The following is a 115,343-nucleotide window of genomic DNA, read 5'->3' on the forward strand; positions in this document are numbered from 1 at the left end:
ATCAAAACATTCATTCTGGGGGATTTGAAAAACGAGTACGCTCCCGTAGCGCGGGCGGTGGGAGTGGAACCGGTCGCCATCGGCCCCGGCCTGTCGGCCCGGCTCAACCCACTCGACGCCGGACCGTTGGGGCGTCGCCTCCCTGCCGACAAAGCAGCCCTGGACGAACGGTTGCGTGAAATCCACCGGAGGCGCATCAGCCTGTTGTCGGCGTTGATGGAAATGCGCCTGGGTCGGCGTTTGACCACGACCGAAGAGCGCGCCACGTCGTTGGCGATTAAAGAAACCTCCGGTGAGGCCGACGGCAACACCACCCTGGTGGATCCAACGATCCCACAAGTGTGGGCACTGCTGCGTGATCCCACCGACGATATGGTCACCGAACTGCGTTACGCCTCCGTCAGCGCGCTGCGTGAGGCCATCCGGCCCGCCGCCGACGGGTTGGGCAACATGATCCAAGGATCCCTGGCGGGCCTGTTTGATGATCACACGACGGTGGCACCGGATTTCGACGCTCCGATGCAGACGGTGGATTTGTCGCGGCTGAAAAACTTGGGCGACGATATCGTGGCCATGACACTAGCCTGCGTGTCGACGTGGGGTGAGTCGGCCATCGACGACCCGAACGGCCCCGTACGGTTGGTGGTGCGCGACGAGCTGTGGCGAGCGATGCGCATCCCGGCAATGGTGTCGAAACTCGACTCCGACCTACGCCTGTCGCGGGCACAGGGAACCATCCAAATGCTGTGCACTCATCGCCTGTCGGATTTTGATGCCGTCGGGCCGGCTGATTCGGAAGAAGTCGCCATCGCGCGCGGACTGGCCAGCTCGTGTGACATTCGCGTCTGCCTCGCTCAAGACTCCAAACCTCTCGGGGCCACTCAAGAGGCGTTCGGGCTCACCGACATCGAAGTCGCCCAAGTACTCGGGTTTTCCTCGGAGTTTCGTGGGCGTGCTCTGTGGAAGGTGGGTGGACGGTATTCACATATCGTCCAAACCATCCTGTCGGGCACCGAGTCACGCCTGTTCGACACCAACGAACGGATGGTGTCATGACCGGCCCACATCACCGTCCAGCCAGTCCCCACCACCACACTAAAACGGTCGCCAGTCACGTCAGGAGTGAGTCGTTATGGCATCGCAACGGTCAGCTGTAGGACTGTCGCAGTCGGACATGGTATTGGCGGTGGTGATCTTTAGCGTCTCCGGTTTGATCGGTTGGATGTGGTTGACCGGCCAGACGGCAGCAGTACTAGCCACCGGGACAGGTCTCCCACTGGGCCTCACCGAGTCGGTATCGGCCCTGTTCGCCCTCCCTAAACACCTCGCAGACCCGCAGAACGCCTGGCCTCAGCATTACCACAATCAACTGCCCGGCCCGGTGGGAATGTGGCTGGCCCACACCATCGCCCTCGCCATGTCGATAGCTGTCGCGGTGGGAGTGTGGAAAGCCTGGCAGTGGGCGTTCGCCGATACCACTGGTAGCAGGGGCGGAATGGCCACCCGCGTGGAGTTGAAACGTGCCCTGTCTGCCAAAGCCGCCCTGGCGAAAGCAGCACGCCTGCGCCCCAGCCTCGAGTCCAAACCCACGGCCGCTCACGTGTCCGTCGATCTCGGAAAAGCCATCGGTACCGGGCAGAAAGTACGCGCCGATATCGAAAACTCCGTGCTGATGGCGGCGGCACCTCGCCAGGGTAAAACCAGTCAAGTCGTGATTCCCTGGTTGACCGACTGGAAAGGACCCGCACTAGCCACCTCGGTGCGCTCCGATATTGTCCTGGCCACCCATGAAATACACCGCCAACAGGGACGGCCCGTGGCGGTGATGGACATCGGCCCGACCGCATGGCCATATCCGTTGACATGGAGCCCGGTTGCCGGGTGTAGCGACTATGACAAAGCCCGACGACGAGCCGGAGTCATGGTGACTGTCGGTCGCGGTGGGGGCGATTCCACCAACGCGGGGTTTTTCCACGCCAACGCCGTCAATCTCCTTGCGGCGTGGTTGCACGCGGCGGCACTCGACAGCCGCGACATGTCTGATGTGGTCGATTGGGCGTTGAACCCCACCAACCAGATCGCGGTCGATATTTTGGAATCACGCGCCACGACACCGTCGATCGCGGCGAATCTTCTGGGCCTGTATCAAGCCGCCGACGAGACCCGATCGAGCCTGTTCAACACGGTACAAACGGCCATCGCGCCACTGTTGTCCGACCGGGCACGCGAGGTGTTTTGCCCACCCAGCAGTCAAGCGATCGACCTCCGCTCGTTCCTTGAATCCGAAGGCACCATGTATCTGCTGGTGCCGGAACAAAAATCACAAGAGCTTGCCCCGTTGATCTCGGCGTTTGTCGACGAAGTGGTGGAGGTAGCAATGGATATGGCTCATCAATCCACCACTGGGCGGCTCGACCCACCCTTGGGGCTGTTTCTCGACGAGGTTGCCAACATTACGCCGTTGGACAACCTCCCGGAATTGATGTCGTATGCGGCGGGGTCAGGCCTGTTTGTCGTCGCGATCTTTCAAGAACTCGCCCAAGCGCGACACCGATGGGGCAGCCATGCCGCTGACATGTTGTGGGGCGCGGCCACGGTCAAGCTCGCTCTCGGCGGACTCTCCGGCGCCGACGCCGAAGCGTTCAGCGACCTGGCGGGACGATGGGACGAGACGATCGTCAACACCCAATACGGCCCACACGGCCCCACCCGTTCGACAACAGAAAAAGAACGCACCACCCTCACCCCCTTTGAAATCCGGAAACTATCGGCCGACCGTCGCGAAGCGTTGGTGGTGCACACCTCCACCGCAGCGGTGACAACCCGCATGAGACGCCACTACGAATCGACACACAAAGACGCTCACGCCCGTTCGGTGGCCGATACGACCGCGCAGATTCAGAAACGACACACCACAACGACGCCCACCGTGACCACTACGACGACCGAGAGGAGCTGGCGATGGTAGAGCCACAGGCCGACAAACCCACCAGCCCACCCGGTGGGGGAGGGGTGCTGTCGATTCAAGGGCGACTGTGGGAATGGCATGCCATGGACGAGACCACCCGTCAGGAATGCTGGGACGATCTCGTCGCATGGGTCGCCTGGCTTGCCGATGTGTATGAACTGGGACGAGAATCCCGGCTCCCGGCGTGTTGGAGCGACCATCCCGGACTTGTGCAGGAGCTGTGGACACTCAAACTCTGGCGCGACGCGCTCTACACCACCGATGTCGACGAGGCCGTTACCACCGGCAGCGAAGCCGGGGCCCTCGCCCAACACGCACGTCAATGGCATAGCGAACTGCGCAACCTCATCAACGCCATGAGCTTCTACGCCCCGCAATGCCGCGCCGGACACACCCCCGCACCCCGATTGAACGACCGCGCCGACGATCTCACCGCCCGATGGACAACAGCCGACCCCACCGGAGACATCGCCGCACCCCGACAAACACACCACGCCCAGCAACGCATCGAACGCCACCGGCGACCCGCCCGTCGGGACGTGATGAGTTTCCACGACATGATGAGCGCCGGGATCGCCAACAAGATCCAACGACTCAACTCCACCATCTCCGACATCGTGTTCTACCTGGGCCACTGGTGGGTACTCGACGACGAGGCCAGCGAATGGCTCAAATGCACCGACCCCCATGTTGTGGCACAGATCAACAAAATCCACCACGCCACCACCGGACCCGACGACACGCACCACACCACCACACCCGGTGAAGCGACCGACGATGAGGAGAACAGTGAATGACGACCATTATCGACGAGGCAGAGGAACGCTACCTCGCCGCCCTGTTGGAACGCACCCTCCCTGACGGCATCGCTGCGCTCACTTCTGAGGAGTTTTCCCAACCCCGCCACGGGGAGTGTTTCGAACTCATCAGCCACTACCGGACACAACACCCCACCTGGGGAGCCGACCAGATGGTCGAGGCGATCGGCGGAGACGAACGCGTCGAGGCCGCCACGCAAGCGTTGATCCACCACCTCGCCGACCGCGGTGGTCTCGACGACGACCACATCGCCATCTACACCGACCTCATCCAAGCCAGTGCTTTCGCCCGCTCGATTCAACACACCACACCGGCGGGCGAGGCCACCGACCACGACCAGAGAGTCGCGACCGCTCTGGCCAACACCGTCGACGACTACCACACCCGCCTGACCGCCCCCTTCGACCACCACCCCGACACGCCAACACCAGAGGAAACCGGAGTTGATTGGCACACGAGGGCCGAAGAACAACTGATCGCCGCGCTGATGCGTGACCCGTCCATCGCGCCACAGGTGACAACATTGGTCGACCCGGCCGACATGACCGACCCCCGCCGCAAAGCCCTCTACGAAGACGTGGCCAGTTGCGGATGGAACAACGAGCCGATCGATGACCTCCGCCTCCATTGGAACCTTGGTGAGGTCGCCAAACACACCAGCCACACCGACACCGAAACCGACAGTGGACTGATCAACCGGCTCTACGCCACCGACGTCGACAGCCCAACGGCCATGGCCGCCGCCCATCGGCTCAACGACACCATCATCGCCGAACAGGCCCCCACCCATCATCACCACCATGAACCCACACCGGGGCCCATCGTGATGCCCACCGATGCGGGCGACCAGCGGCCGGGTGTGCAACCGGGGAAGGGAGGCGACCAATGAGCCCCCAGCCCCGCACCGGAACCAGCGACCCGAAAGCGCTCCCACTCGTATTGGACGCGGCGGGCATGCAACGGGCCATCCTCCATAAAGAGGTTCAACCACTGTCGCCCATGTTGCGCGACATCGTGCGATACAAAGGTCACTGGTGGGTTGCCGACGATCGCGAGTGGGTTCGTGTCACCGCACCGGCGATGATCGACAAACTCGACCAGCAAAAGAAGCGCTCCGCCGCCATCTACGCCAACCTCACCAGTAAGAAGCAATAACGACCCATAAAAACACTGGCCCAGTGGTTGAACACCGGGAGTGCGGAGAATACGCCCATCACGTGTCTGCTCCGACACCCCCGGTAGGAGTCATTAAAGCGATACGAGTGCGGCCTCGTGGGCCAGTCGGGCGGCCCGGTTTTTTTGGGTATTGGTGTCAACCATGGACCGGGTGAAATACGACGTGGCACTGCGATGTGGGCGCACATGGTCGAGATATTCTACCGCCATCTGAAACAGACCGTAGGCGGTATGAGCGATGTTTTCATTAGTCACCTCATAGGCCAACAGCCGCAACTGATTCCGTGAGGCATCAACATTGGCGCGGACACGATCAGACATCATCGTGTCCGACGGGTAGGGCATCAATTGCTCAATAAACCATTCGGTGCGAGCGGCATCGACGTTGAGCCCATACAACTCCTCCGCAATTGCACGATGCGCACGAAACGACGAACGCGCCAGACCGACGGCCTCTTTCGCTTCACCGATACGATTTCGCCAGTTTTTCGTATGCCGAAACGAATACGCTGCCCCGGTCGTGCGTCCTTCCATCTCGGCGGCTTTAACCGTATTGGCGCACACCACCCGGACGCTGGTGGGAATCAAGCGCGCCGCGCTACTGCCATCATGGCGTGAAATCAACAGCATATACGGGGCCGTGAGCGAATCATCGCCACCAACCTGGTAGGGCTCGTCCAAATACGCCAACGCCCACACCATGCGCCCTTCATCGAGGGATCCGGCCGTTTCGAACGTGACGTTGGTTTGATCGAGAACTTCTTGGAAAATAACGCCGAAATCGCGCATTGAAATAATCTCGTAGGAATCCCGTACGATGGCCAACCGACGCCCATTATCGGATCGGGCGATGGCTTTCCAGTCAGGATCAAGAGCCATCGTACCGTTGCCGTCGACAACCGGCCTGGGTTGGGCTGCGTCATTCCACTCCAACAGGGGAAGTGGTCGATCAACGACCTCCCACTCCAAACCTGCGAGGCGGCGCGCTTCCTCCCACGTGTCGGGATGCTCATCGAGCACAGTGCCCAAGCCGTGCCAGGCGGGTTGACGAACGAAAAAACCAGACTCAAACAAATGCGCCATCAACGGCACCACCTTTCAACTTAAGGGGCGTAGGCAGTGTTTCTGCCGATTGCCCGTGCGGTAACGCCCGAGAACCAGGCCACGGCCTGGTAACCTCGGGCGCCGCACCAGCAATCGACAGAAACACTGCGCAACTCGTTGACGAATTCAATGAACAGGTGTCCCGATTTTCGAAGCATCTCAAATCGTTACCTAGGTCGCCTTGTTACAGGAAAGAGCCACTACTCACGTTAGGCTTCAAGCTTGGGTCAAGGCGACCCGCAAAGATACGTGGAGCGGTCCTCATAAGCTGTATCCAGCATTGAAAATCACCACGCTAAATGCGTGAACATGTCTTACGGGAAGGTTCTGCTGCACGTTACAGCCCTGGCACCGTTAGCCGAATTGGTCGGGGCCAGGGCTCAGGGAAGCCACTTCTGACTTGAACCTCAATACTTTTGTTGCGGGAACATTGTGGCGAGCTTAGCTTGAAGCTTGGTCATCTGCTTGAGGATTTCGTCAGGGGTGGTCGGTTCCTGGTTCGAATGCAGGTGGTCTGGTGCAGGTTCTGGGGTGGAGACGGCAGACGAGGAACGGTACCGCACGGATTCCAAAGCGTCGAGCGCGGTTTCGTCGGCGTTATCGAGCGTGCCAAGGTAGCGTTCTGTGGTGGTGATACTGGAATGCCCGAGCCGTTCCTTCACAACCTGGAGGTCGGCACCTCCGTTGAGTAGCCATGAGGCATGGGCGTGGCGGAGCATGTGCATCCGTATGTCGACTTTCAGCTCGGCCTTCTTTAGAGTCGGCTTTATGACGTTGTCCCTGAACCAGCGGTTCGGGATATGCCCGTCGGTGTCCCACGTGCGAGGCTCCCGTGGCTGGTCCTTGCCGTTGGCTCGCCGCTTGGCGCGGTAGTCGGCCATCGCACGGCGGCAGTGGTCGCACCGGCATCTACCAGCTGTGTAGGCGGAGAGGGTCCCGTGTGAATAGGTGCGGCCCTTCTCGTTCGGCTCGGTCTTCCCTTTAGGTGCAGAGAGTTTAGTCTTGGGTTTAGTTGGGATCTCGTGGTACTGGAAGATCAGGTCGTTTTGGCCGATCTCGTGCTCCGTGATGAAGTCGAGTAGTTTGTTGCAGAGCGACATGGCGATTTTGAAACGTCGGCTCTTACCGCTCTTCGGTTTGTCTTTGACGAGGAAACGGTTACCTTCGGGATGAAACCTGGGGCTAACCTGGACCACAGCGCGGGAAACAGTAAGCAGGCGGGGGCCGAAGTTTATGTCTTTCGGACGGATTTCGGTGAGTTCGCCCCAACGGAGGCCCGTTTCAATAGCAGTTTCGACCAGAAGTCGCGACTGGGCATCTGGCAGGTTCGTGTGGAAGAGTTCGAATTGCTCGGGAGTAATAACTGGTATCGGCTGAGGTTCAACCTTTCCCATCGTGACCTTAGAACAGGGATTTCCCACGATCACGTCATCCTTTACGGCGCTGTTCATGATCGTGGAAAGTAGGATCTTGCAGTGCATCCGATAGCTGGGCTTCATACCCTGGTCTTTCAATTCCTTGAGCCACCGTCGCACGTCATTGGCTCGGATATGGAGCATCTTGTTCGAACCGAAGAAGTCCATGAGATAGGCGTAGAGGGTGCAGTGGTAGCCCTCGTATGTCTTGGCCTCTACCTGGAGGTTTGGAAGCCAGTAGTTCTCAGCGTATTCCTGGAAAGTCTGGCGGCCACGGACGAGGTGATCTCCTCGACCCTCGTCGACTTTAGTCTCAGCGGCGTGCCACTTGCGTTCGGCTTCCCTCTTATCCTGGTAGGTGCCAGCCGAGCGCGCCTTGCCATTGGCGTCGTAATACATGGCGGTATAACGAGTACCACTCCTGCGTTTGCGCGGGATGACGTAACCCATGGGTGAACCTCCAGATGGTTAGCAATTGGTTAGTGGACGGGGTGGTACTAACCTTCACGATCTAATATTAGATAACACGCATATATAGGCCGTGAACTGGAACCATATCCGAATTATGGGCCTACTGCCATAGATTTGTCTTGACGACAAATCGGGTTTGGGAGCGGGGGGTCGCAGGTTCAAATCCTGTCTTCCCGACCACAAAACACCTGTTCAGAATCAACCACTTGGCCTTTAGACGATAGCAGTGAATATTCTCGATCGTCGTCGAATACTAGCCATGTTTCCATCGTGCACGCGTTTCGCGTATCTGGTGCCATGTCTCTCTCTGCCACTGCTGAAGGCTCCTTCGTTTCGAACGGAGGCATTCGCGTTGGGCACCGGTGGGTACCAGTCTATGCTGTAGAGAACCGAGACAGTCCCGGCGAAATTGTCGGCAGCGGTGACCAGGAGCGGAATCGACTTACGTAACCGCGCTCGAATCCGTACCTCGCCCATGCATCAATGGCCACCATTTAGGCACCACAAGAACCTCGTCTTTATAAAATCTGTAGCTTTCTCGAAACAGACCAAAGAGCGGAGACGGCGGTGACCGCCGGCCCCGCGTTCGATCAATCTGTAACAACATTTCGAATGCGCGCATCATTATCCGTTTGGTCCTGATGGATGGTTCCCTCCGTCTTCGGAGGTTGTGGCCGACAGGTCGGTCACGCCTTACGGAGTCGGGCTATGATGCCGTCGAGGTCGTCGTTGAAGAGGTCATGACGGACAAAGTGGCCTCCCTCCACCTCGTGCCACTCATGGGGAATCCCGGCGTCCCCAAGAAGGCCGCGGAACTCTCGCTGACCATTGAGGACATGGTGCTCATTGACCCAGTCCCACACGGATTCGGGGCTGGTACCGGCGGCCATGAACACCCGCTTGTGGCGGTAGCTCTCGACGCGTTCGACCGGGTTGTCGGTGCTGACTCTGTTTTCGTCCCAAGGGACGCCGTAGACTGTGCCGCCGCCGAGTTCGACGGCGGCAGACGACAGGTTCGCCCAGTGCACTACCGCCCCGTCATCGAGGCGTAGGCTGGCCGGACCGGAGTGGGAGCTCACTGAGGCGAAGTGTCCGTAGTATTTGGCGGCGTATTTCAGAGCGCCGAAACCGCCCATCGAAAATCCGGAGACGGCGCGACCATTGAACTCCGCATAGGTCCGGAAATTCGCCTCGACCCATGGCAGTAGCTGGGCGATGTGGAAGTGCTCCCAGTTGCGCGGGCCGACGTTGGAGGTGACCGGGTTTGAGTACCAACCGGCGCTTCCGCCGTCCGGCATCACGACGATGATCGGTTTGCCGGCCGTCCACTCACGAATGCCTTCGAAATCGAAAAACCTGAAGTCCTGATCTCCACCGTGGAAGAGGTATAGGACGGGGTAGGTGCGTCCGCTGTGGTGGTAGTCGTCAGGTAGTAGAACGTTGACACCGGGATTCCACCCGATCGAGTCGGTCGCAAAACGGTAGTACCACATCCGCGGATCGTCTTCGTTGTGGTCGACAATGTGCAAGCCGTGTCCGTCTCCGGCGGCACCGGCCGGTGCCGCCGATGCGAGAGCGCCTCCGGTTCCCAGTGCCATCGCGGCCGAGAGTCCGCCTGCGGATTTGAGTATGTTTCTACGAGTGAGGTGCTGATTGTTCACAATGTCCTCCTGGAGAGTTGGATTTCGGTGCGGATGTGAGTAGATCCGGGCCCATGGATTGATGACAGCGTGCCTGTGCTGATTTCCCATGTCGAACAGTCGCGCTGTGGCAGGGCAAGGGAACGGAGCTTGGAAGGCTACGAAGAGGTCGGTGTCTCGAGTGCCGACGGTGGGTCTAGCCGCCGCGACAGCGACCTTGACCTTCGTTTCCATTTGAGAGGTTCCTGTCCTTGAAAGGATGGTCACGAATTACATTCATGGTTGACGTTAAGCTGTGCCACAGTCGAAGTCAATACGTTCTCAATATCCGATATTTCTAATAGTGATATTTAAGGTCGGATTTAATATTCCCCGTATTCACTTGGGCGGGATTGTATAACCTAATTGCAAATGTCGCAATATAATAGTTCGATAAAAGAAACGCAGCATGATGTTGGGTGGATCGAGCCCGGTGAGGCCAATCATCGTCGCATCGCAAAGAGTAGCTTTTGACGAGTCGGTTAATGATCGGAGAATCCAGCGACGCAGACCTCCGGATTTATCCGTGGGGTTAGTCGCTCACAACGGTGCGCGGTGGAATACTCGAGCCCGATGTAAGCCGCCCGCGCAATATCAGTAAACTGTATCCGGGCAACTGCGATAGCCAAGCAACCGCCTACGCCGCAGGGCTTGCGGTGTCAGCCTGTGGAGACCTCGCCGCCGGGCGGTCGACGAATCAGGAACCAATGGCCCCGCGAGGGGACCATGCCAACCTTCGGGTTGGAATCCCCCGGATTTATCCGTGGGGAGGAGGTCAATGATCCGGGGTATTGGACATGGGATCGTCGGCGCTTACTGGGTTCCGGAAGAAAGGGGACACTTCGACGTGTCTTGGCGAGGTCGTTCGTATTCCGGTCACCCAGGTGCCTTTTTAGGTGGCCTTGACCGGTTAGTTTGCTTGAAGGGTGGTGTGCGCGAGGGTCGGACATGCCCCTCGACGGCGTCAGTATGGGCGGAACGATGCGGTGGGCGGCGCCGCGGGTACGATCCAGTTCGTCTGTGCTCCGTGACGTAATTGTGAACCTTTGTGACGTCGACGGGAGGCCACGAGATGGGACGCGGCCTGTTCCCAATCCGGGTAGGCGAATCCAATTCCGTCATCCGACAGCCGACCCGGCACGACCCGACGACTTTTCAACAGCAGTTCGGTATCCGACCTGAGCACCCACGCAGCGACTTCGGTCATCCACTTGGCCGCGGGAAGTCCGATCGGCATTTTCCAAGCACGGCGCAGTATCCGCATGAAGTCGCGCTGAGGAATCGGATTCGGCGAAGCGAGATTGACGGGCCCACTAATCACGTTGTCCAAGAGGTGTTTGACGGCAGCGACGAAATCATCACCGTGAATCCAGGAAATATACTGCCGCCCACCTGCGACCGAACCGCCCAGTCCCAGGCGGGATATCCACGATAGCCAATCGAAAATGCTGCCCTGATCGGGAGACATCACCATGGCAGCACGCAAGGCCACTTTTCGGGTCCGTGGGGTGTCGGCCGCCTTCTGTGTCGCCTCCCATTCCCGGGCAATACGGACGCTGAACTTCCAATAATCCGGTACATCCGGTTCGCGACCGCCCAACGTTCCAGCCTCATCATGCGGGGATTCGAAGGTGTGCGCATATATCGTTGCAGTACTCATTTGCAACCACACCGCGGGTGGAGTCGGGGACTGTGCGATAGCGTCCCCCACGATGCGAGCACTATCGGTCCGCGATCGCATCATATCTCTGAGATTTTCGTCGGTATAGCGACACGAAACGCTCTTTCCGGCGAGGTTGACAACCGCATCGGCGGTCTCGATACTGCGGGGCCAATCTCCGAAGGTTCGGCCGTCCCAATGAACTTCGTTGGGACGTTTCGGATTGCGGGTAAGTATGGTGACCGTGTGGCCGTCGGACGTGAGGTGACGTTCGAGGAGTCGGCCCACGTGTCCGCTACCGCCGGGGAGAACGATGTGCATGCGATTAACTATAGCCATTTGTTTGAACAGGTCACAGGGTGGACGTGTGGAAACTTTGAGGAGAGTAATTAGGTACAAACGCCTAGGTGTTCGTCTGGTGGGCTCCGGCAATGGATTACGCTCAGGGCGCCCGTTGAACTATGCGGCCATGGTCCAGCGTGAAACCCTGAAGGAGCCTCTTTGATCACCAACGATCACATTGCCGAAACGACGTACCGGTATCTTGAGAGTTACCCCGATGACAAGGAGGAACTGCAGCCGTTCCTTGACATCGTTGACGGTACCGAATCAGTAGCGACGCGCTCGCGGTTGGCCGGGCACGCGACGGCCAGCGGCTTCGTGTTGGACGACGCCGGTCGAGTTCTTCATATCGAACATCGTGCTTTGGGAAGGCTGCTTCAGCCTGGGGGTCACATCGAGCCGAAGACCGATGAAACCTTGATCGGGGCCGCTCGTCGCGAGGTTGCCGAGGAGACCGGACTCGAGGCGATCGCACCGTTCGATGGTATAGAAACGCCTGTGTGCGTTGACATTCAACGTATCCCCGATTCTCCTGTGAAGAAGGAGCCGGAGCACTGGCATTTTGACTTTCAGTTCGTGTTCGTTCGTACTGACCACTCGGAGGTTCGCATTCAGGAATCGGAAGTAGCCGGGCACAGGTGGGTGCCACTGAACGAACTCGACAGTGTGAGGATTCAGCGTCGTATCCGGGCGATGCGGGGCGTGTGATCGGCCTTCGCTGCACATTCTTGGTGCTGGTCGCGAGCGAAAGGGTCAACGTTTATGCCGCGAACGGGATCAAGAAACAGAGTGGCTCCGGATGCTCACATGAAAGCCAGGATGTTTTGGGTGAGGCGAGTTCGAAGTGCCTCACCCAACGAATGATCGTTGACTAAGCCGATATGTCTTTCACCGCCGCGTCGAGAACGGACTCGAGTTTGGTCAGTACCTCCGCGTCGTGGTATTGACCGTCAGAGCCTTTAAGTGCCAGCGCGTTGCCCAAGCAGAGCTGCGCTTCCTCAACCGGTCGACCGCTGCTGTTGCGAACCATTTGACGCAGGTGCGGAAGGGCGTTGTCGCCGCCGCTCTTTCCCGGAGACGCCGTTATCGTCGCTGTTACCGGTCGTGACAGCGGGGAAGCGTCCGGGAAATCCGCATTCGTCCGGGACAACCAGTCGAGTGCGTTTTTGACGACCCCAGAGGGGTAACCGTTGTAGGCGGGGGAGCTGATGATGAAGACGTCAGCGCGACCGACCGCACCGGCGAACTCACGGACGGCTTCGGGAATCGGGTCAACCTCCAGGTCCTCGCTGAACAGTGGAAGAACACCGGGGTCGAGAACCGTGGTTTGGTGGTCTTTTTTCTTAGCGAGGTGCTCGAGGGTGGCGATGACGGCTCGGTTGCCGGAGTCCTTGCGGATGCTTCCGGCAATGAGGGCGATATTGGCCATCGAGGTCTCCTTCGTGCGTTTTCGGTCAGGGAAGTATGGATGTCGCCCGGCCATGGAAATTGTCATCGCCCCATGTGAAAACGATGCGTTTCCGTTTGTGTCTCACACCTGAACGGAATGAAAGTGCCGGACGGATCCAGGGTATCGGATTCCAACATCGCCTCCACTTCGGAGGAAACCCGCCGTTGTGACGACTCTTTACTGTCCGGTTCGGGGCGATTCAAAGATACCCGTGGAACGGGTGCGAGGCAAGTGGCCCTCTGGAAAGCGGATGAGACACCGAACGAGTGACGCACCGCACTGTGTGGCTTTGGAGATTAGGTGCTGACTCAGCTAAGTGGACTCATACTGTTCGTGACCGATGGCGAAGTCGTGATGCTGTGAAGGGAAGGGCTCGGTCGACGATGGCAAAGGATTTCAATCGCCGAACGTTTCTGGGCGCCACTGGACTGACAGGATTGGCGGCAATCGATATACTGGGGATCGGTGACCCGGTCGATGCCACCGATGAGGCCCCGGAAGAGGTTGATTTCGTCGTAGTCGGCTCCGGCCCCGGCGGAACGCCGGTGGCGACTCGGCTGGCGCAGGAAGGCTTCACCGTCCTGGTCCTGGAGGCGGGCCCGCCCGCCGGGGATGACACTCTCTACAGCGTTCCGGCGCTGCACCATAAGATCGGTGCCACGGATACGGAGGTTCGGTGGGATTACTACGTTCGGCACTATACCGATCAGGAACTGAGCGAATCCAGCAGTCAATGGGTCGAAGGACGTGGAGTTCTATATCCGCGTGCGTCCACACTCGGTGGTTGCAGTGCGCATCATGCCATGATCACCATGTACCCGGAACCGTCGGATTGGACGCATATCCAGCGGGTCACGGGCGATGATTCCTGGCATCCGGAACGGATGTGGCAACACTGGGAGCGACTGCGGTCCTGGCAGCCCTTGGAACACTACGCCCTCAACGAGTTCGTTTCCATTGACCCACAAGTCGGAGCGCTCGTGGACGCCACTCTCAACGAAGTGGCCGAACTACCGGGCGGAGGGGTCACCGACGACTGGGAGGGTCTGAACGTCAAGGAGAATATTTCCAGTCGCAATCAAGGATTCTATCCACCCGAATTGGCCACCGATCACGGTCGACGAGTCTCCATGCGTGAACGACTGCGATCGACGGCCCGGCAACATCCTGATCGTCTGTACATTGTGACCGACGCTCTGGCCGAAAGAATCCACCTCGACGGCGACTCCGAAACGACGCCGCGAGCGGTGGCCGTCGATTATCTGAAGGGGCGTCATCTATACGCCGCTTCGCCCGAGCACCGACCTATCGATGACGGGACCCGGACGTCCTCACGCCGGACGGTCAAGGTACACCGAGAGGTCATCGTCGCCGCGGGAGCGTATAACAGTCCGCAGCTTCTCATGTTGTCGGGAATCGGGCCGAAATCCCACCTCACCGGGCATGGGATCGAGTGCCGTGTCGACCTCCCCGGCGTCGGTGCGAATCTCCAGGATCGCTACGAGGTTCCCGTCGTCACCGAACATCCCGACTTCATGCTGCTGTCGGCCTGTACTTTTGGCGAGGGCCTGTTCGACCCGTGCTTGAGCGAATGGGAGGCGATGCAGCGAACGCCTTTGGGTGAATTGACGTTCTATGGAACGAATGGAGCGATTGGGGCGGTCAAACGTCGCTACGGCGACGACGAACGCGCCCAGTTGTACGTCTTCGGGCTCCCAGTCGACTTCCGAGGCTATCGCCCCGGCTATGACGACGGATACGTACACGACAAATTTACCTGGTTGATCCTGAAAGGGTTCGATTCCTCCCGGCAGGGAACCGTTCGGCTACGGTCGGCCGATCCGACCGAAACGCCCAGGATCAATCACCGCAAGTTCGACGACGGCGACCTGTCCGCACCTGATATCGACGCGCTCGTGGATTCCCTCCACATGGTGCGGCGGATCAACGCGAACGCCGCGGTGGGAACCGAGGTGTGGCCGGGCGAATCGGTCGAGACCGAAGCCGAGATACGACGCTGGATTCGGCAGGAAGCCTGGGGGCATCATGCCTCCTGCACGAATCCCATCGGATCCGCTCCGGCGGAAGGCGCGGTTTTGGACGGTCGGTTCCGAGTCCACGGAGTCACAGGTCTGCGGGTCGTCGACGCGTCCAGCTTTCCTCGGATACCCGGCCTCTTCCTCTGGGCACCCACCGCGATCATTTCCGAAAAGGCAGGCGAGGACATCCTGACCGACCATTCCTGAACCCCGCATCTCGCTTGTACCTTGACGCATCGCGTGTGAGGGTTGCCCTGCGATGAGGCGTTCTGCGATGCTGTGGTGTCCCACGACGGTTAGGAGTGTCGCATGTATTCGGTGGAGCACGACGTCTTTCTGCTCGGTGGACGGCAGTCGCAACGGACGCCCGCAGAAACCCTGGGCGATCTCGTTGACTACAGTCGTGTGGCCGACCGGAGCGGGTTCGACACCGTTTGGTTCGCCGAGCATCACTTCATCGACTACGGATTGAATCCCGCCACGATGACCATGGCCTCGCACGTTCTGGCGGCCACCGACAACATCAACGTGGGAACGGCGGTCGTGATGCTCTCACAACATCACCCGGTCATGGTCGGAGAGCAGGTAGCACTCCTGGAGGCGCTCGCGCCGGGCCGTTTCCGTCTCGGCGTAGGTCGCGGCGGTCCCTGGGTCGACTTGGAGGTGTTCAATTCGAGTCTGGAGCGCTTCGAATCCGGGTTCCCCGAAGCGCTGGAGGTATTGCGGCGATGGTTGACCGCCGACGGCGACGTGTGGTTTGCCGGCGACCGTTTTTCCTTTCGTCCGGTGAGTCCCGTGCCCCCGCCGCCGTACCGCGAATCGGATCCGAATCTCATGTGGGTAGCGGCGACCGGTGAGCACACCGCCCGATTGGCGGGGCGAATGGGACTGCCGTTGTTGCTGGGGATGCATACCGTCCCAGCCGACCACGAACACATGATCGACATATGGCGGCAGGAAGCGAGCGCCCACGGTCACGACGTCCACAGGGCCCAGCATGCCGCGGCCCTCCTCGCTCAGGTGGTGGACGGCCCCGGTGACCGTTCCCGACTGTGGCACCGGATGCGAACGTTGTTGGGATACACCGACCAGTATCAGTCGTTGCTGCGGCGTGGCAGCCCGAACCACGACGCGTACGTGGATTTTCTCCTCTCGCAACACGCCGTTGGCAGTGAACAGGAGGTTATGGAGAAGTTGACCGACGCCGCCGACGCGTCGGGTGTGCGCCGGCAGCTCCTGTTCGTCGAGGGAATGGGTGATCCGAAAGCGGTGACGGACAACATCGCGACCCTGGGTAAGCTCATTTCCTTAGGCGGACCGCGATCGTGATCGTGACCGAACTGATCTCGCGACACCATTGTGTGCAGTACCGTGAACGACGCTCTAGGTGTGCCGAAGGACCTTCTCCAGGTTGAGGACGCCGACTCGACTCTTCCACTGGACTCCGGCCTCGAATGCGTCGGCCAGAGCGGCTCGCATTGAGGAGTTGCGGGGGAGTTCGATCGGTGCGACGGATTCGGGAAGAGCGTACACAAAGCGGTAGATATCGCCGGCGGCGTCCCTACCGGCGTTCTCCTCCGGACCGATGAGGTCGAAGAGTGATGCGAACGCGCGAATGTTCGATCGAGCCGGTAGCCAGTCGTTCAGCTGCGGATCCAGCAACCAGGAATCACAGGTCATCGTGATTTCTTCGGGAGCGGGGAACAGGTCCGGGAAGCTCTTGGGGAAGAATTCTCGGGCCAGGTGAACCGAGTCGGCGATCCGTTCCACACTCAGCGGTCCGCCCTCGCCCCGGATGTGCAGTCCCAAGTGTGGTTGGGTAGTGCTTCCCTCAATACAGAATTGCAAACGTCCCAGCTGATAGAGGCTGCCGCGAACGTGACAGGTGAACCAGAACGCGACATCGAGTCCGGCGCGTTGATAGAGGCGGCGATTGAGCCTGAGCTTTTCCCCGACGTCACTCATGACTCGGCGGGAATGGACCTGATTGACATTGTGCTGCCGGTGGTAGTTCACCATGTCGTCCAATGCCGCCAGAAGAGGATAGAGCCCCAACAGAGCGTCGGCCGGTGTACTCGACGGTAGTTTGGGCCACTGCCGCCACGCCGGTTCCCCCATGGTGGAAATAATGTCCTGGTAGAGGCGGTTGGCAAGAACAACCTGGTCGTCACTCAGGCGGTGGGCGGCGTCAGCGGCCTCCTGCGCATCCAACACGTCCGCGTTGCACCATTCCAGCAACCTGTTGTACACCAGATCGGGGCTGGGGTGGTTGTACTGCTGACAGGCATCGGGCTCGGGGAGCTCGGTATTCACGTCGGTTGCCTCCGTTGGTCGTCGGCGGGACAGGGTGGCATCACAGTCGGCTGCGACCTGGCGAGTCCATCGGTGATGAGAGCGCCAATGGTGTAACGGCCAAACGTTCCACAATCAGTATGTCACCTCACGGCCGGGAAAACGAAGCCGACTTTTCAGCAGGGAAAGCCTCGGGCGACCCCAAACGAGCTTACGCCCAACGGCGGAGAGATCCGTACGACGGTATCGGTCGACATACCGCGCCTGGTCGCCGCCAAGTGTCACACCCCTGCTTGCTAGGGTGACGGTCATGAATGCCACCAGGAACCCGAAACGGACCGGCATTGCCCGTCTGTTCACGCCGGGATGGATATTCCTGCACATTCTCGCGCTCACCTTGATCCCCATGTTTCTCTGGCTGGGGTATTGGCAACTCTCCCGCGCACAAGGTGGTAATGCTCTGAGCTGGGGATACGCCCTGGAGTGGCCGGTATTCGCCCTGTTCACCCTGGCCTTGTGGATACGCCAGATTCGGGCTGAAATGCGTACCGATCGAGCCGATAGGAAAGGTCAGCCGACTCCGGCGGAGCAGGATCAACCGCCTCCAATGCGCTCGCCGTGGGAGCGCGACATCATCGCAGCCAGGGAAAGAGAAGGTTCGGGTATTTAAATGAACGCACAGCTCAAGCGTTTTCGGATTGTCGCTTACATCGTCTCGTGCTTTTTGATCATCCTGATGTTCGTGGCCGTGCCGCTGCGTTACATATTCGGGATTGAGAGCCTGTCGACGGTTATCAGTCCCATTCACGGGCTGTTCTACATGCTGTACCTGGTGCTGGGTTTTCAACTCGCACAGCAGGCCGAGTGGAAGTTTTGGCCCGAGACCGTGGGCCTTCTACTTGGAGGTACCGTTCCGATCGGTTCGTTTTTTGTGGAGCGGTGGGCGCACCGGCGAATCCTGGAGGAACATCCCCAGGCCGCCGACCCCAAACCGGCGGAGGACGAAACCGCGCACAGTGCCAACTAGCCTCGACAATCGGCGACGATTTCAATGGTCAGTGGCCTGCCGACGGTATTGCGTCGGCAGGCCACTGACGGTAGTTCTCACTTAACCGGAGACCACTGATTCGCGACGGGGTTCGTTCTCATCGGTCGTCTCCGTTTCTCCTTCGGAAATCTGGTACCGCGAGTAGAGCCCGGCCAACGGGCTGGGAACCCACCAGTTGACCTTCCCCAGCAGCCGCATGGTCGACGGCACCAATAGCATGCGCACGACCGTGGCATCGACGAAGATCCCCACGGCCATGCCGACACCCATCATCTTCATGAATACGATGCCGCTGACGCCGAACGCACCGACGACCACAATGAGGATGGCCGCAGCGGCGGTGATGATCGATCCGGTCGCCTGGATGCCGTGCAGGACCGACGTTTCGTTGTCGGATCCCTTGTCCCATTCTTCCCGGACACGTGACAGCAGGAAAACCTCATAGTCGGTGGAGAGGGCGAACAGGATGACCGCCATGAGAATCACCGCCGACGGGTCGACGTAACCGGAGGCGTCGAATCCCAGTAGATCCGACAGATGACCTTCCTGGAAAATCCAAATGCTGATCCCGACCGCCGCCGACAGCGACAGGATGTTCATCAACACCGCTTTGACGGGAAGAACGATCGACCCGAAAGCGAAGAACAGAATAACCAGCGTTACCAGGATGATGAAACCCGCCGCCAACGGCAGCCCGTCGGAAATCGCGCCGAAGCTGTCGAACAGTTCGGCGGGCAATCCGGTGAGGTAAAGGTCGGAGCGATCGAGGCTGCGAACGTCGTCGACGATCTGTCGTGCATCGGCGCTGAACGGTTCGATGTCGTAGCCGACCTGGAACAGAGTGGCCGTATCGGTGCTGTCGACGACGTCGACGCGGGCGACGTTATCGATGGCACCGACCTCCGAGATCACCGATTCCGCCTGCTCGGGCCCCACCTCGGCCATGAGCGTGAACGTCGGTTGACCCGCGCCGGGGAAATCGGCCGCCAACTGTTCGGTGACCTGGCGAGACTCCGCGTCCTCCGGCATCATGCGTTCGTCCACTCCGCCGAATTTGATGCCCAGCAGTGGGGAGGCAAGGAACAGCAAGGCGACGGTCACGACCAACAGCACCGGCAACGGCCGTTTCATGACTCCGCGACCGACGGCGGACCACAATCCGGAGCCGTCCGCGTCCGCCTTCTCCTTATGCCAGGGGAGTCGCCCCTTATCGACCCGTTGTCCAAGGAGATACAGAAGGGCGGGGAGTACGAGGACGGCGCTGAGCATGGCGATGGCGACGGCGGACATGACACCGTAAGCGATGCCGTGCAGATAGGGGACGTCAATGAATAGTAGTCCCGCCATGGACAGGATAATGACGACCCCGGATACGGTGACCGTTCGCCCTGCGGTGGAGACCGAATTGAGGATGGCGGAGGTCTTGCCGCGTCCGGAACGTAGCTCTTCGCGGAAACGTTTCAGAACGAAAAGGGAGTAGTCGATCGACATTCCCAATCCGATGATGGTGATGACGTTCGCGGCGAAAACCGATACATCGGTGTAATTGGCGATGACATGGGTGATGGTGAAACCGCCCAGGATCGCCAAACCACCGATGAGGATCGGCATGGAGGCGGCCACGAACGCACCGAAGACGATCAGGGTGATCACCAACAGAAGGGGCATGGAAATGATCTCGGCGAGAACCAAATCATCCTTGACCTGTGTGTTGATGTCGTTGAAGATCGCCGCGTTTCCACCTAGCCTGACCTCGAGGTCATCGGTATTACGCAGTTGATCTTTAATGTCGGAATACTGGGCGGCGGCACTTTCCTGATCTTCGGCGGTCAGGTAGGCAACGGCATAGGTGGTGTTGCGGTCCTCGGAGACGAAGCTTTCCTGGCCGGTGGAGAAATAAGAGCTCAGCCGGTCGATTTCGGGAATATCGGCGATGTCGCGGAGTGACTCCGTCGCCTCCTGCTCGAATTCGGGGTCGTCTACGGTGGCGTCGGTGGATTCATACAGGATGACGATGTCGCCGTCGACGCTACCGAATTCGTCGCGAATGGAGTCGGCGTCGGAGTTGACGGGGGAGTCTTCAGGGAAGAAACCGCCGTCGGTGAACTTGTCGAATACCCCCATACCCCAGGTGCTTCCCAGGGCCGTGAGCGCCACGGCAGCGGCGATGATGAACCAGCGTCCGGCTATGACGGCTCGTCCAATACGGGTGTACATATGTGCTCCTCGGGAGGTGGTGCATGACGTTAGCGCTTGACCTCAGGAACCGGTATCATGTGATCAGTGGCCATGACGCTAACGGTGTTAACAGTAATGAATGGCGTTCATAATGTCAACGCCGTTCACTTAAACTAGAACGTGAGAGTTTTGTGATATCGAACTCGTCGAATGGGATGACTCGACGTGAGAGGTTGCGTGCCGAGACGATCGCGACGATCAAGGACGTCGCTCGGCGACAACTGCATGAGCGCGGAGTCGACGGGATCTCTCTGCGCGGGATCGCTCGGGAGATGCGCATGTCCCCGGCTGCGATTTATCGCTACTTCGACGGAAGGGAAGCCCTGGTACGGGCGCTCTACTGCGATGTGTTTGACGATTTGAACGAGCGCACCCGGCGGGCCATGATCGCGGTCGGAGATGATCCGTACGGCCGTATGCGGCAGTGGGTACGAGTATACCGAGAGTGGGCACTGGGCAGTAAATCCGAATTTGAGCTGTCCCTCTATGTCAGTACCGAATTCGGCAATCCGATGCTTGGCATGCGTGACCGGGAGTTCGACTCGCTGGACGACTTGGATCCGGTAACGGCGAAAACGGTGGAACACGCGTGGATGTGTGGGCAGGAGTACGCGCGTTGGTGGCGTCGACAACGTGAGCAAGGAGTCGAGATTACCGCCTCGGGCGTCAACCTCGACCTATCGCCCGACCTGCGGCATGAAGTGGTGAATATGTGTGGCGCCTACATTGTGGGGACCGATGTCCCGGCCGAATTTCAATACCGTTTCGCGTCGGCGTGGGGCAGAATCTTCGGCCTCATCGCCATGGAGGTCTACCAGATACTTCCCGTGTTTTCCAACGTCGAGGAGTTCTATCGAATCGAGATGGCGTCCATTGCGGCCGATCTGGGAATCACTGGGAGCGATTGACTCCGCATGGTTCCATAGATCGGCCGAGATCGCTGTCAGGAGTCAGCGGTGTAGGAACCTTGCAGAACTTCGTCCCAGCTGAGGTCCCAGGTGGTAATCCCGTCGCCTTGCGGCAGGGCGCGATCCGTTCCGGAGACGATCACCGGGTCGCCCCATTTGACGAAGTCATAGAGCCATTCCGCTTCGGGGTCATCGAGGTTGATACAGCCGTGTGAGATATTGGTGTTTCCCAGCGCGTCTTCCTCAGCGGCCCACGGAGCACCGTGAATGTACTGTCCACTCCAGGTGAGGCGCATGGCCCATTTGACGTCCGTTTCGTAGTCGTAAAGATCGGAAACGAACTTGGATTCCTCTTCTCGGCTCATGATGACCATGTTTCCGCTGTACGACCGAGCGTCGTTTCCATCGATTCGGTCCTTGCCGAGCGAAATCGGCATGTTCTTGACCGAATAACCGTCACGCTGTACCGAGAGGTTCTTGGTGCTGTCGTCGGCTTCCATCAAGCGCAGTTCGGAATCGGTGGTGAATTGACCCTCGACGTCGACGTCGCCGAAATTGCCGTCTCCGAACGGAAAACCGCCCAAACCCAGTCGCCAGGACACCGTGGTTTCGGGCTTCCAGTATTCCTTGGGACGGTATTCGAGTTTTGTGCCGTTGATCCAGTGCCAGGAGCCTTCCTGTGCCGGATTGGACACGACCTGGAGGCGTCGTTCCAGGTCGCGACGGACATCTTCCGGAACCGAGTATCCTTCCAGGAACTCAAAGGCGACGACGGCGGCTTGACCGACGGTCGCGTTATTGGGGCTGTAGAACTGAATGGGAATACGGTTTCCCGGAGACGCCATAGTCTGGAAGGTCGAGCTTGCCTGCACTTCCTCCCCGTCGGCGTTGGTCGCCGTAACCGTGGCGGTGAAGGTGGTCTCGTAATTCAAGGGAGCTGCGGGCACCCAGCTGTCGCCGTCGGAGTGGAACTCCCCTTCAATCTGGTCACCGCTATCGGTAGTCAGACTGACGGCGGTGACTTCGCCGTCGGGATAATCCCAGCGGATTTCGGTCGAGGCGGCAGCCTCATTGTTGCCATCGGCAGGCGACAGGCCCATGTCCACCTGTGGTTCGTCGTCACCGCCGCTCGTGCCGTTGTCGACTTCGCCGCTGTCTGAGCAGGCGGCCAGTCCGGTCGCGGCCATTCCCGCGGCGCCGAATGCCAAGGCTTTTCGGCGACTGACAGTCCCGCGCCCGAATGACGTGGATCGTTGTCTGGTCATGCTGTAAACAGTACACACTCACGTTCTGTACGAGCCAATCACCAAGGTGAAAGACAATCTATTTGTTGAGGTGACCTAGTCAAAACGGTGGACTGGTCCGCCCCTCGACGGGCAGACGAGCCCTGGAATATCAACCGAACCGAGTCGCTCTTCATTGTGATGTGGGGGGTTCGATCGGAGTGGAGCCAGTAAACAATGTCATCGCAGGTAGGAAGGTGTTCCGGTCGCCGCAGCCTTGAATGCGACATTGCGGCCAGACTGGTTGACCGATGAAATTACGACAACGTACCGCTGGGCCCTTGATCTGGCGCAGCGCGTACATACGGCGGTAGGGCCGTTTGTACCTCTGCAGAACGCTCGACCACCACGCACGCCCCTGACGAAACCGGCGAGCTTCGAGCGAAGCGCAGAAGCGGTAGAGCTGCCTGTGATTCCTAAAGAGCGCTACCGTCGTTCCATCCCCAGGGACGAGCCAACTGGCGAGCCGCTAACGACGTGCCGCAGGCGCGTGTGCAGCGGCGGTAGAGCTGGAGAAGAGCTCAGGTTGTTCCAGGTGCTTCAGATTTGCGCGAGGAGGACTCGTAGCGGCCTTGTGGCCGCAAGAGGCCCCCGCAGCGTAAATATGGAGTGCCTGGAACAACCTGAGCGGTCACCTTACCTCCAGGAGGTATGGACGTGGTTGGTGTGATCGGTGTTCGGGTCGCCGTTGGCGAGGTTGTAGTTGGTCCACCCAGTGGTGGGGGACCAGAACATTTTGTACCAGATGACGTATTTGATGCCGAGGCGATCGGCGTTTTCCACGAACCAGGCGGCGAGGTTGTCACCGTACTGTTTGGCGGTGCCCGTGGCGACGCCTTTGAAGCCGCCTGGAGTCACGGAGTAGTCGCAGGCCTTTCCTTGGGGGTGGTCACCCCACGAGCCGTTGCGGAAACAGGCGGTGTAGCGGGTGAACCCCGCCAATTGGGACTGGACCACGCCGTGCCTGGTGCGTGGGGAGATGCAGCCGTTGGTGGTGGGATCTGATTCGGAGCAGGATTCGTAGGGGAGCGAACCGTTGGGGTTCCGGGGTACGGCTTCGGGGGTGGGGAAGTTACCCGGCTCGGGGCCTACGGCGGAGTCTCCTCCGGCTCCTGCCATGGAGAGGGCGGCGGACTCTCGGGCCTCATCGAGTTCCTTGGTGAGCCGTTCCTGTTCGGCGATGTTTTCGTCCAGGTCGTCTTGGAGCGTGTCGATCTCCTGGATCCGTTTGATGAGTGTGTCGACACGCTCGGCTCGCGATTCGCCTAGGAAGTCGAGCATGGTCATCGCTTCCAGCATGTCGCGATTGTCGTCCGAGGCCAACATCGTCGTCAGGGAGTACATGTCCGATTGCTGCAAGGCGATTCCAGCGAAATCGGCCAGCTCCTTTTTCAGCTCCTTTTGACGCTCTTCGGCGTCTTCCAATTCCGTTTCCAGGTCTTTTTCTTTTTGCTGGAGCTCCTCGAGCTTATCCATCGCTTCCAGATAGTCCGTAATCGCACTCGATAGTTCTTCCGATACGGAGTGTTCTTCCAGTTCGTCATCTTGGGCCAGCGATTGGGACGGCGGCAATAGAAACAAGACCAACAATAGGATTCCGGAAGTGAACACGGGTTTTCGGCTTCGGGTGCTCAAGCGAGTCACGGCTGGTGGATCCTTTGAATAGACATGAGGATGAATCGGCTTGGGTACTAAGACTAGAGCGTGATCGAATTCCTTTCGCATAGGGGGTGCCAATCGCGGTTCTCGAGCGACTCTTTCGAGTAGGTGTCAGATTAATATTCTGTGCGCCAGAAGTAAAGACCCTCGTCAACAGGGGCGAATATTGCGATCGACAATAACGGAACGAATCTTTTCGTTCACATAAAGAATGGAGAAAGGGGAGAGGCGGCAAGAATTCGATTGGAATCAAATTAATCTCGGGAAGGGGATTCTTTTGGGCCACTATCGTGTCGATCGCAGCCGTACAAAAAGCACCACGGTGTATGGTCAGGCGGTGTCATCGTTTTCGCAATCTCGGCAACGACCCGAAATGAGCAAACCGTATCCACTGTCGGAATTGAATGATCTGCTGCCCGACGCGGCCGGGCACGCCGGAAACATTACCGGCGTCTCTTTGGCTTCTCAGCAAGTGCAGCCGGGGGACCTATACGCGGCCCTTCCCGGTTCACGTCGTCATGGCGCGGAGTTCACCTCCGACGCGGTATCGAGGGGAGCGGTCGCCGTTCTCACCGATCCACAAGGCGCGGACTTGATCGACGCCGACATTCCCGTCCTCGTCGCCGAGGATCCGCGTTCCTTGACGGGGGTTATCGCGGCTCGAGTGTGGGATCACCCCAGTACCAAGCTCAATGTCATCGGCATCACCGGTACGAACGGAAAGACCTCCACCGCCTACCTGGCCGAACACTTGCTGGCGCGGTCCGGTCGGACTACCGGAATCATCGGGACGGTGGAGACGCGCATTGGAGACGAAACGATCGACTCCAAGCGCACGACTCCCGAGGCCCCCGAATTGCAGGCCTTGTTTGCTCTGGCCGTGGAACGGGGAGTCACCGACCTGGTCATGGAGGTGTCGTCCCACGCCTTGGCGCTGGGCCGTGTGGAGGGAACTCGGTTCGCGGTCGCTGGCTTCACCATGTTCGGGACCGACCACCTTGACTTTCATAAGGACCGGGACGACTACTTCGCGCAGAAGCGCAAGCTGTTCGACGGCAGGGCGGTTAAGTCCGTCGTCAATGCCGACGACGCCTGGGCGCGTCGCCTCATCGGCGCCGGTGCCCGTACCTACGCGCGTGACGACGAGGCGGCGGATTACCTGGTCAGCGAGATTCGTGACGAAGGGTTTTCGCAGCGATTCCACGTGACCGGGCCCGACGGCGAGGTCGACACCGTCTTGCCGTTGCCCGGGCGGCATAATGTATTCAATGCCACATTGGCTATGGCATTGCTTGACTCGCTTGGGATTTCACTCACGGAAAGCGGTCGACATCTGGCCGATTTCACGGGGATTCCCGGACGTATGGAACTGGTCAGCGGAGAGGCTCCGGTTCGCGGGGTCGTGGATTACGCCCATAAGCCCGAGGCCATCACCGCCGTTCTGCGAGAGCTGAAGGTCGGCACGCCCGGCCGCGTGATCGCCGTTCTCGGGGCGGGCGGCGATCGGGACCGGCATAAACGTCCACTCATGGGGCAAGCCGCGGCGGCTGAGGCGGACCTGGTCATCGTTACCGACGACAACCCGCGTCAGGAAGATCCCGCTCAAATTCGCGGGGAGGTGGCCACGGCGGTCACCGGTGTCCCATGCCGTAATATCGCAGGGCGGGAAGTGGCCGTCCGGGAAGCGGTCTCCGTAGCCGATCCCGGGGACACCATCGCCCTCCTCGGCAAAGGGCACGAACGCTACACCGAGACCGCAGAAGGCATCGTCGAATCCGATGACCGTCTCCTGCTCGCACAGGCACTGCAGGACGCCGGCTGGGAACCTACAACAGCATAGGAGTACGTGAATGATCCCTATGACTTTGGCGGAAGTAGCCTCCATTGTGAATGGTGAGCTGTCCGATTCGAGTTTGGCCGACCGCATGGTTACCGGGAATGTAGAGTTCGATTCACGTAAAGTCGGTCCGGGAGACCTGTTCCTCGCGCTTGAGGGCAGTCGCGTCGACGGGCATGAATTCGCGGAGGACGTTGCCGCCTCCGGAGCGGTGGCCACCATCGCCACGAAGGACGTTCCCACGGCGGCCGTCTACGTCGGCGACGCGATCGCGGCCCTTACGAAATTGGCCTCGGTCGTGGCACGGCGGTCGGAAGCCGTCATCATCGGAGTGACCGGATCGAACGGTAAGACCTCGACCAAGGATTTGATGGCGGCGCTGTGTGAATCACACGGCCCCACGGTGTCGACACGGGAGAACTTCAACAACGAACTCGGGCACCCCTACACCGTTTGCCAGGTTCAGCCCGAAACCCGCTATCTGGTTCTCGAAGTGTCGGCTCGCGGACTCGGGCACATCACTCACCTGACCGACATCGCACCGCCCGATATCGGTGTCGTCCTCAACGTCGGAATCTCCCACTTGGACGGATTCGGATCCATCGAAACCACTGCCAAGGCCAAAGGCGAACTTCCGGAATCCCTCGGCTCCGACGGGACGGCCGTACTCAACGCCGACGACGAACGAGTGGCAGCGATGCGCGCGCGAACCTCCGCCACCGTCCTCACCTACGGGTATCGACAACCGGCCGCCGTCTCCGCCACCGCTCTCGAATCGCGCGACGGTCGGTACGCCTTCACCCTCACCACCCCGTCCGGCCAAGCCCACGTCGCCTTGCAGCTGTGGGGCGAACACCACGTCTCCAACGCCTTGGCGGCCGCCGGTGTCGCCCACACCCTCGGTATTCCCGTGTCCCAGACGGCCGACGTCCTCTCGTCCGCCGGGCGACGCTCCCAGAGGCGCATGGACGTGTTTACCAATGCCGACAACGTGACGGTCATCGACGACTCCTACAACGCCAACCCCGCCTCCATGGCCGGTGCGTTGCGGAGCCTCGCTGCCATCCCCACCTCCGGACGCCGGATCGCAGCGCTGGGCCTCATGGCCGACCTGGAAGAGCTCAGTCATTCCGAACACTCCTCGGTGGGAACCCTCGCGGCTCAACTCGGCATTGACGAGGTCATTGCCGTCGGTGAGGGAACCGAACCGATCGTGGCCGCGATCCGGGACGTTGCCACGTCAACCCACGGCACCCACACGGGTGACCAAACCACCGCCATCGAACTAATACGCGACCGCGTTCGCCCCGGTGACACCGTCTTGGTGAAAGGCTCCCGCTATCGCACCTGGGACATCGCCGATCATCTGCGCGGCGCACAGGAGGATCAAATCCAGTGAGAGCAGTCATCCTAGCGGCCTTCGCGGCGTTCGCACTGACAATGGTGCTGACGCCGTGGGCGGCTAAAGCATTCCGTCGTCTGAAAGCCGGACAACCCATCCGAACCGACGGCCCCCAAACCCACCTGACGAAGTCCGGCACCCCCACCATGGGGGGAGTCGTCATCATCGTCACCGCGATTCTCGCCTTCCTACTGGGACACGTGGTTTTGATGGCGCTTCCCGACGCCAATACCTTTGAACGTCCACGAGGCATCACCGCCACGGGTGCGGTACTTGTGGGAATCTTCGCGCTCGCCGGTTTCGTCGGTTTCCTCGACGACTGGCTGAAAATTCGTAAGAAGAACTCGGGCGGTATCTCGGGTCGAGCCAAAATCGCCGGTCTGTCGCTGTCGGCGGCGGGCGTCGGCGCGTTCGGCGCCTACTACACCGGATCGGTGGGCCAGACGGTCTTCAGTCCCTACCTGTCCTTCACACAGGACATCACGTGGCTTCCGGTAACCAAGATCGGAATCGTCGTCCTGTTCGTCTTCATCGTCAACGCCGCGGGTAACGGTGCCAACCTCACCGACGGTTTGGACGGACTGCTGACCGGAACCTCGATCATGGTGTTCTCCGCCTACCTCGTCGTCGGTTTCTGGCAGTACCGTCACTGGTGCGGGTCGCCGGACGGAGTTCTCAATCAAAGTTATTGCTACGACGTACGTGACCCCCTGGAAGTGGCACTCGTCGCCGGAGCAGTCGCCGGTGCGCTGTTCGGATTCCTCTGGTGGAACACCTCGCCTGCCACCATCTTCATGGGCGACTCCGGTTCGCTCGCTTTGGGTGCCCTGATAGCCGGGATGGCCTTCGCGACCAAAACGATCTTCCTGCTTCCGATCATCGGGGCTCTGTTCGTCATCGAAACGATGAGCCGAATCATTCAATTCACTTCATTCCGATTGACCGGTAGACGTGTCTTCCGGATGGCCCCCATACACCACCACTTCGAACTCGCCGGTTGGTCAGAGGTCAACGTGGTGGTGAGATTCTGGATCATCGCCGGTATCGGAATCGCCATGGGGCTGGGATTCTTTTTCGCCGACTTCCTTCGCGTCGCAGGATAGGAGACTGCCATGGACGGTGTCGCACAGTCAATACTCGTAGCGGGAACCGGAATCGCCGGAGCCGCGTCGGTACGTGCTCTGCTGGAATCGGGACGGGACGTCACCGTATACGACAGCAAGAATTCTCCGGTCGCGCAAACCCTGTCCGAACAGGGAGCGAAGGTACACACCGGCGAGTGGGACAACGACTATCTGGCCGGTGCCGAACAGGTGATCGTCTCTCCCGGATTCCCACCGCACCACCCGATCGTGCAGGCCGCCGAGAACGCCGATCTCGAGGTGTACAGCGAACCCGAGCTGGCGTGGCGACTGCGGCAGGCCGGAGCGGCTCCCTGGCTGGTCGTCACCGGTACGAACGGGAAGACCACCACGACGACCATGCTGTCGTCGATGCTGAGCGCCGCCGGATACTCCACCGCCCCACTCGGCAACATCGGACGCGCACTCGTGACCGAAGCGAACGGGCCCTACGACGTCCTGGCCATCGAACTGTCCAGTTACCAATTGCACTGGTCGCGGCTCATGTCACCACGGGCCGGAGTCATCCTGAACCTCGCCGACGACCATCTCAACTGGCACGGCGACTTCGACCGCTACGCCGAAGCGAAGACGGCGGCCTGGCGCGGTAGCGTCGCGGTGGTCAATCGGGACGACGCATTGGTGATACGCGCCTTGGACGACCGCCACGGCGAAACCATCGGGTTCACTTTGGAAGAACCACGGCCGGGCGACTTCGGAGTGGTGGACGGATATCTGGTCGACAACCGCTCCGGGCGACCCCGGCGCATATGTGCGACCAAGGAAATCCGCCCGGCGGGTTCGCACAACGTCGCCAACGCACTGGCGGCGGCCGCGCTCGCTTCCACGGTCGGCTGCGAGGTGGAGGCGATGGGGCAGGGGCTGCGGTCGTATAGCCCCGAGCCGCACCGTAACGTCACGATAGCTCATATGGACGGCGTGGCATGGGTGGACGATTCGAAGGCCACCAACCCGCACGCGGCAGCGGCCGCTCTGGACGCGTATGAGTCTCTGGTGTGGATCGCCGGCGGACAGTTGAAAGGGGTGGACGTCAGTGAGTTGGTGCAGCGCTACGCTCCTAAAATGCGTGGCGCGGTTCTGATCGGTTCCGACCGTGCGGCCGTGGCCGAGGCGTTTGCGCGACATGCTCCTGACGTGCCGATCAGAGTCTTGGAGTCAGTGGACCAAACGGTGGTGGCCGAAGCGGTGGCCGCTGCGGCCGGATTCGCTCAGGCGGGCGATACGGTGGTTCTTTCTCCCGCTGCGGCATCCTTGGACATGTTCGACAGCTATGCTCAACGTGGTGAGATGTTCGCGAGCGCCGTGCGTGAGTTCCTCTCCTGAATCGGGAACGTCGACGAGGTTCCGCAGGCGTTCGTAAGTCGTGGCTAGTAGACGAATGAGTGGGTGGAACGAGTGCGAGAACAGGGCACCTCGACGCGGACGCCGCGTGAGGAAGCGTCGGACGAGAGACGTGGTGCGACGGTAACGGGCCTGTTCTCCTCGCTGCGTGGCCTATTGAATCGCCCCTTGGCATCGTATTACCTGCTGTTGACGTCGTCGGCACTGTTGTTGGCCATCGGTCTGGTCATGGTTTTCTCCGCGACCATGGTCAAGGCCTATGACGACTACGGAAACGCCTTCAACGCCATCATTCTGCAAGTGTCGTGGGCGCTCGTCGGTGTGGTGGCCTTTTGGCTGGCGCAGCGGTTGCCCGCTAAAACCTATCGAGCTCTGTCCCGCCCACTGTTGGTCCTGTCACTGGTGATCGGCTTGGCGTTGATGTTCTTTCCCGACCAGGGCAGCGAGACGATCGGAACCGACGACCGTTGGATTCACATCGGTCCGGTTCAGTTGCAACCGTCGGAGTTCGCCAAATTCGCTTTGTTGCTGTGGGTGTCCGACATCCTGGTGCGACTGGGCGGTCGTATCGTCAGCTGGAAGGATTTGGCGTTCCCGCTCTTTCCTCTGACCGGTCTGGTCTTGATCGTGGTCGGTTACTCGGACCTGGGTACGATGCTGATTCTGGTATCGATCTTTATGGGGCTCCTGTGGAACTCCGGCGTTCCCTTGCGGTTCTTGGGAATTATCATGTCGCTGGCCTTGGCCTCCTCCGTCATTCTGATCTTTATGGAGGGAAGGCGGATGGAGCGTCTGATGTCGTTTCGCAATTCCTCGGATTACTCGGATACGATCGGCTACCAAGCCGTACAGGGCTACTATGCCATCGCCGACGGAGGTTGGTTTGGAGTCGGACTGGGAGAGAGTCGACAGAAGTGGGATTGGCTGCCCAACGGGCACAATGACTTTATTCTGGCCCTCATTGCCGAGGAGTTGGGAGTGGTGGGGTGCCTGATCATTCTCGGGCTCTTCGGACTGTTCCTGTACACCGGATTTCGGATTGCCCGCCGCAGTGACGACGAGTTCCGTTCGCTGGTGGCCGGCGGGGTGACCATCTGGATCGGGGCGCAGACGTTCATCAACATCGGAGGGGTCTTGGGTCTGATCCCCATCACCGGAGTGCCCTTGCCGTTCATCTCCGACGGCGGTACGGCGTTGGTGGTCGTGCTGGGTGCGGTGGGCATGTTGGCGGGCTTTGCCCGCGCCGAACCGGAGGCGGCCCGCACTTTGCGAGCGCGTAACCCCTCTCGGTGGAGTCGACTTCTGTGGGCACCGCTCCCACCGCTTCCGGCGGAGGAGTCACGTCGACATTGACGGCGAACGTGTTGGGTACGCGTCGTGGAAAATCGCAACTACCACGTTCGCCACTCTGAACGATCCCGCGCCGCTCGCCCCTACTTCCGGTGAGGAACATAGGATGGGATTGGCGGGACGGGTCTCGCCCGTGGCGTTCCAGCGTGCCTCGGTGAGGGACACGGTCCGGTCCCGTTCGGCGAAGCACTGTGGAGTGAGGCGGCCCGGTGAAACGGAATTATAGAAGGAAACACCGTGACAGAACTTAACTCGATCGTCCTCGCGGGTGGAGGCACTGGCGGGCACATATACCCTCTGTTGGCTTTTGCGGATTGCTTGCGGCGTCACAATCCGAACATTCGAATTACTTGCCTGGGCACCGAAAAGGGCTTGGAAGGGGATCTGATTCCCAATGCGGGTTACGATTTGCGTATGATCCCGGCGCATCAGTTGCCTCGTAAGATAAACATGGATCTTTTGTTGACCGCTCCCCGCATGTTGAAGGCCATGCGGGCGACGCGTGCGGTCATGGATGAGGTAGAGGCCGACGCTATCGTCGGTTTCGGGGGATACGTCGCCGTTCCGGCCTATCTGGCGGCGTGGCGTCGCAAGACCCCGACGGTGATCTTCGAATTCAACGATCCGCCGGGGATCGCCAATAAACTGGGGTTGAAGTTGACCGATGATCTGGCTCTCGGTTTCCCACATCTTCCGCAGGTTGATCCGATTCTGGCGGAGGGAACCATCACGGGCGTTCCCCTGCGTCCGGCGATTTCACAACTGGACCGCGATGCGATGCGTGTGCGTGCCCGTGAGCACTTCGGTCTGGATCCCAATGCCACCACTTTGTTCGTCTACGGTGGTAGTCAGGGGGCGCGTTCCATCAATCAGGCGATCAGCGGTGCCGCTCCCGCGCTGACGGCCAATGGAATTCAGGTTCTGCACATCATCGGTGCCCGTCGGGACGAGCCGGTGGAGGTGCCGTCGAACCTTCCCTTGCCGTATGTGACGCTTCCGTACTTGAAGGAGATGGAGTTGGGCTACGCTGCCGCCGACATGGTCGTCGGTCGTGGCGGTTCGATGACCGTCGCGGAGGTGACGGCGTTGGGCTTGCCCACGGTTTTCGTTCCCATGCCGTGGGGTAACCGCGAACAGTACCGTACGGCCGGCCCCGTGGTGGCCGCGGGCGGGGCGATTTTCTGCGATGATGAGGATCTCAGTCCTAACTGGGTAGCGGAGGAACTTGTGCCGCTGCTGATCGACCGGGATAAACTACAGGCGATGGCGCACGCCTCTGCGGGCTTTGGACGTAGGGACGGCGACGAAGCACTACGTCAGTACACATTGAAAGCGATAAACCGATAAGACATGGCCAACGATCCCAATAACCTGGCATCACCCATCGATGACGGTCTGACCGCAGAAGACCTCGGGCACGTTTATTTCATAGGTGTCGGAGGGGTGGGCATGAACGGGCTGGCACGCCTGTACGCCACTCGCGGTATTGCCTCCAGCGGTGCCGAGCTGACCGATTGGCCGAATCTTCCCGAGTTGGAGCGGCAGGGTTTGACTCTGCACCGCAGTCACGGTGTCGACAATCTCGACGGCGTCGACACCGTGGTGCGTTCGACGGCCATCAACGACGATCATCTGGAGATCCGCGCGGCCCGGGAACGTGGGCTGCGGATCATGCATCGATCGGAGGCGCTGGCGGCCGCCATGACCGGCCGTAAATCCATTGTCGTCACCGGAACGCATGGGAAGACCACCACCACCGCGATTACGGTGCAGATGCTGGCGCACGCCGGTCTGGATCCGTCCTTTGTCAACGGCGGGGAAATGATCGATTCCTATACCGGTGGTCACGGTCAGGGGGAGTACTTCGTCGCCGAAGCCGACGAGTCGGATCGATCGTTCTTGCGGTATCGGCCGTTCATCTCGGTCGTGACCAATATCGACGCCGATCATCTGAACGTGTACGGGTCCATGGAGGCGCTGGAAGAGGGTTTCGCCCGGTTTGCACGCCATACCGACCCCGAAGGGGTGTCGATCGTGTGTGCCGACAACGCCGGTACGGCCGCTTTGGCGGAAGCGTTGCGCCGGGAAGGCCGCAGGGTGATGACCTATGGAGTATCGGCCGACGCCGACGTTACATTGTCCAATGTGACCTCTGGACGCGACGGGATCCACTACGACGTGTCGTATCAGGGCCATGATCTGGGTACGGTTTCCATGGGGATGCCGGGGAAGCACATTGCCTTGAACTCCGCCGCCGCGGTGGCCACTGGACTTGCCATCGGGATGGAGTTCTCCGACATCGCCAAAGGCATCGGGGCGTTCAGCGGAGTGAAACGCCGTTTTGAAAAACGCGGCACCGTTGACGGGGTGGCCGTTTACGACGAATACGCCTATCACCCCACATCCATGCGGGAGGCCATCGCGACGCTGAAAGAGGCGGCGCGACCAGGGCGGCTGATCGTCGTATTCCTACCGTATCGAGGTTATCGCACCATCCAAATGCGCCCTGAGCTCGCCGAAGCCCTGTCGGGTGCGGACGCGGTCGTCGGGATGGAAATCTTCGCTCCCGGGGAGGACATTCCCGAGGGCAACGGCGGTGACGTCCTCCTCGATGCGGTGGAATTGCCGGACGAGGCGAAGGTGTTCGAGCCGGAATGGGACGAGGTTCCCCGTCGAGCCCTGGAACTGGCACGGGACGGCGATCTCATTGTCACCATGGGAGCGCCCCCGGTTTCGCTCCTGCCCGATCGAATCTTGGAAGGGTGAGCAGTCAGGTGATTGACCTCGAAGGTGAGGGCGGCGTCGCTTCCGGTCGCGCGGCGGTGGTCTGGTCGGTTCTATCTCGCGAGCTCGATCGATATCTGGCCGACGTCGACGGCCGTTCGGCTCGCATCATCGATGTCGGGGGCGGGTCGGGGGCCTTCGCGGTACCGCTCGCCCGGCTGGGACATGACGTTACCGTGGTCGACCCCTCGGCAAGCGCTCTGGCGTCGCTGGCGCAACGGGCCGAAGAGGCCGAAGTGGAGCACAGGATCAACGCCCTGCAAGCGGACATGGACGAGCTCGCCGATGTGGTACCCGCCGAGAGCGCCGACCTGGTTCTCTGCCACAGCGTTCTGGAATCGGTCGACGATCCGGAGGTCGCACTGGAAGCCTTGGCCTCAGTCGTGGTGGAAGGCGGGGCCGTGTCGCTCCTGGTCGCCAATCGGGTGGCCATGGTCCTGGCCAAGACGCTGAGCGGACAGTTCCGAGCGGCGGAACGGATACTGCACGATCGTGACGGCACGAACGGTTCCGACGACGTGATGCGACATCGCTACGAGACGGCGACCCTCACCGCGCTGGTCGGATCCGCCGGTCTGGTCACCGAACAGGTACACGGAGTCGGCGTAGTGGACGACTACCTCCCCATCGCCGTTTCCGGCCGCGACGCCGACTCACCCGCCGATCTGATGGACTTGGAACGCACCGTCGCAGCGCGGGTTCCGTTCCGAGACATCGCCTCACGACTCCATCTCTTGGCGCGCAAACCGATTCAACGGCGCAGCATACGGTGACGAGCTACTTTCGTCGCCCCTGTGGGAACGGTAGACTACGCCCATGGCTCACCACGACGAGTTGACGGCACACTACGGCCACGGGGCACTGTCGGACCTACTTCCCTCCGCCTTGAGTCTGTTGGGAGTGCCCGGCGAATCCGATCGCATCGGTCTCCACGAACAGGTCGGGGACCCGGAAAAGCTGGTCATACTCCTATTGGACGGTTTCGGCTACCACCTGTGGGAGGAAGCCGGACGGACCAGCGACACCTTCGCGCAGGCCCAATCCGGTCGACTGGGAACCTGGCGTGCTCTCACCGCGACCTCCCCGTCGTCCACCCCCATCTCACTCGCCTCTCTGGCCACCGGAACCACGCCGGGCGAACACGGAATCCTAGGGTTCACCAACCTCAACCCGACCAACGGCGAGCCGTTCACCTACATCTACTGGAATCGCGACACCGACCCCGACCCGCGCAGCTGGCAACCGCAACCCACCATCGGGCAACGCGCCCGGAACTCCGACGTCGACGTCACGATCGTCTGCGACGGCGATTTCCGCGATCAACCCTTCTCCGAGGCCATATACGCCGGAAGCACCTGGATACCCGCTCGTCGGCCGGACGAGATCATCACCGGAGTCCGTGAAGCCCTCCGCGAACCCGGGCCAGGGATCGTATTCGCCTACCTCTCCGATATCGATACGCTCGGCCACGTGTACGGCGTCGGCTCCGACGCCTGGCACGGAGCCGTCGACGAAGCCTCCCAAGCAGTAGAAGGAATCTGCGAATCCCTCCCGCCGACAGCGGCACTACTGGTCACCGCCGACCACGGTATGGTCAACGTCGACCAGCGCCTGCACCTCGACCAGCACCCCGAACTTCTCGACGGAATCCAGGCCGTCTGCGGCGACCCCCGCACCCGCTACCTCCACACCGTCTCGCCCCAGGCCGCCGTCGACGTCGCCGCCACCTGGAACGAACACATCGGCTCCCGGGGCCGTATCCTCACCCGCGACGAAGCCATCGACCTCGGCTGGTTCGGTCCCGTCGCCGACAGTCACCGCTCACGGATAGGCGACCTGGTCGTACTCTGCCACGACGACTTCGCCGTCGTCGGTGTGGACAGTGAACCCGACGCCGTCTCGGCGTTGATCGGCCAGCACGGCGGCATGACCGCCGCCGAAATGCACATTCCGCTCTGGTCGTTCACCCGACGATAAACCTGACCACCCACGGTTAACACAACGCTGTCGGGGGCGAGCGCTACGATCGAGACGTGAACGCCTCTGCCCAATACATCGGACCTGACCTGCCCGATGACGGCCTCGGTATCATGCACGTGGACATGGACGCCTTCTTTGCCTCCGTAGAGCAGGTCAAAAACCCGGCGCTGCGCGGGCAACCGGTCATCGTCTGCGGCCTCGGCCCGCGTGGAGTCGTCTCGGCCGCCTCGTACGAAGCCCGCCGTTTCGGAGTGCATTCCGCCATGCCCACCTCCATCGCCCGCCGCCGCTGCCCCCACGGCGTCTTCATGAAACCCACCGGATCCTACGGCGACATCTCCCGAGAGATCATGGCGATCTTCCGCGGATACACACCTCACGTTCAGCCGCTCTCGGTCGACGAGGCCTTCCTTGACGTCTCCGGCGCTCGCCGACTCATCGGAACCCCCGGGCACATCGCGCGCGAAATACGCGCTCGCATCCGAACCGATCACCGTCTCACCTGCACCGTCGGAATCGCCTCCACCCCGTTCCTCGCCAAACTCGCCAGCGAACACGCCAAGCCCGACGGGCTCGGAATCGTGCCCCGGGAAACGGAACTGCGCTTTCTACACCCGCTACCTCTCACTACCATATGGGGAGTGGGTCAGAAGACCAGCGCCAAACTCGAACGACTCGGTCTGCGTACCGTCGGCGACATCGCCGCCATGGCCCCAGAACGCCTCCGCTCCGCGGTGGGACGGGCCGCCGCCGACCACCTCCATGCCCTCGCCCACAACCACGACGGTCGGGCCGTCTCCACCGAACGCGTCGAAAAATCCATCAGCTCGGAACACACCTTCGACTATGATGCCGAAACCGAACGCGAATGGGGACCGATCCTGCTGGACCTGTCGCGAAAGGTCGCCGCACGGGCACGTCGAGCGGGGTACTCCGGACGTGGAGTCACCGTCAAAATCCGTTTCGGCGACTTCACCACGCTCACCCGTTCCCGCATGCGGACGGTCGCCACCGACGTCGGTAAAGACATTCACACCACGGCCCTGGGAATCGCCCGTGACAACGTCACCAGACCCGTGCGGCTGATCGGGGTGCGCCTGGACCACCTCGGTTCCAGCGCTCACCTGGGACGCCAGGTGCTACTCGGGGAACCGGAACACGGTTGGCGCGACATCGAACGAACCATGGACGCCGTCGTCGGCAAATGGGGGAAAGGCACCATCACCGCCGCCAGCCGCATTACCCCAGAGCCTCCCTCGTCCACTACGCGATCTGACGTAGACGAGTGACGATCGTGAACCGATTCGCCGCCGGTGACGGAACTTTAGAGTGGAAGCGTGAACAAGCCCGACTGGATGGATAGAACAATGCGGCGGCTCCAATCGCCCTACGTCGGCGACAGCGCGCTCGCGCTCCTGCTCGGCGCCGTGACCGCAGTGGCGACCATACCCGCCAGCGACGGCAACGGCGATGGATCGTTGCGCTGGACGACCTTCGCGCTCATCGCACTTGCCGCGCTCCCCTTGGTCTGGAGACAGAGCCGTCCGACCGCGTCTACCGTCGCCGTTTGCGCGGCGACCTGGATGTACCTCTGGTTCGGCCATCCCATAGGGCCGGTGTTCATACTGCCCACCGTCGCGGTCTTCTCATACGCCTTCAACGTGTCGCGTCGACGCGCCTGGTGGGTGCTGAGCATCCTGACCGTGGCGACGTATCTGGCGTTGAAGATTTCAATCGACCGCGCGTGGACGGTGTCTCTAAGCGGAGAATTGGAACTGGCCTGGGCCGTCGCCATTTATCTTCTGTGGACGGTCTTTCCCGTCATGACGGCGAGTATCTGGTGGGGAGCGCAGCGCTCGCGTGAGCAGGTCGCGGCAGCGGAACGGCGCGGTCAACGAGCACAGGAGAGAGTGGATTTGGCGCGCGACATCCATGACGTCGTCGGGCATTCGCTCGCCGTGGTCACCATGAACGCGCAGGTCGCTTTGCATCGGCTGGATAAACCCGGGAGCGATCCGCGTCTCCACCTGGAGGCGATCCGGGATTCCAGTACGGCAGCGCTGCAGGACCTTCGCCAAACCGTTGCTTTTCTGCGGGAAGGCGATCGCGCCGATCAGGTGGCCGTCCGCACCATGGAGGATTTGCCGACCCTGTTCGAACAGGTGGAGGCCGCGGGTCTGCACGTCGTCTCGCAGATAGATCCCACCGAGGACGTCTCGGCGGTCGTGACTACGACGGTCTACCGGATCGTACAGGAATCGGTGACCAACGTACTGCGCCACTCGCGGGCCACCGAGGTGAGAGTGAAGGTTTCCTGCCGGGATTCCCAGGTGAACGTCGACATCTCCGATTCCGGCCCCGCTCGTGATGCGCGCACGTCTCAATCCGGGCGCGGTATCGAAGGGATGCGTGAAAGAGTCGATGCGGTGGGCGGTAAGCTGAAAACCACTGCGTCCTCGGACGGGTTCACCGTCAACGCGGTGGTGCCACGGCAATAGTCGGTCAGGAGGAAAGCGATGCCCACGACGGTGGTGATGGCCGACGACCAAGGACTCATCCGGATGGCACTCAGTACCCTTATAGCGGGTGAGTCGGACCTGGATCTGGTCGCGGAGGTCGCCGACGGCGAGGCCGCGTGGGAGGCGATCCGACGGCTACGGCCGAATGTGGCGCTATTGGACATTCGCATGCCGCGCCTGGACGGAATTCAAGTATTGCGTCGTATTGCCGAGACACCGGATCTGAACGATACTCGGGTCGTCATGATGACCACCTTCGACATCGACGAGTACATCTTCGACGCGGTGCGGGCGGGCGCCGCCGGATACGTTATGAAAGACACCGACCCCGCCGAAATCCTGCAGGCCCTACGGCTCGCCGCCGCGGGAGATTCACTATTGTCTCCGACCGTGGCGCGTAAGCTCATCGACGCCTACTCCGCGTCGCACCCGGAACGGCACCGCAATCCACATCCCCGGCTCGGGGAGTTGACCGACCGGGAACATGAAATCCTCCGCTGGGTGGCCACCGGTCTACCCAATGAGGACATTTCCGACCAGCTGTACATCAGCCCCGCTACGGTCCGTACGCACGTAGGGCGCATTCTCACCAAACTCAATGCCCGCGATCGCGCCGCGTTGGTGGCCATCGCCTATCAGGCGGGCCTCGACGTACCCGCCGTCTAACACCTCGCCCCATATTCGCGTTTCCACTCGACCGCGTTGGGAAAACCGATGGAAACGCATGGGACTACGTCGAGGCGCGTAGCCAAATGACGTCCACGCTTCGATGCCAACACCTTTGCGATCGGCGACTCTCGAAGGGAACAACCGATCATGCGAGAGGAAACGCTGTGAAACCCTTTTCCACCATCCTGAACCCGGCGGGCCGATGGGGCCGGTGGTTGACCATGGCCGCCTGGGTGGTTCTGGCGATGATCGCCATCGCCCTGGCTCCGAAGGTCAGTGAGGTCGAGACCGACGACCAGGTCAATTTCCTACCGAGCGGTGCCGATTCCACCGCGGCGGCCACAATCCAGGGGGAGGAGTTCGACGATGGAACCGAAGGGCTCGTCGTCCTCTACCGCAATGCCGACGGCATTACCGACGAAAAACAAACCGCCTTCACCGACGCGAGCGACGAGGCGATCAATCTGTCGGAGATGACCGACGGTTCGACCGCAGCACGCCCGTCCTCCGACGGGGACGCACTTCTGACGAATCTACCGGTGGACGGCGAACTGGCCGACGAACATCATGCGCAGCTGGTAGAGGAGGTCGACCGGATCTATCTCGATCATGGCCTCGACGTCGCCTTCACCGGCTCCGTCGCCGTCAGCGCCGACCTGGAATCCGCCTTCGGTCAGCTTGACGGTCCCCTGCTCATGATGAGCGTGGCGGTGGTAACGATCGTGCTGCTATTGTCGTATCGATCGCCGTTTCTGCTCGTCATCCCCTTGGTCTGCATCGGCGTCGCCTCGCAGATCGCCAGCGCCGTCACCTACCTCCTCGGCGTCGCCGGATTCACCGTAACTCCCCAGAACACCGGAATTCTCACCGTCATCGTCTTCGGCGCCGCCACCAACTACGCTCTGCTCATCACCGCTCGGTACCGCGAACAGGTCACCATCAGCCCCAACCGAACCGAAGCGATGCGTCAAGCCCTGCGCAAAGCCATTCCCTCGATCGTCGCGTCATCGGCGACAGTGGTCATGGCGCTGGCCGTCCTCGGTCTGGCCGATATGGCCAATACCCGGTCCCTCGGACCGGTACTGATCGGAGCGGTCATGGCCGCCGTGGCGACCATGACGACGCTCTTTCCCGCCCTTGTGGTGGGCATTCCCGAACGGGTGCTGTTCTGGCCGATCAAACCGCACGCCACGCCGCGTCGTGAGCGAGTCGGACTATGGCGGCGCCTGTCCGGGGGCATCTCTTCCGCACCGAAGACGGTAGCGGCCGCGACCCTCGTCGGCCTGGCCGTACTGACACTCGGCTGGCTCGACCTCGAATCGAACAAGGCCGAGTTCGGCTCGCTGCGAAACGAACCCGAATCGGTCCAGACGGCCGAGACGATTGCGGAGAAATACCCGGACACTCCCCATGACGTCGTCGACCTCTATGTCCGCGACGGTGACGCCGACGCCATAGAAAACGTCGTCTCCGAAACCAACGGAATCGATACGGTCGGAGAAAGCGAGTCCAGCGGCGGTTGGACACACCTGTCAGCCGAATTGAGTTCCGACGCCGACAGCGACGCGGCGACCGTCACGATCGACCGACTGCGTGACGCCATCGCCTCCGAAGGTCTGACCGCTCACGTGGGAGGAAACGCGGTCGCGCAAATGGACGTCTACAGCGCCTCGGTATCCGACCTGTATGTGATCCTGCCTCTGATCCTCCTGGCCGTGGGGCTGGTCCTCCTGGTGCTACTGCGGGCGGTGACGGCAGCGGTCATTCTGACGATCTGCACGACGATCTCATTCGGCGTGGCAGTGGGAGCCTCTGCGCTCGTCCTGCCGCTCCTGGGCCTCGGCGGTGTCGGACCGGACTTCTTCCTCTACGGTTTCCTGTTCGTCGTCGCCATGGGAGTGGACTACACCGTCTTCCTTACCAACCGGATTCGCGAAGAGGTACCCGAACATGGAACCCGGTCGGCCGTGGGGATCGGACTTGTCTCCACCGGAGGCGTCATCACCTCGGCCGGACTGGTCGTCGCGGCGACGTTCGCGGTGTTGTCGACCATGCCGATCCTGGCGCTCGCCCAGATCGGGGTCATCGTCGCGATGGGAGTGGTCGTGGACGCGTTCATTATTCGCAGCCTGCTCGTCCCGGCTCTTATCACCGCGTTGGGGGAGCGTACGTGGTGGCCACGGCGTCTACGGACGGAACCGAGCCATTCCGGTCCGGACCGGAAGTCGGAAACCTCGTCCGAATTGGCGGAGTTGCGAGCATAATGTGGTCATAGGCGGGGAAGAGCTGCCGCATGTCCTTGCAGTTCACCCCGCCGCCCGAGGGGTACATCCGAGGTGGGCACGGGGGTGCTGAACAGCGATGGTGTAGTGACCGATGACGATAACCGCGCAGACGGCGACCCTGTTCGCAGTGGTTTCATCAGTGTTGTTAATTTAGGGCCGTTGAGGCCGAAATCGGGTCATGGCAGGAAATGAGCGGAAATTTCGCTTGTTAAGTGTCTTCCACTTAATGCCTGAGCCTCGTAAACTTGAAATATCCACTGAAGGGGTAACCTTTTGGTGAACGTTACTGATTTTCGACCGGAGACCGCCACAGTGGTACGAGGTTGGCAATCAGCGACTGGTGAACCGGTTGGATCGACACGCTACAGGAGGAGTGCCATGCCGCTCTCCGAACACGAACAAAGGATCTTCGACGAAATCGAGCAAAACCTGTCGGAGGACCCCCAATTCGCGTCCGCGGTACGCGCCTATGACCCGACACGGGTGACTCGAAAGAAGCTGATCGCGTCGGCGTTGATCAGCCTGCTTGGTTTGGGCGTTGTGATCGGCGGAGTCATCGCGGGTTCCGGCGAACTGTGGATTACGCTGACCGGCGCGATCATCATGTTCGGCGGTCTGGTGTTCGCCCTCTGGACACAACGCAAGGGTTCGACGGGCAAGCTGTCAGTGGTAGACACCGACGGTAACCGTCGTCCGGCTCCAAAACCGAGCAAGGGTCCCAAACCGGACGGCTTCACTACTCGCATGGAAGAAAGGTGGCGGAGACGTCGCGAAGACGGTGGGATGTTTTAGCGGCCGACCGTCGCGAGCTCGCAGCGGGGGTCGATTCCGACCCATCGGCACCGAGCGGTGATGGCCGGGCGGCGATGTCGTACTCGATCGGCGTTGATCAGCCATCCGGCCACGTGACCGGTCAACCGCGGTACTGCGGAGTGCGGGTCCGTCTCGATCAGGTTTGAGGCGCGATCGCATTCTGTCGATCGGTCATAGACGTTTGTGGTGCGGAAACCAAACCAGTCTCGTGTCGGCTGGTCTCTTACCAAGGGTTCACGAGCGCACCGGAAGATGTAAATATGGGGGTGACCGCGTTGGTCACCCCCATATAACGTCCTGCGTGCGGCCGACGGATTTACTTTCCGCGCAACATGGCCCGACGGGAGCCCTTGGCGGCGTTCGCACTGTTCGGCATGGGTCCTTTCGGCATGCTCATGCCCATCCCGAGGGCGTCCAGACGACGGGCCACCTGGTTGGCCTCTTTGCTGGAAATGTTGGGTGGCAGTTTCCGCATCGCTTTACGTAGTTCTTTGACCGAGATGTCGTCATTTCCGGATTCACCGACCATGAAGGTGTAGATCGGCGTGGAGCCGACGACACGTGACAGCCGCTTTTTCTCTTGCCCAAGAAGCTTGCGGACTTTGCCGCCGCCCTCCGCCAAGAGGACCACCCCGGGTTTTCCGACAGCGCGATGCACGAACTGGGTCTGCGACACTGCGGCGACTCCCGCCTTGATGTGCCATCCCCGCATGTTCTGGATCAGTGCGTAGGCGGCTCCGGGTTGATCGACCGCCTCGTTGTCCACGACCTTCTGGGTACGCACATTGAGAATGATCAACGCTGCCAGAAGTGCGATGAAGAATGAAGACGCGAACCAGAAGGGGGACCAACTTGCGAACACCACCAAAGCGGCGACGGCCAAGAACGGCAACAGCAGAGCGATTGCTTCGGCCGGCATGAACCATTTGTCCCGCTTGGCGGTGAACTTGATGGCCATCCCGATGGTCTTCAGTTTGTCTTTAAAGGTTTCTTTCTGCTGTTGCTTCGCCATAATCCCAGTCTACGTCAGGTCTCTCGTGGTCGTGTCGGCCGCGTGGCGTTTAACCTGGCGTTCAATGCCCCTCACTGTGGCAATGTGCCGGTTCCGTCACGGACTCCCATCATCGCCTGCCGAGCCCGATACGTGCCACCCGTACGGTGGTGAATCGTCGCTCATCGCGCGAGGGGAGCCATCGGCACGGCCTAGTCCGTGCCGATCAGGCGCGCCCTGTCCTCGACTCCGCTCCGGCTGCGGCAGGATCGGAGTTTCGTACAGGTCAGGTGTATTTTACGCGGCCGCCTGTTCCCGAGCTTCCATGGCCTCCTTGTAGAGACGCCCGGCGCGATAGGAGGACCGCACCAGGGGACCGCTCATGACGCCCGAGAAGCCGACTTCTTTGGCGAAATCCGACAACTCGATGAATTCCTCCGGTTTGACCCAGCGGTCCACCGGGTGGTGGCGTTCGGTGGGACGGAGGTACTGCGTGATCGTGATCAGCTCGCAGCCGGCGTTGTGGAGGTCGCGGAGGGCCTGTTCGATCTCGTGGCGCTCCTCGCCCATGCCCAGAATCAGGTTCGACTTGGTGACCAGGCCTTCCTCGCGGGCCTTGGTGATGACGCCGAGGGACCGGTCATAGTCAAACGCCGGGCGGATGCGTTTGAAGACCCGGGGAACCGTCTCGACGTTGTGTGCGAGCACTTCCGGGCGGGAGGAGAAGACTTCGGCCAGTTGATCGGGTTCGGCGTTGAAGTCGGGGATGAGAAGCTCGACGCCACAGCCGGGGATGGCGGAGTGGATCTGACGTACGGTTTCGGCGTACAGCCACGATCCGCCGTCGTCCAGGTCGTCTCGCGCCACGCCGGTGACGGTGGCGTACCGCAGCTCCATCTTCCGGACGGACTCGGCGACCTTGAGCGGTTCGGTTTTGTCCAGCGGTGACGGTTTACCGGTGTCGATCTGACAGAAGTCGCAGCGGCGCGTGCACTGTGAGCCACCGATAAGGAAGGTGGCCTCACGGTCTTCCCAACATTCGTAGATGTTGGGACAGCCCGCTTCCTGACAGACGGTGTGCAGTCCTTCGCTTTTGACGAGGGAGCGCAGTTCGTTGAATTGAGGCCCGGTTTTCGCCTTGACCTTGATCCAGGACGGTTTTCGCTCGATCGGGGTCTCGGCGTTGCGGGCTTCGATCCGTAGCATTCGGCGTTCTGGTTTTGGAGAACTCACCCCTCCACCGTAACCCGAAACAGTGATGGAGGTCTGTGCCCTAACCGTGATTAGGATCGCTCTTGAACCGTTGTTACCTGCCGGTATCGAGCAACGTCAGCTCAAAGGGGATCGGCGCCGGGGTGTCGATACAGGTTGTGGAGACCAGTGCCTGCGCTGTGAGCGGAGTCCTCGGCGCTCGTCCGTTGAGGTGGGATGTATCGGTGCCTTGGTCTAATGGAGTGACGGAGAACGGGACGAGCATCGCCGGGAGGGCACATTGGAACTGGTACACCAGGGCAAGGTACGAGACGTTTACGCCGACGGCGACGATCTGATCCTGGTCGCGTCCGACCGCGTCAGCGTCTACGACGTCGTGCTGCCGACGCCGATTCCGGATAAAGGGAAACTGTTGACGCAGCTGAGCCTGTGGTGGTTCGAACAGTTGGCCGACGTCATCGACAACCACATCGTGTCCGCCGAGGACGTGCCGCCCGAATTTCGCGGCCGTGCCGTCCGCGTGCGGCGATTGCGAATGTTGCCGGTGGAGGCGATCGTCCGCGGCTATCTCACGGGTTCGGGTCTCGCCGATTATCAAAAGACCGGTTCGGTCTGCGGAATCGCTCTTCCGCAAGGTCTTATGGAAGCGTCCCGGCTAGCCGAGCCGATTTTCACCCCTACCACGAAAGCCGCTGTCGGGGAACACGATCAGCCGATCGATTTCGCGTCTTTGCGAGAGACGGTGGGCGTTGACCTGGCGGAACGAATTCGGGAACGCACCCTCGAGATTTACCGCCGGGGTGCCGCGACGGCATGGGAGCGTGGCATCGTCATCGCCGACACCAAACTGGAATTCGGTCTCGACGATAATGATCGCCTGGTACTGGCCGATGAACTGCTCACTTCGGACTCCTCGCGTTTCTGGGACGCCGCCGAATGGAAGGAAGGGCACAGGCAGGCCTCGTTCGACAAACAGAATGTACGCGACTGGATTCGGTCGACCGGATGGCAACCGGGCGATGAGGTTCCCGAGATTCCCACACATGTCGTATCTCTGACACATGACAAGTATGTAGCCGCATATGAGCGTATAACCGGGCTCCCGTGGCGTGGATGATCGCGTTGGGGCGTAGTATGGCGGTGTTTGCCGCTGTGGGACTGTAGAATGCGAATCAGCTCTGCCCCTCCCCGAGCTGTTCGGGTGAAGACGAGGTTCGCGCTTGCGTCATGGCTCCATATGTGCCCCAGGCGAAGAACCAGCGATTTGTGGAGGAAATATGTGTGGCTTCGTGGTGAAGATCGGTCGGAACGCGCCCAATGATCGGGTCCGCTTTGAGGAGAATCTGGGCCTGATTCACCACCGCGGGCCCGACGAGACGGACGTCAAGGAAACGGCGGATACGGTCCTGTGGGGATTCCAGAGGCTTTCCATTATCGACGTCGATACCTCACACCAGCCGATGACCCGAGGTGATGGCAAGTACACCATTACTTTCAACGGTGAAATCTACAATTACGTTGAGCTTCGTGAAGAGCTCATGGAACGCCACGGTCTGGAGTTTGAAACCAAGGGCGACACCGAGGTGATTCTGGCGGGATATGAGGCGTGGGGGCCCGACGTTCTGCAACGTCTGCGCGGTATGTTCGCCTTCGTCATTTACGATCGCGACGCCAACCTGATGTTCGTCGCTCGTGACCAATTTGGAATCAAGCCGCTGTACTGGACCTATGAAGACAGCGATATCTGGTTCTCCTCGGAGAAGAAGGCGCTGCCCGGACGCGGTTCCCGGGATGACGTCGATCCCCGTCAGGTCGGCCACTACGTGACCTACCAGTATCCACCGGAGCCGGGAACGATGCACAGTTCGATTCGGCGTCTTGAGGCCGGGCACTACGCACTGTTCCGCCCCGGAGCGGAGATGCGACCACAACGTTACTTCCGCCCCATGTTCCATCCCAAGCCCGTCGGAAACGTCGAGGCCCTGCATGAGGAGATCGCCGAGGCTCTGCGCGATTCGGTGCGGATGCACATGCGCTCCGACGTGCCGGTGGGGGCCCTGCTTTCCAGCGGAATCGACTCGAATGCCATCGTGGCCCTGTCGCGGGAGATCAATCCCGATATTCTGACTTTCACCGCGTTCTTCGACGGCCTCGACGCCGATCCCAATCTTCCCGATGAACTGACCGTGGCGCAGCAATCGGCCTCGGAACTGGGCGTCCGCAATATTCCCGCGCCGGTGACGTTCCAGAACGTCATGGCGGAGTTGCCGCGCATCGTGTGGCATTTGGACGATCCGGTGGCCGATCCGGCCATTGTTCCGCTGTACTTCGTGACCAAGACCGCCGCCGAGAACGTAACGGTCGCCCTCGGTGGCGAAGGTGCGGATGAGCTCTTCGGAGGCTATACGATTTATCGGGAACCGCACTCGTTGAAGTCCATCAGCAAGCTGCCTTCGGGTGCGAAGAACATCTTGAATCGGGCCTCGCACGCCCTTCCTTCGGGAGTGAAGGGAAAGAGCTTCCTGGAACGCGGCACCATGGAGTTGGAAGACCGCTTCATCGGTAACGCCAAGATCTTCACCGGTGCCGAAAAGGAGGGCATTCTCCGTTCCCCGGCCGAACACTACCGTTCGGTGACGGACGAACTGTGGGAGGAGACGGCTCACCTCGATCCGACTTCCCGCATGCAGTACGTCGACCTGCACACCTGGATGCGCGGTGACATCCTTGTCAAAGCCGACCGCATGTCCATGGCTCACAGCCTGGAAGTGCGGGTTCCCTTCCTGGACAAACGCGTCTGGGAGATCGCCGAGCGGATACCGGTGGAACACCGCCTGCAGGGCGGGCAGACGAAGGTGGCGTTGCGCCAAGCGGTCAAGCGGATCGTTCCGCCCGCGATCGTGGAGCGTCCCAAGATGGGTTTCCCGACCCCGTACCGTCAGTGGCTCGCCGGCCCCATGTTCGATTGGGTCGATCAGCTGTTCGCACAGAGCCAGGCCGGGCATCTGCTCAATTTGGACTATGCCCGTCAGATGCTGCGAGACCACCGCGAAGGCAACGGCGACCACGCGCGCAAAGTCTGGACGGTCATGATCTTCTGCATTTGGTACAGCCAGTTGGACGCCCGCGCGGCGGGACAAGACGCTCACGAACCCGCGGTGATGTAGGGGGCGATCATGAAGCATGAGTACGATTTGACCGTCACGTGGACCGGAAACACCGGTGAGGGAACACGCAGCTATCGTTCCTTCGAGCGTGACCACACGATAGCGGCGGCCGGGAAACCGACGCTGCGGGGCAGTGCGGATCCGAGTTTTCGCGGTAGTGCCGAGCGGTGGAACCCCGAGGAACTGCTGTTGGCGTCTCTCTCTGAGTGCCACATGATGTCCTATTTGGCGTTGTGCTCGCAGCAGGGAGTCGTGGTGACGGCCTATCACGATGAGGCGCTTGGAACGATGGAGACCGGTCGTGAGGGTGGCCGATTCACCCGAGCCTTGCTACGCCCCGTCGTGACCCTGGCCGAATCGACCAATGCGGACCTGCAGTTGCGAGCCAAGGCGGGAGCGCTACACGTGGAGGCTCACCGGCAGTGCTTCATCGCCAATTCGGTGAACTTTCCCGTCGACTGCGAACCGACGTTCCATTAAGGCCTAAAAAATCCGGTGCGGGCATTCCCGCACCGGAGGTAAGTCGACGGTCGTGTTACTGCGCCTTGCGGAACAGCAAGGTGGCATTGTGGCCACCGAAACCGAATGAATTGTTGATGACCGCTTCCAGGTCGACCTTACGCGCCTCGCCGGTGACGACCTCGAGGTTGAGATCCTCGTCAGGATGGTCGAGGTTCAAAGTGGGCGGAATAAGGCCGTTGTAGATGGCCAGGACCGAAGCGATCGATTCCACCGCGCCGGCGGCGCCGAGAAGGTGACCGGTCATGGATTTCGTGCTGCTTAGTAGCACGTGGTCGCCGATGATTGAGTTGACGGCCTTGACTTCGGCCATATCGCCGATCGGCGTCGAGGTCGCGTGAGCGTTGACGTGGCCGACTTGCGACGCCTCGATTCCGGCCTGCTCAATGGCCATGCGCATGGCGCGCCCGCCCCCGGTGCCTTCGGGATCCGGGGCGACGATGTCATAGCCGTCAGAGGTCATTCCACTACCACCGAGTACAGCGTAAATACGCGCACCACGGGCTTCGGCGTGCTCCCTCGTCTCAAGAATGAGCGCACCGGCGCCTTCACCCATGACAAAGCCGTCACGGTCGCGATCCCAGGGGCGCGAGGCCTTGGTGGGCTCGTCGTTGCGCGTCGACATGGCCTTCATGGTGGTGAAGCCCGCATACGGCAGGGGAGCGATGACCGCTTCCGTGCCACCCGCGATCGCCACGTCAGCGCGACCGGAGCGGATGATGTCGGCGGCCCAGGCAATGGCCTCAGCGGAGGTGGCGCAGGCGCTCGTGGGGGCGTGTACCCCGGCGAGGGCCTTGTATTCGAGACCGACCCAGGCGGCGGGACCGTTGGGCATCAACATCGGCACGGTGAACGGGGAAACCCGGCGGGGGCCCTTCTGCTCCAGGATGTCGTCCTGTTCCAGGGTGGTCTGCACGCCGCCGATGCCGGAACCGTATACCACGCTGAGTCGTTCGCGATTCAGATCGTCGCCAAGCCCGGCGTCTTCCCATGCCTCACCGGAGGCGATGAGCGCGAGTTGTTCGGAGCGGTCCAACCGACGTAGCCGAATCCGTGGAAGTACTTCGGACGGCTCTACTGCCAGGGTCGCACCGATCTTGCTGGGCATGTCCTCCACCCAGTCGAATTCGAGCGCCCGAACCCCGGATCGACCGGAGGTGAGTGATTCCCACGTCTCGGTGGCGTTCCCTCCCAAAGGAGTGGTGGCTCCGAGACCTGTGACGACTATTTCTGACAAGATTAACCCTTTACGCTGTAGTTGCAATCAATGCATTGCGAGGCCATCGCGGAGGCTTGTTCTCGTGTTTCGACGGCGAGAACAAGCCTCGCAATCGCACGGAGTGAATTACTCCTGGTGCTCGGTGATGTACTTGACGGCGTCACCGACGGTTTTCAGGTTCTGAACCTCGTCGTCGGGAATCTTGACGCCGAACTTCTCTTCGGCCGCCACTACGACTTCGACCATGGCCAGGCTGTCCACGTCCAGGTCGTCGGTGAAAGACTTGTCCTCGGAGACGTCATCCGGGTTGACACCGGCGACCTCTTCGAGAATGTCGGAGAGACCTTCGCGAAGTTCTTCTGGGCTGTTTTTCGACATGTATTGGGTTTCCTCTCACTTGTATATTTAGGGGCAGTAGATGACTTGCCCGGCGTAGGTAAGCCCTCCACCGAACCCGAACAACAGGATCGGGTCGCCGGTTTTGAGCGATCCTGACTCTACGATCTTCGACAACGCCATGGGCACGGAGGCTGATGACGTGTTGCCGGAGTAGATGATGTCTTCAGCGACAATGCAGTTGTCATTGAAGTCCAATCGGCGGGCAATGCCCTGAATTATCCTAAGGTTCGCTTGATGAGGCACGAACGCGGCCAGGTCCTTGATTTCGACTCCAGCACGTTTTGCGGTCTCCTCGATCAAGGGAGCCAAGGAAGTGGTAGCCCACCGGAAAACGGTTTGACCCGCTTGTTTGATGAACGGGACGTCGTGTTCGATGCGAATCACATCGCTCATTTCCGGACGTGAACCCCATACGGTGTCACCGACGGCCGTACTGGGATCGTCGGTGCCCTCCATGATCACGGCTCCGGCGGCGTCACCGAACAGGACACAGGTGGACCGGTCGTCCCAGTCGGTGAAGTCGGTGAGTTTTTCAACACCGACCACCAAGGCGCGCTTGGCGGAACCGGCACGGATACCGTCATTGGCCAGGCCGACGGCGTATTCGAAACCCGAACATGCCGTATTGATGTCGATGGCGGCCGGTCCGGACGGAATGTCCAGCGCGTGCGCCACACGACATGCGGTATTGGGGGAGCGGTCGATGGCCGAAGTGGTGGCGACGTACACCGAGTCGATGTCCTCCGCGCTGTAGCCGTACTTGTCCAGCACGTCCTGCGACGCGCGGATGGCCATATCGGCGACCATTTCGTCCTTGGCCGCGATCCGGCGCTCCTTGATCCCAACCCGGGAGGTGATCCACTCGTCGGAGGTATCGACCAGGTCCGCGAGGTCCGCATTGGTGAGGACTCTCTCCGGCTGGTAATGGCCGATGCCAACGACACGTGCGAACTGTGTAGCCACTATTCTCCTTTGATGCCCTGGAGGTGGGCGTTGACCGTTGCGGAATCGGCGGGGGTGTTGACGTTGAATCGCTCTACGCCCTTCATGCCCCGTTTCGCCAGCCCGGTGAGCGTACCGGCCGGAGCGAGTTCGGCGACGGCGTCGACCCCCATACCTACCAGTGTATCCATGCACGCGTCCCAGCGCACTGGCGCGGTCACTTGAGCCACGAGCCGTTCCAGCATTTCAGAGCCGGACGTGACGACTGTACCGTCGCGGTTGGACAATAGCGGACGTTTCGGATCCTGTGGCGCCAATTGCCCGGCGAACTGTTCCAAGGCGGCCTGCGCGGGCTTCATGTACGGGGTGTGGAACGCTCCGGCGACCTTGATCCCGATGACGCGGGCCTTCTCCGGCGGGTTGGCGGTGAGCGTTTCGATGGCGGCGGTGGAACCGGCCGCCACGATCTGACCGGCTCCATTACGGTTCGCCGGATAGGCGTCCGCTTTTTCGATCGCGGCGAGGACGTCGGCCTCTCGCCCGCCGATGACCGCTGCCATCGTCGTCGGTTCGTTCCCGCAGGCTCGGGCCATTTCTCGGCCTCGAACCGCGGCGAACTGCACGGCTTCATCGGCGGTGAGGACGCCGGCGAGCGCGGCGGCGGTGATTTCACCGACCGAGTGACCGGCGAGTGCCCCGATGTCGGGGATGGGGAGTCCCTCGGAGGTGATCAGACCGGCGGCGGTCAACAGTGGTTGGGTATTGGCCGTGTCGGTGATCTCAGCGTTGTCGGCCTCGGTACCCAGATGAATCAGGTCGATTCCAATCTGTTCCGACCAACGGCGTAGACGCTGTTCGACTTCGGCATCGGCTTCTATCCATGGCTTGAGGAATCCGGGCTTCTGGCTTCCCTGCCCGGGCGCGAGTATGGCAAACACGTTTCGATTGTCGCCCACAATCGCGTGAAAACCGAAACTCCTGATCTACTGAAACCTACGAAGAAGTTTGTAGGCATCCTCTAAGTGCCGGGTTTAACTGCTGCTAGCACCGGGTGTCTGGTTCGTTCCCAGACGCCCTATGGCCAATCCCACACGCAGGGCAAAGTTATCGTGCGGCTTGGAAGGGTTGAATCCGGTGACCTCTTCGATGCGCTTCAGACGGTACCGGACGGTATTGGGGTGGACGTACAACTCCCGGGACGCCCCCTCGAGCACACCTCCGCTCGACACGAAGGCGTCCATGGTTTCCAACAGTTCGCCCCCGGAGCGCTTCAGTTTGAGATACACCCCGTCGCGCAGCTGACGTCGCGCATTGTCGTCACTCGCGATGGCTCGCTCGGGGAGCAGCTCGTTGGCGTGCACCGGACGCGGCGCCTCCGGCCACGCCACGGCGGCCCGATGTCCGGTTACCGCTGCGGAAGCGGACTCGGTGGCCTCGCTCAAACCGTTGGCGGTGGGTCCGATGACCACCGGTCCGTCACCGAACAGCCCCAGGACCTCGTCGACGACGACGGTCGGGTTGTCGGCGTTACCGAGGAGAACGATGAGGCGACGGCCGTGTACACCGGCGAGTACGTCGAGCCCGTGCCGACGAGCGGCACGCTGCACCGAGTGTAGTACGAGCGAAGCCTCGCCTCCAGGCGAATTACCGACGACGACGGTGACCGACTTCGTCTCCGACCATCCCAAGGCGGCGGCGCGACCCATGAGGTCGTCCCCGGCATCGCCGCGCAGGAGGGCGTCGACCAACATCGCCTGCAGTCGAGCGTCCCACGCACCGCGTGTTTCGGCGGCGCGCGCGTAGACACGGGCGGCGGCAAAGGCGATTTCTCGGGAGAAGCGCAGAACGGCGTCCTGTAGAGCGGCCTCCTCGCCCTCGGCGGCCAATTGAGGTACCTGCTCTTCGACGACGTCGATGACAATCTGGATGAGCGCCACGGTCTGCTGCAGACTAATGGCCCGCGCCAGCCGTACCGGAGCCGCTTCGAAGACTTCGTCAGACGAGCCGAGGTCTTGGCCCTCAGAGCGCAACCACTGCAAAAACTGGTTGACCCCTGCCTCGGCCACCACCGTCACCATGGTGCGTTGTTGTTCGGGAAGATCGCGGAACCACGACAGACGTTCGTGCATCTGCGCGACCGATTGAGTGGAGAGTGCCGAGGAAGAGCGCTCAATATTGTGAATTGTTGCCGCCAAGTCCATACCCTATAGCGTGCCAGACGCCGTTGACGACCGTGCGGGCCGTCCCGGTTAAACGCCCGAAAACGCGGTGTGCTCGCCTTTTCAGGTCGATGTAACGCCACATTGAGTGGCGCGAGCGATCCTGGCGGTGGTGTTTGACAGTAAGTCAAGCTGTCGATACCATTCGCGAACGATCCGCTCCGAAGCACGTGAGAATCCCCGTCGTTCTTGCCGACCGCTCTTGGATGGAATGAAAGCGCCGTCAGTTTCGTTTCGCGGGTGGTACTACTTGAATGCTGTTTTATCGAATTAAACGAAAGTGAGTCACTAAATGGCAACCGTTGAATTGACCAAAGAGAACTTTGAAGAGATCATCACGACCAAGGACATGGTGTTGGTTGACTGGTGGGCCGAATGGTGTGGTCCGTGCAAACAGTTCGCACCGGTTTATGAGAAATCGAGTGAGGACCACGAGGATATTGTCTTCGGGAAAATCGACACCGAAGCGCAGCAGGAGCTCGCCTCCGCCGCCGACATTCAGTCCATCCCGACCTTGATGGCGTTCCGGGAAGGCATCCTGCTGTATTCCAACCCGGGCGCGATTCCCTCTGAAGCTTTGGAAGATCTGATTGGGCAGATGAAGGCACTCGACATGGACGACGTTCGCAAGCAGATTGCCGACCAAGAAGAAGAGGAGTAGGAAGTGACCGCTCAGGTTGCCCCAGGTACTCCATATTTGCGCTGTGGGGGATTCTCACGACCTGAAGGTCGCGACGAATCCTCCTCGCGCAAATCTGCAGTACCTGGAACAACCTGAGCTCCTCTCCAGCTCTACCGCCGCTGCGCACGCGCTGCGCGCGCTGCTAGCGGCTCGCCAGTTGGCATATCTGTGGGAAATGTGCGGTGGTTGAGCTCGTTGAACGGCAGAGGCGCCTCTACCGCTTCTTCGCTTCGGTCGAAACTCGCCACTTGCCATGTGGTTTGTGTAGTAGTCTTTTTCTTCCTGAACCTTCAGGCAGCTCTACTGCCGCATCACGGTAATGCGCTCGCGGCTTCAGGCTGGAATGTTTGGTATGAAGGTTTTTGCTGGTAACACGGGCAGTATTACTCTTTGGCCATGCCGTAGCACGTACGGTCAGGTCTGAGAGTGTGCCGTACCGGCGAATCGCCACAATTGCTTTGGGTTTGACTGAGCCGTGTTGACCGTTTGCTTCTGCCGGCCGCACTCCGGATATCTCTGTGAAGGATTCGTCTAATGACAGGGGTATCCGGATTTTTTTGTGTCAAATTCGCAGCACATCATTGATATGAGGGTCGTTGAATAGATCGATTCTAAATATAGAAACTATATTAACTAATAGTTATTATCTACTGTGACAAGGTATTATGTACATTACTTCTGGACTAAGTGGACTTATTATATACCCCTATAGGGTATTGCTTTCATTTATTATTTAATTAACATTAGTGTTAGTTTTTGTCCATGCCGCAGTAGGAGATTGCCGTGAATGTACGTATCACCTTGTCTCCCCGAATAAAACGCCTGCTCACTTTGTTGCACGTCGTCAGTGCCATGGTCTGGCTGACATATGTACTATTCGTCGCGCTCCTGGCCCTCCATGCCAAACTGTCCAGTAACACCTCCACGGCGGCTGGAGTATATGAAGTCCTGTATTACTTCAATACGCTTGGTGGGGTAGGAACCGGAGCAATCTCGGTATTGACCCTCCTGACAGGCGTTGCCTTGAGCGTATGCACTCCATGGGGACTGGTGAAATACTGGTGGATACTTCTGAAGCTCGCGATAACCGGTTCGGTCATCGTGTTCGGGTTGTTCGTCCTTCGTACCTCCATCCGCTATCTTGCCACCACATCGGGCGAGTCCTCGCCGCATGCGACCCAGGCGCTGGACTCACTGCTGTGGGGCTCGACGGGGGTATTCGCCCTCCTGCTATGTGCGGCCACGGTTTCCTACCTGAAGCCGTGGGGAACCGTCCGCACCCCCTCTGCACCAGTCGATCGAGGTGTCGGCAATCGGATTCCCGTCCGTGTTCGTCGGAAGTACGGTTTGACGTCCACAATTCAGTCACTTGAACTCGTCGGTCTTGACCGCCGGTTGCTTCCACGGTTCACGCCCGGCGCCCACATTGCCGTCCACCTCCCGTCGGGGCGAACTCGTCACTATTCCCTCTGCTCGTCACCTCGCGATCGGACGTATTACCGCATAGCGGTCCTGCGGGACGAAGGCGGCCGAGGAGGATCTCAGGAGGTGCACCACCTGCCGGAAGGAAGCGAGTTGACCATCGACCCGCCCCGCAATGCCTTTCCACTGCGACTTCATCCCAAATACGTGTTCGTGGCCGGTGGAATCGGTATAACGCCGCTGTTGACCATGGTGGAGCAAGTAGACGAGCTGGGTCTTGACTGGGAACTGGTGTATACCGCCCGACAACCGACGTCGCTTGCCTACGCTCACGAACTCTATGGCCGATGGCCGGGCCGGGTCAGCCTGTACTGCACGAGCGCGGGGCCCCGACCGAACCTCATCGAACTGCTGTCCCGACAACCGTCCCGTACCGGGATCTACAGCTGCGGTCCGGCTGCGTTGCTGCATAACCTACGAGACTTTGCCACGACCCTGCGCCCCGACCTTGAGCTCCACACCGAGCAATTCAACGGCTCCACCACGAACCGAGAACGCCACGAATTCAATATCCAGACCGATAAGCAGAACACGATCATCAACGTTCCGGCCCAATCCACTGCTCTCGACGCTCTGAACGAGACAGGAGTCGCCATAGAAAGCTCCTGCGGCACAGGAATCTGTGGAACCTGCAAGGTGCCGGTCATCGAAGGCGACCCGCTTCATCCCGACGGCATCGACGGACCAAGTGAGAACCGGGCGTTCTACCCGTGTGTAAGTCGGGCGGACGGAACGATAGTGTTGGACGTTTAACGTGTCTCGCCGTTGAAAAGGGGGTCACGATCATTGTCGTGACCCCCTTTTCAACGGCGAAAGTAGTCGCTAGGAATCGCCCCCGGCTTCACCGGCATCCGCCGCTGTCGGGTCGGTGATCTTGTATTGCTCTGCCGCCTGAACGGCCAGCTCCGGCTTCACTTCACCGGCGGCCGCCAAACGCTGCAATACCGCGACCACGGTCGACTCCGCGTCGATGTTGAAGTGCCGACGCAAAGCACCGCGCGTATCGGAATGTCCGAAACCGTCGGTACCCAAAGACGTATAGTCTCCCGGCACCCACCGGCTGATCAAGTCCGGCACGGCGATTTGATAGTCCGTGACGGCGACGAACGGTCCCGATGCCTGCGACAGCTGCTGTGTCACGAACGGCGTGCGGCGCTCGCGGTCCGGGTGGCGCAGGGCCTCGTTCTCGGCGTCCATGGCGTCACGGTTCAATTCACCCCAGGACGTGACCGACCAGACGTCGGCCGAGACGCCCCATTCTGCCGCCAGGAGGTCGGCGGCCCTCTGCGCCGCCGGCATGGCCGAACCGGACGTGAGGATCTGAGCCTTGGGGCCGTCCGCGTCGTTGGCGCGGACGCGGTGTATACCTTTGAGGATTCCCTGGAGATCAGCGTCCTCGGGCTCAGCGGGCTGTTCGATCGGCTCATTGTAGACGGTCAGATAGTAGATGACGTTTTCTTGCGTCTCACCGTACATTCGCTCCAAGCCGTCGCGCATAATGTGGCCGATTTCGTAGCCATACGACGGATCATAGGACCGCACAGCCGGGTTGGTGTGCGCCAACAATAGGGAATGGCCGTCCTCGTGCTGTAGACCCTCACCGTTCAGCGTGGTCCGACCGGCGGTGGCTCCGACGAGGAAACCACGGGTCATCTGGTCGGTGGCGGCCCAGATCGAGTCGGCGGTCCGCTGGAATCCGAACATAGAGTAGAAGATGTAGAAGGGAATCATCGGTTCGCCGTGCGTCTCATAGGACGTACCGGCGGCGGTGAAGGCCGCCATCGATCCGGCTTCGTTGATGCCCTGGTGCCACAACTGACCCTGCTTGGACTCCTTGTACGACAGGAACAGGTCACGGTCCACCGGCGTGTAGTTCTGCCCGACGCTGGAGTAGATCTTGTTGGTGGAGAACATGGCGTCCATACCGAAGGTACGTGCCTCATCGGGAATGATGGGAACCCAGCGCTTGCCGGTTTCCTTGTCCTTCATGAGGTCCTTGAGAACGCGAACCAGCGCCATGGTCGTGGCCGCCTTCTGCTTACCCGATCCGCGTTTGGCCGCCTTATACGCGGAATCTCCGGGTAGCGACAGCGGAATGTGCGTGGTCCGCCGCTCGGGAATATGTCCACCTTGATCAGCGAGGCGTTGCTGAATGTACTCCGCTTCCTCACTGCCTTCGGCCGGTTTCAGGTACGGCACGGTGTAGGGGTTTTCCTCGATGACGTTGTCGCTGATGTCCATGCCGAGGGTGTCGCGGAATCCCTTGATGTCGTCAATGGCCATCTTCTTCATCTGGTGAGTGGCGTTGCGACCCTGGAACGACGGTCCCAGAGTCATGCCCTTCACCGTGTGGGCCAGGATAACGGTCGGTTGTCCCTTATGCTCCACTGCGGCGCGGTAGGCGGCGTAAACCTTCCGGTCGTCATTGCCGCCTCGTTTCATGCTCCAGATCTGTTCATCGGACAGGTGTTCGACGAGTTGTAGAGCACGTGGATCGCGCGAGAAGAATTCATCGCGGATGAAGCCGCCGGATTCGGCGCGCAGGGTCTGGAAGTCACCGTCAGGCAGGGTGTTCATGAGGTTGAGCAGCGCACCGGTCGTATCGGCTTCCAGAATCGGGTCCCAGTCCCGGCCCCAGATGACTTTGAGGACGTTCCAGCCGGCGCCCTTGAAAGTGGCTTCCAATTCCTGAACGATTTTGCTGTTACCGCGAACCGGTCCGTCCAAACGCTGCAGGTTGCAGTTGATGACGAACGTCAGGTTGTCGAGGTTGTTGTTGGCCGCGTATTGCAGGGCTCCACGCGACTCCGGTTCGTCCATCTCACCGTCACCGAGGAAGGCCCAGACGCGCTGATCCGAGGTGTCCCGGACGCCACGGTCTTGCAAGTACCGGTTGAACCACGCTTGATTGATCGCGCTGATCGGCCCCAGGCCCATGGAAACGGTGGGGAACTGCCAATAGTTCGACATCAGGCGCGGGTGCGGATAGGAGGGAAGTCCGCCCTGAGGACGCGACAGTTCTTGGCGGAAACCGTCCAAGTCGTCTTCGGTGAGACGCCCTTCGATATAGGAGCGGGCGTACATCCCCGGCGAGCCGTGACCCTGGAAGTAGATCTGGTCGCCGCCGCCCGGATGGCGACGTCCACGGAAGAAGTGGTTGTATCCGACCTCGTACAGGTTGGCCGCCGAAGCATAAGTGGAGATATGGCCGCCCACTCCGACACCCGGGCGCTGCGCGCGGTGGACGGTCATGGCGGCATTCCATCGGACGAAGTTCTGAATACGCTGTTCGATCGCTTCGTCACCGGGGTAGTGTGGCTCGTCCGCGGCCGGGATCGTGTTGACAAAATCGGTGACCGTCGGAGACGACGGGAGATCCACCTTCTTGTCTTCGGCGTGATCGATCAATCGTTGCATGATGTAGCGGGCCCGATCGGACCCGGCGGTGCTGATCAAGCCGTCAAGTGAGGCCAACCATTCGTTGGTCTCTTCCGGGTCGGCGTCGGGTACACCGTTGGGTGTCACATCGCTGACGTCAGAGCGGTTGTTATCCGTTGTCACGGGCTTTACCTCGTTCATTAAGAGTCGTGAAGCCACTGGACCGTCGGCGAGCCTGCGCACCTCTGCAGGTAACGACGGTTCTGTGTCTTCGATAAAGGCAAGGTGTCTGTAGATTCTTACATCCTCAGTCGAATCTACCGCGCACTCCCACGTTATCGCAGTGTTCATGGGACCTGGGCCACAGCAATTCGGCCGGAATAACTCGATCCAGCTCACAACGGTGCCGCACCCGTCATTCGCGATATGCACAACAGGTCCCGCGACGTTGAAGCGATACGGTGAACAAATGACTGTTTCTCCCATGAACGTTCTGTGCGCCAGGGACGATCACCCGTAGGCGGCGGGAGAGACAATCATGCGCAATGACCGGACAATGGAAGGAGAGGCACGAGCATGCCACTCGAAGTAGGTCAGACGGCACCCGCCTTCACTCTCAAAGACCAGAACAACCAGGAAGTGTCGCTTTCTGATTTCAAAGGCGAGAAGAACGTCTTGCTGGTGTTTTACCCCTTCGCCTTCACCGGTGTCTGTGAAGGGGAACTGTGCGGAATCCGCGACAACCTGTCCAATTACGACAACGACGACACCGCGGTTCTGACCGTGTCCATCGATTCCCCGTTCGCTCACAAGGTGTGGGCCGAGCGTGAAGACTTCACCTTCCCGTTGCTGTCGGATTTCTGGCCGCACGGCGAGGTCGCTCAAGCCTTTGGCGTCTTCAACGACGAGAAGGGAATGGCCAATCGCGGGACCTTCGTCATCGACAAGGAGGGCGTGGTTCGTTTCAGTGAAATGAACATGCCCGGTGACGCTCGTGACCAGAGCGGATGGCAGAAGGCTCTGGAAGAGCTGTCGTCTTAAAACGGAATAGACGTATGTAGGGCATCGTTGAGCGTCGCTGGACGCGAATCTCAACGATGCCTCTTTTGTGTGGACGGCCTGTCACTTCAGATGGAACTCGGCCTGTCGCTGCGGTGGAGTTTACGCAGGAGACGATCGAGCTCCCGACGCTCCGCATCGTCCAGCGGAGACAGGACCTCGTCCAGGTATTCCACCTCGTCGCGAACGGCTCCTTCCACGGCCTGCCGCCCCTTTTCGGTAAGACGAACCCGCAGGGCACGACGATCGTCCGGATCGGGGAGCCGTTCGATCAGTCCGGAACGTTCCAGCTTGTCCAGGCGACCGGTGAGGCCGCCCGAAGTGAGCATGAGAGTGGAGCCGATTTGTTTGGGTGACAAGGTATAAGGTTCCCCACTGCGATACAGCGAAGCGGCCACGTCGAATTCGGTACGCCCCAGACCGTGAAGGCGGAAGATCTCCTCCAGGTGGGCACTGACCACCAGCCGTGAGACCCGGTGGAGCCGTCCGATGGTTCCCATGGCGTCGGTCGTCAGATCGGGTAGTTCACGATTCCACTGGGCAACGATGTCGTCAACGGCGTCTGAATGATTCACACCCCCATGATTCCAGGTCCATTCGGTGTTAGCTGACTCATCCCTAAGTATCTTGTATAAAACTAATTTAGTACTAAGATAGTTTAATCGAAGCTAAATCAGCGCCACGGCAAACGGTGCCACCGAAAGGAAACCGCATGCTCAACCGACCCATCGACCTGATCATCACCGCTCTCGCCCCCGTCATGTGGGGCACCACCTACGCCGTCACCACCGAATTCCTTCCCGCCGACCACCCCCTCACCACCGCCCTCATACGGGCGCTCCCCGCCGGACTCCTCCTAGTCCTCATCGCCCGCCGACTCCCTCAAGGAAGCTGGTGGTGGAAATCAGCGGTCATCGGCACCCTCAACATCGCCGCGTTCTTCGCTTTGCTCTTCATCGCCGCCTACCGGCTACCCGGCGGAGTCGCCGCCGTCGCGAGCGCGGTCGGCCCACTCGCCGCCGCCGGAGCGAGCATCATCATTCTGCGCAGCCACATCCGCCCCCGAACCTGGATACTGGGCATCACCGGAATATTCGGGGTGGCACTCGTATCGCTCACCGCCGAAGCACGGCTCGACCTCCTCGGCGTCCTGGCCGGAATATCGGGAGCCGCCGGAATGGCCGTCTCCACCGTGCTCACCAAACGCTGGGGACAACCCCACAACACCGGACCCGCCGCGCTTGCCGGCTGGCAACTCACCTGGGGCGGGTTGGTGCTCCTACCCTTCGCCCTCCTCATCGAAGGAAGCCCACCAGAACCAACCAGCGTCAACCTCCTCGGATACCTCTACCTCGGACTCGTCAACACCGCCCTCGGCTACTGGCTCTGGTTCCGAGGAATCAGCCGCCTCAACCCCGTATCCCTCACCTTCCTCGGAATAGGATCCCCACTCACCGCAGCACTGGTCGGCTGGATCGCCCTAGGAGAAACCTTCACCCTCCCGCAGGCACTCGGCTTCCTCATCGCCATCACCGCGACAGTGGCCGCCCAAACCACCCCACAACGTCAACGCCCCGCTCTCGACACCAAAACCCTCGAACCCGCCAGCGCATAAGGAGAACGAACAATGAAAATCGCCGTACTCGGAGCAAACGGAAAAACCGGCGCACGTATCGCCGCAGAGGCCACCACGCGCGGACATGACGTCACCGGAGTCGTTCGATCATCACCAAGAGAGGCGCTCGCGAAGGTGGATTATCGAATCGGGGACGCGACCTCGGCGGATCAGGTCGCGGACTTGGCCGCGATGCACGACATTGTGGTCCATGCGGTTCGTCCGCCGCTGGGGCAAGAGGACGCCTACGATTCGATGATGGTGAACATCCTGGAAGGTGTGCGGGGGAGTGCAACTCGCCTGTTGGTGGTGGGAGGTGCCGCTTGCCTCAGGGTGCCGGATTCGGGACTGCTGGTGGTGGAGGATGAGCGCTACGTCAAACCGGAGTTTCGCCCCATACCGGAGGCCAGCCTGCGTCAATGGAGAATCTGCGCGGCTTCTGACGTGGAATCGCTGACCTATATGAGTCCGCCTGCGGAGTTCCGTCCCGGAGAACGTACGGGACGCTACCGATTGGGAACCGATTACATGGTGACCGATGCCGAGGGACGTGGCTTCATCACGATGGAGGACTATGCCGTAGCCATGGTGGATGAGGTGGAAAGCCCTCAATCGGAGGGACGCCTTATGACCGTTGGCTACTAGAAACGCTCGTCAGGAATTGTCGCGGCGTATGTAGAAGAGGGCCGGGCTATGCCCGGCCCTCGCCTCTATTCGCTAGTGGTTACTGTTTTCCGGTAGGTCCGGATCACCGAAGGTGACGTCGTCGGGAAGCGGATTGGATCCAGGTGCCTCTCGGCTGAGACGCAGGAACTCCAAGTGATGTTCGTAGTGGTCCAACATATCGCTGATCAGCTGGTTGGACGTATACCCCATGACGTCGTAGCCCTGGTTACCCTCGGTGAGGTGTACTTCCAGCCGCCAGTATTCCTGTGTTTCCGAGACCATACCCATGGCAAAGCCGGGCACTTCGGCCGATTCGGGCTGAATGGCGTATTCGAAGTGCTGTTCGGTGCCCATGCCCACCTGTAGTTCGAGGTAGGGCAGTCCGGTCGACTCCAAGGTGGTTTGGGTGACCAGGGTTTCCACGCCCTGCTGCTCCAATTCATTGGCGACGGACTCGAAGGCGGGGCGGGCTGTGGTCTCCAGGTACCGAATGACCTGTCGTTTACCCGGATAGCTCATGGTGCGGCTGACACGTTGCCGCCACGTACGACTACTGCCACGGTCCACAGTGGAACGTTCGGCCACCGAAGCGTGATAGGAGGCCCGCTTGGCTTCGGTACGTAGGGATTCCACTCGTAGGGCCTTCCAAAGTCCGAAGCCGATCAGGTACAGCACAAACGAGAACGGTAGCCCCATGATCACCGTGGCGTTTTGCAGTGCTGTGATTCCGTCGACCAACAGCATGGCGATGGTGAGCAGACCGAGAACCACCGACCAGAAGATGCGCATCCAAGGCTTGGCATCCTTGCGTGGATCGCTCAGTTTGGTAGTGAAGTTCCCCAGCACGATGGCGCCGGAGTCCGCCGAGGTGACGTAGAACAGCAGCCCCACGAAGGTCGCCAGTCCGGCAATGAAGGTGACTCCCGGATACTGCGCCAGGAGATTGTAGAAGCCCTCCTCGGGTACCGCCATGGTGGTTTCTCCGAACTCCTCGTCACCGCCGCGTACCTGGTTGATCGCGGCGTTACCGAAGATCGCCAGGAACATCAAAGTGAAGAGGAACGGAATGATCATGGCCGCACCCACGAATTGACGGATGGTGCGTCCACGGGAGATCTTGGCCAAAAAGAGCCCGACGAAGGGTGCCCAGGCGATCCACCAGGCCCAGAAGAAGAGGGTCCACAGTCCCATCCATTCGGGATTGGGATCATAGGCCATAGTGTCCAGCGTCATACCGGGGAACATGGAGACGTAGTCGCCGACGTTCAGCACCAGTTTGTTGAGTAGATCGATCGGTCCTTCAACGATCATGATGTAGACCATCAGACCGATGGCGAGGATGACGTTGAGCTCGGACAGGCGACGAATTCCCTTATCGATACCGGCGACCGCCGAGGCGGTGGCCATGAGGACCGCCACCAAAATGATCGCTACCTGCATCAGCGTGTTCTGCGGCAGGTCGAAGAGGAAATTGAGACCGTAATTCAGCTGGACGACACCGATTCCCAGGCTGACGGCTACCCCGAAGGTGGTTCCCAGGACGGCGGCAATGTCCACCGCGTCTCCGACACGGCCTTGAACGCGTTTTCCAAAGATGGGAAAGAGGGCCGAGCGGATGGTCAAGGGCAGCTGGTGCCGGAAGGCGAAGTACGCCAGGGCGATACCCATGAGCGTGTACATTGCCCAACCGGTGAGCCCGTAGTGGAACAATGTCCAGACGATCGCCTCACGGGCGGCCTCCACGGTCTGCCCTTCGATCTGTGGTGGCGCCATGTATTGCGTGACCGGTTCGGCGACGGAGAAGAACATCAGGTCGATACCGATACCGGCGGCGAACAACATGGCCGCCCAGGCGAAGACGCTGAAATCGGGCGTGGCGTGATCCGGTCCCAGCTTGACCCTGCCGTAGCGGGAGAAGGCCAGAACGAGGACGAAGATGACGACGAGAGTTCCGGTTAGGAAGTAATACCAGCCGAAGTACTCGGAGACCCAGCCGACGGCGGTTCCGATCACGTTGTTGGCGGCGTCGGGGGCAATGATGCTCCAGAGGCTGAAGAGTACTAGGGCGATGGCCGAACCGTAAAAAACGGCCGGCTTGATTCTGTCTTTCTTATCCGTTCCATTGGCCGGTGTGGCCAAGGTATCGGTCTCATTATCGGGCACTTTTTGCTCCTTATATAGTTGTTGCCCCGCAGAAGCGAACCGCCCGTGGTCGACGGTCGGTGACGGTCGGCCACGGGCGTGGGCACTTAGCCTTGAGAAGCACTCTTATCGTGTTGGTAGTACGGCACGTCGGAAGCGGGCAAGGGCGTATTGCCGAGAACGAGGTCCGCCGCCTTCTCCGCCAGCATCATGACCGGGGCATAGATATTGCCGTTGGTCAGATACGGCATTGCGGAGGCGTCGACGACCCGAAGGCCCTCGAGACCGTGAACCTTCATCGACAGTGGATCGACGACCGCGTCGTCGCCGACGCCCATCTTTGCCGTACACGACGGGTGGTAGGCCGTCTCGGCGTCCTTGGCGACCCAATCCAGGATTTCCTTGTCGCTCTGGACACCCGGCCCCGGGCTCAGCTCGCCCGCGTCGTATTCCTTGAACGCGTCCTGAGCCATGATTTCCCGGCCCACCCGGATGGCCTCGATCCATTCCTTTCTGTCGTTGGGGGTGGAAAGGTAGTTGAACCGCAGCCTCGGCTTCTCCTTCGGGTTGTCGGACTTGATCTTCACGTCCCCACGCACGTCGGAGTACATAGGTCCGATATGGATTTGATAGCCGTGCTTGGCGTCCACCTTGGTTCCGTCGTAACGGACCGCGATGGGCAGGAAGTGGAACATCAGGTTGGGGTAGTCCACGACGTCGTTGCCGCGAACGAACCCGCCTGCCTCGAAGTGGTTGGTGGCCGCCGGGCCACGTTGACCCCACAGCCACTGCATACCGATGATCGGGTAGTACAGCGGGTTGTAGATGGGGTTGTAGCTGACGGGCTGGGACGAGGCGTGTTGAATATAGGCCTCCAGGTGGTCCTGGAGGTTCTCGCCCACACCTGGCAATTCATGGCGCGGTTTGATGCCGACCGATTGCAGGTGTTCGGGGTCGCCGATACCCGACAGCTGTAGTAGCTGCGGTGTGTTGATGGAGCCGCCCGACAGGACGACTTCACCGGCCAAGACGGTGTGGTTGATACCGGCTCGGCGATATTGAACGCCGACGGCCCGCTTCCCCTTCATAAGGACCTTGGTGACTCGTGAGAGCGTGGTGAGCTCCAGGTTCGGGCGGTCTTTAATCGGGTGATAGTAGGCTCGGGCGCTCGACCAGCGACGACCGTTTTTGATGTTGCGGTCGAAGTGCTGGAAACCTTCTTGCTGGTAGCCGTTGACGTCCCGAGTGATCGGGTAGCCGGCCTGTTCGGCGGACTTCAAGAAGGCCTTGAACAGCGGATTGGCGGCGGGGCCGCGTTCCAGCCACAGAGGACCTTCGTCGCTGCGCCAGTCGTCGGGACCGACGGTCAGGTTCTCCATCCGCTTGAAGTATGGCAGGCAGTGCGCATAGTCCCACGTCTCCATGCCGGGGTCGGCGGCCCAGCGTTCCAGGTCCATGGGGTTACCGCGTTGGAAGATCATACCGTTGATGGACGACGACCCTCCGAGAACCTTTCCGCGTCCGTGGTAGACGCGACGGCCCCCCATGTACGGCTCCGGCTCTGATTCGTAGCGCCAGTCGTAGAGCGGATTACCGATGATCTGGGTCAGGGCGGCCGGCATGTGGATGAAGATGTCCCAAATCCAGTCTGTACGGCCCGCCTCGATCATGAGGACCTTGTTGGTGGGGTCCTCCGACAATCGATTGGCGAGCACGCAGCCTGCGGAACCGCCTCCGACGATGATGTAATCGTATTTCTTGACCGCCATTAGTCGTCCTTTCCTTCAAACCAACGCATGGGCTCGGGACTGATGTTCTGCCAGATGTGCTTGGTTTCGCGGTATTCGTCGAGACCGTGATGCCCCAGCTCGCGGCCGACACCCGATTTACCGAATCCGCCCCATTCAGCCTGTGGAACGTAGGGGTGGAAGTCGTTGATCCAGATCGTTCCGTGGCGCATGGCGGAGGAGACGCGCTGAGCTTTGGAGGCGTCGGACGTCCATACGCCTCCGGCCAGACCGTATTCGGTGTCGTTGGCCAGCGCGATGGCTTCGTCTTCGGTCGTGAACGTCTCCACCGATAGAACGGGCCCGAATACCTCTTCGCGGACGATCGTCATGTCGCGATTGCAGTCGTCGAAGATGGTCGGTTCCAGGAAGTATCCGTCGGTCAACGCCGGGTCGTCGGGGCGTTTACCGCCACAGACCAGTGTGGCGCCCTCGTCGATCGCGGTTTGAATGTAGTTCTCCACCTTCTCGCGGTGCTCCCGCGAGACCATGGGACCTACCTCGACGCCTTCGTCCTGCCCGCGTCCAAGCTTGACCTTCCGAGCCCTGTCGGCCACGGCGGAAATGAAGTCGTCCTTGATCGATTCTTCGATGATCAGTCGTGCTCCAGCCGAGCAGACCTGTCCGGAGTGGAAGAAGGAAGCGTTCAGGGCGTAATCGACCGCCGTTTCGAAGTCGGCGTCGGCGAAGACCACGTTCGGGTTTTTACCGCCCAGCTCCAGAGCGATGTTCTTGACGTCGGCGGCGGCCGCGGCCATGATGCGTTTACCCGTGTGGAGCCCGCCCGTGAACGACACCATGTCCACGTCGGGGTGTTCGGTCATGGGAGCGCCGGTGGTGGCTCCACCACCGAGCACCAGGTTGACCACTCCGGCAGGAACTCCGGAGGCCTCGATGATCTTGACCAATTCGATCGTCGCCAGTGGGGTGACTTCGGAGGGTTTAATGACACACGTGTTTCCCGCCGCGAGTGCCGGAGCGAGCTTCCACGACATCTGTAGGAGGGGGTAGTTCCACGGCGCGATGAGGGAACAGACACCGATCGGCTCGTAGACGATGCGGCTGACGGTGTTCGGGACACCGGTGTCGGTGACGCGTCCGGAGTCCTTATCGGCCATGTCGGCGTAGTAACGGAAGACGTTGGTGATGTCGTCGACGTCCGTTTCCGCTTCCAAGAGCGTCTTACCGGTATCGAGTGATTCGATGCGGGTCAGCTCACTCTTCCGGTTCTGCAATTCGGAGGCGACGGCGCGCAGACAGTCCCCGCGCTCGGAAGCGGGAGTCTGTCGCCACGGGCCGGAATCAAAGGCCTCGCGGGCGGCTTTGACCGCGGCGTTGACGTCGTCGGAGTCGGCTTCGGCCACTGTGGCCAGTGGTTGGTCGTTGGCTGGGTCAAGGACGGTTCGGGTGGCGTCGTTGATCGCGTCGACCCACTTCCCGTTTATAAATAGGTCAGGCATAGTCCCTAGTGTCTAAACTTTGGTTGAGTTAATGGCGGAAATACCAAAACCATCGCAAATTTCTGGTCTGGCCTCCTCTGGGCAATGCTCGCCACTCTACCGAGCTACTGCGAGTAATGGACACATTACCTTTACGCCGTAGTATGGGTCTCTAAAATGACAAAAGTGTGAGCACACGAGCTTATGAATGCGCGTGTTTCCTGTGGTGGGAACCATATTCGGGTTATCTACAGGGGAATGTGTACGGTTTCGGAAACTGTAAAGCGGTGTCCTCGGGGATTTCAGAGATGGGGATGTAATTCAGACATTAAGGCTGCTCGGTCGATTCAGAAAGGCAATTAACAATTGCTTTGGCATAGAACCGGCGTCCCAAGGCAATTTTACGTAATTAAACGTTTTCTCTATTGTGGCGCAAGATAATTGCCGTATAAGAGCCATGGCGAGGCCTGATTCGGTGACATGACGGAAATGCCGGAACCAGATCGAAGCGAGCGCGACACGTTCCCGGGCGCGATGCGGACCCGGACCGTTTCGCATATAGATACCTACCGTATATATGGCGGAGCTTCGTCATGAGCCGACGGACCTCTGATCTCGGTGGAGGCGAGCGGCCTGTTTCAACAGGTGGGTTCGCTCTACTGAGCTGGCGGTGTTTTCGGCCGCAGCAACATACAGCCGTGCCGCTTCCGCCGGGTTCCCGGCGTGTTCGTGGAGATAAGCGGACACCGCGTTGCGACGCGGTACGGCGGAGCCGAGTTTGTCCACCAAACGCAGTGCCACCAGGGGGCCGTCAACGTGGCCGACGGCAACCGCCCGATTCAAGGTGATGACGGGATTGTTCGGGACCAGCCGCACGAGTTCGTCGTACCATTTCAGAATTTGCGGCCAGTCGGTTTCGTCGGCCGACGCCGCATCGTCGTGTAGGGCGGCAATTGCCGCCTGCGCCTGGTATTCGCCCAGCTGATCGCTTGCTAGAGCATATTGCAGAATATCGACTCCTTCGGCGATGATCGCGGTGTTCCACCGTGATCGGTCCTGTTCCGGGCGGCACCTCTTGCCGCCGACCCCGGAGACGACGCCGGACCTCGGTTCTCGACGTTTTGTACCGACTGCTTTCAAATTTTTTGCGATCACCGTCGACTATACGGTCGACCAGCGGTAACGTACGCGAATCCCGCCAGGTCCCGGTACCCCTCGAGCCACATTCGACGATGTTCATCGGCAAACCGACGATACGTATCCGCCTCTGCGGCGTTCGGACAATTGATCAGATAGTGCTCCCAATCTGCAAGGAATCCAGATTCGAAATCATCCATTTCGCCTCGCTCGACCGCTTCTAGTCGCAGAGGCCGAAATCCAGCATCAATGACGGCATCGGTGAGTTCCGGGAGATCACACATCTCGTCTCCGCTCGCTTCCTCCCACAAGCGGGCAAGTTCCTCGGGTGTGGGGCGTCGTTCCCAGATCATGTCCCCGAAAAGTAGACGACCACCTGGTTTAACCAGTGGATGCAACTTTCTCAAGGCCGTTTGAGGGTCGCTCCAGATGTGTGAGGCGCCTATGCATATGACAAGATCGGCCGGTTCCGTCCAAGTGGAGGCATCTCGGTCGATGAATTCAACTTGGTCGCTAAGGCCGCGTTTCCGTGCGTTTGAACGGGCCCGGTCCAGCAACCGGTTGTCATTGTCGAGTCCTATACCTGTGGAGCTAGGGGACGCTTCGAGAAGGCTGAGGAGCAGTTCTCCCCAGCCGCAACCGAAGTCGATGATCCGGGGCGGGTTGTCTTTGGAAAGTGAACGGACGAGCCGCTCGGCACGCCAGGGGGCGAGCGGCGAATTGAATGTGAGGTGCGCATACTGCGTTGGCTTGTCAGACATCACGGTTCAGAATATGTTTACCCTGATCGATATTCCAGTGATTTTCCCTTTCGGCGCTGATCCAGTGTCAGCCTGATGACCAACAGAATCCGACGACCTGCGGAGCGTTTCCAGCCGCTATGGCGAAATCGTGTCTGTTGCCGTGGGGCATAACCAGATATACGTGTTGTGTCATGAAGTTCAGACTCTGCTCATTGCACCCGCGCGTTCCCTCGGTGAGGGTAGGGCTTCCGATGTAAGGATCGTGAGCGGCCACTGTACGCCTCAATTGGATACACCCAACATGTCGATGAAGGCCGTCAGCTTATCGACCAGATAGTCGTGCAGTGATTGATCGGCGCGAAAAGCCCACCATGTCAATGATCCCTGCCAGTACGCCGCCATCGCGTATCCGATGCCGCTCGGAGCATTGGGAATCGAGGCGAAACGTGATTCGAGTGCCGCCGTCAAATTGGATTCCCACGTGACACCACGCGCGCGGAGGACCGGGTCGCGGACATCCTCACGGAGGAGAAGCAGGCCGTCTCCGTAGGCGTCGATACCACCATAGTCCCCGGACAGCCCGATCAGCAGGTCGACAGCTCCATGCGGAGTGAGGGGAGTGGAGGAAGCGAGTTTTCGGGTCAGTGCCTCCAACTCGTCCCATGCGTGTAGCAAGGTGCGCTGGGTGAGCGTGGCTTTATTGGTAAAGCGCTGAACAAGCGTTGCGGCGGAGAGGCCGCAGTGACTCCCGAGCGCTGAGAAGGTCAATCCGCTGACTCCGTGTTTATGTACCAGGTCAAGGGCGGTATCCAGTACCTGTTCATCAGTCAATGTTTTAGGTCGTACCATTCATGTAGTATAAACGAACGTTCGTTTATAAACTTGACCGGAGGGATCCGAAATGAATTTGAATGGAAAAATCGCGCTGGTTGCGGGTGCCACTCGCGGAGGCGGGAAAGGTATCGCGACCGAACTCGGTGCGGCGGGAGCCACGGTATACGTCACCGGTCGCACGACCTCCCCGCACTCCTCCGAATACAATCGGCCCGAGACGATCAAGCAAACCGCGGAAGCCGTGGAACAAGCGGGTGGCGTCGGTATCGCCGTTCCCGTCGATCACCTCGTACCCGAACAAGTACGCGCGCTGGTAGACCGTATCCGCGATGAACAGGGGCGGTTGGACATACTCGTCAACAATGTATGGGGAGGGGAGAACCTCTTCGAGTTCGACAGTCCGGTGTGGGAACACGATCTGGAAAACGGGCTCCACCTGCTGCGTTTGGGAGTCGACACCCACCTCATCACCGCGCACTTCGCGCTTCCGCTACTCATTGAAAACCCTGGTGGATTGCTCGTCGAAGTTACTGATGGCACAACGGAATACAACAACCGGAACTATCGCAACAGCCCTTTCTACGACGTGGCGAAGGTAGCGATCAATCGGATGGGCTGGTTGCATGCGAAGGACCTAGAATCATACGAAGCGACCTCCGTATCCATCACCCCAGGCTGGATGCGCTCCGAGATGATGCTTGAAGGCTTTGGAGTCAGCGAGGAGAACTGGCGCGATGCCATTACCCGGGTGCCGGATTTCGCCATTTCGGAAACCCCACGATTCGTGGGGCGCGCTGTCGCGGCTTTGGCCGCCGACCCCGAGCGTTCACGATGGAATGGGCAGTCGATGTCGAGTGGCGGACTTGCCAAGGAGTACGGATTTACCGACTTGGACGGTTCACAGCCGGACGCATGGGCGTACATCGCGGACATCCAGGAATCGGGAAAAACGCTCGACGCTTCCGGTTACCGCTGATCTGTGAGGTTACATCCCGTCCAGTAGTGTGGCGATGCAGTGAGGTTCCGTGATGATGACCGACTCATGATCGATTCGTGATTCCGAATGCCAGTCTGTTTCTGTCAGCTGAGGATACGGTGTTCAGCACCGTTAAACAAGGACAAGGAACAGAAGCGTTATGGACGGAGAGTACGGGGTTGACGGACCCTTCAGCGTTTATGTCGACACGGAACGGGTCCGCACCGGTGCCGACAAATATCAGCAACTGAGCAGTGACTTCAGCATCGTTGAAAGCTATATTGGGAATACCGACGGAGACTCGTCGTTTTTCGGTGCCGTCGGAGAACCCTTCATGGATTGCTATTTCGATGCTGCGGAGAAGACCGAGGACATGCTCACCCGGCTCGGAGTCGGTGGTGAAGGGCTCGGGAGACTCATCTCCCACTGCTGCGACAGGATCGAGGAGTCTGACAAGAGTTCGGCGGCTACGATGAACAAGCTCTTGGAGGACCTGGTCTGATGGGCGAGTGGGAAGGTGAAGCGGTCGACCTTTCAGACGCTCCGAAACAAGCTGACGAGTGGGAATGGGGCGAGAACCCACTCAGCGTCGAGAGCTGGGAAGACGGCGCATGGTTCGGCGCCGGACAATTGCCGGCCGTCGGAGGCCTGGTCAAGTTCTATAAGACCAACGTCCACGACGGAAAAGCGAACGAGGTTTTCCAGGAGCTGTTTGACGGTGAGGACGTTATACAGAACCTCATCGAACTCCAAATCATGTTCACTGACCTTGGAAAGGAGATGTTTGCCCTTGTCAACGACGTCAAAGCGTTGGCTAATGCGGACATAGGCGACATCGTCGGATGGCTCGTGGCGGCAGGGCTTGAAGGCCTAACCAAATGGGTTCAGCCGATCGAAGACGCCTGGGGATACGTCGTCGGTAACCCTCGACGACTGAAAACCGCAAAAGATATGTGGGACAGTGCTTCTGAATCGCTAAAGACATTGGCCGGCGAATACGCCGAGACGGCTACGAATACGGTAGACGCGGCATGGATGGGCTATAGCAATACAGGTGCACAAACGCGGACCAAGGACTTCGTTGAGGCCATTGAAGCCACGGCCGGTATAGCCACCCTCCTAGGTATGGTCGTCGATCTTTTCGCGGATTTCTCTAACCGGCTCATCAGCTTTATCAACAATGTCATCGTGGACCTGATTGCGACCCTGGTCGATGCGCTTAAAGACGGCCTCACTAAAGGGCCGTATGCGGCGATCACGGTCTCAGTCGACGTGGAGATCATTCTCGCCAAAACCGGCCTTGAACTCACTTCTCTCGTTCTACGTGCGGCGACGATCTTCCTCGCCGGCGCCGAACTGACGAATCAGGTTGCCGAAAAATACGAAGCTGCGTCGGATCTATTGGACTTCCTGGAGAACGTCCCGGCTACATACGACACGCTCGCCTCACAAGACGGGAAGGAGTGACGAAGTGGACGACAAGAGACGCCTACCCGCGCCGGAAGCTCTCGCCAGCACCCGTGAGAAGCTCGCAAGTGTCGCAAGTTCGATCGAAGCGGAAGCCTCCGATGACGCGCGATCGATCGTTGTGCGGTGCAAACCGGGCGGTGTGGTTTCAGATATAGCCTTCACCGCGCGGGCGTTCCGCACGGACGGTCATGACCTGAGTGAACGAATTATGGGCCTGGTTCGTGAGGCGCGTTCGCTGGCCGATCGAGAGCTAGCGGAAACCGCTGCCGCTGTATTCGAGAACGAAGGGATATAGGCATTGCGATGTATAATCATACGAGCACGGCGGCCGATGGGAGGTCGCTCATCCGAGATCTGGAGCAGACGCAGCAGAATCTGCGCGGCCAGGTTGAAGCTCTGGAGGAATTCCGCGAGTCGTTGCGCGAACTGGAAACAACCGAGAGCGATGAAGAGGGAACGGTTTTCGTTACTATTGGTGATGGCAACGTCATCACGGCTCTGGATATCTCGCCGGACGGATTCCGCAAGAGAGAGGCGCTTGGGCGGATCCTGACGGTCACGATCGACCGCGCACAAAAGCGACATGAAAAAAGCATGCGCGACAACCATCCCGATCGGCACTAGGCGGGTCGTCAGGCAGCAGGGCACCATTCCCAAAAAATGGGAAGCTCTGGCAAGTCTCACTTACCGTTGTTAGGGACACTGTCTCCCAACGGGAAAGGCATTCTGTTGCTGCACGTCCGTCTGGTCGGCGCTTTCAAGGTTTATATAGCAGGCATGGAGATTCGGATTCCAGGGCGGCATGCTCCTTCGGTGCTCGCATTCCTCGCTCTACAGGACGGTACTCCGGTGCATCATGATCGGATCGCACAACTATTGTGGTCCGATCAGCCGCCGCCGACCGCTTACCGGCAGATCTCCAACGTCCTGTCAAACCTGCGCCGACACCTCTTGGGGCACGGTTTCGACGGGCTCTCCTCTCGGAACCGGTTCGCCAGATTGGAGGATGCCGACACGGATATTCGCATGATCGACGCGGACATCGAGTCCGGTAGAAAATCCTTCGCGGAGTGCGACTATGAAGCGGCACTGACGACTCTGGAACGAGTTGTGGAATCCATTCCGAACAAACCGTTTGCCGAGTTGGACGCGGAACCGTTCACGCCGGAAGCGACTAGGCTTCTGCGAGTTCGCGAGTCGCTAAGGCATGACGTCGTCGATTGTTTGATTGAAAGGCGGCAACTTGAAAGGGCGGTTCGCGAAGCACGAGAGGTCGTCGACGACAATCCTGTGTCTGGGAAGGCTGCACGTCTGCTGATAAAGGCATTGCATGTCAGTGGAGATCGGAGTGAAGCTCTACACGTCTTCGAAGAACATCGGCAGCTAATAGGTGACGAATTGGGGATCGACCCCGACGCTGACACCAGGGGGCTGCACACTGAGATTCTCAGAGACGACGAGGGAGGAAACGAAGTGGACAACGACGTCCCGCGTGAGCTTCCCCCGAGGCCGCACGTCTTCTTGGGAAGAGGGGACGAGGTTCGGATATTGTCGGAAGCGCTGAGCGGCCCTCGGGACAAGTCGTCCGTCGTCGCTGTAAGTGGAGCAGGGGGTATGGGCAAATCGGCCCTCGCCCTGCATGTTGCTCATGAAGAATCCGGCAGATTTCCCGACGGTCAAGCCTACGTTGATTTGCGGGGCCATACACCCGGGCTCGAACCTCTCGAGGCGAAGGAAGCGGTGAACTTGGTGCTCCGTTCCTTTGGAGTTGCCGTAGCGGACAATGAGAGCCTGAACGGCCTGGAAGCCCGCCTCAGGACGGAACTGAACCGAAAACGCGCGATCGTGTTTCTGGATAATGCTCGCGACGTCTCGCAAGTGCGTTCGCTGATTCCAGGTGGTGGAATGTGCACAGTCATCGTCACCTCCAGGAGACCTCTGGTCCTGCCAGAAGCCGGGAGGAATCTGCATTTGGAGCCGCTGGACGATGCTGAATCGGGAAAGGTCTTGCAGGCGTACCTTGGTGAAGCGATCGTGAGGGAATCACCTCGTGGGATTGAAAGGATTATAAGCGTCTGTGGAGGAATGCCGTTGGCGTTGATCATAGCCGCGGCGAAGTGCCGTGTCGGTGGTGCCAAGAAGATCAGTGCTTTCGCTGATCGACTTAAAAATGAGAACGCGAGACTCGAGGCACTGGCGTTCGACGACCTTGCGGTCAAGGCGAGCGTCGCGATGAGTTTTGCGGACGTGTGCCGCAGGCACGGTGAGGATTCGGAGGTTGTGCGGCTGTTTCTGTTGCTTGGCCAGTTTCCCGGTACGTCGTTTACCGTGCATCTGGCCGCAGCCATTCTGGGAGTCGATGCAAGCATGGCTCTGGATCTGCTCGACATCTTGGAAGAAAACCAGCTCATCTCGATGGTCGAGCCTGACCGATACCGGTTCCACGACCTCATTCGTGGGTTTGCGTGGAGCCAATGGCCGAGTAGGTGGGACGACGAGGTTCGTAACGCTGCGTTTGAGAGAGCAGTGAAGTTCTATGCGGTCGCGATGGTAGAGGCAGCCGCGACCCTCGTACCGGTGGAAGCGGAGTACCTGCGGACAAGTGAGGAGTATCCCGCCAACGATATCTCCTTCTCGTTTGCCGATCAGGAGGCGGCGGGTGCCTGGTACCGCATGGAACTTCCCAATGCCGGTTTGCTGCTCGATTACACGGGTGACAACGGTTCGCTCGCCATGTCTTGGGCGGTAATCGGCAGAATCGCCGTTGCGCTGGATATGACCCATCAAACCTCGCCGCATTGGAGAGAGGCAATCATTGACCGAGCGCTTGGTCGGCTGGATAGGCTTTCACCTTATCACCGGCACATAGCGCGATTCTCCAAATATATGGCATTGCTTCACCGGGGCGATGCTGAGCAATGCATACCCCTACTGGAAGAGGGCTACGAGGAGGCATTGGGTTCTCAACTACCAGAATGGTCGATTGTGTATCGAACCTGGATGTCCCATGCCCTTCGCTGTGCAGGTCATTCCGGAGAGGCGTATCGATTGGCGATGGATTCTCTCATTGATTCGCGGAAGATTTCGAATATACGCACCGAATTCTGGGCTCTCGTCCGTGGCTCGCAGGCAGCGGAAGAGCTTGGTGAGCATGACGAGGCCTGCCGCCTTGCTGAGGAGGTAGTGGCGAAAAAGGGCGAGTTGGATGCGGACAACCAGGTCTACGGCCGAAATGTTCTGGGATTCCGCTATATCGGAGCGGGGCGATTCAACGAGGCTCTGGAAATCTTCGAGGAAGTGCTGCGCAACTCTCGATCAGATGTGATGGACGTATCCTACGAGGTCAAAGCGCTGTGGGGACTCGGGAAGGCGCTGGCAGGATTGGGCCGGATCTCGCAAGCCAAGGCACGGTTCGATGAATCGGCGTGGGCCATGTACAGGACCGGTAATATCATTGACGCAGAGCGCCAGGCCATCTCAGCGGCAACCTTGCCTGAGACGCCCCGATATGTGGCTTGGTGAGGGAATTGATCACACGGCCGTTCTTCTATGGCAACCACCAATGCTTCCGAATTTAATCGAAACGGGAACAACAGGAGACGTTGTGATGATCGCTATACGGTGGAAGCCGTCGGAAGCACGCCCCATGTTATTATTTGCCGCGATTATCGGTTTAGGTATTTCACCGCTCAGTCAGTGCCGCACGTCTCCACTGCGATGCGTGATCGTCGGTTTCCGATATCAGCGCATTATTACTTCTTGGCATTGGAAGACTTGTATACGAAGCGAGAGTTGCTTTGCCATGTAGACGAACCGTATGAGTGCTCACCACTATGGGTATAAGAGGCGTGCGAGAGACTAAATCATTTGACGTGGATGCGGCGCATCCTACCTGTCGTGGGCACGGAATAGTCACAGGTGATAGGCATTGTACGATCGCCAAACGCCATTGGCCATCCTTAGCGGCTCTTCGGAGTTTAGCGGGGTGTGGTTTATTTAATGGTGATGGAGCCGAGGACTCGCCAGTTGGGTTTGCCGGCATACAGCAGAGCCCGGATGCGGTAGTTGTGGAAGTTGGTGAATCCAAACCCGATCCGTTTGATGCGTTTAATCAGGTTGTTCAAAGCCTCGGTAGGGCCGTTACTAACCCGAGCGTGATGGTAGTTGCAGATCTTGTCGCGCCAACGCTGGAGGGTCCGGCCCAGTCTCTGTAGTTCGGGCGGCATCGCGTGGTGACGGCAGTGGGCCACTAGATCGGTCATCATCACCCGTGCCGTGTCAGGGTTTGCCTCCCGGTAGAAATCACGTATTCGCTCTTTGACCCGGTAGGCAATTGCTACCTCAGCATGAGGGTCGCCCAGTGCCAGAAGCGACGACAGTCGCTGGGCGGCTGTGTCGGTCAGGCGTTCTTCGCCCACCAACAGTACCCGTCGGGCCCGGTAGAGCGGGTCATGTTTGCGTCCACGATGACCTGTCTGTTCGTGTTGTACCCGACGGCGTACCGCGTCCAACGCCCGGTTGGTCAACGCCACCACGTGGAACGCATCGACCACTTGGACAACGTTGGGAAGCATCACGTTATACACAGCAGCGTAGGCGGCCGACATATCCAACGCGCCATAGCGGAGGCGCCGCTTCCATGCGACCGATCGCTCATTGATATACGCTGCCACATCAACGAAATCACGACTGGGAAGCAGGTCAATGATCTGGTGGTGGTCGACATCGCAGACGGTCGTGACGTAGCTGGTGTGTCGATTGGTCAGGCGCATGAAACTGGTTTCATCCAAACCAATCGCAGTGGTCTTGTTCAACCGTTTGCGGTCGGCGTCGAGTAGTGCTCCACCGTAGGTGGTGACGGCATCGTTGATCGTGTGCCAGTCGCAGCCGAGCTCGGTGGCGACCTCACTGACGGTACGGCCCTTCCCCACCTGGACGGTGGCCCATTTCGCGGCTCGGGTCGTCACACGACTCGAGGCCCCAGCGATACGCGGATCCGTAAGCACCCAGGAACGTCTAGGGCATGCCGTGCTGGGACACCACATCCGATGTTTACGCCACACCAACCGCATCGCTTGCCCGTACACCGGAAGATCGATATAGCGCGCTAGGGGACGTTCCTTAACTCGTGCCCGACCGCCACAGTCGGAACACAACGGATGATCCACCACCTGCTCGATAACCAAGTCGACGTGCGGGCCATGACGTTCGTACTGTACAACACGAACATCCTTGAACCCTACAAGCGCCTGGACGATCTTGCTAGAATCAGACGTAACGAAGGTGCTTTTTTGTCGTTTTTTCACACATCAACAATGAGGCACCTTCGTTCTTTTCCACCAACCACACCCCGCTAAACTCCGAAGAGCCTCCTTAGCGCGGTTTCTGGCACCAAACGAACCGGCAATCTTGAATTCAGTCAGGAGTTGAGAAGAAAAAGTGAGAAAAGCTGTGGATCAGCTCGCAAAACTGTTTCAGAATTAGTTCTGGCTGCCAATTCTGGCTGCCACACCCCCGAGAATAAGCACTCTCGGGGGTGTTTTACCTGGTGGGTGCTACTGGGATCGAACCAGTGACCACTGCTTTGTAAGGTGAAGGCCGCTTGGGTCATAATAGTCTTTATCGAGGTCAGGACGGAATATCGGTTTATGAAGTGCGGAATTGAACGATAGTTCTGGCTGCACTTTCCAGCTGCACTACCCTCCTGTTTTAGCAATAGGTCATAGGCTGAAACAAGGGGGCTCTTCACTCTTCACGAGAGAATAGGAAAACTACACCCGCCACACCCGCCAGTGGATGTTTCACCTGGTTGTACCGGCGGGTGTCAGGAAAAATTTACACCCGCCTCTGACCCGCCACACCCGCCTTGACACCCGCCAAGAGTTGAAAAGTCGCAGGTTCATTGGTGAAGCTGAAACACAGGGATTATTGAGAGACTAGGGAAGTGACACCCGCTAATGGATGTTTCACCTGGTTGCACCGAAGGGTGTAAGGAAACCTTACACCCGCCAAATGCTTGGCGTCGTCGACGCGTCAATGGAAAAGAAATCAAAAGCTGGAACACTCCGGGTTGCCGCATTGAAGAGTGTTCGCCTACGATTACTAGTACGAACTCGATCGGAGAGGGCAGGACACAAGGGTGCCGTGATTGATACACAATCGCCCCTATTGGGTTGGGAAGCGGAGGCATGGATGGCGAATCAATTTGAACTCAGTAAAGAACGTGCTCAGCAAATACGCGCAGCGGCCCTGGCTGACGGTTTGGCTATGGATGAATGGATTGACCGGGAGCTTCAGCGGTCACTTCGTCGGAGACAGATCGAGAACTTCACCGAGCCGGACGCCGATACAGTTCGCTGGATGTCCGCTTCTGAAGTGGTTCGACGTAATATCTGGAGCCAGACGGCTGCAACCGAGGTGACCGGTCGATAGTGACGTCATCGGCAAATCGTGGCCACATTTACCGCGACGCTACAACTGGTCTTCGAGTAGTCGTGCTATCAGCAGACGACCATAACCTCAATCCTTACCACGGCGCAGTCTTGGCAGCGCCAATTGTTCGGCAAGAGACAAATTCTGACGGTGTGGTTGTGCCGTACACCGTGAATCTCAACGAAAACGATTCCGTTTCCGGCTTCGTACGAGTAGCTGAAACCATGTTGGTGCCGTCCGAAACTCTAGAACCTCCAGGACGTGACGAAGTGCTGTCTGGCGCAACGTTGAGTAACATTAAGATGGTCTGGGATGAATTTCTAGGGTACTGAGCTGTGGTTCTGCCAGTTTGCAGCAGTTTTGACGACTTGAACCAGTTCATCTGTGATGGCAGGCGTGCTCGCAATCATCGTCTCCGAATTTGAGTCATACTGTTCACCGTCACCGTTAAGTACGTCCGCGCCAGCTTCTCGGGCAATCACGATACCTGCTGCAACATCCCAAATTTTTCCAGACATTACAACACACCCATCTGTCCAGCCAGCCGCAACCCAGCACAGGTCGATTGCGGCAGAACCGAACATACGGACTCGTTCGACCGTGGGAACCAGCTGATGATGCAATTCGAACCGCTCGTGGTTCTTTTCGATGGCTCCCTTCCCTACGGCGAAATCACCAGTTGAGATTATTGAACTTCTCAATTCTTTAGTTGAGGAGCAGTGGGTCGTCGTTTCATTTATGGCAGCTCCTTGCCCTACGGCAGCTGTGAATTGGTGATGCAATTGCGGGATAGATACAACACCAACAGCAGGCTCTCCCTCGCTTAGGAGTGATAGAGATATGCTGTACAGAGGGTTACCATGAACGAAGTTTGAAGTGCCGTCAATTGGGTCGAGGACCCATATCAACTCGTCGCTATGCCCCTTTTGTAGCCCATATTCTTCTCCCAAGAACGAACATTCAGGCGATTCTGTTGTGAGGCGAGCTCTGATTGATTCCTCGACGCGCATATCTACTGCTGAAGCGAAATCGCGATCACCTTTATAGGTCAGTTCTGAGCGGTCAGTACTTTCGGAGATGATCTCTTCAGCCTGCTGAACGGCATAACGGGCAAGCCTCAAGTAGTAGTTAGTATCCACTTATTGTTCCCCTATCCCATAGTTCAAGATAGATTGATCGGAATGTTTGATAAAGACCGCGCTGCCGGGTCTTTTCCAATACGAAGGTTGGAGAGTCGACTCCACGAGAAGCCGGTAGGTACGGTTGAGCAACACCAACTTCGTCGTTTACGAATAGCAGGTTGAACCGAATTGGTTCATCATATAGGCGTATTTCGAACCGACCGAGCGCGTCGTCGCTAAGCGATGTCAGAACTCGGCTCACAGTGTCGATGTTCAATTGGGTCAGTGCTGAGAGGTATCCAGCCTGGAACCCTTCCTCTTCTTCGCGTTCGTTTATCGATGTCCCGGTGGGATTTAGAAAAAGCAACTCAACACTGGTTCCATTTTCAATCAGATCGACCAGACGTTCGGTCGGATATTGCTGACAGATGGTATTCAACGAAAGGCCAGCAGCTTTAATCTCGGACGCGTCGTCAAATATTTCGTGCGCGGACATCTCACTTGTGAACTGGCTTCTTGTGGGATATACAGCCGTGACATCGGCATACCGGTTACGTACTGCAGCTCCCAACATATCGTCGTTAACCTTGGAGCCCTGAAATGGCGAAGCGTGCTGAAGAAGCATATTAGAGGCGAGAGCAACATCGCCCGGAGGTGTTGCTGATGTCTCCCAACTTTCAACCTTTGTTGCTTCGACTGGCCACCCAAGGAGGTCAGCCAACTTCGAAGCGAACTCGGTATGGTCCATCCCTAGTGCCAGTCTTGCATCCACAATCTGTTGTCGAGCTAGATTACCTAGGTTTGCCCTGAACTTCCGATTCTTATGAAGTGATACAACTTTTTTGTTCATGATGCTCTTCTATTCGTGTCTTGTTCCGATAGGTTGAGAAGTCCTTCGGGATATGGTTGCCCGACCTTGCCGTAGAGCTCAATCAGGTGCGCATGGAGGGAATAGACCATGCGACGAAGGCCTGAGATTTCGGCACGTAGGTCGTCAAGGGAGTGTTCTTCTGAACCTAGTCGATCGACCCGTTCTCGTACTTCGGCGATATCTCGAGTTAGCACCCCCATGTCTAGGTCATCCTCTGTTATCTCATCTGTGGTCGCAACTACAAAGACCCCCTTCGCTGGATGGCTGTCTAGGTACCCTTTGGCCTTTAGCTCGCGAACAGCATTGATGACGACCGTCTTAGACGCTCCTGATTCTTTGATTAGTTGTGTGGTTGATGGGATGAACTCTCCGATTGGGTATTGCCCATTGTCGATGCGGTGAACGATTTGATCCATTAGCTGTTGAGTACGGGTCTTTGGTCGCCGTTCCATCACGCTGACTCCTTCTAGTTATCCGCTAGACATACATAGTTTCAGAGGGACAACCGTACACGAACCGTTAAAACGGGCTATTGTCGTGTTTTTGACAGAACTATCAATTGACAGTATCGTACTAGACATGCATAGTTGATGCATGGCCGAACGACCCCGACCTAGGAGCAACAGATGAAGAAAACTGGTATTCACCCACTTGCAGCTGTAGCCGCACGTACCTGCCGTAACCGTCACGCCCATATCCCTTCGTGGAACGATGTTGCCTGCGCTGACTGTTGGGGCCGCGTTATTGAGCACGATGCTCAAGTGGCCCGCGAACTGGACCTACCGGCGACACCGCCGCGTGACACGGATTATGTCGATCCGGTAGCCGTTGATCGCGCTATTACCGGTAGCCCGGTGGTTTTGACGTTCCGGGAATGGAAGCGTGCGATGTGGCGGCTGACCTGTCGAGCGAACTGGACTGACCGCCGTGCGTTCGCGTACTTGACCAAGCACGTCGTAGTTACTTGCCGCCTCGGTAATCCGATTCCCCATGATTTGTTGTTGATCGTTACGCACCGTCCCTGTAGTGCGCGCCAGCTGTGTGATCTGGTGTCGCGCCGCCTGCGTGCCCGCCGCCGGGCCGCCTCCCGCACTTCGTCAGCGCCCCATGCGCGTCATGGTTCTGTTCTTCGCACTCACCGATCCAGTGCTGTCAACGCTGCTTGAACGTTTCTCTTTCTCTTTTATGGCTCTAGCTAGTGGGAATCCCATGTGGTGCCGGTTCGATCCCGGCCTAGAGCGCTGATGCTTCGGCATCTAGGCGTGCTGTCTGTCGCTTCGGTGATGGATGGCTCCCAGGCGAGGTGGCGTGCACCTGAGGCAGGCCACCGTTGAACTCATCGGAGCCCCCGAGTGGGCTGCCAAACTAATCGGGATGGATGGCAGCGAGACCAGTCTGTACTTTGCTGGGAGTTCATAAGCCCGAGGGATCGGGCCACGGCGTTGGAGACGACGAACCGGGCACGGGCGCAGTGTTGTTCGCTCCATGTGGAGCACTACAACGTGGATCTGCCTCCAGGCGGGGAATCTCGTTGCTACGGCGCGGGAGGGAGCTTCCCAACGGAAGCGAGTGGGAGCGCAAATAGTGTGTATGACCAGGTTACGGGCCTGACCTACTGTGCATGAGCCGGTGAGCTTCTTGCTTGGCAACTCTGCGACGGGGGTTGAGGTGTTCCCTTTTGGATCATTGGATTGGTGTTCCCCCTTTTGTTGAGGGCGACACCGGAACTCGTGAGCGCGATGACTGACTGTACCCGAATACGGTCAGGAATGTTGCTTGTCCAACACTCGCCCGATCGACCACGACCTGACTGACGACTTGCAGAGCCAGAAGCTCGCGCCCCTTTTTGAAGGGGCCCGGCACCCGGCATGGGGAGCTGGCTGTGCGCAGCGCATAAGGGAGCCCTTTCTCAAGGGTTCGCTTGCCGTTCGAAGGGCTCCCTTATGCACTGTTTTATTTCTCTGTCTGACTTCTCGTCTCGGTGCTCTTCTTCTCCCGACCAACCGCTGTCTCGGCTGGTCGTGGGTAGTGGAGTGTCAACCGATACAAGAAGGAGGTTACCGATGAGGTGGGAAGACTTCCAGCGGACGCTGGAGCGAAATTTCACTGAGATCGGCAATGAGTTTATGCGTACTGCGTTGCGCATGTGGCAAAAGCCGATCCGCCCGGTGGCCCGGTTCGTCCGCGATGACGAGTTCACCGCGGACGTGTGGCCTGCTGGCGACACTGTCGACTGGGATGAGATGGCGGTGAAGGGGAGAGAAGGCCCCTATGCCACTAGCGAACTGCTCTTTCTGAGCATGAGCGCCGGGATTGCCTTGAGAGAACCGTTCAATGTTGTCCGCGCTCTGGATTTCGTGACCGATGAGGCGACCCTCGAGGTCATGTGGGATGCGCTGTACGAGATCCGTTCCGGTGAGGCATGGAGGCGGTGAGTATGACCGGAACGGAATATCGCAACGCTAAACGTGCCTACAAGTCCGCTCGGCGGCGGTTTGGTCGCCTACAGCAAAGCCAGCAGCGGCGTGGAATACCGGCAGGTTCGGACCATCCATTGGCGGTATACCAACGCCAGGAAGTCAAGGCTCAGCACCATCGCATGGCGCTACTGCAATGGAGATACCTGGCGCGGATGCGCCAGCAACAGGCGGCCCGCTTGGCCGCCACCTTGGCTTGTCTCATTTTCGTTATCGCCGCTGTGGCCGTTGTTGTCGCGTAATGCGGTGGGGGAAAGGAAACGGTAATTGTGATTGATCTTGTTGTGTCCGCTACGGCGGGTATGGCAGCGGCGACCGGTGCGGTTGCCTGCCTCGGTTGTGGTTGGAGGCGGTCGTTGGCTGCGGAACGTGACCGAGCTGAGAAGTANCGCTACCTATGGTCCGCCTCGCGGGCCGAAGCCGAACGTGACGAACTGACCGGCGTTTTCAACCGCCGTGGATGGCACCGGCAGGTCGAAGCGCACCGTGCTATTGCAGGGTCTTCGGCGGCGTCCGAGCGGCTTTGGATCGTCCTGGTCGATCTCGACGGTTTCAAGATGGTGAATGACACCCAGGGGCACGCGGCTGGCGATGCCGTTCTAGTCGATCTGGCTGCGCGGCTGCGGCAGTTGCCGGAACATCCGTTGGTGGGGCGTCTTGGTGGCGATGAATTCGCCGTTCTAGCCACGACCGCAGCGGTAGAGGCGATCCGGGCCGGGCATGCCGATCCGATCGTCGAGACCACCGAGGGAGTGGTGACAGTGCGTGTGTCAGCGGGTGCCGCTCCATTCTCAGCCGATCGACTGACTATGGCGATACGCAGCGCTGATGATGCTCTCTACGCCGCAAAGGATTCGAGTGACCGTCTGGCGGTTCAGACCGGGAGGCTGTCGGACGCCGGCGGTGCAACCCGTCCGTCTCAGCGGGTACGCGACCGTGGCCGCTCAACCGATCGCGATCGGGAGGTGATCTGATGGGACAGGCTCAACATCGCGCTACTGCCCAACAGTTGGTTGCCAGTGTCGCCCAGGGAGATTCCGAGCTGTATGCCGCCGTGGTGTGGCTGGCTGAGGCCGACTGTAGTGGCGACATCATCGCTGACGCTGATTTCGTCAGCATGTTCCACGACTACACGCCCGATCCAGTACCTATGGGCGAAGTCGACGAGGAGATGTTGGAATCGCTGCTCCGACAGCATCGCCGCCGTGGTTGGCGGACCGATCGCCCCGCGAAGCAGCAGCCATATATCGCGGCGATCGGCGGTCTCGCTCTAGCCGGATTCAAACCATATGAGCAGATCCTGTCCCGTGCGTCCGATGACCTCACCGAACATGATCAAAACTTGCTGATTCGGTGTATCGGAATCTCCTACGGACTGAAGGGCGGAAACAATGTCGCCTGACAGGTACCGCACCATCGCCGTCGCGCTGACGCTCGTTCTGTCGATTGTCACCTTCGCCCTCACCGTCACGACTCTCATCGTTTCTTAAGGAGGGCAGGATGCAGCCAGTTCGTATGCGCCTCATCGCCGACGGCCCCGCGATAGCGGCGCTTCTTGACCGCCTGGAGTCCGCTGGGGTCGACATTATCGAAGTCTCCCATCCCTATCCGGCACGCCGGTCACCAGGGCAACAGCGGGTGTATGTCGACCTCAACGTTCCGAGCACGTCGCTCGACTAATTCAAATCCCAACAGAGAGGAGATTGCATGTACCGATATTCCATCGCCTACACCGTCACGTGCGCACCAGGATCGGCAACAGGAGCCGACTACGTCGAATCCGCCACACCACTGACCGACGCCGCTCTAGACCGTTATATCACCGAGCTAGAGGCAGAACTATCGGCTAGCCAGAGTCGACCGGTGACGGTGCGCGTGTCCAACATCAATGAGATTTCGAAGAAAGAGCCGGCGGTCTAGCCGACCGTTCCATACCGCTCCGCACCGCTGGGGACAAGACACGACAAACCAACTCGTTGTCTTGGCAGGGTTCGAGTCTCTGGCGGAGCACCCATCTTCTCTTCATTTCTTTAGCACCCTACCCAGACAAAGGGGGTTGATCTGCGTCTATAAAAGCTGACCTATGCCAAATGCAATGCCATGAATTAGAAAGGAATGCCTTTGACCAGTAAAAGCACCGTCACCCAGGTTTTCGATGTCATTACCGCCGCGAACCTGGCCGAGAATCCATCCTCTGCCGAATGGGTGCGTCTGGATGATGTCCGCGCCGCTGTGCCGAATCTTGGTCGCCGTGAGGTCGACCAGGCTCTAATCCGACTATTCGAGGATAAGCGCCTCCACGTCGCACCGGAGGAGAACCGGGCCAGTCTCACTGCCTCTCAGCGGGAGGCGGCCCTGTGGCTCGGGGGTGGCTACATCCACTACGTCATGCTCACGGCCCGCCCGGGCTCCGGTCGATAAAAGACCTGCCGTTAGGCAACGGTCCATTCGCTGCCGCAGCCTAGCCGTGCCGTTCGTATAAGCGTGGCCCGCCTGGCCTAACAGGCGGGCCACCTCCATTGTTTGCTGCTCGTTGGCCAGCAACTACCCCAACCACCCTACTGAGGGGAACCTGAATGTCAATTAAAACCGACTTGTACACCAAATGGAACGCCATCGCCTGCGATGCTATGGCCGATAGCCTCCGAATGTCCAAACTCAACGACAACTACCGGCCTCTCATTCGTAAAGCCCGCGCCTACGGTCAAGCCTGCCGAGTCCTCCAGGCCGATGACGGTCTCGACCATGTCGCACCGGAGTTGCGGAAGTTGATGAAGAAATCGGGGTCCAACCATTACGCCGACATGCTCAACGAGCTCGATCAGGCTCGCGAGACGCAGTCGAAGGGAGGGGACGACAAGTGACGGCGACACCAACTCCGGCCTCTGATGAGCCGGATGACAACAGCAACACTGACGATCTCGCCCGCAGCCTGCTGGGCACCGTCTGGTGCGAGGGGTGCGACCGGTCGGTCGACGAATGCTCGTGCGAACGCGTACTGCGATTGCAGTTCGGCAACCCCGAAGAAAAAGAAGGAGAAAACGAGGAAGCATCCAAGCCTGGAGCGGCGCGACAGAGTGAACACGACGGTTCGAATGAACAGACTCCATCGACCGTGAGCAACCCGGTCGATGGTGAACACGCCCCGCCGCGTTCATTGAACACGCCACGGGTGAACACTCCCGACGGCGACCGCGTGAACGATCGCAGCGACGAAAGTGTTCATTCTCAGAATGAACAGGGCAATAAAGTGAACGCTGCTGGGGGAGTGAACGCGACGCAGTCAGGTGAACGGTTGAACGTGAACACGCCGCGAACACCCCACAATGAACACGGCAGGAATGAACGCGTCAAACGGCGTTCTCCGATGATGGTGTGTATTGCCGTTCTGTCAGGATGTCTCGCGTTGGTCGGGTTCGCGGCGTCGTTTGGAACCGTCGCGGCATCGATGGAACCGTCGTTTGGACGCATGGCCGTCCTGGTGCCTATTGGAATTGATCTGGGCATCATCGTTTTCAGCCTGCTCGATATCGAACTGGCACGCCGGGATTATCGTATCCGCTGGTTGCGGTACGTGCCGTGGGCATTGACGGCGGGAACGATCTGGCTGAACCTATCAGCTGGCCACACGGTCGAAGAGAAGCTGGCGCACGCGGCGCTTCCAGCCCTGTGGGTGGTGACGTCAGAGGTGTTGGCGCATGTCAAGAGGCGTGAAACCCGGCAGGAAAAAGGCGTGGAGGTCGAACCGATCCCCAAGGCACGCTGGTTGTGCGCCCCGATAGCGACACTGAAGCTATGGCGGGTGATGCGGTTGTGGAACATCCGCTCCTACACCACGGCGTTGGACAGCGAGATTGAGCGGCAACTAGCACGGTCGGAAATGACCAGCCGGTGGGGATCGGTCCGTAAATCGCCCGGTGTTCTCAGGGTGCGCTACCGCAACAGAATGATCACGTTGACTCAAGTGGTCGACTGGAAAGGGTCAGGCGGCAACGCCGGTGTGAACACCAGCGCGCGTTCAACCCAACCGGAGCGTTCACGCCCCGGCGACACAACTGCGACCGTGAACACGACTGTTCAATCCGGCAAGCAGACGCGTTCACCCAAGCCTGGGGCGAAGCGTTCAGGTCAACAGACTGAACACGCTGGTTCAAAAGTGAACGCGTCGAAGCGTTCGAAAGCTTCGGCGCGTGAACGCCTCGCTGAAGCCCTGGCGGCGTTCATCGCCGATGGTAAGAACAGCCCGTCGTTCCGTGAACTTGCCGACCGTGCCGGCGTTTCGGTCGGTACGGTCCACAAGTACAAAAACCACCTCGGCCTGTCATAAGGCCACCCAGTTCGGCTCTGCCTTTTGGTTTTGAGAAAGCAGCCCGTTTGAGCCGGGCCAGAGCACTCCCTATTGTTTTAGCACTCCGCTTCCCTACCGCTTGTTCCTGCTCCGCCGTGGATGGTGGGCATGTCCTGTGGTGGGAGGCCACGTAACACCAATACATGACTCCAGGAAGGAGAGCCCTCATGGGATCACCCGTGGGCAACCCCGCTGAGGGTTGGAGCCCGTTCACCGGTGCCACTGAGAATGCTGGCGAATCCACTTCCGCTGACACGAAGACGGACACCTTTGGCGGTGACGAGGACGCCAGGGATGTCGAGCAGCCGCAACCGCGATTGACTCTGCTCGACCCACCGGCTGAAGTTGGCCTGGAGGAGTCGGACGAAAAGTCGGCACTCGGCACTCGGCACTCTCACGACACCAATGCCGAGATTAAAACAGCAGGTCACAGTGATCACGGGGAGGGCGAAAGTCGGCACTCGGCACTCGATGCCGACTCGTCAGTGCCGACTTTGGAAACCGACACACCGGCGGCGACTACCGCGTTCAGAGAGCGCCTGCGATCTGAATTCTCGGCGCCATTGTCGTGGCAACGCCGGCCCGCCGCTCCCGCCGAAATGCTCGAATGGGCCCGGCAGGGCCATTGGGGGCAGGCGGTCGATCCGGACGCAGAACCTGAACGCATTCGGGGTCTGTCGGCGGGNTGGGCGTGGCTGGCCGTGAGTGTCATCAGCGCGCTGCGCGTGGTCGAATGGCTTATCGAACGCCCCACCCGCTTTATCACCGTGGTGGTGGCGGTGTTGTTGACGGTCGGCTGGTGGCACCTGGCGTAGAACCACCCCTCAACCTCTCCCTTCCCCCTGCATGTCAGGGGTTCTGTGTCGACGTGAGGCGATCACGTCGACTTTCTTTTACCCAAAAATCTATTTCCCCTCGTCATTTATCAATTTCGAACTCATGATGGGAGTATTTATGACTGTTATGGCTGGAGCCGCCGGGATCATCTGGTGCGTCCTGGCGCTGTTGAAAGTCCACCCCAAAGCTCAAGCAGTATTTCTTGTCTTCTTGGGAGCAGGTGCCGGCGGGCTGTTGGGTGAGTGGATCGGTCGCCTAGCGGCGTTCATGGTCCGCGCCGTCGATGCCGGTACCGGCTGGGCGATCGGGATGTCGCTCGGTTGGGGACTGGCACTTGGTGTGCTGTTGTTTTGGGTGATTATCATGCTGCCCAACGGTGTCGAACCCGTCGGTCTCGATCACGCCAAATGGATACGTCCCGTTCTTTATGTGTCCTCGGTGTTCCTAATCCCGTTTGCGATTCTGCTGGGTGGCGGCCTGCAAACCGTGGCCGCGACGGTGGGGGTGTAGCCCATGTCAGTGCTGATCGTTTCCATTGCTATCGCCGGAGTGTTTACCTTCGGAGTCCGGCGGGCTATCACCGACACCACGTGTGCGGTAAAGGGCGTCGACACGCCATCGCTGGCAAAGTGGCGGGCGCGGAAAGAACACCGCGCCGAAAAGAAAGCCAACCGAGCTGAAAAGAAAGCCGATAAGGCACCAAGCCCGTTTGCTGGTTGGTGTTCGGATGTGTGGCGTGACTGGTGGACCCGAAGAGCGGAGGCCCACCGGGCCAACGAAACCGCACGCCGGGCCAACAACGGAGTACTTCCCGGCACCGCCCGTGGTTGGGCCTACCAAGAAGCCTCCCTACGGTGGCGGCGCGCATGGGCGGCCGCTATCGCGAAACAGGAGGAGCGTTTCGGTCTCCCCATTTCCGATACCACCAATCGAGATAAGGAATCGACGCGCAACAACAACACCGATGACGATCCGGCTCCCGCCCAGGACTCGTCTCAGCCGGAACCGGGCGAGGCGACCACGGAACCGAGCCAGACGACTGAGGGCGAGGCGGTGGACGGTGCGTCCGGGTCAGACGAGGCGGAGACGGTGGTGCAACGACCTGGTGGTGATGTCGCCCTTGACGAGGGAAGCGAGGCTGGCGAAGAGGCGATCGACGAGCCGGTCCATGACCCACCGCCGTCAACGCAGGGGGTCGATGATCCCTACAGCAACGCAAACGGGGAAGTGCATGATGATTCGATCGACGAGCAAGCCCGCGACGCTGCTGCAACGCCACTCAATCTCGACGATCCGGCCCTGGAGGAGGGGAGTCGACGGCTCACGTTGCAAACGATCGACGAACTAGCCGTTGACGATCGAGTAGGCGAGACCACCGACGGCGCATCGTTGCGGTCAAAGGCAAAAACGGGGTCGTTTAAGGAACTGAAGGATGGCTTGGCGACCGGGGCGATTACAGCGACACCGGCGGCGACGAATCTGATGGCAGCGATTCTATTTGCCGAATCGATGAAACAACAGGCCGACGGTGTCATGACCTCGATCGATCGAGCGAAAGCAGATCTGGCACTCAACGGTGTTGAAGGCAGGCCGATCGACGAACTCACCGCCGCCAGTGACCACGCCCAAGGCGTGTGGTTGATGTTCGGTGATGTCAATGAGGCTCTGCGCCGTCAGATCGCTCTACGCGAGATATTCCTCGCCAACGATGAAACCGGTAGCAAGGCATTTGTCGCCGGTCAATAGACACCCGCCGGGAACGCCGCTCGGCTCAATCGATGTGCGTTCCCGGCGGTCTTTCAACACAAGAAGTCACACAATGAAAGAGAGACACGATGAGTGACATATCAGCAGAATCGAACTCCCTCCCCCGGGCGATGCAGTTTTGTCAGGCGATGGCGAAACAAGCCGACGAGGCCATCCCCAACGTCGAGAGAGCCAAGGCCGATCTGACTGCCTCGGAGGTCACCGGTCGCCCGATCGACGGTCTCGCGGTGGCAATGGAAATACTCGCCGACCTGCGTGAGTCGTTCCAGGCGGCTGACGCGGCCCTGTCGGAACAGTTGACCGCCCGCGAAGCGCTGCAAGCCAATCAGGAAGCTGGTAGCAAGGACTTCCTGACCGGCGAATAAACCAACACCACTGTGGCCACCGTTGGATACGCCTGCTGATGTGTGTCCAATGGTGGCTGACCTATCTGGCTTCTATACGCCTTTTACTTGTGACGGCTGCCCGTTGTTTCTTCGTCGGCTGCCGTCGTGCTTGTTTCGTACTTCTTGTTCTTTGGAGGTTGCCATGACGACCACGGCGGCGCCTGCCGACCACACCACCAATAACACCGCCGACACCAGCCTGGCCGATAGTGCTGAGACCGAACCGGGTGAGGCGGTCCAGGTGGATAAACCACCTCCACATCTCTCATTCGATCCGACCGATTCATGGTGGCAGCGGCTGCAACCCCAACTGTTGCCGTGGAAACTCGGCGGCATCATCGCCGCCGCGGCCAATGTTGCTTGGGTGGCGTCGTTGTTTTTGCATCCGCTTCTCATGGCGGCCCTGGTCGCGATTGCGGGTGGTGTGTGGTTGGCCTACTGGAGACACACCACGAGCCAACACGGCTGGCTAACCACCCGCGCCGCACATTACGCCTATTTCGTCTACGTGTTGGGGGTGGGTTGGTCGGCCTGGTATCTGCTGGCCGGCCCCAGCGCCCGCCTCTGGTGCGCCGGTGGCCTATTGGTACTGGTCGGCGGTATCCGGCATTGGCGCAACGTGCGCATCCCCAACCCGGCTGATTTTGCCCCGCCCGAGCCCGATACGCCTCCGGCGGTGGAAGATCCGGTCGCCGAGGAGGCGACACCAGTCGAAGAGGACACACCGGTCAGTATCCATCAACAGGTGGTGGACGATTGGGACACGCACATCGCCGCTGCCAACGCTCCATTGCCTGGTAGCAGCGTGGATATCACTGATATCGGTGAGTATTCGACAGTGTATGACGGTATGTTGGTGCGGGCGAAACAAACGTTTAAAACCGTCACCGACAACCTCGACAAAATCGCCACAGGCTTGGATATCCCGGCTCATCAACTGATCGTGGAAGAACACCCGTCAGGTCGCCCCTCGCTGTTTCAGTTGACCTACAACCACACTGACGCGATCGGGGAATCGGCAGCCTGGCCGGGGTCGACATTTGATACCGAGTCCGGCCAGATCCGCCTGGGGCCGCACACCGATGGGCAAGGTGAAGCAACATGGCGAATTTTTTCGAAAAATAGCATCTGGAGCGGCTTCATATGCGGTCAGACCGGTACCGGAAAAAGTCGTGACGCCGACGTGATTGCCTACAACCTGATCGACGATGGACGCACGGTCGTGTGGGCCGGCGACGCCACCGATGGGGCCTCCAGCCCTGCTTTGACGCGTCATGCTGACTGGTATGCCGGGGCCGAACGGGTCCTGGGCATGTTGCAGGCAGCCGAACGGATCATCCAATACCGTAAAGCGCTGTTGAAAGTGCGTGGACAGGTCGGTTTCACTCCCAGTCGGAAGTTTCCCGCGTTGATGATCATCCTCGACGAGGTCCACGAGCTGGTCAAAGACAAGGCAGTAGCGGAGGTATTGAAAACCATCGCCACGCTCGGGAGAAAATTCGGAGTCGCCCTCATCCTCATGGCTCAACAGGCCAGCCTCGAATCGTTTGGCAATAACGAAGCGCTTCGCGCCAACATCGTCGCAGGAAATTTGGTGATGCATAAGACCTCGACGAAGAACCAGTCTCAGTTGATTGGTGGGGTCGATATCAACCCGAACAATCTGCCGGGAGTGCCTGGCTATGCCTACCGCAACGCTCCGACCGACAAGAATGGTCGCCGTGTGGGACGGTCGGCACCGTTCCGGGTCTATCACATGGGAGACCGTCCCGAGGAGGCGTCTGACGACGAGGTCGATCCTAGTGTGGCGCTGTTCGACTCGATCCCGTGTGAAAAGAAGGCACAGTTGGATGCCGGTTCCGCGCGTTTTGCGGGGGAGGCCTATCTCCATCGGCGTGGTGACGCGGAAGCCGACATGGACCGTAACCGCGCCATTGTCGAAGCCGCCGAGTCTGGTGACCACGACGAGATCAATCGGGTTCTGGCCGGAGACATCAAAGCCGCCGGCAGCCAAACTGCCGATCAGTACGGGGCGGCCATCGAGTTTCCCACCTGGGCCGATTTCGCCGACGTCGGCCAGGACGAGACCCGTGGCGTCGATTCCAATGATGATCACCAGCTATCGGAAGCAGCACACACGGTCCTCGCGACGGTACAAGATATGGGGCGGTGCCGACCGGTCGACATCGTTCGCCGAACCGACCTTAGCGACCGTCACGTCCGCAACCAACTGCAATACCTCATTGACCTGGACCTGATATCGAAAGACCCCGAGGTCCAAGGCATCTACTACCCAACCTAAAACCGTGCGCCCCAGTGACTACGAGGGGCGCACTGCACAAGCGAAAGGAAACGATTGAACGACAACACCAGCCACGGCAATAGCTTCGGGGAACCGACAGCGAACTTCGCTGAAATACACGAACGCGCGCTGTTCCATCTCATTGAAGCCGAACGGATTCTACGGACCCGCTATACCGGGTGGAGCGGCAACAAGCCCACCTGGGGACAACGATCGTATATGCGACGGGCTGTCAAGCAAATCAAACGGGCACGCACCACGCTCACCCAAGCCCAAGCCATGACACCACCACCGTCGGGTTACGGCTCCGACGACCAGTAACCCACAACCAGATCACACAACCGAATCGAGGGACGCCCCAACTCGGGGGGCGTCCCTCTTCTCATTTCTAAAAGGAGCTCGATGACGACAACGATGAACCTCAGTATCAACCCCGAAAACCCGATTGACTGGACTCTTATCGACGATCGCGACCGCCTCTGGGGCGGAGCAATCACCGGTGGCGTCGCCAGCGGGAAGACCACCCTGCTGCGCCGCATCATTACCGGTGCCAGCGATGCAGGAATCCAGGTCAGCGCTATTCGCGGCGCGAGCGATCCTTTCACCCAGATCCATCAGATCCTCGACGAGGCGCGGGAGGCGATCGATCAGAACCGAGACGCTATGGGAGGCACGAACCCTCCTACGCGTCGTCTGGTGTGCATCGACGATGTCCCAGCCCTCACCGATGATCGCGATTCGTTCCGGAAACTGGCCTCTATCGCTGCCCTCGGCAAAAACGTGGGTGTGGCGGTCGTCTACACCCTCCAGCGGGCGTACAACACCGGAACGAACTTGGACCCTTCCCAGATGGGCAATGTCATCGGCCTCAACATCACTGATCCCACCAACCGATTCCTACTGAGCGCCAACCCGCAACGCACCCGCTACGGCGTCCACATTGCGCCGATGACCGGAACTCGCACATTCTTCGATGCCGCCGACGTTATTGCTGGACTACGCACCACATAAGCCGACACAAGGAGGAACTCACCCATGACCATTGATGTCCAAACACTTATCGCCCGGGTCGATACCTGGCAAAACATTATGTGGGCGCTCGGACGCGCGGTAGCCCTGGGCACCCGTAGCGACGCCACCACGAACCAACGCCAAGCGCACGCTGACCTTGACCTGGAAGCCGACCGCGCCTGGAAGGCCTTCAACGACCCACTCATCGCGAAGCTCGATGCCGCCGGAGCCGCTGAAGAAGATGTCAAGACACTGATCGATCTGATCTGGAGCACCGGGCAGGAACGCTACCTCGCCGGGATGTTCGCTGCGAAATCCGGCGACCTGAACGCGGCCCGCGAATACGAGACCACCACCGCCGATGCCGGACGCCCGTTGTGGGTTGCCACCCTCGAAGCCCTCATCGACACCAACAACACCGAGGCGAAGTGACCGACACTAAGCCTTGAAAACTGAAAACAAGCAAGAGAAGCGAAACCACGAAGGAAGCCACCCACCCAACTAGGGCGGGTGGCTTCTCGCGTTGGTCTGTCGGGCATGGCCTCCCGACACTGACGAGCTAGGCCAAGACAATCACTACGGAAAGGAATTGAATGATCCGAGCCGAAGACGACCATCTCTGGTCGGATAGCGACCCTGACCTCATCATCCGCCACACGCCAGACGGATGGCACCTGCCATGGACCGACGGACACTGCGTTCCCACTCTCGACAAGGCCCAGTGGGCTGGCACCATCGCCGAATCCACCACATCGCAACTACGCCTGACTGAAGCGGCGGGCTTGTGCGGGGTGCCCATTTGGCAGCTACGCCGCCTCATCACACTCAACTTCACCCCTGAAATAAGTATCGATAGTGGGGCCGATACGGATACCGACCACGACACCGTGCCCCGCGAATGGGCCGCCGACATTGCCTCGCGCATTAGCCAGCTGATACCAAAAGCCGGCACCATCCCCGATGTCGGTCTCTACCGGGCGGCGGCGGAACTGAGCGAACGACTCGGCCTCACCGTCACCACCGATGGGGTCGAAGAGCTCGTCCGACGCGGCTATCTCCATACCGCTGGTACGTATGAACACCGGCAGTTGTATTCGGGCCTGGACATTGAGGTGCTCACTGACACCGCTATCGTCGCGGCGGCGTGTGCGGAGGGCCGGTTGATCGACGCCAATGAAGCAGCTTCGTATCTCGATATTCGTCAATCAGACTGGACACACCTCGTCCGCGCCGGGCTGGTGACACCGATCCGATCCCAGCGGTATTGGAATGCCCGCTACCGCGCCGCCGACCTCGACGCCCTAGAGACAAACCATCCCGATATTGATTGGGACGCCGTACGTTCTACGGCGAAAGGCCGACGCTCCCTCCTCGCGGGACTTCCCACCGCCACAGCTTGATTCTGAAGCAAAAAGTCGTCATCAATATACCTATCGGTGGCGACATCGTTTTTCTACTGGAAGGAGTACCACTTGACCGCATCACGCTCACCCCTGGGGCTGGGACGCACCGTTGACTACCACGGGTCTCACCTCGACCTGCATGGGCGCTACATGGTTATCTATCGGCGGCCGCAACCGCCGAACGACCCGAGACCCTCAGCAGACGGACACATCTACATGCTGTGCCCTAATCGAGGCGAATGCGCGACCTGGCTGCATCCCATCGAGATTTCGTATGAGGCGTGCGATGACGACAACACGCACCTCAGAGGAGCTGTTCGCGATTCCCTGACACTGGTCGACCTGCCCGTCGTGGGGCTACGGCCCGAATACAACACCATCTAGCCACTCAGGCGAAACCCACTCCGGCAATGAAGCGGGAGTGGGTCTGTCGGGCATGGCCTCCCGGCACTGACGAGCCGGGCCAAACCACCTAACAGGAATTGACTAATAACAATCTCCCAGGTGGGAGATTACGAGGCGACCTGCGAAAACAACCCGATGCAACGAGGGCGCCGCAGACCCCCAACCAGATCGAACCCGACCGAATACGTGAGGCCGCCGAGATCACCCCCGCCGCAAGTGAGTGGCTTGAACAGGACAATCAGCGATGCTTATAGGGATGAATAGGGCATGGTATTCAGCCGAACTCTATGAAGGTTCATCCTTCTTAGGTTTAGGATGTTGCGGCATTGGCATCATGTAATCGACATCTGAGGTAGCATCGCTTTGCAATCTATCGATTAGTCGGTTCACATCGTCTGCGCTGTAACCTCGGATTTCAAGATTGCCTGAGCGAACCGTCAACGATTTTTTAGCATGCCGACCCCAATATGCTTTGAGAGCAGTAGCTATAGCAGCCCAGCAAGCGCCGCCTGTCAATGCAAGAATGGCTTCCGTAGTTCCAGGACCATTAGTGGGTTGTGGTGCTCTATCTGGTTCGATCGTCACCGTAAATGATGGTTCACTCTCATCTCTCTGTGCGACGGGCCCGGCGGGGCCACCCAGGTACGTATCCATCAACATTGGGATTCCCAGGCGAGGATCCACGGACAATTTATGCTCTCGGAAGGCTTCCTCAACGTCTTCCTCAATTTCAGGGTGCGCATAGACTTCAATCCGCAACCTACCGTATCCAAGGCGTACATACGAAAAGTCTATGTAAAACTCCGAATCATTCACCGCATAATCTTCTCACCACGGACGATCATCTGTCTAGTGGCTTATCCGGGAAACTTCGGCTGGTAATCGGGTTGGCGAATTGTGGAGTTGATGGCGAGTTTTGTTTCGGTCTTGCTCTTTGGTTTCTCCATCGAATGAAGGCACCGATCGCTTTGCCTTCACTAGGAGGCACGTCAACGCTGAGCGGCATTCGGTCGCAGAGCTGCCAGAATATGTCAGGTTGAAATTCGTCCTTACAAGCCCAGTGGGGACATACCTGGCCTCCAAGGGTACTCACAATGCGAATACCCCACGCGTGCGTGTAAACGGAGGTCCGACTTCACGCGCTGACCTTCGTGCAGGCACACACTTCCTGGCATCAGGAATTTGGGAGGAAACGGACAAGCCAGTACCTCACGCGGGCATGCGGATACACGCGCCCCTACGGCTACCTCAGGTGAACACCAAGGGGCACACGAAACAAACCAGACCGACCGCCGAGAATTAGACCCCTTACCTACTTAAACAATTGGTTTGAAGCAATGAACGAACCGAAAACGAAAATGAGCGTTTCCGCAGGCAACAGGTGAATATACAGGTCGGGAGGGGTGGACCTGGGGGTATGACCCCTCACGCTGTGTCAGCGCACCGCCACGTCGTAGCAGCTGAGGCTCTGCCACGGTTTCGACCCCGATGACCTCGCTAAACAGTGCGGTATCCACGAAGGCGGTCCCTCGGTTTCAATGCTGCGCATCAGGGCCAACGGCCCCAAGGCTATTGCCATCGCGACCATGATGGCCGGACCACGAGGGAAGCCCGACAGTGGCCGTTCAGCTTATCCGTTGGGTGGCTATAGGTGCGAGTCCGTTCGAAGCCACGGCGGAGCGAATGACCCATAATCGTGGTCACGAAATGGTAACGCAGCCCTTGGCTAGGGGCAAAGACCGGCAACCACCGCAACTGTCGTTTGTAGCATTGACCAGTGCCCCAAGGAAACAGGCGAGTGAATATCAGCACTTTTCCTTGACAGTTTCTGATCCCGTTTTATACTTGACCGAAGGTCATTAAATACTAGCGACGTCGCCCATCGGCATCGATGAGCGCGAAGCGCCGCCCCTCCAGGGCGGCAGCGTAGCGCGCCACGATCATCGCCCATCGGCATCGTCATCAGTCACCAATACCCACGGCGAAAACCCAAATCCCTCAATCTATGGCCTACGCCCAACGATTCAAAAATGGGGTCAGCCGTGGAAGGCTGACCCCATTTGCAAACCCCATAGCCTATAGGTTCGAAACTCTTCGATATCAGACCTGATGCCTCAACCTAAGAGGATGATCCTTTCGCCGTTGAGCGAGTCCTTCTGCCGTTGGCTTCAGTCTTTTCGCCGTTGGTCATGAGGGCCATTCTTCTGCCGTTGCCTTGTAGCCGCACCGCCGCCTTAGCGGCGGGCAGCCTCCTTCCAGGAGCCCGGAGATTAAGAGAAAGACATTTCCCCGGGTTAAGAGTGGTGCAGCTCGATCCGAAGGCTCACGAGTTCAATCCGATTTGAAAGTGATTGTCGTCACTGCTCATAGAGGCGTTGTGGAGCGTACTGCTGAGCTATAGAGAAGTATCTACAGCAATGTCGTGAGACACTTTCCCCTATCCCCCTTGCATTTCCGTCGTATTTTGATTTGGTGCTGGAGTTTATACTGGACGTATACGGGCGCAACCGGGCCACACCGGACACTCTTGTCGCTCGTATCAGTCTTTAGCCAGGAACGCTACGCGTCCTGGTTTTTCTTGTCTCCCGCCCCGGCAATGGCCAACCGCGTTAAACCGCTGCGTACCGCTTACATTCGGGGCTATATGAACGTAAGGGAGTCCAGTCCTCAACCCGTTCTACTGAGTTTCGTAGCGCTGCGAACGTACGCACGCCTAGCCCTTCCCGTACCGCACGGGCGGGGCTTTTCTTATGTCCTGGCGCAGTAGCGCCATTGATCGCGTCCTAGTGAGGAGTGACTGTCATGCCTGCATCATCCACCATGTCTCCCACCAACACCGCACCGTCGGAACAGGAGATGAAACCACGCCCGATCGTTGATTGGGTCTTGGCCGCCGCTCGACGCGGATGGCCGGTATTCCCCCTCAGGCCGGGCGAGAAACGCCCGGCCCTCTCCGATTGGGAAACGACCGCGACCACCGACCCAGCACGAATACGCGCCTGGTGGGAGCAAATACCGACAGCGAACTACGGGGTGGCGTGCGGCCCTGCTGGACTCGTCGTGGTCGATTGCGACCTCGCCAAACCAGATAGACATGGTTCGTACCCGCATGGTCCTATGCCCGGCGTGGAACGCTTCCTCGCCCTGGCGGAGGCGTGGGGCGAGACCGCGTGGCCGCACACGTTCACCGTCCAAACGGCCTCCGGTGGATGGCATTTCTACTACCAACAACGGAATGGCGATCGCCCGTTGCGAAACACCACCGGGCGGTTGTGCCCCTTCGTCGACACCCGTGCCAGTGGAGGCTACGTGGTCGGACCCGGATCAACCGTGCAGGGCACGTCCTACCAACTAGCGAACAAAGAAGACGCGGCGCCACTGCCCGAATGGACGCGGACGTTTCTCCGTGCCTTGTCGGAGGCTGAAACACCACGGGGTGGTGAATCGGTTCCGGCCCAGCGGTCGCTGACCGCCGTCGGCAAAGGCAGTAACAGTCGCCTCAAACGTTATGCCCACAAAGCGCTGGACTCGACCGTTGAGAAAATAGCTGCCGCTCACCCAGGACACCGCAATAACACGCTGGGCGGTGGAGCCGAATCGATCGGCCAACTCGTCGCCGGCGGCCTCCTCGACGAGGCGGAAGCACGGTCGGCGTTGACCAACGCAGCTATTGCCTGCGGGCTCGACGCTGACAGCGGGCGAGGCGGTGGAACCGCCTGTGGTCTGGCCGGAATCGACAAAACCATCACCTCCGGGTTCCGTCGAGGCGCCAAACACCCACGCACCGGACCACACACCTAACCCACCTTTATTAGCGCTGTGACCTGGGGAAACAAAACCTCCTGAGAGCGATTCTCAGCGCCGTTGACGCACCGCCCTAGGGTCAACCCACCCCAGAAATACCAGGCAAGGCCGTTCAACGGCCCTCATCCACGCTTCCCACTCCACTCGGCACCAGATTTAGTCCAGCCGGGCCGGTGTGGGTACAGAAAAAGCCGCCGACGCAAACGTTCACTTGGCGTCGGCGGCCCAACGAACTGATTCAAGGATACTATATGACGCAACATCTCAATGGCCAGGATTTCGATATACCAGCCGCGATCGTCGAGGCACCACACCCCGCCGAAGTCGACGACGATCAGGCACCCAGCAAGACTGCGAGCGATAGTTCGAACGGAAAAGCGCCCGCAGCGCCGTCGGCATCGACGGTGTTGGTCAACATCGCCCGCGAAATGTACGATTTCCGGCTCTCCGAAGGCGGCGATACTTTCGCGGTCCCTAAAACGGGGCCGCATGTGGTTCGTATGTTGCGCGGGGGACGCACCTCGCTGCGCGCCATGCTCGCGTTGGAGTACTTCGAGCGGTACGGCAAAGCCGCCTCCGGGCAGGCGCTGTCAGATGCGCTCATGATCGCCGAAGGACTAGCGGGGCGTGAGCGGGAAGAAGAGCTTCACCTCAGGGTTGCCGAGCACGAGGAGGATATGTGGGTGGACCTGGGCGACACGACCGGTCAGGCGATCCGTATCCGCGACGGGCGGTGGGCCGTTGCCGACCAGCCACCCGTGCATTTCCGCCGTACCGCTCTGAACTCGCCTCTCCCACAGCCCGAACGCGGTGGTGACCTTTCGGAACTGTGGGAGTGGCTGAACGTCACCGACGCTGACAAACCGTTGCTCCTCGCCTGGTTGGTGGCGGCGTTTTTCCCGCGGATTCCTCACCCGGTCCTGTCGATCACCGGTGAACAAGGGACTGGTAAAACCACGGCAGAGAAGCTGTTGGTGTCGCTGCTGGACCCGTCGCCGGTTCCGGTGCGCACCGCACCCAGTGATAAAGAAGCGTGGGTGACCGCTGCTGCCGGCTCCTGGGTGGTGGGCCTGGACAATCTATCCGTTATTCCGCACTGGCTGTCGGACACCATTTGCCGTGCCGTTACAGGTGATGGTGATGTCCGCCGACGCCTCTACACCGACGGAGAGCACTCGGTCTTCGCCTTCCGGCGTGCGGTTGTGCTGAACGGTATCGACCTCGGTGCCGTTGCCGGCGACCTGGCCGACCGTATGATTCCAGTGGAGTTGGAACCGATCGCAGAAGACCAGCGGTTGGACGAGACGACCATGGGAGATAAATGGACCGCCGCCCACCCGCGCCTGTTGGGGGCACTGTTGGATCTTGTCGCCCGGGTGAGGGCCGAAGTGCCGTCCATAACCTTGGCGAAGAAACCCCGGATGGCCGATTTCGCTATTGTTCTCGCTGCTGTTGACCGTGTCTGTTCCACTCACGGTCTCACCACGTATGTGAACAAGCAAGCGACGTTGGCAGGCGATTCGCTGTCGGCCGACCCGTTCATTAGCACGACTGCCAAGACAATCCTGGGCAATGGTGGTGAGTTTATGGGGACTGCTTCCGAACTGTTGGCGTTGTTGGACGACGAGACTGATGAACGCCCGCACGATAAACGGTGGCCGACGACGGCTCGTCAAGTCACCCAACGCCTGAAACGCCAGGCTCCAGTGATGCGCAAAACGGGTTGGGCGATCGATAATGACGGCGGAGCGAACAAAGAAAAGGTCGTCAAATGGGCCATTACCGCCCCGAACTCGTCGCGGGGCGGGGGTTTGGCGGGTGACAACGCGGGGGACACGGGTGTCGGCGGGTCTCCCACCGCCACCGATACCCGCCGGGATGACCAGGAAAAAGAAGCCTTGGCGGGTGTGGCGGGTGTAAAATCCGCCCCACCTCTGGTATCCGTACCCCACACCGACGTAGCGTCCTGCCAATGGTGGATCGCGTCCAATATCGGCCAACACGGACCTGACTGTATGGGATGTCGACAAGCACCAGGAGGCCCCGACGAATAAACACGAAAAACAGCTTCACCAACCAGCCGCCCATGAGGCGGCTTTTTCATTTCACCAGGAAAAACACGCCAGGCAACGCTCTCAGCACCAGCAATTCCTACAACCCGGTGCTGAGAGCTGCCCTCCACATGGAAGGACACCTCATCATGGCACATGATGTTGCCAATTCCTACTCTAAAGCGTCGATACCTCGAAAACGACTCAAGCAAACCAATCGCCCAGTGTCACCTCGTCCTCCACAGCGGGGGGAACAGGACGTTATTCAGCCACGGTGGTATTCGATTCCCCAGTCCGCTGTAGCACTCGAATTCAGTGTCTCCAAAGTAAAGCGGCTCATTCGAGCTGGGCGACTCAAGTCTGTCAAGGATGGACGCAACGTTCGAATACTCCCTGAATGGATCGACCAGTACATCAATTCAGTAGTAGAGCTAGAAGAGAAGGATGTATCCCGTGGTACGGAAAGCTGTTAAGAAACCAGGAGACGGGTCGATATACCACACTCCTGATAAGGGCTGGCGTGCGTATGTGTACGTTACAACGCCCTCGGGTCGGTTGCGGCGCAAATATCTTGCTGGAGGCGATGATTACGATGCGCTTCATCAACGGTGGATGGACCTTAAAGACACAGCAGCAAGTGGACCCGTCGCTGACTCGATTCCTTCAATTGAAGCCGAGTATATGTACTGGCTTGATGAGGTGATAAAGCCGAACAGAGAACCATCTACGTATGAGAAATACGAAATACATGGTCGGCTATACATTATCCCATATCTTGGGGAGTTCAAGATTGATAGTTTGAGCAAGCGACGTGGTCAGGAGTGGATGAATGAAATCCGTCGTGAATGCCAGTGCTGTCGGCTTGGAAAGGACCTGAAGAGGCGGGCACCGAAACGATGTTGCTCAGTAGGTAAGTGTTGTGACGACCGAGTGTCTCTTGGGTATGCCAAGACTGTCAGGGCAACGCTACGAGCCTTCCTCAATCATGCAGAATCCCTGGCAGAAGGGTACTCAGTTAGGAATATTGCTGAGAATATAACCTTGGCGAGTTGGGATGACGATATCGATGACGAAGATGATGAGGGCTTTGAGGAGCTGATTAGTAAAACAGACCCATGGGAAGTGGAGGAAGCGGCTCAGTTTCTACAGTCAGCGTTCGAAGACGACGACCCGATGTTCGAAGCTTACGTGATGGTTATTTTTCAGGGAATGAGGAAAGGGGAAGTTCTAGGGGCCACCTGGAATCGCGTCAACTGGGATGATGAAGAGTACTCCGTTCGTAGACAGCTTCAGCGTTCTGGCCAAAAACTGCGGCACAAGAAGGTCAAATCGAAAGCGTCCAGAGCAACAATTCCATTGGCTCAACCAACCATGTCAGCGCTTAAACGGCGGTGGGGAAAACAGAGCGGTGAACGTGCTGCTGCTGGCGAAGTCTGGCAAGATTCACGGGGATTGATATTCACGACCAAGTTCGGAACTCCCATCGAACCAAGAAACTTCAACCGAAGTTGGGAAAATCGATGTAATAGAGCTGGCGTTCGGCGTATCACGGTGCACGCCGGTCGTAAAACCTGCGGATCAATGCTCGTGGAGCTTGGGGTCCATCCTCGCGATATCATGGCGATTCTTAGGCATAGCAACTTCATGCTGACCATGAATATTTACACCAAATCGCGAAAAAGCAAAATGAGGGAAGCTGTGGATAAACTCGCTGATCTTTTTAATAACTAGTTCTGGCTGCACTTTCCAGCTGCACCACCCCCGAGAATAAGCACTCTCGGGGGTGCTTTACCTGGTGGGTGCTACTGGGATCGAACCAGTGACCACTGCTTTGTAAGAGCAGCGCTCTACCGCTGAGCTAAACACCCTTGCACTTCGTCGCTCGCTGCGACGACATTCAGTTTACAGTATTTTGGTTCCGAGCTCGGGCATGGGGTCGGGGAGACGTGTTGCCCGTAACTCGGCGCAGTTGCGCGGAGTTACGGCTATCCCTCCGACGTACTTCGGAGTGGATTTTACGGTGGACCGTGTGCCGTTGCCCCAAGGTGCAACGCCGCTCGGCGTTCGGCGAGCCGATTGATCTCAAGCGCCTTGCCGTATTGGATATGACGAGGCAACAAGTGCCGGGCATATGACAGTAGAGCTAGACGTAAGAAAACCGAAACCTACCCGCCGACTCTCCAACAGGCTTACGATAATCGGAACAGAGCCGTTTCAAGGAGGCACTCTATGCCAATGGACGCACAGACGCGTCGGCGTCTGGTTTCGATGTATGACGACCTCGGGGTACTTTCCATATACGTCAACGCAGATCCTAAGCAGGAGGCGACACAGCCTCCCTGGGCCACTCGAGTGGAACACGGGCTGAAGCGTCTGGTTGAATCCACCGACAACGAACTTCGTAAAACCCTCGTCAAAAGGCTGGACAGTCTCAGTATCGACCTAGAGCGCTTGGTGCGGCCCTCGTCGCCAGGTAGGGGACGTGCCCTGTTTGTGGCTCTCAGCGACGGCGAGACCGTCAACGTCGAGATGCAGAATGCCCTGACCGATCGGATCGCGCTGTCCAACCGTGCTCATATCAGTCCGATGGTGGGCGCGTGGGCGGAAGGGTCGCCCGCGGGAGTCGTCGTAGTGGACGGCAAGGGTATGCGGGTTCTGGACCACCGGTTCTGCATGTCCGAGGAAATCGACGAACTAGAGTTTATCCTGGATACAGGGGAATGGCGGAAGTTGCAAGGGCCGGTCAAAGCCCGTAGCTTCGCGGGTGGGCGCACAACACAGAGCTCCTCTCCCCAGTACGATCTCTTTGACTACAAGGTCGCCGAGCACCTGCAGAAATTCCTCGCGGCGACACATACCACTTTGTCGCATTACGCCGAACGCTACGGCTGGGAGTACATCGTCATCAGCGGGGAGCCGGAGCTGGTCGAAGCGACGACCAAGCATTTCGATAAGAACCGCATCAAACCGAAGGTCGTGCCCTCACAACTGGTCCTGGGGCATTTTACCGCCCCGCAGGTGGGCGACGCCGTGGCTCCGGAGTTGGCTGCTGCCCGCCAGAACAGGGACGACGCATTGATCGAGCGTTACATGGAGGCGCCACGTCGGCGTGCCGCAGGTAGTGAACAGGTGCTTGAGGCTCTACAGGAAGGTCGAGTGGAACGGCTTCTCCTGGAACGCGACTCGGTCTGGAGTGGTCAGACGATCAGCCCGGGTTACGTATTGGCGGACGGTATTGCCATCGAAGATGAGGAGCAGGCCAAAGCCGTGGAGAAGGCGCGGCTCGGTGAGGAGATGATCGAATCGGCGGTGGCCTCCGACGCCGAGGTCGCTATTTTGGGAGGCAATTCGAAGCTTCCCGAGGACACAACGGGTGTGGCGGCCCTATTGCGGTGGTGAGCGAACCCCGATACACAAATAAGTTAGGTTAGGCTATACTAAGTTAGGATATAGGGCATAGGGGGTCTTGGAGGCTACTCACCTCCTCCAAGACCCCGGTGTACGAGCATGAAACCGATGATCGGGCCTTGTCGGCCGCCGCAATTTCAGGTGATGACCTATAACGTGCGCCGTTCGGTACCTCCGCATTTTTACCAAGAGTGGTTTTCCCTGAAAAAGCAATGGTGGCGGCGGCGTCGTATGATCAGTGCCCTCGTCGCACGCGAACTACCCGATATTCTCTGTCTCCAAGAGGCCCGCAGTCGGCAGGTTTCTTCTCTTCTCAAGGCTTTTCCGGATTTTGATGTGGCGGCCCATCCTCGCAGTTCGCAACGGAATGACGAGACGGTCGCGGTCCTCTGGGACAGGCGCCGCTATCGATTGGTGTGGTATCGCCATCGGTGGCTTTCGGATCGGCCGGAATCGGTGGGGTCGCGCAGTTGGGGTAATCGTCTCCCGCGCATGGTGACCGTGGTCCGCCTGTGTGAGCGTTCCGGTGGTGGTGAGTTTTTGCTGGCCAACACTCATTTGGACAATCGTTCGATCAAATCGCGGCACGAGAGCGCTCGGGTGCTCGCCGATATAGCCGCTGACGCTGATTGTCCCGTGGTCGTCACCGGCGACTTCAATCATGGGCAGGTGTCGAAGACGCATGGGATTGTGACCTCGGGTGTGCTTGAAGACGCCTGGGATGTAGCCGAGGAGCGATTGACGCCCGAGTGGAAGACCTTCAATTCCTGGGAGCGTGAGCCCACTATGGAGGGTAGTCGCATCGATTGGATTGCGGTGACGTCCGATGTGCGGGTGGAGGCGATCGCCATTAATACCGATGTAGAGGGACAATGTCCTCCTTCGGACCACTGGCCGGTGCAGGCACGCTTGGTACTGGGACGGTAATCACCTCAGCGCCTTGAGTGTCGCTTTGTGACAGGTCATACTCGGACGTGATCGAAGCTACTTCGGATTTGTCCCGGGGCACACTGAACGCATGACCTTCCCGCTTGTGCCCCGGTATCGGTTCATCGTTGTGTCCCTTGTGCTGGTGATGGCATTGTTGCTGTCGTCCAGCGATGTTCCCGGTGGCCCTCAGGTTGAGGTGCCGCCGCATGGGCTTGGAGCCGAGGAGGTTTCCGGATTGGAAGGGGGCTTCAATGCGGAGGCGACGGAGGCTTATCGGGATTTCGCAAGGGTTGTGAACGATTCCGTCGGTGATTGGGGCGTTGCCGTTTATGACCGCCGTGATTCAGAGGCGGTGGTGAAACGCGGGCATGATCGTTCGTTCCGCATGCAGTCGGTCGTCAAGATTCTGATCGCTTTGGAGGCCTTGTCGGTCGGCGTTTCTGAATCGGACGTCTCGGAGATGCTGTCCACCAGCCACGACCATGAAGCCAGTCGGATGTGGTACGAGGCGGGCAGCGACGAGATCGTTCGTCGATGGGCCGATTCGCTGGAGCTGCACGATACTCGTCCCCCGGACGATCCAATGTGGTGGGGGCATACCGAGACGACCGCCTCGGATTTGGTCACCTTGCTTCGGTTTTTGGTGGGGGACGGCTTTGACGATCACCACGGTGAGGTTATTGTGCGCGCCATGCGCGACACCACCCGGACCGGAGAAGACGGCTTCGATCAGTACTTTGGGGTGCCGGTCGGTATGGCCGACCTGGGCTGGGCGGTCAAACAGGGATGGGCCTGCTGTTCGGATTCGTACCGGGCCTTGAACAGCGTGGGTTTTGTGGGACCGGACCATCGTTTTGTCGTGGTGATTCAGGCACGTTGGCCGGAGGAATCGCTTGATTGGGACGAGGGGCGTGCGGAAATCGATTCCGTTGCCACTCACCTGGGGCGACTGTTGGAAGCGATCGCCTGAGAGAGCGGTCAATCGTTGCTGCTCTCCTCCTCGGCCGGTGGCTCTGCTCCCTCCGGTTGCTCGTCATCGGGGATGACGGTTCGATTGAGGGAGATGTCGGTCTGATCGCGGGCGCTCACCGAGATGGAGTCATAGGCACGTAGGCCCTGCGAGTCGGGGTTGAAGTAGAGAACATCGAGCTCCATGTTCATCGGCTCGTCCGATTCCCAGTTGCGCAATCCCGCCGCCCCGGTTGACCCGCAGATCATCAGGGTGGTGTTTTCGCCGAGGTCTTCGACCGACCGTCGATGTGTGTGTCCGGCAAGCACGAGCGGGGTGGATCCGGCCAGTGGGGGTGCCATGGCGGGTTCGTGGACCATGGCGACGTCCACTTCGCCGTCGGCGTCGATGAGGTTACGCAGGCGCTGCGACGATTCCAACAGCATCTGTTTGGCATATTCGTCGCTGGGTTGTGCGGACTTGTCCGGGGTGAAACGGGGGTCGGCGGCACCGGCGAAGGTCAGACCGGCCACTTCGGTGATGTCGTCGTCCAATACGGTGACGTTGTCGTAACGTTCCATGATGGCCTGTGTCGTGGTGGAATCGTGATTTCCTTTGACCCATAGGTAGGGAGCGTCGACGTCGGTGACCTGTTCGGTGTAGAACTCGGCTTCCTGTTGGCTTCCGTAGTCACTGATGTCGCCGGTATCGGCGACAACGTCAATGCCGAATTGGTCGACAATAGTAGATATCAATTCCCAGGCGAGGGGGTTGAGATGGAGGTCGGATACGTGAAGCACCCGGATCGAATCGTCGTCGATTCCCTCCGAGGGGAGACGTGTCGCGGCGGAATAGAGCCCGGATATGTTGGTGACGAATTTCTGGAGGTTGTCCAGTTGTTTGTCGTAGTTGTCGGGAATGGACTCGACGTCTCCTACCACACCCGGTGCGTAAACAAGAACGCCGTCGAAGCCGGGTTCGGCAATGGACTCGGGCCGTAGGCTGGACGTGGCGTTCAGAAGGGAAGCCCCGGTGAGAGCGGTGGCGAGCAGTCCCGTTACGAGCGCTCTGCTGTTGCGGCGGAATAGAATGCCTCCCAGGACGAGCCCTACCGCAAGCGAGGCGGCCAGAGCGGTGAACGCCGCGGACATGACAGCCTGCTTGACCTCTCCGGCGATGTCGTCGGAAACGTTGTTGAGTCCATTCGGATCGTTGACCAGGATTTCGGCCTGCTGCGGATTGACGGTATTGAGGCCCACCGTCACGCCCAACGGTCCGTTGTGACTGTCGAAATAGACGTTTCCCAGGGGAGAAAGCCCGACCTTGGTGCCTCCGTCGAGGTCGGGGCGTACGCTGACGGTCGTGTCGAACGGTCCGATCTGTGCGTCCACTCTGCCAAGGGCCGAATTGGCAAGAGCGGAGGAAGCGAAAGCCACCGCCAGCAGGGCAATGGTCAAGACCCCGATGCGCAAGGTGCGCGAACGGCGCAAACGGTTCGGCGAGGGCAGGAGATCGAATATTTTCACTTAGGTCAGTCCTATTCCGCTGGTGTAGCCCGGGAGGGAGATCCGCAGTATTCGGTCGTCTTCCTCATTCGGATAACACCCCATACTGCTGTCGCATTGGTCGCCACGGTTATAGGTGCCGGCCCAAAGCAGACCGTCGTCGCCCATGGCCAAAGCATGCAGTTGCCCGAATTCGTTCATGAACAGTTCAGCCGCGTCAGTGAGTTCTTCGCCGGCGGAGTCGATGTCGGCCAGCCACAGTCGCTGGCCACGTTGGCATGCGGTGACGAGCATATCGCCGATGAAGGTCGCTCCCGCGCATTCACCGACCTGTGATTCCCGAATCGCGATGGGTTCGAGGTATTCGTCGGAATTGAATTCCTCGACGAGACGCGGCCAGCCGTAGTTACCGTCCTTGCGAACTTGATTGACATAGTCGTCGAGGTTGGGGCTGGATTCCAACACGACCGGTTCGGGGTCGCCGTCCCGAAAGGCGATGGCGCGAATATTGCGGTGTCCCAGGGAATAAACCGGGGAATCGGGGTCGGGGTTGCCTTCGGCCGCTTCGCCGGAGGTGGTGATGCGCAACAGCTTTCCGCCGAGTTTGTCCGGGTCTTGAGCTTCACTGAGATAGTCGGCGTCGCCGGTACCGACCCAGAGCAGACCCTCGGGCCCGAACTCCAACGCACCACCGTTGAGCTGGGAACCGTGGGAGATACCGGTGAGGATCGGTTCGGGTTGTTCGTCGGACTCCCACTCCCACGCGACCACTCGATTGTCCTCGTCGGTGGAATAGTACAGGTACACCGTCCCGTCGTCGTCGAATTCGGGTGATACCGCTACGGCCAGAAGTCCGCCACTGCCTTCGGCATTGACGTCGTCGAGATGGAGGACCTCCTCCGGCTCAGCGGTGCTGTTGTCGTCTTGGTAGCCGATGGACCAGACGGTTCCGGTTTCACGTTCGATGAATACGGCGGTTCCATCGGGAAGAAAGTCGATGTCCGAGGGCTGGTCAACCTCACTGGCGGCGGGTGCGACCACGGTCGACGACTGGAGTTCGGGGTCGGTGTCCGGAGTCGGCAAATCAGGTGGTTGTCCGGCGACCGGTGGGGGAGGATCGCCGAACGCGCAGGCGTTCAGCAGAACGATCGGGGCGAGGAACAAAGCTTTCACGGCGCGGCGCATGCCTCAAGGTTAGTAGATGAGATGACGGTGTCGTCGGAGACCGTGAAGGTTGGAAGGTGCGAACCGGCACCTGGCGGTAGGTATTCTGAACGCCATGTTGGTCTGGATTCCACACGGGAAGGGCCGCCGTTACCTCGGCGACCTTCCCTCCGACGTCACGGTCGAGACGTTTACGGGTGAGTCGTTCCCCTCCGATCCCGCCGGAGTCGACTTCTGGGTCCCGCCGTTCCTGGCCGGGAAGGACGTTCCGAACATCTTGAAACGGATGCCCGGGTTGCGGGTGATCCAATTGCTGAGCGCGGGCGCGGACGTGTGGGTGGGACGAACCCCCGACGGAGTGACGCTCTGCGATGCGCGCGGTACTCACACCGCCGTCACGACGGAATGGACGGTGGCGGCGGTTCTCTCCAGTCTGCGTCGGTTCGATACCTTCATCCGACGTCAGGAACGGCACGTGTGGAAACCGCAACTCACTCCCACCGTCACCCGTAAGAACGCGTTGATCGTGGGGGCCGGAGACATCGGCGAACACGTCGCTCGCACCCTGGAGACGCTCGACGTGTCGATCACCAAGGTCGCCCGGCGGGCTCGGCCCGGCGTCCACTCCATCGACCACATCGACGAGCTGTTGCCGCAGGCCGATGTGGTCATATTGAACGTTCCGTTGACCGATGCCACCCGACACCTGGCCGACGCGGACTTTCTCGCCCGGATGAAGGACGGTGCACTGCTGGTCAATGCCGCTCGTGGACCGGTGGTGGATACTGATGCCTTGGTCGAGGAAGTGAAGACCGGCCGACTGCGTGCCGCCCTCGACGTCACCGATCCCGAACCGCTACCCGAAGGGCACCCCCTGTGGGACTTGGACGGTGTGATCATTACGCCACATGTGGGCGGGTCAACCGATGACCTGGTGGAACGGGAATACGTCCGTGTGGGCGATCAAATTCGTCGATACGCGGAGGGCGAACCACTCATTAACATTGTCACCGGAGACTACTGAACCCGACGGGAAGACACTGGCGAGAGACGATGGCATATCTGGACCACGCTGCGACGACCCCCATGCGCCCCGAAGCGCTGGAGACCTATATTGACTGCGCTCGGCACCTTGGCAATGCCTCCTCTCTGCATCGCGCCGGTCGTGAGGCGCGGCGCAGGGTGGAAGAGGCCAGAGAACGGTTGGGCGCGGTTCTGGGAGCCAAGCCCAGCGAAATCGTATTCACCGGTTCCGGTACCGAAGCCAATAATCTGGCGATCAAGGGCCTGCACTGGGCGCGCCGTGAATCCGGGCGCAATCGTATTCTCAGCACCTCCATCGAACATCACGCCGTTTCGGACGTGGTGGAATGGCTACGCGATCACGAACAGGCGGACGTGACCACCGTAGGTGTCGACGAGCGGGCGTATATCGACGTTGACTCCGCGGTCGCGGACATCGACAATGCCCCCGACGAGGTCACCGTCGTCTCGACGATGTCGGCCAACAACGAAGTCGGTACGATTCAGAATCTCGGTCCCGTCATCGCCGCCGCAGGCGCTCACGGCATACCGGTACACGCCGACGCCGTCCAGGCGATCGGACACGTTCCCATGTCGTTCTCCGACAGCGGCCTCACCGCGCTCTCGCTCTCCGGACACAAGCTCGGCGGCCCCACCGGTTGCGGGGTACTACTTCTCAAACGGGCCACCGACATCACCCCTTTGCTCCACGGCGGAGGGCAGGAACGCGACATTCGTTCCTCCACACTGGATGTAGCGGGCATTTGTGCTTTGACCAAGGCTGCGGATCTCGCCGTCACCGAACAGGAAGCCGAAGAACGTCGCCTCAGTGCGCTCCGCGATCAGCTGATCGAACGCATCCAGCAGATCGCTCCCGACGCCATACTCAACGGCGACCCCGTCAACCGCTTGCCCGGTAACGTGCACTTCTCCTTCCCCGGCTGCGAGGGTGACGCCCTTCTCATGCTGCTGGACGCCGCCGGCGTCGAATGCGCCACAGGCTCGGCGTGTTCCGCCGGAGTAGCTCAGCCCTCGCACGTGCTACTCGCCATGGGGCGCAGCGAAGACACCGCACGTTCCTCCCTGCGGTTCAGCCTCGGCTGGTCCACCACCCAGGACGATATCGACGCTTTGGCGGCCGCTCTCCCCGACGCTGTTAAACGCGCCCGCAGTGCTGGACTCAGCTGAGTTTCGGGTTAAGCTAGAACGATGCCCAAGCGAGTACTGGCCGCCATGAGCGGAGGAGTAGATTCAGCAGTTGCCGCCGCCCGCGCCGCCGAGGCCGGACACGACGTGACCGGAGTGCATCTGGCGCTCTCGAAAAACCCCCAGACCTATCGCACCGGAGCACGCGGATGCTGCACGGTCGAAGACAGTCGCGACGCGCGTCGTGCCGCCGACGTCATCGGCATCCCCTTCTATATCTGGGACATGTCCGAACGCTTCCACGAAGAGGTCGTCGAGGACTTCTACAGTGAATACGCCGCCGGCCGCACTCCCAATCCCTGCTTGCGGTGCAACGAGAAGATCAAGTTCCAAGCCGTGCTCGACCGCGCCATCGCCCTTGGCTTCGATGCCGTCGTCACCGGACACTACGCCCGCAAGGGCGACGACGGCCTCCTACGCCGCGCGATCGACCCCGACAAGGACCAGTCCTATGTGCTCGGTGTCTTGACCCCGGTGCAGCTGGAACATTCCATGTTCCCTCTGGGCGACACTCTGAAAACAGACATTCGTACCGAAGCCGAGGAACGTGACCTCGCCGTCGCCCGCAAACCCGACAGCCACGACATCTGCTTCATCTCCAACGGCGATACCTCCGGCTTCCTCAAAAAGAAGCTTGGGACCAGCGAAGGCGACATCGTGGACTCCACCACCGGCGACGTCATCGGAAACCACGACGGCGCTCACCAGTTCACCATCGGGCAGCGTCACGGACTCGGCCTGGAACGCCCCGCCGCCGACGGAAAACCACGTTACGTTCTCTCCATCACCCCGGTGGAGAACAAGGTCGAAGTCGGACCGCGCGACGCCCTCAGGATCGGACGCATTCACACCGGGGTGCCGGTCTGGCTCAGCGCTCGGCGCAGCGAACCGTTCCGAGCCGAAGTACAGCTGCGCGCCCACGGCGCGCCCGTACCGGCGACCGTCACCGTCACCGACGACAGCCTGACCGCCGAACTCGACGAACCGGCCTACGGAGTCGCCACCGGACAAACCCTGGTGATCTACGAACCGTCCGACGACGGCGACGCGGTATTGGCGTCCGGAACGATCGAATCGACCGAATCACTTGAGGGTGCCGGTGTCTGAACTGCCGAAAGGAAGCTCGACGGGAATCGGATCGCTTCCCGGAACCGACCCGCATGAAGCCGCTCGCCTGGTACTGGGGGAGCTGACCTGGCCACACCTACCCGAACTGCCCGACCGGGGAGTCGGCGCGGAGATGATCGGACGTGGTGTGGCGACCCTGGTGAACCTGCCGTTTCAACGGTGGGGAAGCTACTGGCAGGTTGCCGACGGACCGGGAACGGATCTGAGTCGCGCTCGCGATTTTCTGGAGCGTGACATGGACGCCTTCGGTGAGGTCGGGAGCGATTATTCGGGACCGCTGCGCGTGACGATGGTCGGACCGTGGACCCTCGCCTCGCAGTTGTGGCGTCGTTCGGGAGGCGCGATGGTGGCCGATCCGGGGGCCGTCCGCGACGTGTCGGCATCCCTGGCGGAAGGCCTTGGACGTTTGCTGGAACAGCTTCGAGAGCGCGTCCCGGGAGCGACATGGTCGCTGCAATTGGATGAGCCAACGTTGCCCTCCGTTCGGTCGGGCCGTCTACGTGACGAGTCCGGCCTGGGTTTCTATCGCCCGATCGATCGTGATGTCGTGACGGCGCGCCTGCGCGACGTTATCGAGGCGGTCGGAGTGGAAACCGTACTGCATTGTTGTGCACCGGGTTTCGACCTGGAGTCGGTATCCGACAGTGGGGCGAGCGCGGCGGCCGTAGATGTGACGCTGCCGGAATTCGTAGAGGCAAAGGGCCTGGATCGTATTGGTGAGTACTTGGATTCGGGCCGGACGTTGTTGGCCGGTGTGGTCGACGCTTCCGTTGAGGTCGACCCGAAACGTCGTACCGAGGTCCCGGTCGCGCGTTTGCGCCGAATCTGGTCGATGCTGGGATTCAACGAAGACCTGATCGCTTCACAAACGACGGTGACCCCGCGCTGTGGGCTGGCCGGTCGAGCACCGCATGAAGCCAGGACCGCGATGAAGACGGCAACCGAAACGGCGGAAGTGTTGCGGCGGGCTCTGGACAATTGACGGCCGTGCCGGGACGGACCGGGCACGACCGTGTGATTTTTTAGGCCCCGGAGGTGTCCACTTCGGTGCCCTTGATGAAGGCCCGCTCGACTTCGGAGTAAATGTCCAGTGGGTCACCGGACCATACGCACAGGGTGCCGTGTTTGCCGGATTCGAGGGAGCCGACCTTGTCGTCGATGCCCATCATCGCCGCCGGGTTGATGGTGACGGTTCGTAGAGCGTAGTCACGGTCAAGCCCGGCTTTGATCGACAGTATGACCTGAGTGATCAGCTGGTTGATCGGTATGACCGGGTGGTCGGTGATGATCGAAACCTCGACTCCCGCCTGATGCAGTAGTCCGGGGCCGCGCAGGGTGCGATTGCGCAGCTCCATTTTGCTGCGGGAGGTGAGGAGCGGTCCGTTGGCGACGGGGATGTTCTTCTCCGCCAGAAGGTCGGCGATGAGGTAGCCCTCGGTGCCGTGGTCGATCACGAGCCGGTAGCCGAATTCTTCGGATACTCGGATGGCGGTGGCGATGTCGTCGGCACGGTGGGAATGCTGTCGCCAGGGAAGCTCGCGTTTGAGTACCTTGCCGATGATTTCATTGCGCAGATCGCGCTCGACGGTGTTCTCGTCCTCGGCGTTTTCGATCTTGGCGAGGTAATTGCCCGCCTCGACGAAGGCGCTTCGCAACATCGCGGCGTTTCCGAGACGGGTGGACGGCTTCTTGTCCTTTCCGCCGTAGACGCGCTTGGGATTCTCGCCGAGGGCGGATTTCACTCCGGTGGGCTCACGCAGAAGCATTTCTTCCACGGTTCGCCCGTGTGTATTGACCGCAACGGCCTGACCGCCGACGATGTTACCGCTTCCGGGCATGATTCCGACGGTGAGAACTCCGCCGCTGCGGGCGTCGTCGAATCCGATGTCGGCGGGGAAGATGGCGTCCAGAGCTCGAACGTCGGCGGTATTGGGGTCGGTCAGTTCGTTGACGTCGGAGCCTTGCGTTCCGGCGGCCTCTTCGTGTACTCCCAGGTGGGTGTGCGCGTCGACCAGGCCCGGGGTGACGTATTTGCCGTTGACGTCGTGGGTGGGTGTGCCGGAG

Annotated in this window: 100 protein-coding genes, 1 tRNA gene, 1 other RNA gene and 1 pseudogene (2 of these 103 running past the window's edge); 70 read left to right on the plus strand and 33 right to left on the minus strand. The window is 59.7% G+C overall.

Going from position 1 to position 115,343, the window contains the following annotated elements:
- The 5 genes from HALAL_RS0111740 to HALAL_RS0111760 all read left to right on the plus strand — a co-directional run.
- A protein-coding gene (locus HALAL_RS0111740; protein WP_211240462.1) for a type VI secretion protein crosses the window boundary here: on the plus strand, positions 1-1,056 show its 3' portion. The gene continues 480 nt to the left of window position 1, outside the view; 1,056 of the gene's 1,536 nt are visible here — the last part of the coding sequence; its start codon lies beyond the left edge, outside the window; the stop codon is at positions 1,054-1,056.
- A gap of 76 nt (positions 1,057-1,132) precedes the next feature.
- Positions 1,133-2,968, plus strand: coding sequence for a type IV secretory system conjugative DNA transfer family protein (locus HALAL_RS0111745; RefSeq protein WP_025274192.1), 1,836 nt, complete (start codon positions 1,133-1,135; stop codon positions 2,966-2,968).
- Positions 2,962-3,765, plus strand: coding sequence for a hypothetical protein (locus tag HALAL_RS0111750; protein ID WP_025274193.1), 804 nt, complete (start codon positions 2,962-2,964; stop codon positions 3,763-3,765). Before HALAL_RS0111745 ends, HALAL_RS0111750 begins: the two co-directional genes overlap by 7 nt.
- The gene (locus HALAL_RS0111755) at positions 3,762-4,676 is read left to right on the plus strand and encodes a DnaB-like helicase N-terminal domain-containing protein (RefSeq protein WP_025274194.1); all 915 of its coding nucleotides are present in this window, start codon (positions 3,762-3,764) and stop codon (positions 4,674-4,676) included. The genes HALAL_RS0111750 and HALAL_RS0111755 overlap by 4 nt, the downstream gene beginning before the upstream one ends.
- Entirely contained in the window at positions 4,673-4,942 is a 270-nt protein-coding gene (locus HALAL_RS0111760; protein ID WP_025274195.1) for a hypothetical protein, read from the plus strand. Before HALAL_RS0111755 ends, HALAL_RS0111760 begins: the two co-directional genes overlap by 4 nt.
- Positions 4,943-5,035: 93 nt before the next feature.
- Here HALAL_RS0111760 and HALAL_RS0111765 read toward each other — a convergent pair whose 3' ends face one another.
- The 4 genes from HALAL_RS0111765 to HALAL_RS0111780 all read right to left on the minus strand — a co-directional run bounded on the left by HALAL_RS0111765 (position 5,036) and on the right by HALAL_RS0111780 (position 11,613).
- The gene (locus HALAL_RS0111765; RefSeq protein WP_035534515.1) at positions 5,036-6,046 is read right to left on the minus strand and encodes a DUF932 domain-containing protein; all 1,011 of its coding nucleotides are present in this window, start codon (positions 6,044-6,046) and stop codon (positions 5,036-5,038) included.
- Between the two features lie 428 nt (positions 6,047-6,474).
- Positions 6,475-7,932, minus strand: a complete 1,458-nt coding sequence (locus tag HALAL_RS19100) for a tyrosine-type recombinase/integrase (protein ID WP_025274197.1) — start codon at positions 7,930-7,932, stop codon at positions 6,475-6,477.
- Positions 7,933-8,639: 707 nt separating this feature from the next.
- Positions 8,640-9,827: an alpha/beta hydrolase-fold protein gene (locus tag HALAL_RS0111775; protein WP_211240463.1), complete on the minus strand. Its 1,188-nt coding sequence runs from the start codon at positions 9,825-9,827 to the stop codon at positions 8,640-8,642.
- 769 nt (positions 9,828-10,596) lie between these two features.
- Complete coding sequence (locus HALAL_RS0111780; protein ID WP_025274199.1) at positions 10,597-11,613, minus strand: epimerase; 1,017 nt, start codon at positions 11,611-11,613, stop codon at positions 10,597-10,599.
- A 180-nt stretch (positions 11,614-11,793) separates the two neighbouring features.
- Here HALAL_RS0111780 and HALAL_RS0111785 point away from each other — a divergent pair, with 180 nt between their 5' ends.
- Positions 11,794-12,342, plus strand: a complete 549-nt coding sequence (locus HALAL_RS0111785; RefSeq protein ID WP_025274200.1) for an NUDIX hydrolase — start codon at positions 11,794-11,796, stop codon at positions 12,340-12,342.
- A 163-nt stretch (positions 12,343-12,505) separates the two neighbouring features.
- On the opposite strand, the gene HALAL_RS0111795 is transcribed toward HALAL_RS0111785, so the two are convergent.
- Positions 12,506-13,063: an NADPH-dependent FMN reductase gene (locus tag HALAL_RS0111795; RefSeq protein WP_025274201.1), complete on the minus strand. Its 558-nt coding sequence runs from the start codon at positions 13,061-13,063 to the stop codon at positions 12,506-12,508.
- Between the two features lie 404 nt (positions 13,064-13,467).
- Between HALAL_RS0111795 and HALAL_RS0111800 the strand changes: the two genes are divergently transcribed.
- Positions 13,468-15,330: a GMC family oxidoreductase gene (locus HALAL_RS0111800; protein ID WP_025274202.1), complete on the plus strand. Its 1,863-nt coding sequence runs from the start codon at positions 13,468-13,470 to the stop codon at positions 15,328-15,330.
- Positions 15,331-15,432: 102 nt separating this feature from the next.
- Positions 15,433-16,452, plus strand: a complete 1,020-nt coding sequence (locus tag HALAL_RS0111805) for an LLM class flavin-dependent oxidoreductase (protein ID WP_029767838.1) — start codon at positions 15,433-15,435, stop codon at positions 16,450-16,452.
- Positions 16,453-16,506: 54 nt separating this feature from the next.
- Here HALAL_RS0111805 and HALAL_RS17735 read toward each other — a convergent pair whose 3' ends face one another.
- On the minus strand, positions 16,507-17,436 hold the full coding sequence (locus HALAL_RS17735; protein WP_025274204.1) for an acyltransferase domain-containing protein: 930 nt from the start codon (positions 17,434-17,436) through the stop codon (positions 16,507-16,509).
- Positions 17,437-17,725: 289 nt separating this feature from the next.
- Between HALAL_RS17735 and HALAL_RS17740 the strand changes: the two genes are divergently transcribed.
- Together HALAL_RS17740 and HALAL_RS0111820 are read left to right on the plus strand one after the other, a co-directional pair.
- The gene (locus HALAL_RS17740; protein ID WP_051462931.1) at positions 17,726-18,085 is read left to right on the plus strand and encodes a hypothetical protein; all 360 of its coding nucleotides are present in this window, start codon (positions 17,726-17,728) and stop codon (positions 18,083-18,085) included.
- Complete coding sequence (locus HALAL_RS0111820; protein ID WP_025274206.1) at positions 18,086-18,442, plus strand: DUF3817 domain-containing protein; 357 nt, start codon at positions 18,086-18,088, stop codon at positions 18,440-18,442.
- An 81-nt stretch (positions 18,443-18,523) separates the two neighbouring features.
- Here HALAL_RS0111820 and HALAL_RS0111825 read toward each other — a convergent pair whose 3' ends face one another.
- A complete protein-coding gene (locus HALAL_RS0111825; protein WP_025274207.1) occupies positions 18,524-20,680 on the minus strand; it encodes an MMPL family transporter in 2,157 nt (718 codons plus the stop codon).
- A gap of 176 nt (positions 20,681-20,856) precedes the next feature.
- Here HALAL_RS0111825 and HALAL_RS0111830 point away from each other — a divergent pair, with 176 nt between their 5' ends.
- Positions 20,857-21,609, plus strand: coding sequence for a TetR/AcrR family transcriptional regulator (locus tag HALAL_RS0111830; RefSeq protein WP_025274208.1), 753 nt, complete (start codon positions 20,857-20,859; stop codon positions 21,607-21,609).
- A gap of 35 nt (positions 21,610-21,644) precedes the next feature.
- Here the strand turns inward: HALAL_RS0111830 and HALAL_RS0111835 are convergent, their stop codons facing one another.
- Positions 21,645-22,874: a L,D-transpeptidase gene (locus HALAL_RS0111835; protein ID WP_084471989.1), complete on the minus strand. Its 1,230-nt coding sequence runs from the start codon at positions 22,872-22,874 to the stop codon at positions 21,645-21,647.
- A gap of 654 nt (positions 22,875-23,528) precedes the next feature.
- Entirely contained in the window at positions 23,529-24,536 is a 1,008-nt protein-coding gene (locus HALAL_RS0111840; RefSeq protein WP_035534519.1) for a coiled-coil domain-containing protein, read from the minus strand.
- 388 nt (positions 24,537-24,924) lie between these two features.
- On the opposite strand from HALAL_RS0111840, the gene HALAL_RS0111845 reads away from it, so the two are divergent.
- From HALAL_RS0111845 to HALAL_RS0111910, 14 genes are all read left to right on the plus strand, one after another.
- Complete coding sequence (locus tag HALAL_RS0111845) at positions 24,925-26,391, plus strand: UDP-N-acetylmuramoyl-L-alanyl-D-glutamate--2,6-diaminopimelate ligase (protein WP_029767843.1); 1,467 nt, start codon at positions 24,925-24,927, stop codon at positions 26,389-26,391.
- A 10-nt stretch (positions 26,392-26,401) separates the two neighbouring features.
- Positions 26,402-27,787 (plus strand): UDP-N-acetylmuramoyl-tripeptide--D-alanyl-D-alanine ligase, encoded by a 1,386-nt coding sequence (locus HALAL_RS0111850; RefSeq protein WP_025274212.1) that lies wholly within the window; start codon positions 26,402-26,404, stop codon positions 27,785-27,787.
- Positions 27,784-28,893: a phospho-N-acetylmuramoyl-pentapeptide-transferase gene (gene mraY, locus HALAL_RS0111855; RefSeq protein WP_025274213.1), complete on the plus strand. Its 1,110-nt coding sequence runs from the start codon at positions 27,784-27,786 to the stop codon at positions 28,891-28,893. The genes HALAL_RS0111850 and mraY overlap by 4 nt, the downstream gene beginning before the upstream one ends.
- Positions 28,894-28,902: 9 nt before the next feature.
- Complete coding sequence (gene murD, locus HALAL_RS0111860; protein ID WP_025274214.1) at positions 28,903-30,255, plus strand: UDP-N-acetylmuramoyl-L-alanine--D-glutamate ligase; 1,353 nt, start codon at positions 28,903-28,905, stop codon at positions 30,253-30,255.
- Between the two features lie 63 nt (positions 30,256-30,318).
- Entirely contained in the window at positions 30,319-31,626 is a 1,308-nt protein-coding gene (locus HALAL_RS0111865; protein ID WP_025274215.1) for an FtsW/RodA/SpoVE family cell cycle protein, read from the plus strand.
- A gap of 234 nt (positions 31,627-31,860) precedes the next feature.
- Positions 31,861-32,970, plus strand: a complete 1,110-nt coding sequence (locus HALAL_RS0111870; RefSeq protein ID WP_025274216.1) for a UDP-N-acetylglucosamine--N-acetylmuramyl-(pentapeptide) pyrophosphoryl-undecaprenol N-acetylglucosamine transferase — start codon at positions 31,861-31,863, stop codon at positions 32,968-32,970.
- A gap of 3 nt (positions 32,971-32,973) precedes the next feature.
- A complete protein-coding gene (murC, locus tag HALAL_RS0111875; protein WP_029767845.1) occupies positions 32,974-34,389 on the plus strand; it encodes a UDP-N-acetylmuramate--L-alanine ligase in 1,416 nt (471 codons plus the stop codon).
- Positions 34,390-34,397: 8 nt separating this feature from the next.
- Positions 34,398-35,180, plus strand: coding sequence for a methyltransferase domain-containing protein (locus tag HALAL_RS0111880; protein WP_025274217.1), 783 nt, complete (start codon positions 34,398-34,400; stop codon positions 35,178-35,180).
- A 43-nt stretch (positions 35,181-35,223) separates the two neighbouring features.
- Positions 35,224-36,384 (plus strand): alkaline phosphatase family protein, encoded by a 1,161-nt coding sequence (locus tag HALAL_RS0111885; protein ID WP_025274218.1) that lies wholly within the window; start codon positions 35,224-35,226, stop codon positions 36,382-36,384.
- A gap of 113 nt (positions 36,385-36,497) precedes the next feature.
- Positions 36,498-37,676 carry a DNA polymerase IV gene (gene dinB, locus HALAL_RS0111890; protein ID WP_084472102.1) on the plus strand — a complete coding sequence of 393 codons (1,179 nt, stop codon included), beginning with the start codon at positions 36,498-36,500 and terminating at the stop codon, positions 37,674-37,676.
- Between the two features lie 48 nt (positions 37,677-37,724).
- Positions 37,725-38,885, plus strand: a complete 1,161-nt coding sequence (locus tag HALAL_RS0111895; protein WP_084471991.1) for a sensor histidine kinase — start codon at positions 37,725-37,727, stop codon at positions 38,883-38,885.
- Positions 38,886-38,903: 18 nt separating this feature from the next.
- Positions 38,904-39,572: a response regulator gene (locus HALAL_RS0111900; RefSeq protein WP_025274221.1), complete on the plus strand. Its 669-nt coding sequence runs from the start codon at positions 38,904-38,906 to the stop codon at positions 39,570-39,572.
- 167 nt (positions 39,573-39,739) lie between these two features.
- A complete protein-coding gene (locus tag HALAL_RS0111905) occupies positions 39,740-41,839 on the plus strand; it encodes an MMPL family transporter (protein WP_025274222.1) in 2,100 nt (699 codons plus the stop codon).
- 399 nt (positions 41,840-42,238) lie between these two features.
- Complete coding sequence (locus HALAL_RS0111910; protein ID WP_025274223.1) at positions 42,239-42,652, plus strand: DUF3040 domain-containing protein; 414 nt, start codon at positions 42,239-42,241, stop codon at positions 42,650-42,652.
- 337 nt (positions 42,653-42,989) lie between these two features.
- On the opposite strand, the gene HALAL_RS0111920 is transcribed toward HALAL_RS0111910, so the two are convergent.
- Together HALAL_RS0111920 and lipA are read right to left on the minus strand one after the other, a co-directional pair.
- The gene (locus tag HALAL_RS0111920; protein WP_025274224.1) at positions 42,990-43,685 is read right to left on the minus strand and encodes a DUF4191 family protein; all 696 of its coding nucleotides are present in this window, start codon (positions 43,683-43,685) and stop codon (positions 42,990-42,992) included.
- Positions 43,686-43,961: 276 nt separating this feature from the next.
- Positions 43,962-44,870, minus strand: coding sequence for a lipoyl synthase (lipA, locus tag HALAL_RS0111925; protein ID WP_342670478.1), 909 nt, complete (start codon positions 44,868-44,870; stop codon positions 43,962-43,964).
- A gap of 286 nt (positions 44,871-45,156) precedes the next feature.
- Here lipA and HALAL_RS0111930 point away from each other — a divergent pair, with 286 nt between their 5' ends.
- From HALAL_RS0111930 to HALAL_RS0111940, 3 genes are all read left to right on the plus strand, one after another.
- Positions 45,157-45,993: a phosphoribosylaminoimidazolesuccinocarboxamide synthase gene (locus HALAL_RS0111930; RefSeq protein WP_025274226.1), complete on the plus strand. Its 837-nt coding sequence runs from the start codon at positions 45,157-45,159 to the stop codon at positions 45,991-45,993.
- Between the two features lie 172 nt (positions 45,994-46,165).
- On the plus strand, positions 46,166-48,043 hold the full coding sequence (gene asnB / locus HALAL_RS0111935; protein ID WP_169732448.1) for an asparagine synthase (glutamine-hydrolyzing): 1,878 nt from the start codon (positions 46,166-46,168) through the stop codon (positions 48,041-48,043).
- Positions 48,044-48,052: 9 nt separating this feature from the next.
- Positions 48,053-48,523: an OsmC family protein gene (locus HALAL_RS0111940; protein WP_029767851.1), complete on the plus strand. Its 471-nt coding sequence runs from the start codon at positions 48,053-48,055 to the stop codon at positions 48,521-48,523.
- Positions 48,524-48,578: 55 nt separating this feature from the next.
- Here HALAL_RS0111940 and fabF read toward each other — a convergent pair whose 3' ends face one another.
- The 5 genes and pseudogenes from fabF to HALAL_RS0111965 form a co-directional block, all read right to left on the minus strand.
- Positions 48,579-49,799 (minus strand): beta-ketoacyl-ACP synthase II, encoded by a 1,221-nt coding sequence (fabF, locus tag HALAL_RS0111945; protein ID WP_025274228.1) that lies wholly within the window; start codon positions 49,797-49,799, stop codon positions 48,579-48,581.
- 108 nt (positions 49,800-49,907) lie between these two features.
- Positions 49,908-50,159, minus strand: coding sequence for an acyl carrier protein (locus tag HALAL_RS0111950; RefSeq protein WP_025274229.1), 252 nt, complete (start codon positions 50,157-50,159; stop codon positions 49,908-49,910).
- A 27-nt stretch (positions 50,160-50,186) separates the two neighbouring features.
- Positions 50,187-51,143 (minus strand): beta-ketoacyl-ACP synthase III, encoded by a 957-nt coding sequence (locus HALAL_RS0111955; protein WP_025274230.1) that lies wholly within the window; start codon positions 51,141-51,143, stop codon positions 50,187-50,189.
- 44 nt (positions 51,144-51,187) lie between these two features.
- Positions 51,188-52,060, minus strand: a pseudogene (locus HALAL_RS0111960) (ACP S-malonyltransferase); the annotation flags it as partial.
- Positions 52,061-52,153: 93 nt separating this feature from the next.
- Entirely contained in the window at positions 52,154-53,323 is a 1,170-nt protein-coding gene (locus HALAL_RS0111965; RefSeq protein WP_025274232.1) for a PucR family transcriptional regulator, read from the minus strand.
- Positions 53,324-53,633: 310 nt separating this feature from the next.
- Here HALAL_RS0111965 and trxA point away from each other — a divergent pair, with 310 nt between their 5' ends.
- Positions 53,634-54,002, plus strand: coding sequence for a thioredoxin (gene trxA / locus HALAL_RS0111970; RefSeq protein WP_025274233.1), 369 nt, complete (start codon positions 53,634-53,636; stop codon positions 54,000-54,002).
- Positions 54,003-54,806: 804 nt separating this feature from the next.
- A complete protein-coding gene (locus HALAL_RS17745; protein WP_025274234.1) occupies positions 54,807-56,258 on the plus strand; it encodes a PDR/VanB family oxidoreductase in 1,452 nt (483 codons plus the stop codon).
- Positions 56,259-56,327: 69 nt separating this feature from the next.
- On the opposite strand, the gene aceE is transcribed toward HALAL_RS17745, so the two are convergent.
- Complete coding sequence (gene aceE, locus HALAL_RS0111980; RefSeq protein WP_025274235.1) at positions 56,328-59,066, minus strand: pyruvate dehydrogenase (acetyl-transferring), homodimeric type; 2,739 nt, start codon at positions 59,064-59,066, stop codon at positions 56,328-56,330.
- 393 nt (positions 59,067-59,459) lie between these two features.
- On the opposite strand from aceE, the gene HALAL_RS0111985 reads away from it, so the two are divergent.
- Positions 59,460-59,924 (plus strand): peroxiredoxin, encoded by a 465-nt coding sequence (locus tag HALAL_RS0111985; protein ID WP_025274236.1) that lies wholly within the window; start codon positions 59,460-59,462, stop codon positions 59,922-59,924.
- An 86-nt stretch (positions 59,925-60,010) separates the two neighbouring features.
- Here the strand turns inward: HALAL_RS0111985 and HALAL_RS0111990 are convergent, their stop codons facing one another.
- Complete coding sequence (locus HALAL_RS0111990) at positions 60,011-60,517, minus strand: MarR family winged helix-turn-helix transcriptional regulator (RefSeq protein ID WP_025274237.1); 507 nt, start codon at positions 60,515-60,517, stop codon at positions 60,011-60,013.
- A gap of 137 nt (positions 60,518-60,654) precedes the next feature.
- Here HALAL_RS0111990 and HALAL_RS0111995 point away from each other — a divergent pair, with 137 nt between their 5' ends.
- Positions 60,655-61,557 carry an EamA family transporter gene (locus tag HALAL_RS0111995; protein WP_025274238.1) on the plus strand — a complete coding sequence of 301 codons (903 nt, stop codon included), beginning with the start codon at positions 60,655-60,657 and terminating at the stop codon, positions 61,555-61,557.
- A 12-nt stretch (positions 61,558-61,569) separates the two neighbouring features.
- The gene (locus HALAL_RS0112000) at positions 61,570-62,202 is read left to right on the plus strand and encodes an NAD(P)-dependent oxidoreductase (RefSeq protein WP_025274239.1); all 633 of its coding nucleotides are present in this window, start codon (positions 61,570-61,572) and stop codon (positions 62,200-62,202) included.
- A gap of 72 nt (positions 62,203-62,274) precedes the next feature.
- Here HALAL_RS0112000 and betT read toward each other — a convergent pair whose 3' ends face one another.
- The 6 genes from betT to HALAL_RS0112030 form a co-directional block, all read right to left on the minus strand.
- Positions 62,275-64,386: a choline BCCT transporter BetT gene (gene betT, locus HALAL_RS0112005; protein WP_025274240.1), complete on the minus strand. Its 2,112-nt coding sequence runs from the start codon at positions 64,384-64,386 to the stop codon at positions 62,275-62,277.
- A gap of 86 nt (positions 64,387-64,472) precedes the next feature.
- Positions 64,473-66,134: a choline dehydrogenase gene (betA, locus tag HALAL_RS0112010; protein WP_025274241.1), complete on the minus strand. Its 1,662-nt coding sequence runs from the start codon at positions 66,132-66,134 to the stop codon at positions 64,473-64,475.
- Complete coding sequence (locus HALAL_RS0112015; protein ID WP_025274242.1) at positions 66,134-67,612, minus strand: aldehyde dehydrogenase family protein; 1,479 nt, start codon at positions 67,610-67,612, stop codon at positions 66,134-66,136. Before HALAL_RS0112015 ends, betA begins: the two co-directional genes overlap by 1 nt.
- Before the next feature lie 570 nt (positions 67,613-68,182).
- Positions 68,183-68,746 carry an RNA polymerase sigma factor gene (locus tag HALAL_RS0112020; protein ID WP_025274243.1) on the minus strand — a complete coding sequence of 188 codons (564 nt, stop codon included), beginning with the start codon at positions 68,744-68,746 and terminating at the stop codon, positions 68,183-68,185.
- Positions 68,743-69,489 (minus strand): class I SAM-dependent methyltransferase, encoded by a 747-nt coding sequence (locus tag HALAL_RS0112025; RefSeq protein WP_025274244.1) that lies wholly within the window; start codon positions 69,487-69,489, stop codon positions 68,743-68,745. The genes HALAL_RS0112020 and HALAL_RS0112025 overlap by 4 nt, the downstream gene beginning before the upstream one ends.
- A 264-nt stretch (positions 69,490-69,753) precedes the next feature.
- The gene (locus HALAL_RS0112030; protein WP_025274245.1) at positions 69,754-70,320 is read right to left on the minus strand and encodes a TetR/AcrR family transcriptional regulator; all 567 of its coding nucleotides are present in this window, start codon (positions 70,318-70,320) and stop codon (positions 69,754-69,756) included.
- Between the two features lie 52 nt (positions 70,321-70,372).
- On the opposite strand from HALAL_RS0112030, the gene HALAL_RS0112035 reads away from it, so the two are divergent.
- The 6 genes from HALAL_RS0112035 (at position 70,373) to HALAL_RS0112060 (ending at position 76,273) form a co-directional block, all read left to right on the plus strand.
- Positions 70,373-71,281, plus strand: coding sequence for an SDR family oxidoreductase (locus HALAL_RS0112035; protein WP_025274246.1), 909 nt, complete (start codon positions 70,373-70,375; stop codon positions 71,279-71,281).
- 160 nt (positions 71,282-71,441) lie between these two features.
- Positions 71,442-71,783: a hypothetical protein gene (locus HALAL_RS0112040; protein ID WP_025274247.1), complete on the plus strand. Its 342-nt coding sequence runs from the start codon at positions 71,442-71,444 to the stop codon at positions 71,781-71,783.
- A complete protein-coding gene (locus tag HALAL_RS0112045) occupies positions 71,783-72,748 on the plus strand; it encodes a hypothetical protein (RefSeq protein ID WP_025274248.1) in 966 nt (321 codons plus the stop codon). The genes HALAL_RS0112040 and HALAL_RS0112045 overlap by 1 nt, the downstream gene beginning before the upstream one ends.
- A gap of 4 nt (positions 72,749-72,752) precedes the next feature.
- Entirely contained in the window at positions 72,753-73,046 is a 294-nt protein-coding gene (locus HALAL_RS0112050) for a hypothetical protein (RefSeq protein WP_025274249.1), read from the plus strand.
- Between the two features lie 8 nt (positions 73,047-73,054).
- Positions 73,055-73,375, plus strand: a complete 321-nt coding sequence (locus tag HALAL_RS0112055; protein ID WP_025274250.1) for a YbaB/EbfC family nucleoid-associated protein — start codon at positions 73,055-73,057, stop codon at positions 73,373-73,375.
- Positions 73,376-73,528: 153 nt separating this feature from the next.
- On the plus strand, positions 73,529-76,273 hold the full coding sequence (locus HALAL_RS0112060; RefSeq protein WP_169732449.1) for an AfsR/SARP family transcriptional regulator: 2,745 nt from the start codon (positions 73,529-73,531) through the stop codon (positions 76,271-76,273).
- A gap of 470 nt (positions 76,274-76,743) precedes the next feature.
- Here HALAL_RS0112060 and HALAL_RS0112065 read toward each other — a convergent pair whose 3' ends face one another.
- Positions 76,744-78,057 carry an ISL3 family transposase gene (locus HALAL_RS0112065; RefSeq protein ID WP_084471779.1) on the minus strand — a complete coding sequence of 438 codons (1,314 nt, stop codon included), beginning with the start codon at positions 78,055-78,057 and terminating at the stop codon, positions 76,744-76,746.
- A gap of 706 nt (positions 78,058-78,763) precedes the next feature.
- On the opposite strand from HALAL_RS0112065, the gene HALAL_RS16950 reads away from it, so the two are divergent.
- A complete protein-coding gene (locus HALAL_RS16950; RefSeq protein WP_025274252.1) occupies positions 78,764-79,183 on the plus strand; it encodes a hypothetical protein in 420 nt (139 codons plus the stop codon).
- 320 nt (positions 79,184-79,503) lie between these two features.
- Here HALAL_RS16950 and HALAL_RS0112080 read toward each other — a convergent pair whose 3' ends face one another.
- From HALAL_RS0112080 to HALAL_RS0112090, 3 genes are read right to left on the minus strand one after another with little or no spacing between them, the layout of a single operon-like run.
- Positions 79,504-80,322 carry an inositol monophosphatase family protein gene (locus tag HALAL_RS0112080; protein ID WP_025274253.1) on the minus strand — a complete coding sequence of 273 codons (819 nt, stop codon included), beginning with the start codon at positions 80,320-80,322 and terminating at the stop codon, positions 79,504-79,506.
- Positions 80,312-81,154 (minus strand): DUF5919 domain-containing protein, encoded by an 843-nt coding sequence (locus HALAL_RS0112085; RefSeq protein ID WP_025274254.1) that lies wholly within the window; start codon positions 81,152-81,154, stop codon positions 80,312-80,314. Before HALAL_RS0112085 ends, HALAL_RS0112080 begins: the two co-directional genes overlap by 11 nt.
- Positions 81,151-81,591 carry a winged helix-turn-helix domain-containing protein gene (locus tag HALAL_RS0112090; RefSeq protein WP_169732450.1) on the minus strand — a complete coding sequence of 147 codons (441 nt, stop codon included), beginning with the start codon at positions 81,589-81,591 and terminating at the stop codon, positions 81,151-81,153. Before HALAL_RS0112090 ends, HALAL_RS0112085 begins: the two co-directional genes overlap by 4 nt.
- Before the next feature lie 1,647 nt (positions 81,592-83,238).
- Here HALAL_RS0112090 and HALAL_RS0112095 point away from each other — a divergent pair.
- From HALAL_RS0112095 to HALAL_RS18220, 19 genes are all read left to right on the plus strand, one after another.
- A complete protein-coding gene (locus HALAL_RS0112095) occupies positions 83,239-83,610 on the plus strand; it encodes a hypothetical protein (RefSeq protein ID WP_025274256.1) in 372 nt (123 codons plus the stop codon).
- 2 nt (positions 83,611-83,612) lie between these two features.
- Positions 83,613-83,894, plus strand: a complete 282-nt coding sequence (locus HALAL_RS0112100; protein WP_035534431.1) for a hypothetical protein — start codon at positions 83,613-83,615, stop codon at positions 83,892-83,894.
- A gap of 60 nt (positions 83,895-83,954) precedes the next feature.
- A complete protein-coding gene (locus tag HALAL_RS16955; protein ID WP_156937813.1) occupies positions 83,955-84,626 on the plus strand; it encodes a GGDEF domain-containing protein in 672 nt (223 codons plus the stop codon).
- Positions 84,626-85,054, plus strand: a complete 429-nt coding sequence (locus tag HALAL_RS0112110; RefSeq protein WP_025273408.1) for a hypothetical protein — start codon at positions 84,626-84,628, stop codon at positions 85,052-85,054. Before HALAL_RS16955 ends, HALAL_RS0112110 begins: the two co-directional genes overlap by 1 nt.
- 98 nt (positions 85,055-85,152) lie before the next feature.
- Positions 85,153-85,332 (plus strand): hypothetical protein, encoded by a 180-nt coding sequence (locus HALAL_RS18670; RefSeq protein ID WP_156937732.1) that lies wholly within the window; start codon positions 85,153-85,155, stop codon positions 85,330-85,332.
- Positions 85,333-85,359: 27 nt separating this feature from the next.
- Positions 85,360-85,572: a hypothetical protein gene (locus HALAL_RS0112125; RefSeq protein ID WP_025274258.1), complete on the plus strand. Its 213-nt coding sequence runs from the start codon at positions 85,360-85,362 to the stop codon at positions 85,570-85,572.
- A 201-nt stretch (positions 85,573-85,773) separates the two neighbouring features.
- Positions 85,774-86,073 carry a hypothetical protein gene (locus HALAL_RS0112130; protein WP_035534533.1) on the plus strand — a complete coding sequence of 100 codons (300 nt, stop codon included), beginning with the start codon at positions 85,774-85,776 and terminating at the stop codon, positions 86,071-86,073.
- 155 nt (positions 86,074-86,228) lie between these two features.
- The gene (locus HALAL_RS0112135) at positions 86,229-86,516 is read left to right on the plus strand and encodes a hypothetical protein (protein ID WP_025274260.1); all 288 of its coding nucleotides are present in this window, start codon (positions 86,229-86,231) and stop codon (positions 86,514-86,516) included.
- Positions 86,513-87,979, plus strand: a complete 1,467-nt coding sequence (locus HALAL_RS17750) for a DUF2637 domain-containing protein (protein ID WP_025274261.1) — start codon at positions 86,513-86,515, stop codon at positions 87,977-87,979. The genes HALAL_RS0112135 and HALAL_RS17750 overlap by 4 nt, the downstream gene beginning before the upstream one ends.
- Positions 87,980-88,954: 975 nt before the next feature.
- Positions 88,955-89,347, plus strand: a complete 393-nt coding sequence (locus tag HALAL_RS0112150; protein WP_156937733.1) for a hypothetical protein — start codon at positions 88,955-88,957, stop codon at positions 89,345-89,347.
- 3 nt (positions 89,348-89,350) lie between these two features.
- Positions 89,351-90,583: a hypothetical protein gene (locus HALAL_RS0112155; RefSeq protein ID WP_025273414.1), complete on the plus strand. Its 1,233-nt coding sequence runs from the start codon at positions 89,351-89,353 to the stop codon at positions 90,581-90,583.
- Between the two features lie 89 nt (positions 90,584-90,672).
- A complete protein-coding gene (locus tag HALAL_RS0112160; protein WP_156937660.1) occupies positions 90,673-90,969 on the plus strand; it encodes a hypothetical protein in 297 nt (98 codons plus the stop codon).
- Between the two features lie 163 nt (positions 90,970-91,132).
- Positions 91,133-93,292 (plus strand): hypothetical protein, encoded by a 2,160-nt coding sequence (locus HALAL_RS0112165; RefSeq protein ID WP_025274264.1) that lies wholly within the window; start codon positions 91,133-91,135, stop codon positions 93,290-93,292.
- Between the two features lie 54 nt (positions 93,293-93,346).
- Entirely contained in the window at positions 93,347-93,613 is a 267-nt protein-coding gene (locus tag HALAL_RS0112170) for a hypothetical protein (protein WP_025274265.1), read from the plus strand.
- An 81-nt stretch (positions 93,614-93,694) separates the two neighbouring features.
- Entirely contained in the window at positions 93,695-94,303 is a 609-nt protein-coding gene (locus HALAL_RS0112175) for a hypothetical protein (protein WP_156937734.1), read from the plus strand.
- 24 nt (positions 94,304-94,327) lie between these two features.
- Positions 94,328-94,735: a hypothetical protein gene (locus HALAL_RS0112180; protein ID WP_025274267.1), complete on the plus strand. Its 408-nt coding sequence runs from the start codon at positions 94,328-94,330 to the stop codon at positions 94,733-94,735.
- Positions 94,736-94,896: 161 nt separating this feature from the next.
- Positions 94,897-95,703 carry a hypothetical protein gene (locus HALAL_RS17755; RefSeq protein ID WP_025273420.1) on the plus strand — a complete coding sequence of 269 codons (807 nt, stop codon included), beginning with the start codon at positions 94,897-94,899 and terminating at the stop codon, positions 95,701-95,703.
- Between the two features lie 72 nt (positions 95,704-95,775).
- Positions 95,776-96,090 (plus strand): hypothetical protein, encoded by a 315-nt coding sequence (locus HALAL_RS0112190; protein ID WP_025274268.1) that lies wholly within the window; start codon positions 95,776-95,778, stop codon positions 96,088-96,090.
- 6 nt (positions 96,091-96,096) lie between these two features.
- Positions 96,097-96,175, plus strand: an RNA gene (locus HALAL_RS18220) — hammerhead ribozyme type II.
- A 221-nt stretch (positions 96,176-96,396) separates the two neighbouring features.
- Here the strand turns inward: HALAL_RS18220 and HALAL_RS18675 are convergent.
- On the minus strand, positions 96,397-96,927 hold the full coding sequence (locus HALAL_RS18675) for a hypothetical protein (RefSeq protein ID WP_156937735.1): 531 nt from the start codon (positions 96,925-96,927) through the stop codon (positions 96,397-96,399).
- Between the two features lie 1,986 nt (positions 96,928-98,913).
- Here HALAL_RS18675 and HALAL_RS0112200 point away from each other — a divergent pair.
- The 4 genes from HALAL_RS0112200 (at position 98,914) to HALAL_RS18230 (ending at position 103,697) form a co-directional block, all read left to right on the plus strand.
- Positions 98,914-99,912 (plus strand): bifunctional DNA primase/polymerase, encoded by a 999-nt coding sequence (locus tag HALAL_RS0112200; protein ID WP_084471996.1) that lies wholly within the window; start codon positions 98,914-98,916, stop codon positions 99,910-99,912.
- A 254-nt stretch (positions 99,913-100,166) separates the two neighbouring features.
- Positions 100,167-101,969, plus strand: a complete 1,803-nt coding sequence (locus HALAL_RS0112205) for a hypothetical protein (RefSeq protein ID WP_025274271.1) — start codon at positions 100,167-100,169, stop codon at positions 101,967-101,969.
- Positions 101,970-102,115: 146 nt separating this feature from the next.
- Positions 102,116-102,439 carry a helix-turn-helix domain-containing protein gene (locus HALAL_RS19345; RefSeq protein WP_156937736.1) on the plus strand — a complete coding sequence of 108 codons (324 nt, stop codon included), beginning with the start codon at positions 102,116-102,118 and terminating at the stop codon, positions 102,437-102,439.
- A complete protein-coding gene (locus HALAL_RS18230; RefSeq protein WP_025274272.1) occupies positions 102,420-103,697 on the plus strand; it encodes a tyrosine-type recombinase/integrase in 1,278 nt (425 codons plus the stop codon). The genes HALAL_RS19345 and HALAL_RS18230 overlap by 20 nt, the downstream gene beginning before the upstream one ends.
- A gap of 62 nt (positions 103,698-103,759) precedes the next feature.
- Here the strand turns inward: HALAL_RS18230 and HALAL_RS0112215 are convergent.
- Positions 103,760-103,834, minus strand: a tRNA-Val gene (locus HALAL_RS0112215).
- A gap of 361 nt (positions 103,835-104,195) precedes the next feature.
- On the opposite strand from HALAL_RS0112215, the gene HALAL_RS0112220 reads away from it, so the two are divergent.
- The 3 genes from HALAL_RS0112220 to HALAL_RS16965 all read left to right on the plus strand — a co-directional run bounded on the left by HALAL_RS0112220 (position 104,196) and on the right by HALAL_RS16965 (position 107,274).
- Positions 104,196-105,365: a VLRF1 family aeRF1-type release factor gene (locus HALAL_RS0112220; RefSeq protein WP_156937737.1), complete on the plus strand. Its 1,170-nt coding sequence runs from the start codon at positions 104,196-104,198 to the stop codon at positions 105,363-105,365.
- Positions 105,366-105,518: 153 nt separating this feature from the next.
- A complete protein-coding gene (locus HALAL_RS0112225) occupies positions 105,519-106,301 on the plus strand; it encodes an endonuclease/exonuclease/phosphatase family protein (protein WP_051462937.1) in 783 nt (260 codons plus the stop codon).
- A 91-nt stretch (positions 106,302-106,392) separates the two neighbouring features.
- Positions 106,393-107,274 carry a serine hydrolase gene (locus HALAL_RS16965; protein WP_025274275.1) on the plus strand — a complete coding sequence of 294 codons (882 nt, stop codon included), beginning with the start codon at positions 106,393-106,395 and terminating at the stop codon, positions 107,272-107,274.
- 8 nt (positions 107,275-107,282) lie between these two features.
- Here HALAL_RS16965 and HALAL_RS0112235 read toward each other — a convergent pair whose 3' ends face one another.
- Both HALAL_RS0112235 and HALAL_RS0112240 read right to left on the minus strand, forming a co-directional pair.
- Positions 107,283-108,779 (minus strand): metallophosphoesterase family protein, encoded by a 1,497-nt coding sequence (locus HALAL_RS0112235; protein WP_025274276.1) that lies wholly within the window; start codon positions 108,777-108,779, stop codon positions 107,283-107,285.
- The gene (locus HALAL_RS0112240; RefSeq protein WP_025274277.1) at positions 108,780-109,943 is read right to left on the minus strand and encodes a PQQ-dependent sugar dehydrogenase; all 1,164 of its coding nucleotides are present in this window, start codon (positions 109,941-109,943) and stop codon (positions 108,780-108,782) included.
- A gap of 94 nt (positions 109,944-110,037) precedes the next feature.
- Between HALAL_RS0112240 and HALAL_RS0112245 the strand changes: the two genes are divergently transcribed.
- The 4 genes from HALAL_RS0112245 to HALAL_RS0112260 are packed head-to-tail and all read left to right on the plus strand — an operon-like array spanning position 110,038 to position 114,261.
- The gene (locus tag HALAL_RS0112245; protein ID WP_025274278.1) at positions 110,038-110,946 is read left to right on the plus strand and encodes a 2-hydroxyacid dehydrogenase; all 909 of its coding nucleotides are present in this window, start codon (positions 110,038-110,040) and stop codon (positions 110,944-110,946) included.
- 29 nt (positions 110,947-110,975) lie between these two features.
- Positions 110,976-112,133 (plus strand): cysteine desulfurase family protein, encoded by a 1,158-nt coding sequence (locus HALAL_RS0112250; protein WP_025274279.1) that lies wholly within the window; start codon positions 110,976-110,978, stop codon positions 112,131-112,133.
- Positions 112,134-112,154: 21 nt separating this feature from the next.
- Positions 112,155-113,258, plus strand: coding sequence for a tRNA 2-thiouridine(34) synthase MnmA (mnmA, locus tag HALAL_RS0112255; protein ID WP_025274280.1), 1,104 nt, complete (start codon positions 112,155-112,157; stop codon positions 113,256-113,258).
- Positions 113,251-114,261, plus strand: coding sequence for a uroporphyrinogen decarboxylase/cobalamine-independent methonine synthase family protein (locus HALAL_RS0112260; protein ID WP_025274281.1), 1,011 nt, complete (start codon positions 113,251-113,253; stop codon positions 114,259-114,261). Before mnmA ends, HALAL_RS0112260 begins: the two co-directional genes overlap by 8 nt.
- Before the next feature lie 40 nt (positions 114,262-114,301).
- Here the strand turns inward: HALAL_RS0112260 and HALAL_RS0112265 are convergent, their stop codons facing one another.
- Positions 114,302-115,343, minus strand: the 3' portion of a protein-coding gene (locus HALAL_RS0112265; RefSeq protein WP_025274282.1) for an amidohydrolase. It continues 131 nt past the right edge of the window; 1,042 of the gene's 1,173 nt are visible here — the last part of the coding sequence; its start codon lies beyond the right edge, outside the window; its stop codon occupies positions 114,302-114,304.

The sequence above is a fragment of the Haloglycomyces albus DSM 45210 genome (assembly GCF_000527155.1).
In the GTDB taxonomy this organism is placed as follows: Bacteria; Actinomycetota; Actinomycetes; order Mycobacteriales; family Micromonosporaceae; genus Haloglycomyces; species Haloglycomyces albus.

Excerpts from the sequence above, each read along its gene's own strand:
- HALAL_RS0112040 (WP_025274247.1), top strand. The coding sequence starts at position 71,442 with ATGGACGGAGAGTACGGGGTTGACGGACCCTTCAGCGTTTATGTCGAC.
- dinB (WP_084472102.1), top strand. The coding sequence starts at position 36,498 with ATGCACGTGGACATGGACGCCTTCTTTGCCTCCGTAGAGCAGGTCAAA.
- HALAL_RS0112000 (WP_025274239.1), top strand. The coding sequence starts at position 61,570 with ATGAAAATCGCCGTACTCGGAGCAAACGGAAAAACCGGCGCACGTATC.
- HALAL_RS0112200 (WP_084471996.1), top strand. The coding sequence starts at position 98,914 with ATGCCTGCATCATCCACCATGTCTCCCACCAACACCGCACCGTCGGAA.
- HALAL_RS0111780 (WP_025274199.1), bottom strand. The coding sequence starts at position 11,613 with ATGCACATCGTTCTCCCCGGCGGTAGCGGACACGTGGGCCGACTCCTC.
- HALAL_RS0111805 (WP_029767838.1), top strand. The coding sequence starts at position 15,433 with ATGTATTCGGTGGAGCACGACGTCTTTCTGCTCGGTGGACGGCAGTCG.
- murC (WP_029767845.1), top strand. The coding sequence starts at position 32,974 with ATGGCCAACGATCCCAATAACCTGGCATCACCCATCGATGACGGTCTG.
- HALAL_RS0112030 (WP_025274245.1), bottom strand. The coding sequence starts at position 70,320 with ATGGTACGACCTAAAACATTGACTGATGAACAGGTACTGGATACCGCC.
- murD (WP_025274214.1), top strand. The coding sequence starts at position 28,903 with ATGGACGGTGTCGCACAGTCAATACTCGTAGCGGGAACCGGAATCGCC.
- HALAL_RS0112025 (WP_025274244.1), bottom strand. The coding sequence starts at position 69,489 with ATGTCTGACAAGCCAACGCAGTATGCGCACCTCACATTCAATTCGCCG.
- HALAL_RS0111795 (WP_025274201.1), bottom strand. The coding sequence starts at position 13,063 with ATGGCCAATATCGCCCTCATTGCCGGAAGCATCCGCAAGGACTCCGGC.
- HALAL_RS0112175 (WP_156937734.1), top strand. The coding sequence starts at position 93,695 with ATGACGACAACGATGAACCTCAGTATCAACCCCGAAAACCCGATTGAC.
- HALAL_RS0112205 (WP_025274271.1), top strand. The coding sequence starts at position 100,167 with ATGACGCAACATCTCAATGGCCAGGATTTCGATATACCAGCCGCGATC.
- HALAL_RS0112245 (WP_025274278.1), top strand. The coding sequence starts at position 110,038 with ATGTTGGTCTGGATTCCACACGGGAAGGGCCGCCGTTACCTCGGCGAC.
- HALAL_RS0112060 (WP_169732449.1), top strand. The coding sequence starts at position 73,529 with ATGGAGATTCGGATTCCAGGGCGGCATGCTCCTTCGGTGCTCGCATTC.
- HALAL_RS18670 (WP_156937732.1), top strand. The coding sequence starts at position 85,153 with ATGCAGCCAGTTCGTATGCGCCTCATCGCCGACGGCCCCGCGATAGCG.
- HALAL_RS19345 (WP_156937736.1), top strand. The coding sequence starts at position 102,116 with ATGGCACATGATGTTGCCAATTCCTACTCTAAAGCGTCGATACCTCGA.
- HALAL_RS17755 (WP_025273420.1), top strand. The coding sequence starts at position 94,897 with ATGATCCGAGCCGAAGACGACCATCTCTGGTCGGATAGCGACCCTGAC.
- HALAL_RS0111920 (WP_025274224.1), bottom strand. The coding sequence starts at position 43,685 with ATGGCGAAGCAACAGCAGAAAGAAACCTTTAAAGACAAACTGAAGACC.
- HALAL_RS0111775 (WP_211240463.1), bottom strand. The coding sequence starts at position 9,827 with ATGGAAACGAAGGTCAAGGTCGCTGTCGCGGCGGCTAGACCCACCGTC.
- mnmA (WP_025274280.1), top strand. The coding sequence starts at position 112,155 with ATGCCCAAGCGAGTACTGGCCGCCATGAGCGGAGGAGTAGATTCAGCA.
- HALAL_RS0111800 (WP_025274202.1), top strand. The coding sequence starts at position 13,468 with ATGGCAAAGGATTTCAATCGCCGAACGTTTCTGGGCGCCACTGGACTG.
- HALAL_RS0112015 (WP_025274242.1), bottom strand. The coding sequence starts at position 67,612 with ATGCCTGACCTATTTATAAACGGGAAGTGGGTCGACGCGATCAACGAC.
- HALAL_RS0111820 (WP_025274206.1), top strand. The coding sequence starts at position 18,086 with ATGAACGCACAGCTCAAGCGTTTTCGGATTGTCGCTTACATCGTCTCG.
- HALAL_RS0112160 (WP_156937660.1), top strand. The coding sequence starts at position 90,673 with ATGAGTGACATATCAGCAGAATCGAACTCCCTCCCCCGGGCGATGCAG.
- HALAL_RS0111885 (WP_025274218.1), top strand. The coding sequence starts at position 35,224 with ATGGCTCACCACGACGAGTTGACGGCACACTACGGCCACGGGGCACTG.
- betA (WP_025274241.1), bottom strand. The coding sequence starts at position 66,134 with ATGGCGGTCAAGAAATACGATTACATCATCGTCGGAGGCGGTTCCGCA.
- HALAL_RS0112090 (WP_169732450.1), bottom strand. The coding sequence starts at position 81,591 with ATGGATCAAATCGTTCACCGCATCGACAATGGGCAATACCCAATCGGA.
- HALAL_RS0112165 (WP_025274264.1), top strand. The coding sequence starts at position 91,133 with ATGACGACCACGGCGGCGCCTGCCGACCACACCACCAATAACACCGCC.
- HALAL_RS0112135 (WP_025274260.1), top strand. The coding sequence starts at position 86,229 with ATGTCAATTAAAACCGACTTGTACACCAAATGGAACGCCATCGCCTGC.
- HALAL_RS0112225 (WP_051462937.1), top strand. The coding sequence starts at position 105,519 with ATGACCTATAACGTGCGCCGTTCGGTACCTCCGCATTTTTACCAAGAG.
- HALAL_RS0112100 (WP_035534431.1), top strand. The coding sequence starts at position 83,613 with ATGACCGGAACGGAATATCGCAACGCTAAACGTGCCTACAAGTCCGCT.
- HALAL_RS0111845 (WP_029767843.1), top strand. The coding sequence starts at position 24,925 with ATGAGCAAACCGTATCCACTGTCGGAATTGAATGATCTGCTGCCCGAC.
- HALAL_RS0111995 (WP_025274238.1), top strand. The coding sequence starts at position 60,655 with ATGCTCAACCGACCCATCGACCTGATCATCACCGCTCTCGCCCCCGTC.
- HALAL_RS17740 (WP_051462931.1), top strand. The coding sequence starts at position 17,726 with ATGAATGCCACCAGGAACCCGAAACGGACCGGCATTGCCCGTCTGTTC.
- HALAL_RS19100 (WP_025274197.1), bottom strand. The coding sequence starts at position 7,932 with ATGGGTTACGTCATCCCGCGCAAACGCAGGAGTGGTACTCGTTATACC.
- HALAL_RS0112110 (WP_025273408.1), top strand. The coding sequence starts at position 84,626 with ATGGGACAGGCTCAACATCGCGCTACTGCCCAACAGTTGGTTGCCAGT.
- HALAL_RS0111760 (WP_025274195.1), top strand. The coding sequence starts at position 4,673 with ATGAGCCCCCAGCCCCGCACCGGAACCAGCGACCCGAAAGCGCTCCCA.
- HALAL_RS0111765 (WP_035534515.1), bottom strand. The coding sequence starts at position 6,046 with ATGGCGCATTTGTTTGAGTCTGGTTTTTTCGTTCGTCAACCCGCCTGG.
- HALAL_RS0112250 (WP_025274279.1), top strand. The coding sequence starts at position 110,976 with ATGGCATATCTGGACCACGCTGCGACGACCCCCATGCGCCCCGAAGCG.
- HALAL_RS0111940 (WP_029767851.1), top strand. The coding sequence starts at position 48,053 with ATGAAGCATGAGTACGATTTGACCGTCACGTGGACCGGAAACACCGGT.
- HALAL_RS0112085 (WP_025274254.1), bottom strand. The coding sequence starts at position 81,154 with ATGAACAAAAAAGTTGTATCACTTCATAAGAATCGGAAGTTCAGGGCA.
- HALAL_RS16965 (WP_025274275.1), top strand. The coding sequence starts at position 106,393 with ATGACCTTCCCGCTTGTGCCCCGGTATCGGTTCATCGTTGTGTCCCTT.
- HALAL_RS0112045 (WP_025274248.1), top strand. The coding sequence starts at position 71,783 with ATGGGCGAGTGGGAAGGTGAAGCGGTCGACCTTTCAGACGCTCCGAAA.
- HALAL_RS0111745 (WP_025274192.1), top strand. The coding sequence starts at position 1,133 with ATGGCATCGCAACGGTCAGCTGTAGGACTGTCGCAGTCGGACATGGTA.
- HALAL_RS0111965 (WP_025274232.1), bottom strand. The coding sequence starts at position 53,323 with ATGGACTTGGCGGCAACAATTCACAATATTGAGCGCTCTTCCTCGGCA.
- HALAL_RS0112220 (WP_156937737.1), top strand. The coding sequence starts at position 104,196 with ATGCCAATGGACGCACAGACGCGTCGGCGTCTGGTTTCGATGTATGAC.
- HALAL_RS0111830 (WP_025274208.1), top strand. The coding sequence starts at position 20,857 with ATGACTCGACGTGAGAGGTTGCGTGCCGAGACGATCGCGACGATCAAG.
- HALAL_RS0111900 (WP_025274221.1), top strand. The coding sequence starts at position 38,904 with ATGCCCACGACGGTGGTGATGGCCGACGACCAAGGACTCATCCGGATG.
- HALAL_RS0112150 (WP_156937733.1), top strand. The coding sequence starts at position 88,955 with ATGACTGTTATGGCTGGAGCCGCCGGGATCATCTGGTGCGTCCTGGCG.
- HALAL_RS0112095 (WP_025274256.1), top strand. The coding sequence starts at position 83,239 with ATGAGGTGGGAAGACTTCCAGCGGACGCTGGAGCGAAATTTCACTGAG.
- HALAL_RS0112240 (WP_025274277.1), bottom strand. The coding sequence starts at position 109,943 with ATGCGCCGCGCCGTGAAAGCTTTGTTCCTCGCCCCGATCGTTCTGCTG.
- HALAL_RS0112180 (WP_025274267.1), top strand. The coding sequence starts at position 94,328 with ATGACCATTGATGTCCAAACACTTATCGCCCGGGTCGATACCTGGCAA.
- HALAL_RS0111755 (WP_025274194.1), top strand. The coding sequence starts at position 3,762 with ATGACGACCATTATCGACGAGGCAGAGGAACGCTACCTCGCCGCCCTG.
- lipA (WP_342670478.1), bottom strand. The coding sequence starts at position 44,870 with ATGCTACGGATCGAAGCCCGCAACGCCGAGACCCCGATCGAGCGAAAA.
- HALAL_RS0112055 (WP_025274250.1), top strand. The coding sequence starts at position 73,055 with ATGTATAATCATACGAGCACGGCGGCCGATGGGAGGTCGCTCATCCGA.
- HALAL_RS0111750 (WP_025274193.1), top strand. The coding sequence starts at position 2,962 with ATGGTAGAGCCACAGGCCGACAAACCCACCAGCCCACCCGGTGGGGGA.
- HALAL_RS0112155 (WP_025273414.1), top strand. The coding sequence starts at position 89,351 with ATGTCAGTGCTGATCGTTTCCATTGCTATCGCCGGAGTGTTTACCTTC.
- HALAL_RS0112035 (WP_025274246.1), top strand. The coding sequence starts at position 70,373 with ATGAATTTGAATGGAAAAATCGCGCTGGTTGCGGGTGCCACTCGCGGA.
- HALAL_RS0111825 (WP_025274207.1), bottom strand. The coding sequence starts at position 20,680 with ATGTACACCCGTATTGGACGAGCCGTCATAGCCGGACGCTGGTTCATC.
- HALAL_RS0112125 (WP_025274258.1), top strand. The coding sequence starts at position 85,360 with ATGTACCGATATTCCATCGCCTACACCGTCACGTGCGCACCAGGATCG.
- HALAL_RS0111985 (WP_025274236.1), top strand. The coding sequence starts at position 59,460 with ATGCCACTCGAAGTAGGTCAGACGGCACCCGCCTTCACTCTCAAAGAC.
- HALAL_RS0111950 (WP_025274229.1), bottom strand. The coding sequence starts at position 50,159 with ATGTCGAAAAACAGCCCAGAAGAACTTCGCGAAGGTCTCTCCGACATT.
- HALAL_RS0111910 (WP_025274223.1), top strand. The coding sequence starts at position 42,239 with ATGCCGCTCTCCGAACACGAACAAAGGATCTTCGACGAAATCGAGCAA.
- HALAL_RS16950 (WP_025274252.1), top strand. The coding sequence starts at position 78,764 with ATGCTTGGCGTCGTCGACGCGTCAATGGAAAAGAAATCAAAAGCTGGA.
- HALAL_RS0111835 (WP_084471989.1), bottom strand. The coding sequence starts at position 22,874 with ATGACCAGACAACGATCCACGTCATTCGGGCGCGGGACTGTCAGTCGC.
- trxA (WP_025274233.1), top strand. The coding sequence starts at position 53,634 with ATGGCAACCGTTGAATTGACCAAAGAGAACTTTGAAGAGATCATCACG.
- HALAL_RS0111850 (WP_025274212.1), top strand. The coding sequence starts at position 26,402 with ATGATCCCTATGACTTTGGCGGAAGTAGCCTCCATTGTGAATGGTGAG.